We start from the raw sequence: 101,812 nt of genomic DNA on the forward strand, positions 1-101,812 counted from the left end.
CCGGGCCGAGCGGTCGCGGTCCTCGTCGGTGATGAGGTTCCCCATCCACCGCAGGGCCAGCGTCATGAGCCACTCGCTGCGCATCCCGGCCGGGCCGAGGGCCGCGAGGGTCTTGGGGACGGTGAAGATGCCGGCGAGACGGCGCGCGATGGAGAACGCCTCGCCGTAGTGCTCGCGCAGCAGGTGCGGCCAGACGACGGCCAGGTCGTCGTCGAGGTGGTCGACGAGCAGGCGCCCGGTCTCCAGGCCGTAGTCGATGCCCTCGCCGTTCAGGGGGTTCACGCAGGCCGCGGCGTCGCCGATGAGCGCCCAGTTCGGGCCGGCGACGTTGCTCACCGCGCCCCCCATCGGCAACAGCGCGCTCGTCACCATCCGCTGCTCGCCGGTGAGGCCGAAGTCGGCGCGACGCTCGTCGGTGTAGTGGCGCATCAGCGGCTTGATGGCGATCGAGGCCGGGCGCCTGGTCGTCGCGAGCGTGCCGACCCCGACGTTCACCTGGCCCTGGCCGAGCGGGAAGATCCAGCCGTACCCGGGCACGGCCTCCCCCGTCTCGGACCGCAGCTCGAGATGGCTGCTGATCCACGGGTCGTCGGCCCGCTCGGAGTCGACGTAGCATCGCCCGGCGACGGCGTACACCGTGTCCTGATGCCACTCGCGCCCCAGCACCTTGCCGAGCCCGGAGCGCACCCCGTCGGCCACGACGAGCCGCTCGCACCCGATCTCGAAGGTCTCCTCGCCCCGACGGAACGTGACCGACCGGACCCGGCCCCCCTCGAGGGTCGCGTCGACGGCCTTGGCGCCCTCGACCCCGATGGCGTCGGCGCCGAGCGCCGCATCGCGGATCCCGGCGTCGAGCTGGGTCCTCGGCACCGCCGACCCGTGGTCCGGCAACGTCCCGCCCGGCCAGGGCAGGTGCAGCGTCTGGCCGAAGCCGTGGGCGCGCAGCCCCTGGTTGGTCGCGTGGGCGCGAACCCACTCGCCGAGGCCGAGCCGGTCGAGCTCGGCGACGGCGCGGGGAGTGAGCCCGTCGCCGCAGGTCTTGTCCCGCGGGAAGACCGCTGCGTCGGCGAGGACGACGTCGCGGCCGGCGCGCGCGGCCCAGGTCGCGGCGGCGGCGCCGGCGGGGCCGGCGCCGACGACGAGGACGTCGGTACGGAGCGGGGTGTCGGGCACGGACCGATTCTCGCAACGTCCGCTCGCGATCCCGACATCGACCCTCGACAGCGCTGCTGCGGGGTAATCGCTCGACCGGCCACGACCGGTCGGCGACGATGGTGCGATGGCAGACCAGGCGACGTACCGCATCGTGCAGGTGACCCCGGAGACGACCGCCGAGTTCGAGGCCGTCGACCGGCTCACCTGGTTCGACGAGGTCGACCCGCAGGACGACTCACCCAGCGGCGCACTGGACCCCGCACGGTGCTACGCCGCGACCCGCACCGGTGAGCCCCCGTTCTCGGGTATCTACGCCTCCTTCGACCACCGGCTCACCGTCCCCGGAGCGGCCGGCGACCTCCGCCAGGTCCCGTGCGCCGGGCTGACCTGGGTCGGCGTGCACCCCGACGACCGGCGCACCGGGGTCCTCACCGCGATGGTCGACCACCACCTCCGCGACGTGCGCGACCAAGGCGTCGCGCTCGGCGCGCTGCACGCCTCGGAGGTCGGCATCTACGGCCGGTTCGGCTACGCGCCGGCGTCGTTCGGGGTCACCGTCGACGTGGGCGGCGGCGCCGAGGTCACCGCCCCGGGGGTCGACTGCACCGGGATCCGGACCGAGATGGTCGACGGCATCGGGGACGAGGTGGCCGCACGCGTCCACCGGGTCCAGCACGAGGACGCCGCCCGGTCCCTGGGCCAGGTCGCTCTCACCGAGGCGCACAACCGACGTCGCTTCCGCCCGGACCCGGCCGCCGAACGTGGCAGCGAGCGCGTGCGCGTCCTCTTCGCGATGCGCGACGGCGTCGACCTCGGGTACGCGATGGTCCGGCGCACCCACAAGTGGGAGCACTCGATACCCCAGGGCTCGCTCGTGTGCGGCGACCTCACCGCCGCCGACCCCGCAGCGCGGCTCGCCCTGCTCCGCCGGCTCGTGTCGTTCGACCTCATCGGGTCGGTCCATGTGCCGGCGACCTCCCTCGAGGACCCGATCGTGTGGTGGCTCGGCGGGCCGCGCTCGGTCAAGGCGCGGGTCCACGACGCGCTGTGGCTCCGCCTCGTCGACGTCCCCGCGGCCCTCGCCCTGCGCGGGTACGCGGCCGACGCGGACCTCGTGCTCGAGGTCGCCGACGAGCGGTGCCCGTGGAACGCGGGCCGGTGGCGGCTCGTCGCCTCCGGGGGTCGTGCGACGTGCGAACGGACCGACGCCGACGCCGACCTCCGGGTCCCCGTGCAGGTGCTCGGGTCGGCCTACCTCGGCGGCCGCTCGATGGCCGCCATGACCCGGCAGGGACTCGTGCAGGAGCGGACCCCTGGCTCGGTCGACGCGCTGAGCCGAGCCCTGGCCACCGACCTCCCGCCCGTCGCGGCCCTCATGTTCTGAGCGTCGACGCGGCGAGCGCCCGCAGGTCGGCGTGAGCCCGGCGGTGCGTCGACCGGTCGACCCGGACCTCGACGACGCGCAGGCCACGCGGCGGCTCGGCGACGAGGCGCGCCAGGTCGTCGCGGGTGTCCGCGCGGTCGTGGCGGACCCCATGGGCCCGGCACAGGGCGCCGAGGTCGGTACCCGTGGGGGTCCCGAAGACCCGCTCGAAGGACCCGGCGTGCTCGGGGGCTCCCGGCTCCAGGGTCGCGAAGATGCCGCCACCGTCGTCGTTGACGACGACCACGGTGAGGTCGGGCCGTGGCTCGTCCGGCCCGCACAGGAAGCCGTTGGTGTCGTGGAGCAGGGTGAGGTCGCCCAGGAGCGCGTGCGTGGGCCGGCCGAGACCGAGCGCGATGCCGGAGGCCGTCGAGACCATCCCGTCGATGCCGGCGAGCCCCCGGTTGGCGTAGGTCCGGGGGCCCTCGCCCGGCTCGTGGGGGCCGCGGGTCGCGAGGTCGAGGTCGCGGACCGGGTTGGACGACCCGACGACGAGGACGCCGTCGCCCCCCAGCGTCTCGTGGACGGCGGCGGCCACGGCCAGCCCGCTCGGCCACGGGAACCCGTGCTCCGCAACGGCCGCGGCGAGCCGGCTCCCGGCGTCGTCCCAGGCCCGGGCCCAGTCCGACCGCGGGGTCGCGACCGGCGCGCTGTCGCACTCGGCGGCGACCGAAGCCCAGGGATGGACGGCGGCGGCGACGTGTGACGGGTCGGGCCAGGTGGTTCCGGCGGTGACGACCTCGACCCGCATCCCCGGGCGGCGGAGCAGCGCCGCGACGGGCCGGGCCAGGGTGACCCGGCCCAGGACGAGGACGCGGTCGGGGGCGTGCGCGTCGAGCCATTCGGTGGCCGTGAGCAGCAGCGGCCCGTGTGGCACCGCCGCGACCCGCGCGTGGGGACCGGCGACGGCCTCCGCGACGACCGGGTACCCCCTGGACGCGGCCCAGGCCGCCGCCGCGGCGCCGTCGACCCCGTCGCCCACGACGACGACGGTGCGCTCGACCTCGTCGAGCGGGTCGCCGGCCACGGCCCCGACGGCGCGCTGCACCTCGACCCAGGGAGCTCCGCCGGGGCGGCCCAGACAGGACTCGGGGAGCGTCGCGTCGTCGGGGCCCGGCACCAGCGGCTCGCGGAACGCGACGTCGAGGTGCACCGGGCCGACGTCGGCGCCGAGGAGCCCGGTGGCGGCGGCCAGCGCCCGGCACACGGTGGAGCGCCACCAGGGGGCCGGCGAGTGGCCGGTGGCCGGGAGGCTCTCGGGCGCCGGCAGGTCGGCGGCGAACCGGGTCGCGGCGCCGAAGATCCCCGGCTGCGCCGTCGTCTGGTTCGCCCCCGTCCCGCGCAGGTCGTGTGGGCGGTCGGCGCTCAGGACGACGAGGGGGACGCCCGCGTGGTGCGCCTCGAGGACCGCGGGGTGCAGGTTCGCGACGGCGGTGCCGGACGTCGTGACGACGGCGACCGGCCGTGCCGCCCCCTTCGCCAGCCCGAGGGCGAGGAACCCCGCGGACCGTTCGTCGACCCGGACGTGCAGCCGCAGCCTCCCGTCGGCCTCGGCGGCCAGAGCCGCGTAGGCGAGGGGAGCCGACCGCGACCCGGGCGCGAGAACGACATCGCGCACCCCGCCACGCACGAGCTCGTCGACGAGGACGCTCGCGAGCGCCGAGGAGGGGGTCACGGGCGTGGATTCTGCCAGTCGACCCGGCCCGCCCTGCGGCTACCGCGTCCCGGCGAGGCGCCCGAGGGTCTCGGAGGTCCCCTCCCCGAGGGACGCGGTGCCGCCGACGAGCGTGGTCGCCGTGGGCGCCAGGGTGAGCATCTGCTGCCCGGTCTCGACCGGCACCGACCCGGCCCGGGCGAGGAGGAGAGCGGCTCCGCGGTGCCCCGCGGCGGCACCGCCGGTGAGGCCGTCGGGGAACTTCTCGCCGGAGGCGACGAAGACGTCGGCGGTGGTCCAGAACTCCTCGGCGACGGTGCGGGCCACGTCGTAGCGGGTCCGGCCGCCGAGCCGGGTGACCGGCGCCGAGCTGTAGTGACGCAGCGACGTGACGACGCTCTGCGGGATCGTCCCCGTGCCACCGAGCACGTAGATTCGCTCCGGCGCCAGCCGCTTCAGCTCCTCGCCGGTGGACCCGGGGACCCGGCTGGAGGTCACGAGGAGGAGGGGTGCCTCGGTGCGCGCCGCGGCGGGGGCCGCGCTCAGCGCGTCGGCGAACACCTCCCCCGAGGCGAGGAAGACGGCGGGCACCCCGCGGCTGTAGAACTCGCCGCTGACTCCGGCCGCGACCGCATACCGGTCGGGGCCGCCGATCCGGGTCGCCGAGCCTTCGGCTGCGTACTCGGCGAGCTCGGCCCGCACCGGCTCCGACACCGACGCGGCGCCGCCGAGGACCCAGACCCGCTGGGCCCCGAGCCGCTCGAGCTCGGCACGCGTGCTGTCGGGGAGAGCGTCCGGGCGGCTGAGCAGGACCGGCATCCCGAGCCGGCCACCGGCAGCGCTGCCGGCGAGGGCGTCGGGGTAGACGGCTCCGGTGGCGACGACGACGTCGCTCGCGCCGTCGGGGTAGGTCGCCCGGCTGACGTTCGCGGCGACGGCGTACCGGTCGGCACCCTGGACCCGGGTGAGCTCGGAGGTGGCGGGCGAGACGCGGACGACCTTGTCGCTGCCGTTGGACGTCGTGAGGTAGAGCCGACCACCGGGTCCGCTCACGGCGCCGCGTAGCCGCCCGTAGGTGCCGTCGTACCGGGTCTCCCCGGCGGTGAGCACCCCGTCGGCGTCGACGTCGAAGACGCGCAGGTCCTGCTGCTTGAGCGTGGGCACGACGAGGTCGCCCTCGAGGTCGCCCCACTGGGCACCGCGCAGGAAGGTGGCCCCGGAGGTGGCGATGGTGGACGTGCCCGACGCCCACGCAGGGGCGAGGTAGGTGTCGCCGTCGTCGCAGCCGGCCGTCTCGGGTCGGTAGCTGAGCCCGGCCCCGGTCTCGCACGGCCAGCCGTAGTTGCCGCCGGGCACGAGGAGGTTGATCTCGTCGTCGACGGAGGGGCCGTGCTCGACGGCGTAGACGCGGTCGGTGCCGGGCTGGAAGGCGAGGCCCTGCGGGTTGCGGTGCCCCATCGAGTAGACGTGGTCCTGGACGCCGTCGATGACGGGGTTGTCCGCGGGGACGCCGCCGGTGCGGGTCAGCCGCAGGACCTTGCCGTTGCGGCTGCTCCGGTCCTGAGCGAGCGCCTCGGTGCCGCCGTCGCCCATCGCCACCCACAGGTGACCGGCGTCGTCCATCTCGAGCGCGCACCCGTTGTGGGTGCGGCCGGCCTTCATCCCCCCGAGCAGGACCGTCGGGGTGCTCCACGCCGTGGACCCGGCGACGGAGTAGCGGAGGACCTGGTTGACCCAGCCGCCGCTGCCGGGGTACTCGCGCGACGCGCACACGTAGAGGTACGGGAAGGCTCCGAAGTCGGTGTCGACCGCCACCCCCATGACCCCCGCCTCACCCGTGCCGAGCTCGACGTCGGGGACGGTGACGGTGCGCTGGAGAGCGGCGTCGGGGCCCCCGTCCGCGTACACCCGGATCCGGCCCGGCCGCTCGGTGGCGACCATCCGACCGTCGGGCAGGAACGCGAGGTCCCAGGGGACGACGAGCGAGTCGGCGACGATCGCCTCGGTGGGGGCCGGGGCAGCCGCCACCGGCGCGGCCGTGGCCGACGTGGGAGCACCCGCCGCCGGAGGCGAGCTCAGGGTGGCCGCCACCGCAAGGGCGGAGACGACCGCAAGGGCGGGTCGGGCGATGCGTGAGCCGAGCATGTGTGTGGGTCCCCTCAGGTGTGCTGTGCCCGCACCCTAGGCGAGTCATCGGACATCCGCGCGGAGCGACGCGGCCGCCCGCTCGACGACGACCTCGGTCACCACGCGGACCGGACGGTGGAGGAAGGCACCGGCCGTGGCGGCCCACCCCCCGAGGCCGCGGACGGTGCCGGGTGGCGCCCCCTGGGCGGCCCGGACGGTGTGGACGTACTCGTCGAGGGCGTGCCGCCGCACGTCGAGCGCCGGACCGTCGCCGGCCCGGACCGTGACCCACCCGTCGCGGTCGGGGCTGGGGGTGAGGTCGAGGGCGGGGACGGGGTCCTCGCGATGTTCGACCGAGAGCATCCGCACCGTCTCGGCGAGGGGGAAGGCGCCGACCGGGGCGCCCGTGGCGAGGACATGCGTGACCCGGTGCCGCGACGTGAACGCCCGGTCGGATGCGAGCGCCGCGGCGTGGATGCCGCCCTGGCTGTGCCCGACGAGCAGCACCGGGTCGTCCGCACCGGCCCGGCCCGACGCCGCCTTGGCCCGCTCGAGCGCAGCCGCGACGCCCGCCCCGGCGACCGTGGCGTCGCCGGTGAGCGCGCGGACGTCGCTGGTGAGGTCGAAGGGCGCCGCACCCGCCCGCGGGTCCCACGACTGGGTGCCGGGGACGACGACCACCCACGCCGACCCTCCGGACCCGTCGTCGAGCTCGAGGACGCGCACCCGCCCGCCCTCGAGGCCGGCGCCGAGGGCGACGAGGTCGGCCGGGCCCGTGAGGGGCCGGGGGGCCCACCGCGGCCGGACCTCGCGCAGGACGGGCGCGGCGTCACCGTCGGTGAGCAGCCCGCCGCGAGCGGCGACGTCTGCCGCGCGCCCGACCGCCCGGAGCACGGCAGCGACGCCGCGCTCGACCTCCTGGTAGCCCCGGGCCGCGGCGGCCAGCCGGACCGCGAGGACGTCGAGGGCCAGCCCGGCCCCCCAGAGCCCGCCCGGCCCGACGACCGCGGCGCCGCGCGCCTCGAGGTGCACCCACCCCGGCACCCGGTGCGGTGCGAGGAGCCCGGGCGATCGGCACCGGACCAGCGCCGACGCGACCGCCGAGGCCTCGCAGCGCAGGACCTCTGCGGACTCCCCCAGCCGGGCCGCCGCGTTCGCGAGCGCGTCGGACCGCACGGACACCGACGTCATGACGCCTCGGGAACGCCCCGCAGCGGCGCTGCCTCGGCTCGCGCCGCGGCTGCCAGCGCGAGCACCGACTCCTCGAGCCACCCCAGCTCGTCGGCGAGCCGACCGAGCGCGGCCCGCCGCTCGTCGACGAGCGCGCGGTAGCGGTCGGCCGCGGCCCCGTGCCACCACACGAGCGCGTAGCGGGAGAGGGCCACCCGGCGCGCCCGGACCGTGCCACGGGCCTCGTGCAGCCGCATTGCGAGCCGCTCCAGCTCCTGGATCTCGGCCTCCATCCGGCCCCCCTTTCGCTGCGACCACTCCACCCCGCGGGCGAGGCGGCGCACCACCCCGGGCGGCGAGGATGTGGACGAAGCGGCCCGGACCCACCGCCTGTGGACGGCCGTGACGACACCTACGCTGACCGCATGCCCCACCACGACCTCGTCATCATCGGCAGCGGCTCGGGCAACTCGCTGCTCACCCGCGAGCTCCACGGCCTCGACATCGCGATCGTCGAGAAGGGGGTCTTCGGGGGCACGTGCCTCAATGTCGGGTGCATCCCGACGAAGATGTTCGTGCTGCCCGCCGACCGCGTCGTCGAGGCCGAGGACGCCCACCGCCTCGGCGTGCGGTTCGCCGCGCCGAGCGTGGACTGGCCCGCGATCCGCGACCGCATCTTCGGGCGCATCGACCCGATCAGCCGGAGCGGCGAGGAGTACCGCGCCGGCCAGGACGACGTCACCCTCTACCGCAGTCGCGCCCGGTTCACCGGCGAGCGCCGGCTGGTCCTGGACACCGGTGAGGAGGTCACCGCCGACCGTATCGTCGTGGCCGCCGGCAGCCGCGCGGTCGGCCTCCCCGTCGACGGGCTGACCGAGCCCGACCCCGACCGCGGCGTCCACACCTCCGACACGGTGATGCGGATGGATGCCCTCCCGGCCCGGATGGCGATCATCGGAGGCGGGTTCGTCGCGTGCGAGATGGCGCACGTGTTCTCCGCGCTCGGGGTCCACGTCACGCAGGTCCAGCGCTCGGGCCGGCTCCTCATGGCCGAGGAGTTCGAGGTGTCCGAGCGGTACACCGAGGTGGCGCGTCGCCGGTACGACGTGCGCCTCTCGACGACGGTGGGCTCCGCCGAGCACGTCGGCGGCGTGTGGCGGCTCCGGACCGACGGCCCGGAGGGACACGCCCACGTCGAGGCCGAGACCGTCCTCCTCGCCGTCGGCCGTCGACCCAACACCGACCTCCTCGAGGCGGTCGCGGGCGGCCTCGAGACCCACCCCGACGGCCGTCTCGTCGTCGACGCCCAGCAGCGCACGACGGTGCCGGGGGTGTGGGCCCTCGGGGACATCAGCTCGGTGCACCAGCTGAAGCACGTGGCCAACGGCGAGGCCCGGCTCGTCGCGCACAACGTCGCCGTCGACGCCGGCCGCGCCGCCGGCCCACCCCTGGACACCGATGACCGGCCCGTGCCGCACGCCGTGTTCGGCCACCCCCAGGTTGCCGCGTTCGGCCCGACCGCCGCCCAGCTGACCGCCAGCGGAACCGACTTCGTCACGGCCACCCAGTCGGTGGGGGACGTGGCCTACGGCTGGGCGCTGGAGGACACCACCGGGGTGCTCACGGTCCACGCGTCGCCCGACGGTCGCGTCCTCGCCGCGCACGCGCTCGGCCCGCACGCCTCCACGGTGATCCAGCCGCTCATCCAGGCGGCGACCTTCGGCCAGCACGCCCACGACGTCGCGCGCGGCCAGTACTGGATCCATCCCGCGCTGTCCGAGGTCGTCGAGAACGCCCTGCTCGGCCTGCCGCTCTGACCGGGCGCCGCCGCGCTTACGGGATGAGGGTGTTCGCGAAGATCTGCCAGGCGAGCACCGACTTGGCGACGAGGCTGAGGATGATGTACTGGCGCTCGCCGAAGAGGTAGTTGCGCCAGCGTCCGACCTGCCGGTACTGGAGCCACTGGTTGATGGCGAAGGTGTTGAACAGGACGAAGAGGCTGAGAATGATGCCCCAGACGAACCCGGGCGGCCCGGCGCCGTCGTTGACGGCGATGTTCACCCAGAGGTAGGCCGCGATCGCTGCCCACGGCCCCACGCCGGCGACGCAGCCGAACCAGAACGGCGTCCACCAGGCCCGCTCCCCCCGCTCCGAGGTGCCACCCGGACCCCGCATGAGGCCGTTGTTCGTCATCTCCATGAGCCAGCCGAAGAGGATCATCGCGACGTTCGCGAACCCCAGCCCGATGAGCGCGGCGAGGTCGGTGATGCCGGTGACGAGGGCGATGAGGACGATCATGAGCGTCGACGACAGGGAGTACTCCACCCAGCGGAAGCGGTTACGTCCCCGCCCGAGCTCACCGACGTACCGGCGGAAGCCCCACGGCGAGGCGATGAGGAAGTGGAAGAACGCCGACAGGAAGAGGAAGGACGCGGTCGCCCAGGCCAGCGGGACGTCGGCCACCCCGGACAGCACCCCGTCGGCGAGCGGGGTCCCCGGCGGACCCATGAGGGCGAAGGTCGACACCGGGAGGGTGAAGTCGGAGCTCAGGGCCACCATCGCCCCACCGGAGACGAGGTGGAGCACCCCCATGACGGCGTTGAAGACGCGCAGGGAGCGCGCCGTGCGGTCGGGGACCTCGACGGATCGGGTGGTCAGCTGCAGCGGGAGGGCGCTCATACCGGTGATTCTGGCCGGTCCAGCGTTTCGGATGCACTCGGCGGGGCCCGAGCGCAGGTCAGGGCGCGCGTCGGGGGCCGGATCCGGTCACTCCCTCGAGCCGTCGAGGTGGGCATGGGCCGCGGCGACCCGGGACCACCACCAGGTGGCCCGCTCGGGAGGCGCAGCCCAGCGGTCCAGGAGGTCCTCGTCCGCGACGACCGGCCGTGGCGCCAGCATTCCCCCGTCCGGTACGAGCGGCTCGGCGGTGACGTCGCCCTGCAGCAGGGCGACCGTCCCAAGGCCGCAGGCGTGCTCCAGCGTCGGCATCGCGGCCGCCAGGGCCACGCCCCCCGCGATACCGACGCTCGTGTCGAGGGCTGACGACACGACGGCCGGCAGCCCGCACGCCTCGACGACCGCGAGCGCCCGACGCACCCCGCCCAGGGGTGCCACCTTGACCACGATGATGTCGGCGGCCCCGAGGGCACGTACCCGGAGCGGGTCCTCTGCCTTGCGGATCGACTCGTCGGCCGCCACCGGCACGTCGACCCCGCGGTGGGCGAGGAGCAGGCGCAGGTCGCGCAGCTCCTTGACGGCGGCACACGGCTGCTCGGCGTACTCGAGGTCGTAGCGGCGCAGCCGGGCCAGCGCGTCCGCCGCCTGGTCGACCGTCCAGGCCCCGTTGGCGTCCACCCGGATCCGCGCCCCGCGACCCATGGCGTCGCGCACCGCGGCCACCCGGGCCACGTCGTCCCGCAGCGACTGGCCCCGCTCGGCGACCTTCACCTTCGCCGTCGCGCAGCCGGGGAACCGGGCGAGGACCTCCGGCACCTCCTCGGGGCGCACGGCGGGGACGGTGGCGTTGACCGGCACGGACCCGCGCACCGGCTCCGGCCACCCGTCCCACGCGGCCTCGACGGCCGCGGCGAGCCAGCGCGCGGACTCGGCCGGCCCGTACTCGAGGAACGGCGCGAACTCGCCCCAGCCCGCCGGCCCCACGACGACGACGGCCTCGCGCACCCGGACGCCGCGGAACGGCACCCGCATCGGGATGGCGACGACGCGCAGACCCTCGAGGAGGTCGGCGAGCGGCGGAACGGTCACGAGCCCACCGTAGGCCCGTGGCCTCAGAGCTTCGCCAGCTGCTTCTGCAGCTCGGTTGCGGCGAGGACGACGAAGGTGAGCGCCGTGATGCCCATCCACACGTTGGACCACAGGCTGTTGCGCCATTCCCCGGGCACCCGGTCGGAGTTGAGGAGCCACAGCAGGGTCACCGCCAGGAACGGCATGAAGAACGCCCCGAGGACGCCGTAGGCGAGGATGAGCCAGATCGGCTGGCCGACGAGGATGAGGACGACCGGCGGCACCGTGAGCCACAGGATGTAGGCCTTGTACCAGCGCCCGCCGATGTGCCGGTCGGGGTGCTCGTCGGCGAGGCCGCGCACGTGCCCGACGAAGTCGGCGAACATCAGCGAGACGCCGTTCCACACGCCGAGGAGCGAGGACATCGCGGCCGACCAGAACCCGACGAGGAAGACCTTGCTCGCCCAGGAGCCGTAGCGGTCGTCCAGGACGTTCGCGAGGTCGAGCAGCCCCTTGTCGCCGGTCTGGACCGCGATCTGCGCCGAGTACAGCAGCTCGGCGCCGACGACGAGGGTGGCGACGACGAAGATGCCGGTGACGAGGTAGGCGATCCGGTTGTCGAGCCGCATGACACGCATGAACCGCGGTGTCGTCCAGCCCTTCTCACGGATCCAGTAGCCGTAGGCGGCAAGGGTGATGGTGCCGCCGACACCGCCGGCGACGGACAGGACGTTGAGGATCGACCCGCTCGGCACCGTGGGGACGAGACCGACGAGGAGGTCGGGGAGGTTCGGCACCGTCAGCGCGGCCGCACCGACCACCGTGACGAACATCAGGGCGACGAGGGCGGCGCACACCTTCTCGAACAGCTCGTAGCGGCCGAACCAGACCAGGACCGCGCCGACCACGCCCGAGGCGATGCCCCACACCTCCACCGGGACGGCGGGGAACAGGGAGTGCAGCGGCAGGCCGGTGCCGGCCATCGCCGCGGCGCCGTAGACGAAGCCCCACACGACGATGTACGGGCCGAAGTAGAAGAACGTCCACCGGCCCAGGCTCGCCCAGCCCTCGTAGATCGTCGTGCCGCTCGCGAGGGTCCACCGGCCGGCGCCCTCGACGAGGACGATCTTCATGAGGCAGCCGACGACGACCGCCCACAGCAGGGCGTAGCCGTACTTCTGGCCGGCGATGAGAGTCGCGACGAGGTCGACGGCGCCGACCCCGGTGGCGGCGACGACGAGCCCGGGGCCGACGAGGCGCCAGCGGGGGGACGCGTCCTGAGTGGTCGAGGTGGCGGTGGTCATGGGCGTACACCCTGCCGGATCGGCTGCGGGAGCGGGGCTTTGGCGCACACAGGCCGCCTCCCCGGGGCGCCCGGCCCGGCGCTAGCCGACCGCGGCTAGCCTTGCGCACGTGAGCGCGATCGACGGAGTCAGCGAGACCTTCGACCCCGGGGCGTGGCAGGACGTCCCCGGCTTCGAGGACCTCACCGACGTCACCTACCACCGGGCGGCGGGGCTCGGCGCGGTCCGGGTGGCCTTCGACCGGCCCGAGGTGCTCAACGCGTTCCGCCCGCACACCGTCGACGAGCTCTACCGCGTCCTGGACCACGCCCGCCGCAGCGCCGACGTCGGGGTCGTCCTCCTCACCGGCAACGGGCCGGGCCCGGCGGGAACCGGGTCGCACGACAAGTGGGCCTTCTGCACCGGCGGCGACCAGCGCATCCGGGGCCGCTCCGGATACCAGTACGCCGAGGGCACGACGGCCGACACGGTCGACGAGCGCCGGGTCAAGGCCGAGGGCGGGCGCCTGCACATCCTCGAGGTGCAGCGCCTCATCCGGACGATGCCGAAGGTCGTCGTGGCGGTCGTGGGCGGCTGGGCGGCCGGCGGCGGGCACAGCCTGCACGTCGTCTGCGACCTGACCATCGCCAGCCGGGAGCACGCCCGGTTCAAGCAGACCGACGCCGACGTCGGCAGCTTCGACGGCGGGTACGGCAGCGCCTACCTCGCGAAGATGGTGGGGCAGAAGTTCGCCCGCGAGATCTTCTTCCTCGGGCGCACCTACTCGGCCGAGGACATGCACCGGATGGGGGCGGTCAACCTCGTCGCCGACCACGCCGACCTCGAGTCGACGGCGCTCGAGGTCGCCCGGGAGGTCATGGGCAAGAGCCCCCAGGCGCAGCGGATGCTGAAGTTCGCGTTCAACCTCCTCGACGACGGGCTCATGGGCCAGCAGGTCTTCGCCGGCGAGGCGACCCGGCTCGCGTACATGACCGACGAGGCCGTCGAGGGCCGCGACCGGTTCCTCGAGAAGCGTGACCCCGACTGGTCACCCTTCCCCTGGTACTTCTGAGGCCGCACCCGCCGCCACCCGTCGGGGTGACCCCTCAGCCCGAGCCGCCCAGGTCGACGTCGTAGGCCTCGAAGACGAGGTCGGACGCGCGCTGCCGGTGGCGGGCCAGCCGGCCCAGCAGCACCGTCGCCGCCTCCCGATGGGCATGCACCGCCTCCCGGCTCTTGATCCCCTCGTCCCGCTCCGCGAGGAGGCGGTCGATCTCGGCGAGGAGCTCGGCGTGCTCGGTGACCTGGGTGTCGACCTCGCGCGACAGGCGGGGGGCCCGCGCGCGCAGGTCGGCGTACAGACCGTCGGGGGCCTCGGTGAGCGTCATGTGGTCGCGCATGTCGTGGGCCAGCTCGGTGAGCGCGGCCCGGACCCGCCCGCGCCAGACCCCGCCCAGCCCGATGGGGTTCGACAGCGCGTCGTCCAGGGCCGCCATCGCCTCGCCCAGCTCGGCGCGTTGGGCACGGACCCGCTCGAGGTGCGTCGTCACCGCCTCGTCCATCGTCGACCTCCTCCGGTCCCCCCATGGTCCCCGAAATGCGACCCGGGGGCCATGGGTGCCGAGGCCGGCCGTCCTCCTAGAGTGAGCGGCATGGAGGTCGACGCACTCGCGGTGCCCGCGGGGCCTGCCGCCGCGGCGGTCCTCCCCCGGCTCGCCGCCGCCCTGGCCGGCGGGGGGCCGGTCGCGCCGTACCCGGCCGAGGCCTCCCCGCCCGTGCTGCCCCGGCACTCCGCCGCCGGCCTGCCCGACGACCTCGCCGTCGTCATCGGGACCTCCGGCTCGACGGGCTCCCCGAAGCTCGCGATGCTCGGGGCGGCGGCCCTGACGGCGAGCGCCCGCGCCACCCACGCCCGGCTGGGCGGACCCGGCCAGTGGCTGCTCACGCTCCCGGCCGGCCATGTCGCCGGGGTCCAGGTGCTCCTGCGCAGCCTCGACGCCGACACCGAGCCCGTCGTCACCGACCTGACCGGTGGCTTCACTCCCGCGGCGTTCGCGGCGTCCGCCGCCCGGCTCGACCCGCGGCACCGCCACTACACCGCCCTCGTCCCGACCCAGCTCGCCCGGGTCCTCGACGACCCCCGACCCGCCCGGGCCCTGGCGACGTTCGCCGCGGTCCTCGTGGGCGGGGCGGCGACGCCCGCGCCCCTGCGCCGCCGTGCCGAGGCGGCCGGGGTCCGGGTCGTCACCACCTACGGGATGAGCGAGACCGCCGGCGGCTGCGTCTACGACGGCCGCGCCCTGACCGGCACGAGGGTCCGGGTCGACGACGCCGGGCGGGTCCATCTCGGCGGGGCGACCCTGGCCCACGGGTACCTCGGCAGGCCCGACCTCACCTTCGCGGCGTTCACCGTCGACCCCGACGGCTCCCGGTGGTTCCGCACCGACGATGCCGGGCGCCTCGACGACGACGGCGTGCTCCACGTCGAGGGCCGCCTCGACGACCTCGTCGTGACCGGGGGGATGAAGGTCGCTCCCCGGGTCGTCGAGGAGGCAGCGCTCGAGCACGTCCCGGGGGTCGGCGAGGCGGTCGTCGTCGGGGTCCCGGACCCGGAGTGGGGACAGGCCGTGAGCCTCCTCGTCGTCCCGGCGCCGGGAGCCCGGCCGCTGTCCCTCGCCGAGATCCGGGACCACCTGCGGGGGCACTTGCCGGACCACGCCCTCCCCCGGCGCGTCACGAGCGCACCCGCGGTCCCCCTCCGCGGCCCGGGCAAGCCGGACCGGGGCGCCGTCGCCGCGCTCTTCGACGTGGGAGAATAGGGACGTGCTGCGGTACCTGCCCTTCCTCCTGAGCCTCGCGCTCACGGTCTACTGCCTCGTCGACGCCATCCAGGCCGACGAGGCCGGCATCCGCAACCTCCCGAAGCTCCTGTGGATCCTCCTCATCGTGCTCTTCCCCGTCGTCGGCCCCGTCGCGTGGCTCGTCGCCGGGCGTCCCGCCGGTGGCGGGGGCTCTCGGTACGCCCCGCAGCAGCAGCGCTGGGGCGGCGACCCCGGGCGCCGCGGCCAGCAGCGCGGGCAGCGCCCGCCGCGCGGGCCCGACGACGACCCCGACTTCCTCAAGGGCCTCTGACCCTCGATGGCCACCACCGCCCAGTGGGTGGCCGGCGCCCGCCCGCGCACCCTGCCGGCCGCCGTCGCCCCCGTCCTCCTCGGTACCGCGGCGGCGCTGCGTGTCGGTGAGGCCGACGCCGTCCGCGCGCTGCTCGCCCTGGCCGTCGCCCTCGCCCTCCAGGTGGGCGTCAACTACGCCAACGACTACTCGGACGGGATCCGCGGCACCGACGAGGTCCGGGCCGGCCCGGTCCGGCTCGTCGGCCAACGGCTCGCCGCGCCGCGCGCCGTCAAGCGGGCGGCGTTCGCCTCCTTCGCCGTCGCCGGCGTCCTCGGGCTCCTGCTCGTCGTCCTCGCGCAGGCGTGGGTGATGCTGCCGCTCGGTGCGCTGGCGGTCCTCGCCGCCTGGCGCTACACCGGCGGCGACAACCCCTACGGCTACCGCGGTCTCGGCGAGGTCTACGTGTTCCTCTTCTTCGGGCTCATGGCCACCATCGGTACCGAGTACACCCAGACCCTGTCGGTCTCGTGGTTCGGGGTCGCGGGCGCCGTCGGGGTCGGAGCCGTCGCCTCGGCGATCCTCGTCGCGAACAACCTGCGCGACATCCCCACCGACACCGAGCACGGCAAGCACACCCTGGCGGTCCGGCTGGGGGACGCCCGGACCCGCACGTTCTACGTCGCGCTCGTCGGCGCCTCGGTGGTGGCGCTCGTCGTCATGGCCTGGTGGGAGCCCTGGGCGCTGCTCGCGCTCGGCTCACTCGCCCTCGCGTGGCGCGGTGTCCGCGTCGTGCGGGCCGGGACCACAGGGCCGGGGCTCGTCCCGGTCCTCGCCGCGACCGGCGTGTACGAGGTGGTCTACGCCGTCCTCGTCCTCGCCGGTGTCGGGATCGCCGCCGGGCTCGGCTGACGTCAGCGGAAGTCGCCGTCGTCGCGGGCGGTCTCGGGCCGGACCGACTCCTCGTCCTCGGCCTGCTCGTCGGTGCGCACGTCCCCGCCCCGCTCACGGCGGTCCTCCGTGCGCTTCTCGATCGACGACGCGAGCTGCGCCGAGTAGTCCTCCCGGAAGCGCCGGAGCGCGAAGTACGAGACGACCATCGACAGCAGCGCGGCCAGGACGACGAGCAGCAGGCGCTGCTCCTCGCCGCGGAGCCCGACGAGCCAGAGCAGGAGGAGGCAGCCGAGGAAGACGAGCAGGCGCAGGACTGTGTAGCGGAGGAACGCGTTCATCGTGGTGCCCCGCCCCTCACAGACCCGAGTAGGAGTGCTGGCCGACGAAGTACACGTTGACGACGGCGAAGTTGAGGATGACGCAGACGAACCCCGCGAGGGCGATCCACACCGCGTTCTGGCGCTTCCACCCGGTCGTCGCGCGGGCGTGCAGGTAGGCCGCGTAGACGGTCCAGATGACGAAGCTCCAGACCTCCTTGGGGTCCCAGTTCCAGTACGAGCCCCAGGCCTGGCGGGCCCAGATGGCGCCGGCGATGACGGTGAAGGTCCACATCGGGAACGCGACGACGTGCGCGGCGTAGGTGAGCCGCTCCAGCGCCCGCGCGGAGGGCAGGCGCGCCATGAACGACCGGCGCGCACCGCCGCCGGCCTCGAGCCGGTCCTGGACGAGGTACAGCACGCCGAGCGCGGCGCCGATGGTGAAGACGGCGACGGTCATCGTGGCGACGGTGACGTGGATGGCGAGCCAGTACGACTTCAGCGACGGCATGAGCTCGGAGGCGTCGGTGTACCAGACGACGACGGCGGCACCGAGGGTGAGGAGCACCGGCGTGACGACGAAGAGCCCGAGCCAGCGCAGGTCGCGGCGGGTGGACCACCCGATGAACCCGAGCAGGGTGAACATCGCACCGACGAGCGCGAACTCGTACATGTTGCCCAGCGGCCAGCGGTGCACCTCGGCGGCCCGCAGGCCGACGCCCGCCACGAGGAGTGCGGTCCCGAGGAGGGTCAGCGCCCAGCCGACGCCCGCGGCCTGCCGGGCGCCGCGGGGCTCGGCATCGCCCGGTCCGCCGGTTTGGGCGGCGTCGGGGGCGGCCGGCTCGACGGGCCCGTCCTGGTCGGCGTCGGTGGCGTTCCCGGCGGTGACGAGCCGGCGCTCGCGCACCGCCTCCTGGGACGCGTCGTCGGCGTGCCCCGGAGCGATCCGGGCCAGGTAGAGCGCGTAGGCGAGCATCGCGAGGGTCAGCACGGCCATCGCGGAGTACACGGCCTGGTTCGACAGCTGGGCGAGCGAGGTGTCGGTCATCGGGTTCCTTCTGGTGCGGTGAGCACGGCGGCGACCTCGTCGTCCATGCCCTCGTCGTCGTCCTTCGCCAGGCCTCCGACGGAGACCACGGTACGTCCTGGCTCGCCTGCGGGGCGAACTCGCACGAACACCCTTCGACGGCGGACGACGAGGCTGAGGACGAGGCCCCCGAGCGCCAGCAGGGCGGACACGAGGGTCAGCATCTTGCCGGGGTCGGTGCGGATCGAGAGGCCGGCGAACCGCTCGATCCCGTCGAAGGTGATCGAGCCGCGCCCCTCGGGCAGGTCGAAGGTGTCCCCGGGGCGCAGGAGGATGCGGAGCTGGCCCTCGCCGTCCTTGCCGGGCAGCGGCGTCATCTCGGCGGTGTCGAGGGTGTACACCGACTGCGGGGCACCGGCGGGGAACAGCGTCCCCTGGAACGCGGTGAGGGCCAGCTGCGGGTCGAGGGTGTCCGGGAAGACCGAGTGCGGGCCGCGCTCGTCGTCGATGACCCCGGTCGGCAGGAAGAACCCGGCGAAGCCCAGCTGGTCCGGCTGGGCGCCCGCCACCTTGACCGCGCCGACCGAGGTGTAGTTGTTGTCCTCCGGCAGGAACGGCGTCGCGTCGGAGTAGATCACCGTGCCGTCGGCGTCGCGCACGGTGATGCGCGGGGCGTACCCGTTGCCGAGCAGGAAGACGGTGCCGTTGCCGGTCTCGAGCGGGCGGTTGACCGCGATCTCGCGCTCTTCCTCGCGGCCCTCCGCGTCGGTGAGGGTGGCGCTCGCCAGGAAGTCGCGGGGCGCGCCGAACTGGCCGCGGCCGGTGTCCTCGGTCTCGAACTCGACGTCCAGCCGGTCGAGCCGGATCGTGTACGGGTCGAGGTCGGTGGGGTCGACCCACGGGCCGGGGCTGAAGGTGTCGTAGCGGGACAGGGTGTTCGCGAAGGTCTGCCCCACCGGCAGGATGACGTCCCCCTTCCAGCCCAGCAGGTGCCCCCAGGCGACCCCGACGAGGACGCCGATGAGCGCCAGGTGGAAGACGAGGTTGCCGCTCTCCTTGAGGTAGCCCTTCTCGGCCGAGAGCGTCACCCCGTCGTGCGCGTGGACGCGGTACCGCCGGGAGCGCAGCGCCTGGCGGAGCCGCTCCCGGACCGCGTCCGGGTCGCCCTCCACCTCGAGCTCGCGGTGTGCGGCGAGCCGCTCGAGACGCCGGGGAGCCCGCGGGGGCCGGGAGCGCATCTGGTGCCAGTGGATGCGGCTGCGCGGGGCCACACAGCCGATGAGGGAGACGAAGAGCAGGAGGTAGATGGCGGCGAACCACGGCGAGGCGTAGACCTCGAAGAACCCGAGCCGGTCCAGGATCGGCCCGGCCGTCGGGTGGTCGGTGAGCCACTGGGCGGTGCGCGCCGCGTCGATCGAGCGTTGCGGGAACGTCGACCCCGGGATGGCGGCGACCGAGAGCAGCAGGAGGAGGAAGAGCGCGGTCCGCATGCTCGTCAGCTGGCGCCAGGCGTACCGCAGCCAGCCCACCGGGCCGAGCCGTGGCTGGCTGACCGAGCCGCCGGCCCCGCCGCCGTCGACGGGGGCGGGCTGGGTGCTCAGGGCGTCGTCGCGCGTCGTGCTCACAGCGACACCACGAACCCGGCGACGAGCTCGGTCTGGATCCACCGGTTGAGGTGCTCCCAGATGCCGGTGAGCAGCAGGATCCCGACAGCGACGAGCATGACGCCGCCGACGACCTGGATGCGGCGCTGGTGACGCCGCAGCCACGACGACATCCGGCCCGCCCGGTCGAGGCCGGCGGCGACGAGGAGGAACGGCAGGCCGAGCCCGAGGCCGTACGCCACGGCCAGGGTCACCCCGCGGGCGACCTGCGGGTCGGCCGAGGCGGTCGCCATGACGAGGACGGCGGCGAGGGTCGGTCCGGTGCACGGGGCCCAGCCGAGGGCGAACACCGCACCGAGCAGCGGGGCCCCGAGGAGGCCGGCCCGCGGCCGCCAGCGGATGCGGGCCTCGCGCTGGTTGCCGAGCCCCAGGAACACCAGGCCCATGACGACGACGACGGCGCCGCCGACCCGCATGAGCACGGTGCGGTGCTCGACGAGCGCCTGCCCGGCCCCCGTCACGAAGATGGACCCGAGGACGAACACGACCGTGAACCCGAGAACGAACAGCAGGGCGCCGGTGAGCGTCCGGCCGCGGCCGGGGGCCTCCTCGCCGCCGCTGAGCCCCGTGACGTAGCCGAGGAAGCCGGGCACGAGGGGCAGGACGCACGGGCTCGCGAACGACACGAGCCCGGCGAGGGCGGCGACGGCCACGGCCAGGGGCAGCGCGCCGGTGGTCACCGCGTCACCGGCGGCTGTCGCGGCTCCGGTCAGGGCAGGGGTCACGACTCGGCGACCACGTCGTCGACGAGGGCCGTGAGCGTGCTCGCCCCGACCGGGCCGTTGACGCGCGCGGCGATCCGGCCCTCGCGGTCGAGGACCAGGGTGGTGGGCACCGTCGGCGCCTTGCCCTGGAGCCGCAGGATGAGCACCCCCGCCTCGTCGCTGAGGCTCGGGTAGGTGATGCCGGCGCGCGCGACGAACGCGGCGCCCCGGGCGGCGTCCTCGCGGAAGTCGATGCCCATGAAGGCCACCGGCGCGTCCTTCTCCTGGAGCTGCTCCCACGCCCGCTGCAGGTCGGGGGCCTCCGCGACGCACGGGGCGCACCAGGAGCCCCAGACGTTGAGGACGACGACCTGGCCGCGGGTGGAGGTGATGTCCCACGGCGTCCCGTCGAGCAGCTCCCCGGCCATCGTCACGGGCTCGGCACGGTCGGCCGCGGCGATCGTCTCGACCGCACCGTCACCGGACACGTACCCCTTCTGGTCGCCCGCCTTGGCCTGGGCGGCGACCGAGTTGGGGTCCTGCGAGCAGCCCGCGAGCGTGAGCGCGGCGAGCCCGGCGGCCGCGATGACGCCACGGCGGGGGTGCACTGCGCTCACGCGCCGGCCCCCTTCTGGGCCTGCGGCAGCAGAGCGGCGGCCGGCTCGCAGTAGCTGAGCGAGAGCAGCTCGTCCCCGAGGAAGGTCAGCGAGGTGAGGCTGGCCAGGGCGCACTCGCGACGGGCCGGGTTGTGCACGAGGGAGCGGCCCTCGGTGGCGAGGCGGATCATCCAGATCGGTGACTGGTGGCTGACGATGACGGCCTCGTGGCCCCGGGCCGCCGCGCGCGCGTCGACGATCGCGTCGCGCATCCGGAGCACGATGTCGGCGTACGGCTCGCCCCACGACGGCCGGAACGGGTTGAGCATCTTGACCCACAGCCGGGGGTGGCGCAGCAGCCCCTGACCGCCGGCCACGGGGAGTCCCTGGAAGTCGTTGCGGGCCTCGAGGACCCGGTCGTCGACGGTCACGGGGAGCCCGTGCACGGCGGCCAGCGGCTCGGCGGTCTCGCGGGCCCGTTCGAGGGGGCTCGAGACGATGTGCACGATGTCGTGGTCGGCCAGGTGCGCCGCCGCGACCTCGGCCATCCGGCGGCCGAGGTCGGAGAGGTGGTATCCGGACAGCCGCCCGTAGAGCACCCGGCCCGGGTTGTGGACCTCGCCGTGGCGCAGGAGGTGCACGGTGGTGCGCTGCGGCTCGTCGGGCGCGGCGTCACCCGGGGTCGGCGTCATGCCCCGATTGTCGCAAACCCGCCTGAGGATCTCCGAGCGGGTGCGACCGTCGGTCAGCCCGCGGCTGCGGCGGCGGCGCGCGGCAACGCGTCGAGGATCCGCTGCACCGCGGCGTCGTCGTGCGCGGCCGAGACGAACCAGCACTCGAACGCGCTCGGCGGCAGGTAGACGCCGGCGTCGAGCATCGCGTGGAAGAAGCGGCCGAACGCCGCGGTGTCCTGGTCGCGGGCCGCGTCGTAGTCGCGGACCTCACCCTCGCGGAAGAAGACCGAGAACATCGACGAGGCGTACTGGACCCGGTGGGCGACACCGGCGGCCGAGAGCGCCTCGGAGGCGGCCGTGCTGACGGTGCGGGACACCTCGTCGAGCCGGGCGTACACGGCGTCGTCGCAGTGCTGCAGCGTCGTGAGCCCGGCCGCGGTGGCGACGGGGTTCCCCGACAGCGTGCCCGCCTGGTAGACGGGGCCGTCGGGGGCGAGCAGGGCCATGACGTCGGCGCGCCCGCCGAACGCGGCCGCGGGGAAGCCGCCGCCCATGACCTTGCCGAAGGTCATGAGGTCGGGAGCGGCCTCGACGCCCTCATGACCCCACCACCCGGCGCGGCTGCACCGGAAGCCGGTCATCACCTCGTCCGAGACGAGCAGGGCGCCGTGCTCGGCCGTGACCCGGCGCAGCGCGAGGGTGAAGCCCGGGTCGGGCGGCACGGCGCCCATGTTGCCCGCGGCGGCCTCGGTGATGACGCAGGCGACCTCCTGGCCGCGAGCCGCGAAAGCCGCCTCGAGGGCCTCGACGTCGTTGTACGGCAGGACGAGGGTCTCGGCGGCCACCTCGGCGGGCACACCGGCGGAGTCGGGGAGGGCGAGGGTCGCGACGCCGGACCCGGCGGCGACGAGGAGGGAGTCGACGTGCCCGTGGTAGTGGCCCGCGAACTTCACGACGAGGGAGCGGCCGGTGAACCCGCGGGCCAGCCGGATGGCGCTCATCGTCGCCTCGGTGCCGCTGGAGACGAGGCGCACCTGCTCGACCGGGGCGACCCGCGCGACGATCTCCTCGGCGAGCGCGACCTCGTTCTCGCTCGGGGTCCCGAACGAGGTCCCGCGGGAGGCCGCGTCGTGGACGGCGTCGAGCACCGCGGGGTGGGCGTGCCCGAGGATCATCGGGCCCCAGCTGCCGACGAGGTCGACGTACTCGCGGCCGTCGGCGTCGGTGAGGTACGGGCCGGCCCCGCGGACCATGAAACGCGGGGTGCCGCCGACGGATCGGAACGCCCGGACCGGCGAGTTGACCCCGCCCGGCGTGACGGCGCGGGCGCGGGCGAGCAGGGCCGCGGAGGCGGGGGCGTCGGAGTCGGCGAACTGGCGGGGGGTGGGGTCGCTCACGGCTCCATTGTCGGGCACGCGGCGGGGTCCGGCGTCGTGGGGTCGGCCTGGTACGCGGCGTCGACGGCCAGCATCGCCTCGCCGAGCGCCCGGAACTGGTCGGGCCGGAGGACGTCGACGAGGTGCCGGCGCACGCTCTCGACGTGGGTGACGGCGAACCGCCGGATCGCGTCGCGGCCCTCGTCGGTGAGCTCGAGCACCACCCCGCGGCCGTCGTCGGGCGCGGGGCGGCGCTGGACCCACCCCCGCCGCTCGAGGCGGGCCGCGGTGTGGGTGACCCGGCTCCGCGACTGGACGATGAGGTCGGCCAGGGCCGACATCCGCAGCCGGTCGTCGTCGGCCTCGGAGAGCATCGAGAGCAGCTCGTACTCGGGGAGGCTGATCCCCTCGCACTGGAGGTCCCGGTCGAGGGCGACCGTGAGCTCGCGCGTGGCCCGCAGGTAGGCGCGCCAGGACACCTGCTCGTCCGCAGTGAGCCAGCGCGCCTCCGAAGCCATGCCCTCATCGTGGCATGCGGCGTCGCACCCTGCGCACCACTCGCCCCACCGGCGGACCCCGGCGGACCCGACGGGAATACTTCGGGCATCGGTTATAGTTGAAGCGTCAACTACAGCACGTCCACCCACACCCGAGGAGTTCCATCCACATGAGCACCACCGCCATCGCCACCGCCCTCTCCGCCGGCACCTGGACCATCGACCCCACCCACAGCGAGATCGGGTTCGTCGCCCGCCACCTCATGGTGACCAAGGTCCGCGGCTCCTTCACCGACGTCGCCGGCACCGTCGTGGTCGCCGAGGACCTCGCCGCGTCCACCGCCGAGGTCACGATCAAGACCGCGTCCGTCTCCACCGGGACCCCCGACCGTGACGCCCACCTGCGCAGCGGGGACTTCTTCGACGCGGAGAACCACCCCGACATGACCTTCCGCTCCACCTCCTTCGACGGCGAGACCCTCGTCGGCGACCTCACGATCAAGGGCGTCACGAATCCGGTCACCCTCGACGTCGACTTCGGCGGTGTCGCCACCGACCCGTGGGGCAACGAGAAGGCGGCGTTCGAGGCCACCGGCGAGATCGACCGCACCGCGTGGGGCCTGACCTGGAACGCCTCCCTCGAGAGGGGCGGCGTGCTGGTCTCGGAGAAGATCAAGATCGCGATCGACCTCCAGCTCGCGAAGCAGGCCTGAGCCGGGCCACTCCGGCTCCGCCCCGGCGGAGCCACCGAGGCCGCCGGCCGCCCGTCACCCCGGGCGCCGGCGGCCTCGACGCGTCAGAGGCGGGCCGCCGCGTCGAGGCCGTGGTACGTGAGGATGACCTGCGCACCCGCCCGGCGGATGCCGAGGAGCGACTCCATCATCACCCGGTCCCGGTCGATCCAGCCCCGCTCGGCCGCCGCCTCGATCTGCGCGTACTCCCCCGAGATCTGGTAGGCCGCGACAGGCACGGGCGACATCGCGGCGGCCGCGGCGACGACGTCGAGGTGGGGGCCCGCCGGCTTGACCATGACGAGGTCCGCGCCTTCGGCGATGTCGGCCTCGATCTCGCGCAGCGCCTCCCGCCCGTTGGCGGGGTCCTGCTGGTAGGTGGCCCGGTCCCCGACGAGTGAGGACTGCACGGCCTCCCGGAAGGGCCCGTAGAGGCCCGAGGTGTACTTGGCGGCGTACGCGAGGATCGCGGTGTCGGTGTACCCCGCCGCGTCGAGGGCGGCGCGGACATGGCCCACCTGCCCGTCCATCATTCCGGACAGCCCGAGCACCGGGGTGCCGGTCGCGGCCTGGGCGAGCGCCATCGAGGCGTACCGCTCGAGGGTCGCGTCGTTGTCGACGGCTCCGTCCGTGCGCAGGACGCCACAGTGTCCGTGGTCGGTGAACTCGTCGAGACACAGGTCCGACATGACGACGAGGTCGTCACCGACCGCCTCGACGGTCCGGGCGAGCGCGACGTTGAGGATCCCGCCGGGGTCGTCGGCGCCGGACCCGCGCGCGTCCTTGGCCTCGGGGACGCCGAAGAGCATGATCCCGCCCAGCCCGGCGTCCACACAGCGACGCGCCTCGTCGACGAGCGAGCCGAGGGTGTGCTGGACGACCCCGGGCATCGCACCGATCGGGACCGCCGCGTCGATGCCCTCCCGGACGAACACCGGCAGCACCAGCTCGGCCGGGTGCAGCCTCGTCTCGGCGACGAGCCGGCGCAGCGCCGGGGTGCGGCGCAGCCGACGAGGCCGACCGGCCGGGAACGGCGCCCCGGCGACGGGGAGCCCGCGGCTCACGTGGCGCGCTTCCGCCCGCCCGGCCGACGCTGGCTCGGCCGCAGCACGTCGTCACCGGCCTCGACGGCCGCGAGGGCCAGCGAGCGACCGTGGTCGGCGAGCGCGTCGACGAGCGCCTCGGCACTCGGCTCCGGGGCCAGCACGTCGACCCGCAGGCCGTGCTCCTCCGCCGTCTTGGCCGTGGCCGGGCCGATGCACGCGACGACGGTGCCCGGGTGCGGCTTGCCGGCGATGCCGACGAGGTTGCGCACGGTCGAGGACGACGTGAAGAGCACGGCGTCGAAGGCCCCGCCCTTGATGGCGTCGCGCACGGGCTGGGGCGGGGGCGCCGCGCGGACGGTGCGGTACGCCGTCACGTCGTCGACCTCCCAGCCGTTCTCCTGGAGCCCGGCGACGAGGGTGTCGGTGGCGATGTCGGCGCGCGGCAGGAAGACCCGGTCGATGGGGTCGAGGTCGGGGTCGTACGGCGGCCAGGCGTCGAGCAGGCCCTGAGCCGACTGCTCGTCGGTGGGGACGAGGTCGGGGTTGATGCCCCACTCCCGCAGCGCCTCGGCGGTGACGCCCCCGACTGCTGCGACCTTCAGCCCGGCGAACGAGCGGGCGTCGAGCCCGAACTCGTCGAACTTCTCACGGATCGCGCGGACGGCGTTGACCGAGGTGAACCCGACCCACTCGTAGCGGCCGGTGACCATGCCCTTGACGGCCCGCTCGAGCTGCTGCGGGGTGCGCGGCGGCTCGACCGAGATGGTCGGCACGACATCGGCCCGGGCGCCGTGGTGCTCGAGACGTGCGGTCATCGAGGCGGACTGCTCCTTGGTGCGCGGCACGAGTACCGACCAGCCGAACAGCGGCTTGGTCTCGAACCAGGACAGCGCGTTGCGCATCGGCACAGTGTCGCCGACGACCGCCAGCACCGGGAAGTGCCCGGAGGCCATGGCCTCCGGCGCAGCGCCGAGGGTCGTGACGACGGTCCGCTGCTCGATGGTGGTGCCGCGCTCGGTGACCGCCACCGGGGTGGCGGCGTCCCGCCCGGCGTCGGCGAGTGCCCGGAGGGCCTCGGCGGCGCGGTCGGGGGCGCCGAGGACCACGACGGTCGTCGCGGGGTCGAGGCCGCCCGCCACGTCGGGGCGCGACCCGCCCGCGACGATGACGTGGACGCCGCCGGTGGACTTCGAGGTCAGCGGGACGCCCGCGTACGCCGGGACCGCCGTCAGCGAGCTGACCCCGGGCACGACCTCGAAAGAGATCCCCGCCTTGACGAGGGCCTGGGCCTCCTCGGCGAGCCCGTTGAACACCGCCGGGTCGCCGTCCATGAGCCGGACGACGAGGCCGCCGGGGTGCGCCTTGGCGGCCCGGACGACGAGCTTGGCGCGGGAGGCCTGGGTGAGCCGCTCGCCGTGGTCCCCGTGGCCGGCGTCGACGATGTCGACATCGGCCCGGGCGTGGCGGAGCGCGAGGTCCTCGCGCGCGACCTGGTCGAGGACGACGGCGTCGGCGGCCGCGAGCAGCTCGGTGGCACGCACCGTGAGCAGAGCGGGGTCACCGGGACCGCCGCCGACGAAGGCGACGCGTGCGGGGACGCGGGGGGGTCGGGTGGACGAGCGCGTGAGGCTCACAGTGCACGCTCCGTGACGTGTCGTTCGGTGGACGTGGGCATGAGGTCGGCGGCACCGTCCAGGAGGAGGAGCCGCGCGAGACGTCGGCCGAGGTCGGCCGCCGTCGCCGGGTCGCCGGTGAGGGACCGGCGAAGGTCTGCGGTGCCGTCGGGGGCGGCGACGACGGCGCGGAGCGAGAGCTCGGCCCCGTCCGTGCCCTCGACGACCTCGGCGAGGGCGCCGACCGGCGCCGAGCACCCCGCCTCCAGCTCGGCGAGCAGGGCGCGCTCGGCGGTGACGCAGGCACGGGTGTCGGGGTCCTCGAGCGCCGCGACGATGCCGTGGGTGGCCTCGTCGTCGGCGCGTACCTCGACGGCGAGCGCCCCCTGCCCGGGAGCCGGGAGCATCTGCAGCGGGTCGAGCAGCTCGGTGACCTCGTCGGCCCGGCCGAGCCGACGCAGCCCGGCCGCCGCGAGGACGACGGCGTCGAGCCGCCGCTCGTGAACGTGGCCGAGCCGGGTGTCGACGTTGCCGCGCAGGTCGGTGACCTCGAGGCCGAGCCCGAGGGCGGCGATCTGGGCCCGGCGCCGGGGCGAGCCGGTGCCGACCCTGGAGCCCGCGGGCAGCTCGGCGAGGGTGAGCCCGTCCCGGGCGACGAGGGCGTCGCGGGCGTCCTCCCGCACCGGGACGGCGGCGACGGTGGTCCGCGGGTCCGGGGCGGTCGGGAGGTCCTTGAGGGAGTGCACCGCGAGGTCGACCCGCCCGTCCGCCAGGGCCTCGCGCAGCGCCGAGACGAAGACCCCGGTGCCGCCGAGCTGGGCCAGCGGCGTGCTGCGGTCACGGTCGCCCTCGGTGGTCACCTCGACGAGCTCGACGTCGTGGCCCAGAGCGCGGAGCCGGTCGGCCACCCACGTCGACTGCGTCGTCGCGAGGGCCGAGCGGCGGGTGCCGAGGCGCAGGCGGGTCATCGCTCCTCCCCCGGGATCGTCGGCGGCGCCGACACGAGCGAGACGTCGCGCGGGTCGAGGTCGAACAGCTCGGAGAGGGCGCGGGCGTAGCTGCCGCCCTGGCCGTCCTGGGCGAGCTCCTTGACCCGGACGGTGGGGGTGTGCAGCAGCTTGTCGACGACGCGCTCGACGGACCGGCGCACCTCGGCGCGCTCGGTCGCCCCCATCCCGGGGGTGCGGCGCTCGAGCCGGGCCATCTCCTGGTCGACGAGCTGGCCGGCCCGGGCGCGCAGCGCGGTCACCGTCGGGGCGACCGCCTGGGTCGACCGCTCGACGAGGTAGGCGGCGACCTCGGCCGTCACGAGCTCGCGGGCCTCGCTCACCTGCGGGGCGGAGTCCGCCGAGGCGAGGTCCTCGCCGAGCTCGGCGAGCCCGACCCGGCTGGCGCCGTCGAGGTCGGCGACGGCGAGGTCGATGTCGTGCGGGAGCGCGAGGTCGACGTAGACCTGAGGACGTCCGCCGCGCACGGCGAGCGCGGCCGCGACGTCGTCGGCGGTCACGAGCTGGCCGCGGGACCCGGTGGACGAGATGACGAGGTCGGCCCCGGCCAGGGCGCTGCCGAGCTCGGCGAGGGGGAGTGCGCGCCCGCCGACCCGCCCGGCGACTGACCGGGCCCGCGTCTGGTCACGGTTGGCGACGACGACCTCCGCGGCGCCCTGCCGGGCGACGGTCGTCGCCGCGAGCGCGCCCATCCCGCCGGCCCCGACGACGAGCACCGACAGGTCACCCACCCCGCCGAGCTCGGCCTCGGCGCGGGTGAGCCCGGCCTGCACCAGCGACCCGCTGACGAGGTCGATCTCGGTCTCGCTGTGGACCCGCTTGGCGACCCGGAGGGCCTGCTGGACGAGGGCGTTGAGCGCCGGCCCGACGTGGCCCGCCCGCTGGGCGCGCGAGAGGCTGCGGCGCACCTGGCCGACGATCTGCGCCTCCCCCACGGCCATCGAGTCCAGGCCGGCGGCGACGTTGAACGCGTGGGCGATGCCGCGGTCCTCGTAGTGGACGTAGAGGTGGGGCTGGAGCAGGGCACGGTCGAGGTCGCACGCCGCCGCCAGCGCGTTCGTGATGTCGACGAGGGCGCCGTGGAAGGTGAGGCTCTCGGCGTAGACCTCGGTGCGGTTGCACGTGGACAGCACGACGGCCTCGGTCACGTGGTCCGAGCGCAGGATGACGGACTCGAGGTCGGAGGCGGTGTCGGGGTCGAGCGCGACGGACTCCAGCAGCGGGAGCGGCGCCTCGTGGTGGGAGAGGCCGAGGATGACGAGGCTCACGGCGCCACCGCCTCGGCGACGGCCGAGCGCTGCCCGTGGAAGGCGAGGATCTGCAGCTCGGTCGAGAGGTCGACGTTGCGCACCGTGACGTGCTCGGGCACGGCCAGGACGACGGCGGCGAAGTTGAGCACCGAGCGGACCCCGGCCGCGACGAGCCGGTCGCAGGCTGCCTGCGCCCCCTCGGGCGGGGTGGCGATGACCCCGATGGCCAGGCCCTGCTCGGCGACGAGCGTCGGGAGGTCCTCCATCGGCAGGACCGGGCAGCCGGCGACCTCGTCGCCGACGACGCGCTCGTCGTGGTCCAGGAGCGCGATGACCCGGAAGCCGCGCTCGGCGAAGCCCCGGTAGGCGGCGAGCGCCCGGCCGAGGTTCCCCATCCCGACGATCGCGACCGGCCAGTCCTGGGTGAGGCCGAGGGCGGCGGCGATCTCGGAGGCCAGACGCTCCACGTCGTAGCCGACGCCCCGCACGCCGTAGCTGCCGAGGTGGGACAGGTCCTTGCGCAACATGGCCGAGCTGACGCCGGACGCGGCGGCGAGCTCCTCGGAGCTCACCAGCCCGATGCCCTCGGCCGCGAGCGCGGTCAGCGCCCGCAGGTACCCCGGGAGTCGGGCCACCGACGCGTCCGGGACCCCCCGGGGCGTGGCTGCTGCGGTGGACACGAGCGGTCCGGCTCCTTTCGCGTGCCGCGGGCTCGGGCGAGGAGCGGAGGACGTGGCTCACGAGCGCACGCGGACCGAACCAGCCTACGACTTTGTGAAGGGAGGCACAAAGTCGCGCGGAGACCCGGTGAGACACCTCACGCCGCGGGTGTGCTAGGCGCTGCCCGGCGCCCCGTCGGGCCGCGGCCGGGCCGGGGCGGCGAGCGCCGCCCGGAGCCGGGTCTCGTCGACCCGCCAGAAGTCGTGCTGCCGCCCGTCGACGAGAGTCACCGGGACCTCCTCGGACCAGCGCGCCGCGAGCGAGGCGTCGGAGTCGACGTCGATCTCCTCCCAGCGCTCCCCCAGGTCGGCGCAGACGCGCTCGACCACCTCCCGCGCGGGGATGCACAGGTGGCACCCGGGGCGCACGACGAGGGTGACCCGGGGCGGGTCCTGGCCGGCACCCATCAGAAGAACACCGACCTCCGCTGCATGAGGAGGGTGTAGAGGGTCTGCTGGATCGTCTCGCGGATCTGGTCGGTGAGGTCGAAGACGAGCATCGGGTCCTCGGCCGCTCCGGCCCCGTGCCCCTCGGTGACGATCGGTTCGCCGAACTCGATGATCCACTTGCTCGGCAGCGGGATGAGGCCGAGCGGGCCGAGCCACGGGAAGGTCGGGGTGATCGGGGCGTACGGCATGCCGAGGACTCGCGCCAGGGTGCTCATGTTGCCCAGGATCGGGGCGATCTCCTCGGCCCCGACGACGGAGCAGGGGATGATCGGCACCCCCGCCGCGAGCGCCGCGGCGACGAAGCCGCCACGGCCGAACCGCTGCAGCTTGTACCGCTCGCTGAACGGCTTGCCGGTGCCCTTGAACCCCTCGGGGAACACCCCGACGAGCTCACCGCGGGCGAACAGCCGCTCGGCGTCCTCGTTCGTCGCGAGCGTCGACCCCGAGCGGCGTGCGATCGTGCCGACGAACGGGGTCTGGAAGACCAGGTCGGCACCGAGGGCCCGCATCGTGCGCCGGGCCGGGTGCTCGTCGTGGATGGCGAGCTGCACCATGAGCGAGTCGAGCGCCACCGTGCCCGAGTGGTTGGCGACGATGAGGGCGCCCCCGCCGGCCGGGATGTTCTCGATGCCGCGGACCTCCACCCGGAACCAGTGCCGGTACAGCGGCCGGAGCAACGGGTAGAAGACGTTGTCGGTGAAGTGCTCGTCGAAGCCGAAGTCGTCGACCGTGTAGTCGCCGTCGAGCCGGCGGCGCAGGTACACCAGCACCTGCGCGACCCGCGCCTCGACGTCCTCGGGGGCGACGCCGGCGGCCTGGGCCGCCAGGCGGAGCCCCGCCACGAGGGCCTCGACGAGCTCGGCCGCGTCGGGCAGCGGCAGCCCCGAGCGGGTCGGAGCGGCGGCGATGGTGGGGTCCAGGGGAGGCGGCGTCGGCTCGGCGAGCCGCAGGTGCGGGCGCGGGGTCGCCTCGTCGAGACGCGCCTTCTCGCGCGGCGACAGCCGGCGCCGGCCGGTGCGCTCGCCCGCCTGCGACGTGGCACGGGCGGACGGGGCGGAGGTGACCCGCGGGTGCGGCCGGTGCTTGCGCCGTGCGGGCGCCGAGGCCGGCACGGGGGCCTGCTCCACGGGCACCGTCGTCGGCTCCGGGGCCTGCTGCGCCACCGGCGGCTTCTTCGCTGCCGGGGACTTCTTCGCGGCCGGGGTCTTCTTCGCCGCCGGGGCCTTCTTCGGGGCAGGGGTCTTCCCGGCGGACGCCGTCGTCGCGGCCGGCGTCGGGCTCGCGGGGGTCTGCGGGGCGTCGGCGCTCAGCAGCGGGGTCGTGCGACGCCGGGCCCGCTCGCCCGTCGCCCGGTCTGCCCCCGCAGCGAGGGCTCCGCGCCGGGCCATCAGCGGCCCTGCCCGGTGCCGAGCGCACGGAGGACGGCCGCGCTGGCGGTGCCGGCGAGCCCGCTGACGGCGTCGCCGACCACCTGGCCGCCGGGCACCGCGGGACGCAGCGTCCGGGCGAAGTCGCCGAAGGCCTCCAGGGAGGTGAACCGCGGCTCGAACCCCAGCTCGGTCCGCATCCTCGTCGTGTCGAGGCCTCGCCCGAACGCGAGGAAGGACATCTGGTCCGGCGAGAAGTCGGCCAGGCCGACGCGGCGCGCGACCCCGCCGACGAAGCCCGCGCTCTGGAGCGGGATGGGCAGCACTGCGCGGCCGGCGAGCGCGACGGCCTGGTACACGGTCACCACGCCGTCGCCGGCGACGTTGACGACCCCGGTGGCCGACCCCGACCCGCCGAGGACCAGGGCGTCGATGGCGTCGTCCTCGTGGACGAACTGCATCCGGGCGTCGTAGCCGAGCGGCACCGGCACGACGGGGAGGGAGAAGTAGTCGGTGATCGAGGTGCGGATCCGCGGTCCGATGACGTTGGCGAAGCGGAGCATGAGGATCTCGGTGTCGGGGCGGCGACGCGCGAAGCCACGGACGTACCCCTCGACCTCGATGGAGTCCTTGCCGAAGCCCCCGCTCGGGGTACGGCGGGCGCTCATGTCCTCGGTGAAGAGCGCGGGATCGCGTGCGGTCGACCCGTAGACGGCGGCCGAGGACTTGACGACGAGACGTCGGACGGTGCGGGACTTCTGGCAGGCCGCGAGGAGCTGCATCGTCCCGATGACGTTGATCTCCTTCTGCGGGGTGCGCCCCCCGACGAACGTCGGTGTCGCGATGACGTTCATGTGGACGACGGTGTCGACGCCGGCCTGCTCGATGACCCGGGAGATCATCGGGTTGCGGATGTCGGCGCGGACGAACTCGACGTCGCCGATGTCGTGCGGGGGCGGGATGACGTCGACCCCGACGACGTGGTCGACGCCCGGCTCGGCCGCGAGCCGGCGCGCGAGGAGGCCGCCGAGGTACCGGGACACCCCCGTCACGAGAACGACACTCGCCACCGTCTGCTCCTTCACCTGTGGGCCGACGCCTCCGACCCTACCCACTCACCGCGGGCCGGGCTCACCCGGGACGGCCGGCCGGACCGCGGGGCGCCGGTCGGGGACACGACAAAGGCCCCCGGCGCGGCCGGGGACCTTCGGCGGTCAGAGGTGACGCTGGGTCACTTCTTGTTGCGACGCTGGTGACGCGTCTTGCGCAGCAGCTTGCGGTGCTTCTTCTTCGCCATCCGCTTGCGCCGCTTCTTGATGACTGAACCCATGCGATGTCCCTCGTCGTGGAGCTGGAAGTACGGCTGCCCACCCTACCGCCGTGGAGCGGAACCGCCCAAATGAAGGCCCCGGACGGCCCCGAGGGGCCGCCCCCTCCGTGGATGGGCGGCCCCTCGGGCGCCGGGGCGGACGCCGCCGTCAGGCGGTGTCGACGAACGAGCTGCGCAGGTAGGTGTGCACCTCGTCCTCGGGGACCCGGAACGACCGGCCGACCCGAATGGCCGGGAGCTCCCCGGCGTGGACCATGCGGTAGACCGTCATCTTCGAGACGCGCATGATCGTGGCGACCTCGGCGACAGTGAGGAACCGCACCTCGCCGAGCTGGCGCTCCGTGGACATTGTGACCTCGATCTTCTGCACCTCGCAGCGCCGGACATCAGCCCCGGCTTGGCTCCCTGCGTCGTGCTGTCGCAACCATAGGGGCAGTTGTGACCATAGTGAAGGCCAATGAGCCGAATTCACTCCGAAAGTCCAGCCGACACGCCGTGTGGCCAGGGCCGGAGCCGATCCTGTGCTGGGGGCGGAGCGGTTCGCTCCGCGGGCTCAGTCGAACCAGGGGTCCAGGCCGTGCGCGGGGAACACCGCCTGCCGGGTCGCGAAGACCGAGCGGTCCAGCGGGTGGTCGGGGTTGTGCCCCATCGACCAGGGCTGCACCCAGATGGGCAGCCGGTCGGCGGGCAGGTCACCCATCCGCGCGGGCCCGGGCCGGCCGAGGGTGCGCTGCACGTGGTCCCGCCACTCCTGCGGCACCGGGGTGAACGGGTCGACGGGCACGTGGGCGGCGATCGCGGTCAGGTGCGCCCAGGACCGGGGGACGACGTCGACGAGCTCGTAGCCGCCGCCGCCGAGAGCCACCCACCGCCCCTCGCACACCTCGTGCGCGAGGGTGTGCAGCTCGTCGTGGGCGCGGCGCTGGGCGTCGACGGTGATGGCGAGGTGGGCGAGCGGGTCCTCGAGGTGGGTGTCACAGCCGTGCTGGGTCACGAGGACCTCGGGGGCGAAGGCGCGCACGAGCGGCGGGACGACGGCGTCGATGGCCCGCAGCCACGACGCGTCGGTGGTCCCCGGTGGCAGCGCCACGTTCGCCACGCTCCCCCGGGCGTCCGGCCCACCGATGTCACCGGGCCACCCGGTGCCCGGGAACAGGTGCCGACCGCTCTCGTGCAGCGAGATCGTGAGGACGCGGGGGTCGTTCCAGAAGATGCGTTCCACCCCGTCGCCGTGGTGGACGTCGATGTCGACGTAGGCGACCCGCTCGACCCCCTGGTCGAGCAGCCACTGGATGCCGACCGCGATGTCGTTGTAGATGCAGAAGCCGCTGGCATGGGTGCGCATCGCGTGGTGGAGCCCGCCGCAGTAGTTGACGCCGTGGTCGGTCTCGCCCTGCCACACCCGGCGGCACACGTCGACGGTGCCCTGGACGATCCGCGCCGACGCCTCGTGCATGCCGGCGAACGCGGGGTCGTCGTCGGTCCCGAGGCCGCGATGGAGGTCGGCGGCGGCGGGGTCGGCGGATGCGTCCTTGACCGCCTGGACGTAGACGGGGTCGTGCACCGTCGCGAGCAGCGCGTCGTCGGCCACGCCCGGGCTGAGGACGTCCACGTCGTCGAGAACGCCGAGCTCGCGAGCGAGCCGCGTGGTGAGGTCGAGACGCACCGGGCCCATCGGGTGCTCGGGCCCGAAGTCGTACGCGCAGAACCCGTCGTCCCAGATGACGGTCGTCCGATGGGCCATGGCTGCACGCTACTCGGTGGGCCCGCGTGGCAGGCTGGACCCGTCCCGACCCCGACCGACCCGGAGGACCGACGATGGCCAAAGGCGTTCGCACCGAAGACGAGGTGCTCGTCATCGGGCTCGGCCGCTTCGGCGCTGCCGCTGCCCTCGAGCTGCGCCGGCTCGGGCACAAGGTCACCGCGATCGAGAAGGACGGCTTCCTCGCCGAGAAGTTCCTCGGCCGGATCAGCCAGGTCGTCCACGGCGACGCGAGCGACGTCGGCGTCATCCGGGACGCCAAGGCCGGCAAGTTCCGGATCGCGGTCGTCGCGATCGGCTCGTCGGTGGAGGCCTCCGTCCTCGCCGGCGCCAACCTCGTGGACGCCGGGGTGCCCGACATCTGGGCCAAGGCCCTCTCGCCGGAGCACGCGAGGATCCTCGACCGGATCGGCGTGCACCACATCGTGCGCCCCGAGGCCGACACCGGCCGACGCGTCGCCCACCTCGTCGGCGGGCGGATGCAGGACTACATCGAGTTCGACGACGGCTTCGCGATCGTCAAGATGCGCCCGCCCACCGAGACCGTCGGCTTCACCCTGGAGCAGAGCGCGGTCCGCAGCAAGTACGGCGTGACGATCGTCGGGATCAAGACCCCCGGCGAGGACTTCACCTACGCCGTGCCCTCGACGAAGATCTCGGCGCACGACACTCTCATCGTCAGCGGCCCGACGACCCTCATCGAGCGGCTCGCCGCCCGCCCCTGACGCCTCAGAAGTCGGGGATGCCGCCGCGGTCGCCGACGAGCGGGAGGGTCATCGCGACCTCCTCCTCGCCGTCGTCCTCGGAGACCACGCGCATCGGGCGCCGCAGCCCCGTGGGCCGGAAGCCGAAGCCGCTCGCGAACGCCACGGCCCGGCCGTTGTCGGTGCCGACCCAGTAGTACATCTGGGTCCGACCCTGCTCGGCCGCGACCCTGGCCGCCGACCGCACGAGGGCGGCCGCCACCCCGGACCCCCGGGCCTCGGGGCGCACCCAGAGGCCGAAGAGCTGGGCGATGTCGGGCTTGTCGCCGCCGGCGGTGCCGACACTGGCGATGCCGAGCGGCTGGCCGTCGCGTTCGGCGAGCAGGCGCACGGACCGTTCCATCCGGGTGCGCCAGAACTCCTCGGGCTCGGCCTCCTCGTCGGCGTGCGCCGCGACGAAGGCCTCGGGGGACTCTTCCAGGGCGCTGAGCCGGACGGCGCGGTACAGCTCCCAGTCCTCGACGCCCAGCGGACGCACCGTGATCTCGCTCATGGCACGTCACTCTCCCACGATGGGCCGGGGGTGCGACAACCGGGGCGGACGGACGCGCCGGGCGGCTCCGGGAACCCGCACGGGGGTCAGCCCGGACCGGGCAGGTCGAGCACCATCCGCTCCTCGACACACGTCGGGTCCCAGGGCATCGCCCCGGTCCGGCCCGTCGGGACGAAGCCGCACCGCAGGTAGAACCGGCGCGCTCGGGGGTTCTCGCGGGCCACGTCCAGGGCGACCCGCCGGCGCCCCTCGGACCGCGCCTCGGCGACGGCGGCGTCGACGAGCTCGCGGGCCGCACCGGAGCCCCGAGCCGTCGACGCGACCCACATGCCGACGAGGTACACCTCGTCGGCGGGCTGGTCGTCGGCGTGCCACAGCCCGACGGTGCCGACCGGGAGGTCGCCGTCCCAGGCGAGCCACAGCGCGGGCCCGCGGGCGACCATGGCCCGCCAGTCGTCGTCGGACCGCTCGGCGGCCTCGGCGTAGCGCGTCCAGAAGGCCCGGGGGCTGTCGATGAGGGCCGCGAGCCGCACGTCGCGGTAGGCCCGCCACATCGCGTCGTCCACCCGTGCGACGCCCCGCTGCGGCGCGAGACCCGGCTCAGCCACCGGCCAGCTCACGGCTGCGGATGGCAGCGGCCTCCATGGCGCGGATGAACGCCGCGCGCACCTTGTGGTCGTCGAGCTCGCGCAGGGCAGCGGCCGTCGTGCCGCCCGGCGAGGTGACCTGCTCGCGCAGGACCGTGGGGTGCTGGCCGGTCTCCTTGATCATCGTGGCCGCCCCGTAGAGGGTCTGCACGACGAGCTCGGTGGCGGTCGCGCGGGGCATCCCCAGGACCACGCCGGCCTCGATCATCGCCTCGACGACGTAGAAGATGTACGCCGGGCCGCTGCCGGAGATGGCGGTGACGGCGTCCTGGAGGGACTCGGGGACCTCGAGCACCTTGCCCGTGGCGGCCAGCAGCTGCTGGGCCTCGGCGAGGTGCTGGGGCGGGCAGTGCGCCCCGCCGGACACCGCCGCCATGCCCTGGTCGACGAGCGCCGGGGTGTTGGGCATGACCCGCACCACGGACCGCCCCGCCGGCAGGTGCGCCTCCAGGAAGGCTGTGGTGATGCCGGCGGCGAGGCTGACGACGAGGTTGTCGGGCTCGACGTGCGCCGCCACCTCCTCGAGGAGGGCGCCCATGTCCTGCGGCTTGACGACGAGGACCAGGGTGTCGGCCTCGGCCGCGGCCGCCGCGTTGTCGAGCACCCGGACGCCGTAACGCTCGGCGAGCTCGGCCGCCCGGTCGGGCCGGCGCTCGGTGATGACGAGGCTGTCGGCCGGCCGCCCGGCGCGCAGCAGCCCCGAGAGGAGCGTCTCGCCCATGACACCGGCACCGAAGATCGCGACCGTACCCATGACGCGACCCTACGGCCTCACCCGTTGGAGGCGAGGGACCGCAGGAAGAAGCGGACGTTCGCGGGGCGCTCGGCGAGGCGCCGCACGAGGTAGCCGTACCAGTCCTCGCCGAAGGGGACGTACACGCGCATCTGGTGGCCGCGGTCGGCGATGCGCTTCTGCTCGAGGTCGCGGACGCCGAGGAGCATCTGGAACTCGTAGGAGTCCGGCCGGCGGTCGTGGTGCCCGGCCAGGGCCTGGGCGATCTCGACGAGCCGGGGGTCGTGGGTGGCCACCATCGGGTACCCGTCGCCGGCCATGAGGACCTTGAGGCACCGCACGTACGACAGGTCGACGTCGCGGCCGCCCTGGAAGGCGACCGACTCGGGCTCCTTGTAGGCGCCCTTGCACAGCCGGACCCGGCTGCCCTCGGTGGCGAGGTCCCGGCAGTCGGCCTCGGTGCGGCGCAGGTAGGCCTGCAGCACCGCGCCCACCCACGGGAAGTCGGCCCGCAGGGTCCGCAGCGTCTCGAGGGTGCGGTCGGTGGTGGTGTGGTCCTCCATGTCGAGGGTGACCGTGGTGCCCACCCGCTCGGCCGTCTCGCAGATGGCGCGCGCGTTCTCGAGGGCGATGGCGTCGCCGTCGCCGGGGATCGCCTGCCCGACCGCGCTCAGCTTGACGCTGACCTCACCGGCGCCGAACCGGGCGAGGTCGGCCTCCGCGAGGGCCTCGAGCAGGGCGAGGTAGGTGTCGCGGGTCTGCTCGGCCTGGGCCCGGTCGGTGACGTCCTCGCCGAGGTGGTCGATGGTGACGAGGCGGTTGCTGCCCCGCAGGTCGGCGGTGGTCGAGACGGCGTCGGCCACGGACTCGCCGGCGACGTACCGGGCCACGACGGCCCGGCTCATCGGCGCCTTCTCGACGACCGTGCGCACGGTGTCGGAGTCGGAGATGTGCAGCAGTGCACCACGGAGCAGGTCGGAAGCGTCCACCACGGCAGGCTAGCGGCTGCTCACGGGGTGCGACGGCGGAGGGTGAGGCTGCCGAGGGTCAGCGCGAGCGCGATCCACCCGACGATGACCGCCAGGTCCGGCAGGATCTCGCCCAGTGGGTCGGCGTTGGTCGTGACCTCCTGCATCGCGTCGACGGCGTACGAGAGGGGCAGGACGTCCGAGACGAGCTCGAGCGGGCGCGGCATCGCGTCGCGCGGCAGCAGCAGCCCGCACAGCAGGAACTGGGGCAGGACGAAGGCCGGCATGAACTGCACCGCCTGGAACTCGCTGCGCGCGAACCCGCTGGCGAGGAGCCCGAGCGCGGTGCCGAGCAGGGCGTCCACGAGCGCCACGACGACGAGCGCCCAGACCGGGCCGACGATGTCGAGCCCGAACACCCACACCGCGAAGGTGGTGGCGACCAGGGCCTGCAGGACCGCCATCGCCCCGAAGGCGAGGGCGTACCCGAGCATGAGGTCCCCCTTGCCGAGGGGGGTCGTGAGGAGCCGCTCGAGGGTGCCCGAGGTGCGCTCGCGCAAGGTCGCGATGCTCGTGACGACGAACATGACGACGAACGGGAAGACCCCGAGCAGGGACGGCCCGATCCGGTTGAACGTGTCGCCCGGCGAGTCGACGTAGATCCACGCGAGCAGGCCGAGGAGGACGACCGGCACGACGAGCATCAGCGCCACCGTGCGGTGGTCGCCGCGCAGCTGCCGCAGGATCCGGGCGGCGGTGGTCAGCGTGATGCGGGCGTTCATCGCGGGCTCCCGTCGCCGGTCGGCGGGTGCGGGGGCGGGGGCGCGACGTGCCGGCCGACGTGCGGTGGCGGGACGTCGTGGTGCCGGCCGGCCGCCTCGTCGACGAGCGTGAGGAAGGCCTGCTCGGCGTCCTCGGTGCCGGTGCGCTCGAGCAGCTCGGGCAGCGTCGAGTCGCTGAGGATCTGGCCCTCGCGGAGCAGGAGCAGCCGGTCGCACCGGGTCGCCTCGTCCATGACGTGGCTCGAGACGAGGAGGGTGTGACCATCGGCCGCCAGCCGCCGGAACATCGTCCACAGGTCGCGGCGCAGGACGGGGTCGAGGCCGACGGTGGGTTCGTCGAGGACGAGCATCTCGGGGTTCCCGACGAGGACGCACGCGAGGCTGGCCCGCGACAGCTGGCCCCCCGAGAGCGCGTCGACCCGCGCCCCGGAGTAGTCGCCGAGCTCGACCGCCTCGATCGCGGCGTCGACGGCGTGCGGACCGGCGTCCACCACCCGGGCGAAGTACCGGACGTTGTCGCGCACGGTGAGGTCGCCGTAGACGCTCGGGGCCTGGGTGAGGTAGCCGACGCGCCGCCGCAATGCGGGGGTCCCGGCGGGCTCGCCGAGCACGGTCACGGTGCCGCTCTCGACGACCTGGACGCCGACGACGGACCGCATCAGGGTCGACTTGCCGCCACCGCTGGGGCCGAGGAGACCGACGACCTGACCGGCCGGGACCCGGACCGACAGGTCGGGCAGCACCTCCCGGCCCCCACGGACCACGCGGAGGTTCTCGACGACGATCGCGTCATTCGCCATGGCTCGACCCTGGCATCGACCGCGTCGGCTGTCGAGGGACGCGCCCGGCTGCGGGCCCGGCGCGTCAGCCGGCGACCGGTGCCAGGTGGAGCCGGGCGAAGGCCAGCGACTCGGCGAGGTCGACCTCGCGGCGCTCCTCGTCGCCGCGCCGGGTCCCGACCTCGACGACCACGTCGCCGGCGTAGCCCGCGCCGGCCAGGGTCTCGAGGACCTCACCGCACGGCTGGGTGCCCCGGCCCGGGACGAGGTGCTCGTCGCGGGCCGAGCCGGACCCGTCGGCGAGGTGCAGGTGCGCGAGCCGCGGGCCGAGCCGCCGCACCATGTCGAGGGCGTCCGACCCGGCGGTCGCCGTGTGCGACAGGTCCAGCGTCACGTGCTCGTACGGCTGGGGCACCGGGTCCCAGTGCGGCAGGTACGCCTCGACCTCGCGCGCTCGCGGCGCCCGCCACGGGTACATGTTCTCGACGGCGAGCCGGACCCCGGTGGCCTCCTCGCGCTCGGCCACCCCGTCGGCGAACCCCCGCGCGTAGCCGCGCTGCCAGCGGAAGGGTGGGTGGAGCACGACGGTGCCCGCACCGACCTCGAGCGCGAGGTCGACCGACCGGTCGACCTTGTCCCAGGGGTCGCTGCCCCAGACCCGCTGGGTGACCAGCAGCGTCGGCGCGTGCACCGACAGCACCGGCACGCCGTGGTGCTCGGCGAGCGAGCGCAACGCCCCGGCCTCCTGCGTCAACGGGTCGGTCCACACCATGACCTCGACCCCGTCGTACCCGAGCCGGGCCGCCGTGGCGAACGCCGAGGCCGCACCCTCGGGGTACACCGCGGCGCTCGACAGCCCGATCCTGGCCTCGCCGGCGTCCGGGGCCACCCTCACCCCATCCGGTCGAGGTGGCGCAGCAGGATGCCCTCGCGCAGCGCCCACGGGCAGATCTCGAGCTGGTCGAGCCCGAGCAGGTCCATCGTCGCCTCCGCGACGATGGCCCCGGCCAGCAGCTGCCGCGCCCGCGACGTCGAGACGCCCGGCAGGTCGGCGCGTTCGGCGGCGCTCATCGTCGCGATCTGCGGCAGCCGGGCGGACAGCGCCTCGCGCGACAGCACGCGCGGCGCGTACATGCCCTCCGAGCTCGGTGCGGCCCCGCAGATCCGCGCGAGGGAGCGCATCGTCTTCGAGGTGCCGACGGCCTTGTCCGGCGCGCCGTTCTTGGCGATCGGGCGGAGCTCCTTGGCGATCGTCGCCCGGACGACGCGTCGTGCCTCGCGGGCGTCGTCGAGGGACGGCGGGTCCCCCGGCAGCAGGTCGCGGGTGACCCGGCCGGCGCCGAGCGGGACGGACACGGCGGCGTCGGGGTCCTCGTCCATCCCGACGGCGAGCTCGAGGCTGCCGCCGCCGATGTCGGCGACGAGCAGGGTGCCCGCGGACCAGCCGAACCAGCGCCGGACGGCGAGGAAGGTGAGCCGCGCCTCGTCCTCGCCCGGGAGCACGTCGAGGAGGACCCCTGTCCGCTCGGCGACGTGGGCGAGCACGTCGGCGCCGTTCGGGGCCTCACGCAGGGCGCTCGTCACGAAACCCTTGAGGTCCTCGACACCCTGGTCCTCGGCGACGGCGAGGCACTCGGAGACGAACTGCGCGAGCCGGTCACGGCCCTCGTCGGCGATCCGGCCGTCGTCCATGACGTGCTCGGACAGCCGCAGCTCGATCTTGTGCTTGCTCGCCGGCAGGGGCTGGGCCCCCGGGTGCGCGTCGACGACCAGGAGGTGGACCGTGTTGGATCCGACGTCGATGACCCCGAGTCGCATGCGCCCAAGGTAGCCGGTCCGGCGTGGGCGGCCCACGGAAGGTGCGATGCGCTGCATAGGGTGGGCGCGTGCCCGAAGCGCCGCTCGACATCCCTCGTACGTGGGCCGAGTTCGCCGACCCCGAGAACGAGGGGCAGCGGTTCCGGGTCGACCTGACGTTCCTCACCTCGAGCTGGACGTGCATCTTCGGGTCCGGGTGCCGGGGCATCTACGCCGACCGGCCGGACGACGGCTGCTGCACCCTGGGCGCCCACTTCACCGACGGTGACGACGTCGAGCGGGTGCGCGCCGTCGTCGCCGAGCTCGGCGAGGACGAGTGGGAGCACCACCCCGGGCACGGGAAGCGCGGCGACAAGGACCCCGCCCGGCTGTCGGCGTGGACCGAGAAGGAGGACGGAGCCCGCAAGACGAAGGTCGTCGACGGCGCGTGCATCTTCCTCAACCGCCCGGGCTTCCCGGCCGGCGCGGGCTGCGCGCTGCACCAGCACGCCGTCCTCACCGGGACGCCACCCCACGCGGCCAAGCCCGACGTCTGCTGGCAGCTGCCGATCCGGCGCACCTACCGCACGGTGACGCAGCCGGACGACTCGTCCTACCTCGAGGTCTCGATCGCCGAGTACGACCGGCGCGGGTGGGGGCCGGGCGGGCACGACCTCGACTGGTACTGCTCGAGCAACTCCGAGGCGCACGTCGGGCGCGAGCCGGTGTTCCGCGGCAGCCGCGCCGAGCTCGTCGAGCTCATGGGCCAGGGCGGCTACGACGAGCTCGCCGTGCGGTGCGAGGCGCATCTGGCGATGGTCAAGCACACCCGCTCGGCCGGGGCCCGCCCGCTCATCCCGCTCCTCGTGCACCCCGCGACGGTCGAGGCCGGGACGATCGGCGGCCGCCGTGAGCGGGTGAAGCGCCGCACGGGGACCACGGCGCTGCCCGCGGGCAGCAACGAGCCGGCACACCCGACCGAGGGTCCGCGCTGACCCGGTCGGCAGCCCCGATCCCCAGCCCGAACATCTGGGACACCCCGGAGGTCTACGAGCTCGAGAACCTCGCCTCCGACCGGGCCGGGGTCATCGACGGCGCCGTCGAGGCGCTGCACCCGCTGGCCGGCGCCGACCTGCTCGACGTCGGCTGCGGCACCGGGTTCCACCTCCCGCGCTTCGCGGACCGGGGCGCGCGCCCCGTCGGGGTCGAGCCCCACCTGCCGCTCGCCCGACGGGCCGCCCGTCGGGTGCTGCCGGACGGGCGCCCCGCCCGGGTCGTGGCCGGGAGCGCCGAGGCGCTGCCGCTGGCGGACGCCTCGGTCGACGTCGCGCACGCGCGGTGGGCGTACTTCTTCGGCCCGGGATGCGAGCCGGGCCTGGCCGAGCTGGCGCGGGTCCTGCGCCCGGGGGGCGTCGCGTGCCTCGTCGACAACGACGCGACCCGCTCGACGTTCGGGGCGTGGTTCACCCGCGCGTACCCGGCGTACGACCCGGTCGCCGTGCAGCGGTTCTGGGACCGCCAGGGATTCCGCACCGAGGCGCTGACCATCCGGTGGACCTTCGAGCACCGGGAGGACCTCGAGGCGGTCGTGCGCATCGAGCTGCCACCGGGTCCTGCCGAGGCGGCCCTGGCCGAGCACGACGGGCTCGCGGTCGACTACGCCGTGGCGCTGCGCTGGCGCCGCTACTGACCCGCTACCGCGCGAGCCGGGTCGGGCCCTCATGGGTGGCGGCCGTTCTGACCCGGTCGAGGTGCATCGGTGACATCGCCGGGAGGGCGGCGAGCGGGAACCACCGGACCTCCGAGGACTCCTCGTCGGCCGCGTACGCCTCACCCGAGACGTACCGGCAGCGGAAGGTGTGGTCGACGAACCGGGTGCGGTCGCCGTTCGGGTAGACGACGGGGTCGGTGACGCCCACGACGGCCAGCACCTCGACGTCGCACTCGACCCCGGTCTCCTCCAGGCACTCCCGGACCGCCGTGTCGGCCGGGTGCTCCCCCGGGTCGCAGATCCCCGTGACGGGGGTCCAGGCGCCGGTGTCGGAGCGCCGGACGAGCAGGACCCGGTCGCCGTCGAGGACCACGGCGGTGATCCCCGGGAGCCACAGCAGGTCGGTGCCGATCCGCTCGCGCAGGCGCACGATGAACTCGGGGGTCGCCATGCGCCCCACCCTAGGTCCGCCCCACCCCCGGGCTTTCCCCACTTTTCATGCCCCGGTCCGCCGACACGCCGTGACAGGGCGCTGTGGCGCGGACGCCAGCATGAGAAGTGGGGAAGGGGGCGGTCAGCCGGGCCGGGCCTCGAGCACCGCCTTGAGCGCGGCGAGGTCCTTGGTGTTGGCGCGGGCGATGGCGGCCCGCATCATCGGCGCGGCGACCGCGCCGAACCCCGAGGGGGTCCCGTGGTTGCGCAGCCCGACGAGGGTCCGCGCGTCCCCGGCGGCCTCGAACGTGTACTCGGTCGTCATGGGGAACGGGCCCTGGGCGGTCGACATCACCATCCGCTCGCCGGGCACGAGGTCGACCACCTCGTAGGTGTAGTCGAGCCGCCGGCCGAGGAACGCCGCGACGAAGCGCATCCGGCTGCCGACCCCCACCGGCTCCCCCGTGAGCAGCTCCACGGACCGGATGTTCGCGTACCACTGCGGGGCGTTGCGCGGGTCGCACGTGTACGCCGCGACCTGCGCGACCGGACGGTCGACCACGATGTCGGTGCTGACGTCGACGGCGGGCATCAGGCTCCTTCGGGGTCGAGGTCGAGGGCGATGTCGACGATCGGCGAGGAGTGCGTGAGCCCGCCCACGGAGAGGTAGTCGACCCCGGTGGCCGCATAGTCCCGCGCCACCTCGAGGGTCAGGCCCCCGGTGGCCTCCACCTCCACCCGCTCCCCCGTGGCCCGGACCGCCCGGACCGTCTCGCGGAGCAGCGCCGGGGACATGTTGTCGCACAGGAGGAACCGTGCACCGGCGGCGACGGACTCCAGCGCCTCGGCCGTCGTCGTCACCTCGACCTGGACGTCGACGTCCGGGTAGGCCGCACGGATCGCGTCGTACGCCTCGGTGAGCCCACCCGCGGCGAGCTTGTGGTTGTCCTTGACCATCGCGACGTCGTAGAGACCCATCCGCTTGTTCGTCCCGCCGCCGCACCGCACGGCGTACTTCTCGAGCGCCCGCAGGCCGGGTGTCGTCTTGCGGGTGTCCAGCACCGTGGCGCCGGTGCCGTCGAGCGCATCGGCCCAGCGCCGCGTATGGGTCGCGACGCCCGAGGTCCGCGACAGCACGTTGAGGATGGTCCGCTCGGCGATGAGCGTCGTGCGGGTCGAGCCCCGCAGCGTCGCGAGGTGGTCGCCGCGTGCGACTCGCGCACCGTCCTCGACGTGGACGTCGACGCGCACAGCTCCGGTCCCGAGCCGCCGCTGCACCGCATCGAGCACCAGCGCGGCGACCGGCAGCCCGGCCACCACCCCGTCGGCCCGGGCGACGACGTGCGACGTCGAGCGCTGGGCGGCGGGGACCGTCGCGAGCGTCGTCACGTCCCGTCCGCCGTCGGCCGTCCCGAGGTCCTCGTCGAGGGCACGCTCGACGACGAGGAGCGCCTCGGTACGGGGGAACGCGAACCCGGTCACGACCGGACCCCCATGGGCCGCGACACCGGGCGCTCGCCGAGGACCAGCCGGCCGTCGGCGCCCCGGGCCAGCTCCTGGTGCACGAGCCAGCGCTCGTCGTCCCGCTCCGGAGCGTCGGTTCGGATGTGCCCCCCGCGCGTCTCCTCCCGCCGGTGCGCCAGCAGCGCGAGCGCCTGGCCGAGATGGAGCAGGTTCGTCGTCTCCCAGGTGAAGGGCCCCGGCTCGGCCGCGCTGGGCGGCAGCGCGGCGAGGGCCTCCAGCGCCGCGGCGGCGGCCGCGGTCGAGGTGGCGCTGCGCAGCGGGCCGCAGCCGCGGGTCATCGCCCGCTGGACCTCGATCCGGTGGCTCGCGTCGAGCAGGTCCGCGGGTGCGTCGGCCGCCGCCGGGGTGCGGAGTGCGAGCTCGCCGTCGTCGAGCCGGGCGGCCACGTCGTCGGCGATCCGGTGCGCGAAGACGAGACCCTCGAGCAGGGAGTTGGACGCGAGCCGGTTGGCCCCGTGGACCCCCGTGCACGACACCTCCCCGCACGCGTACAGGCCGTCGAGGCTCGTGCGTCCGCGCAGGTCGGTCTCGACCCCGCCCGACGCGTAGTGCTGGGCCGGCGCCACCGGCAGCGGCTCGGTCGCCGGGTCGAAGCCGAGCTCGCGGCACCGGGCCACGATCGAGGGGAACCGCTGCTCGAGGAAGTCCCGGCCGAGGTGCCGCGCGTCGAGCCAGACGTGGTCGAGGCCGCGCTCGGCCATGACGTCGAGGATCCCCCGCGCGACGATGTCCCGCGGCGCGAGGTCCGCGAGCTCGTGGCGGCCCTGCATGAAGCGTCGGCCGGTGTCGTCGACGAGGACCGCGCCCTCGCCACGGACCGCCTCGGAGATCAGCGGCTGCTGGCCCGTCGAGCCCTCGCCGAGGAAGAGCACCGTGGGGTGGAACTGGACGAACTCCAGGTCGGCCACCCGGGCCCCGGCCCGCAGCGCCGCGGCGATCCCGTCCCCCGTCGCGACGTGCGGGTTCGTCGTCGAGGTGTAGATCTGCCCGAAGCCGCCGGTCGCGAGCACGACGGCACGGGCATGGGCGGCGCCGATGCCGTCGATCTGCCCCTCGCCGATGACGTGCAGCGTCACCCCGCACACCGCGCGCTCGTCGTCGGTGAGCAGGTCGACGACGAGCGCGTGCTCGATGACCTCGATGCCCGGGTCGTCGAGCACGCGCTGAAGGGCGGTGATGAGCGCGCGGGAGATCTCGGCCCCGGTGGCGTCCCCGCCGGCGTGGGCGATCCGGTCGCGGTGGTGACCGCCCTCGCGGGTCAGCTTGATCTCGCCGCCGGCGTCGAGGTCGAACTGGGCGCCGAGCGCGACGAGCTCGCGCACCCGGTCCGGGCCCTCGGTCACCAGGGTCCGCACGGCCTCCACGTCGCACAGGCCGACCCCCGCCACGAGGGTGTCCTCGAGGTGCTCCTGGGCGGTGTCGTCGGGGTCGAGCGCGGCGGCGATGCCGCCCTGCGCCCAGCCGGTGGACCCCGCCGACAGCACGGTCTTGGTCACGAGGAGCACCCGGTCCACACGGCGGCGCAGCCGCAGTGCGCAGGTGAGCCCGGCGATCCCCGACCCGACGACGACGACGTCGGCCTCGGCCGTCCAGCCCGGGGCGGCGGCGGCGAGGCGGCGCGGCAGCGTGACGTCGATGGCGGCCATCCCCGGGTCAGACGTCCGCGCGGGCGTGGGGTGCCTCGGAGAACACGTCGACCGCGCCGCCGCCGGGGCCCAGGACGACGGGCGTGTTGTCGATGAGGCGCGTCGTGCCGATCCGCGCGGCAACCGCGAGCAGCGCCTCCCCGCGGTACCACTCGGGCACGTCCGCGAGGGTGTCCGGGTGGACGAGGACGAGGTAGTCGACGAGGGCGAGGGGCTCCTCGACGAGCACCTCGCGCGCGGCCCGGCGCACCGCCGACGGCCCGTACGGTGCGGCCTCCGAGCCGGCGCGCAGCGACCGGCTCAGGCAGAGCGCGACGGCCCGGTCCGACTCGGTGAGGTAGGTGTTGCGGCTGCTCATCGCCAGCCCGTCCGGCTCGCGCACGGTCGGCACCGACACGATGTCGACGGGGAAGTCGAGGTCGCGGACCATCCGCCGGATGAGCAGCAGCTGCTGGGCGTCCTTCTGGCCGAAGTACGCGCTGCGGGCCGCGGTCAGGTGCAGCAGCTTGCCGACGACGGTGAGCACCCCGTCGAAGTGCCCCGCCCGGGAGGCGCCCTCGAGCACCTCGCCGAGCGGGCCGGCGGACACCCGCACGCCGGGGTCGCCGTCGGGGTACACGACGTCGGGGGTAGGGGCGAAGACGATGTCGACGCCGGCCGCCGAGCAGATCCGCATGTCGGAGTCGAACGTGCGCGGGTAGCGCGACAGGTCCTCCTTCGGCCCGAACTGGAGCGGGTTGAGGAAGATCGTGACGACGACGTGGTCGTGCCGGCTGCGCGCCGCCCGGATGAGCTGGGCGTGCCCGTCGTGCAGGGCGCCCATCGTCATGACGACGGCGACGTCACGGCTCGGGAGGGCCTCACGGGCGGCCTTCAGCTCGTCGCGGGTGTGCGCGACGACGGGGGTGGCGGTCGTGGTGGTCACTCAGCGCTCCTGGTCGGAGAGGATGTCGAGGAGGGGCTCGGCCACCGCGGGGCGGAGCCGGCCGTCGTCGAGGGCGCGCAGCGCGGTGGCCCTGGCGAGCGCCACGTAGGTCCTCCGGATGTCGGGGGCGAGCCGGTCCAGCTCGCGCAGGTGTGCCCTCACCGTACCGACGTCGCCGCGGGCCACGGGCCCGGTGAGGGCGGCGTCCCCCATCCGCAGCGCGTTGTCCACCGCGGCGTGCAGCAGCGGGGCCAGGACGGCGCGGGGGTCCTCGACCCCGGCGCGGGTGAGCACGTCCATCGCCTCCACGGTCAGCGTCACGAGGTGGTTGGCCCCGTGGGCGAGCGCCGCGTGGTAGGCGAGGCGGTCCTCCTCCTCCACCCAGACCGGCGAGCCACCCATCTCGAGGACGAGCGCCTCGGCCACCGCGCGCAGCGCCTCGTCAGCGGTGACGCCGAAGGTGCAGTCGGCGAGGCGGTCGAGGTCCATCGCGGTGCCGGTGAAGGTCATCGCGGGGTGGAGGGCGAGGGGCATCGCGTGGTGCGCGCGCACGGGGTCCAGGACGGCGGTGCCCGAGCGTCCGCTCGTGTGGACGACGATCTGCCCCGCCTGCCAGCCGCCGGTGGCCGAGAGCCCCGCCACCAGGTCGGCGAGGGCGTCGTCGGGCACGGCGAGGATGACGAGCTCCGCACCGGCGACGACGGTGGCGACGTCCTCGACGGGCACGCCGGGCAGCAGGGCCGCGGCGCGGGCGAGGCTGGCGTCCGAGACGGCGTACGCGCCCGTGACGCGATGGCCGGCCCGGGCGAGGGCCGCGCCGAGCACGGCACCGACGCGTCCGGCCCCGACGACACCGACGGTGAGCCGGGCGGGGTGCTCCATGCCGTCCACGAGCGAGCACGCTACCCCTCCGCGCCCGACGCCCCCGGCCCCTCCCCGCCCCGCCCCTCCCGTCCGCCGGTCCGACGCCGTGCCGGGCGACGCGCCCGCTCGCGGGGGACACGGACCCGCGACGACAAGCGAACTTGACATATGGAAAGGTCGCTTGTCATAGTCCTGCCATGCACACGACACGACCGATCAGCTGGTTCAACCGAGTCCTGCTCACCGTCCTCGTCGCTGGGGCCGTCTGGTGCGCGGTCACCGGGGTGTGGCTCCTCGCCGTCGTCCTCGCCGCTGCCGTGGCGTACCTCGGGCTCAGCATCGCGCGGGCGAGGCGCGGATCGGGCTCGGACCGGAGCCGCGTCAACGCGGTCCAGCCCTTCGACGAGCGCGAGCGCGACGCCTCCACCCGGGCGCTCGCCCTGGTCGGCCAGACCTCGATCATCGCGCTCATGAGCATCTTCATCGCCCAGGCCGCGACCCGCGACGGCCGGGTGGACCCGGTCGTCGCGGGTGTCCTCATCGTCCTCGCGGCGGTCTGGGGCGTCGGGATCCAGGTCGCCGTCCGGAGGGGCTGAGGTGGACAACGAGGTCCGCAGGCTGCGCACCGAGCGCGGGCTGTCGCAGGCCGCGCTCGGTGCGGCGCTCGGCGTCTCCCGGCAGACCATCAACTCGCTGGAGGCCGGCCGGTACGACCCGTCGCTGCCGCTGGCCATCCTCCTCGCACGGTTCTTCGCGACCCCGGTGGAGTCGCTGTTCCACCTCCCCGACGAGTCGGGTCCCGGCCGAGGCTGAGCGCGCGGCCGCTACCGTGCCGGGGTGAGCTCACTGCCCTGGCGCGAGGCGTGGCAGGCAGCCCTGTACGGCCCCGACGGGTTCTACCGCGCCGAACCAGGGCCCGTCGGCCACTTCACGACCTCCACCCACGGCCCGCTCGGCGCCGTGTTCGCCGAGGCGATCGCGGCCCTAGCCGACCGCGAGGGAGCGACGCACGTCGTCGACGTCGGAGCCGGACGCGGAGAGCTGCTCGTCGCCCTGCACCGTGGCCGCCCCGACCTCGACCTGACCGGCGTGGACGTCGTCGACCGGCCCACGGCGCTGCCGGGGTCGGTGCGGTGGCTCGTCTCCCCCGGCGGGGCGGAGCTGCCCACTGACCTCGTAGACCTGGACGGGGTCCTCGTCGTCGCCCACGAGTGGCTGGACGTCGTGCCCTGCACGATCGTCGAGGTCCTCGACGACGGGACGCCGCGCACCGTCTCCGTCGACGCGGGGGCACGCACCGAGAGCCTCGTCGGCGAGCTGTCCCCCAAGGACGCGGCATGGTGCGCCGCGCACTGGCCGATGGACGGGATGCCGCGTCGCGGGCACCGGGTCGAGGTCGGGCTGGCGCGCGACCGGGCGTGGAGCGACCTCGTCTCACGGGTCCGCCGCGGCACGCTCCTCGCCGTGGACTACGGCCACACCCGCGACACCCGGCCGCCGTCGGGAACGCTCGTCGGCTACCGGGACGGCACCGCCGTCCCCGCGCTGCCCGACGGGACGTGCGACCTCACCGCCCACGTCGCCGTCGACAGCCTGGAGCAGGACGAGCGGTGGACCCAGCGGGAGGCGCTGCACCGGCTCCTCGGCCGGCCCGGCGTGCCCGACCACGCCCTCGCGACCACCGACCCCGCGGCGTACGTCGCCGGCCTCGCCCGAGCCGGCGCCCTGCGCGCGCTCACCGCGCCCGGCGGCCTCGGCGACTTCCACTGGGTGGTCCGCCGGTGCGGCAGACTGACCGGGTGACCTCCGACGCCCCCGCCGGCCCAAGGGCGCTCGACGTCGCCGTCGGGGCGGGGGGCCTGGCCACGGCGGACATGGTCCTGAACATCGGGCCGCAGCATCCCGCGACGCACGGCGTCCTCCGGCTCAAGGTCGTCCTCGACGGCGAGCGCATCCTCAGCGCCGAGCCGGTCATCGGCTACATGCACCGCGGCGCCGAGAAGCTGTTCGAGGTGCGCGACTACCGGCAGATCACCGTGCTCGCGAACCGGCACGACTGGCTGTCCGCGTTCTCCAGCGAGCTCGGCGTCGTCCTCGGCGTCGAGGCGATGCTCGGCATGGAGGTGCCCGAGCGCGCGGTCTGGCTCCGGACCCTGCTAGCCGAGCTCAACCGCGTTCTCTCCCACCTGATGTTCCTCGGCTCCTACCCCCTCGAGCTCGGCGCCATCACCCCCGTCTTCTACGCCTTCCGGGAGCGCGAGGAGCTGCAGGCCGTCATGGAGGAGGCCTCCGGCGGGCGGATGCACTACATGTTCAACCGGGTCGGCGGCCTCAAGGAGGACGTGCCCGCGGGGTGGCTCGGGCGGGTCGAGGCGGCCCTGTCGTCGGTGCGCCGCCGGCTGCCCGAGCTGGAGTCGCTGCTCGTCGGCAACGAGATCCTCCTGGCCCGCACGCGGGGGGTCGGCGTGCTCGACGAGGCCACCTGCCTCGCGTACGGCGTCTCGGGCCCGATCGCCCGGGCCAGCGGCATCGACCTCGACCTGCGCCGCGACGACCCCTACCTCGCGTACGGCGAGCTGTTCGCCCCCGGCGGGCCCGGCCGGGTCGTCACCCGCACCGAGGGCGACTGCCTCGCCCGGCTGGAGGTGCTCATCGAGCAGGTGCACGTGAGCCTCGACCTCGCCGACGCCTGCGTCGACCGGCTCCGCTCGCTCCCCGCGGGCCCGGTCAACCAGCGCCTGCCCAAGGTGCTCAAGGTCCCCGAGGGCGAGCGGTACACCGCCACCGAGAACCCGCTCGGTCTCAACGGCTACTACCTCGTCTCGCGCGGCGAGAAGACGCCGTGGCGGCTCAAGCTGCGCTCGGCGTCCTTCGGCAACGTCCAGGTGCTCTCGGAGGTGCTGCCGGGCTGCATCGTCGCCGACATGGTCGCCGTGCTCGGGTCGATGTTCTTCGTCGTCGGCGACGTCGACAAGTAGCGCCGCGGTCGTCCTCTGTCAGTCGGGGTCGCGCGTCGGCGGCTCGCCGTTCTCGTCGATGCGGCACCACGCCTGCGCGACCATGCCGCACACGGCCAGCGCGACCGAGGCGAGGAGCATGAGCCCGAACGGCACCAGCCGCTCCCGGTTCGCGACGAGCGAGAGGTCGCTGAGCAGCACGATGACGGCGCCGAGGTACCAGCCGGCGACGGCGGCCCCGGTGAGCGCGGCCGCCTGCGACAGCACCACCGTGCGGGCCGCCCGGAGCGCGTCGAGCGAGGTCCTGGCCCCGCTGCGTAGGTGCCGCCGCACCGGGCGGGCGATCCACAGCACCAGCCCCCCCATGACGAGCAGGAGTACGCCGGCCGCCCACTGCGGACGCTGCAGCAGCGCGCCGTCACGGGTGATGACCAGGCTCGCGCCGTAGCCGAGCACCGTCAGGACGGCGGCGACGAGGACGAGGGTCTGGACGCGGATGCCGTCGCGGCTCACTGCTGGCCTTCCTGGGCGGTGGCGGGACCGCGGCGGCGGACCCCGGAGGTGTCGAGGCCGCGGACGAGGTCGGCGACCCGCACCGGCGCGCCGTCGTGCCGGAGCACGGCGTCGGGGTCGGCGTCGAGCCACGGGACGAGGACGAAGCCACGCTCGTGGGCGCGCGGGTGCGGCAGGGTGAGCGCGGGCGCGTCGGACACGACGTCCCGCCCGGTCCGTGGGTCGCCGTACTGGACGAGGTCGACGTCGAGGGTCCGCGGCCCCCACCGCACCTCCCTCGTCCGCGCGAACATGAACTCGACGACGTGCAGCATCTCGAGCAATGTCGCGGGCGAGAGCGTCGTCGTCGCGGTGACGACCGCGTTGACGAACACCGGCTGTTCCGGGCCACCGACCGGGTCGGTCTCGTACAGGGAGGAGACGACCATGTCGTCGAGCTCGGCCAGGGGCTCGAGCTGCTCGAGCGCGTCGACGACTGTCTCCGCGGGCGTGCCGTCACCGTGCGGCAGGTTGGCCCCGAGCGCGATGACGACCGGCGCCGGCCGCCGGGTGCGCGTCACGGTGACCGCGACGTCCCCGAACGGGACCGGCACCGGGGCCTGCGGCTTGTGGACGGTGACCTCGACCTCGTCCACCCGCACGTCGTCGAGCACGTCGTCGGCGATGACCGCCGCCAGCCGCTCGATGAGGTCGAACGGCTCGCCCTCGATCCGGGCGACGACGGCCGACGCCAGCCCGCCGTAGTCCACCGTCTCGGCGAGCTCGTCGGTCTGCCCGGCCCTGGTGAGGTCGAGCGCGAGGACGACGTCGACGACGAACTCCTGCCCGTCGCGCTTCTCGTGCTCGAACACCCCGTGGTACCCGGTGGCCCGGACCCCGCGCAGCGCGATGCGGTCGCCGGTCACGATGCATCACCGCCGAGCGCGGCGACGACGTCGAGCGCGTCGACGGCGGCCACGACGTCGTGGACCCGGACGCACCAGGCGCCCAGGCGCGCGGCGTGCGCCGTCGTGACGGCCGTGGCGACGTCCCGCTCGAGCGGGGGCCGCTCGGCACCCGGCTCTCGCCCGACCTTGCCGAGGAACGCCTTGCGTGAGGTCCCGACGAGCACCGGATGCCCGAGCGCGAGCACCTCCTCGAGGCGGCGCAGGAGCTGCCAGTTGTGCTCGGCGGTCTTCGCGAAGCCGAACCCGGGGTCGAGCACCAGCCGCTGCGGCGCCACCCCCGCCGCGACGAGGGCCTCGGCCCGTTCGGCCAGCTCGCGGCACACGTCGGCGACGACGTCGTCGTAGACCGCCCGCTCCTGCATGCCGGCGCTGTGCCCACGCCAGTGCATCGCGATGAAGGGGACGCCTCGCTCGGCGACGAGGGGCACCATGTCGGGGTCGGCGAGCCCACCCGACACGTCGTTGACCAGCGTGGCTCCCACGTCCAGGGCGGCCGCCGCCACCGAGGCGCGCATCGTGTCGATCGACACCGGGCCGAGCCCGGCCAGCCCCTCGACGACCGGCAGGACCCGGCGCAGCTCCTCGGCCTCGGAGGGACGCTCGGCCCCGGGGCGGGTCGACTCGCCGCCGACGTCAAGGACGTCGGCCCCCTGGCCGCGCAGCGCCCGCCCGTGCGCGAGCGCGTCCCCGGGCTGGAACCACGCCCCGCCGTCGCTGAAGGAGTCGGGGGTCACGTTGACGACCCCCATGACGACGGGCCGCCCGGGGCGCCCGACCGGCAGCTCCGTCGCCGGGGTCACCGCTTGCCGCCGAGCAGGAGCGACATCGCCTCCGCCCGCGTCGCGGGGTCCCGCAGCTGGCCGCGGACGGCCGAGGTGATGGTGCGCGAGCCGGGCTTCTGCACGCCGCGCATCGACATGCACAGGTGCTCGGCCTCGACGACGACGATGACGCCCTGGACCCCCAGATGCTCGACGAGCGCGTCGGCCACCTGCGTCGTGATCTGCTCCTGGACCTGCGGGCGGCGGGCGAAGACCTCGACGAGGCGCCCGAGCTTGGACAGGCCGGTCACGCGGCCGTCGGACCCGGGGATGTACCCGATGTGGGCCTCACCGTGGAACGGCAGCAGGTGGTGCTCACACGTCGAGTACATCGGGATGTCCCGGACGATGATGAGCTCTTCGTGCTCGATGGGGAAGGTCGTGGCGAGCACGTCGGAGGCCTCCTGCCACAGCCCGGCGTAGAGCTCGTGGGCTGCCCTGGCGACCCTGGCCGGGGTCTCGGCCAGGCCGTGCCGGTCGGGGTCCTCGCCGATCGCGAGCAGGAACTCACGCACCGCCGCCTCGGCTCGAGGCACGTCGACCGGCGGCCGCTGGGCCGCCGCCGACGAGCCGACCGGGTCAGGGGTCGACACGTCCACCGTCCGGAACCTCGATGACCTTGGTCGGCGGGTTCTCGTCCGGTGCCGACGAGGCGCCTTCCTCGGCGCGGGCGTCGATGGCGGCCTGGGTGGCCGGGTCGCCGGGGGTGACGACCGAGCCCTCGGGCGCGGCGGAACCGTTGCGGCCGGCGAGGGCGGCCTGCTCGGCGGGAGTGAGGACCGGCGGGATGTCGGACAGGGTGCGGTGCTCGCTGGAGAGCCACGCCTCACGCTGCGGGCGCTTGACGATGTCCTTGAAGATCTCGGCCAGCTCGGCGGCGTTCAGGGTCTCCTTCTCGAGGAGCTCGAGCACCAGCCGGTCCAGGACGTCACGGTTGTCGTTGACGACGTGCCACGCCTCGTCGTGCGCGTCGTCGATGAGCTTGCGGACCTCCTCGTCGACGACCGCGGCGACCTGCTCGGAGTAGTCGCGCTCGTGACCCATGTCGCGGCCCATGAACGGCTCGCCCTGGGACTGCCCCAGCTTGATCGCCCCGACCCGCTCGCTCATCCCGTACTCGGTGACCATCTTGCGGGCCATCGCCGTGGCCTTCTCGATGTCGTTGGCGGCCCCGGTGGTGGGGTCGTGGAAGATGATCTCCTCCGCGACCCGGCCGCCGAGGGCGTACGCGAGCTGGTCGAGGATCTCGTTGCGGGTCGTCGAGTACTTGTCGTCGAGCGGCATGACCATCGTGTAGCCGAGGGCCCGCCCACGCGGCAGGATCGTCACCTTCGTCACGGGGTCGAGGTGGTTCATCCCGCTCGCGACGAGCGCGTGACCGCCCTCGTGGTAGGCGGTGATCTTGCGCTCCTTGGCCGACATGATGCGGGTGCGCTTCTGCGGGCCGGCGATGACGCGGTCGATGGCCTCGTCGAGGACCTCGTCGTCGATGAGCTTCTTGCTCGTGCGGGCGGTGAGCAGCGCCGCCTCGTTGAGGACGTTCGCGAGGTCGGCGCCGGTGAAGCCCGGCGTGCGGCGCGCGACGGCGAGGAGGTCGACCCCGGCCGCCATCGGCTTGCCCTGGCCGTGCACCTGGAGGATCTTGTGACGCCCGATCATGTCGGGGTTCTCGACGGCGATCTGGCGGTCGAAGCGGCCCGGACGCAGGAGGGCGGGGTCGAGGATGTCGGGCCGGTTCGTGGCCGCGATGAGGATGACGTTGGTCTTGACGTCGAAGCCGTCCATCTCGACGAGCAGCTGGTTCAGCGTCTGCTCGCGCTCGTCGTGGCCGCCGCCCATGCCGGCGCCGCGGTGGCGGCCGACGGCGTCGATCTCGTCGACGAAGACGATGGCGGGCGCGTTGGCCTTGGCCTGCTCGAAGAGGTCGCGCACGCGGCTGGCCCCGACACCGACGAACATCTCGACGAAGTCCGAGCCGGAGATCGAGTAGAACGGCACGCCGGCCTCACCGGCGACGGCCCGCGCGAGCAGGGTCTTGCCGGTGCCGGGCTGGCCGTAGAGCAGGACGCCCTTGGGGATCTTGGCGCCCACGGCGAGGAACTTGGCGGGCTCACGGAGGAACTCGACGATCTCGTGGAGCTCCTCGACGGCCTCGTCGGCACCCGCGACGTCGTCGAAGGTGACCTTCGGGGTGTCCTTCGTGGCGAGCTTGGCGCGGGACTTGCCGAACTGCATGACCCGCGAGCCACCGCCCTGGGCCTGGGTCATGAGCCACCAGAAGAGGCCGACGAGCAGCAGGACGGGGAAGAAGCTGATGAAGATGGTCCAGAACGTGCTGTCGCCCTCGACCTTGTCGTCGTAGCCGTCGGGCAGGTTGGTCTTGAGCTCCTCGACGAGCGACTCGGCCCGGGCGTCCACGTACTCGGCGCGGACCTGGGTGGCCCCGGAGATGTTCTTCTCCTCGTCCGAGAAGGACTGGCCCTCCTTGAGGTCGAGCGAGATGACGTTGTCGGTCGTCATCACCGCGGACGCGACCTTCTTGTCGGTGATGAGCTTCTCGGCCTGGGCCGTCGTGATCGTCGTGTACCCGCCGTCGCCGCCCGTGGTGAAGACGAGCAGCAGCAGCACGAGCGCGGCGAGCACCCAGAAGACGGGGGCCCGGAGAATGCGTTTGAAGTCCATCTGGCTACGAGGCTCGCGCCCCGACCTTCCTGCTCGTCGTCATCTGGCCCGGCGGGGCACACGACCTCCCGGACTGGTACACGCTAGCAACGAGCCCCGACCGGCCGGTGTTCCGCGGGGTGCCGCGTCAGCTGTACACGTGCGGCGCGAGGGTGCCGACGACGCGCAGGCCGCGGTAGGCCTCGGCGTAGTCGAGCCCGTACCCGACGACGAACTCGTTGGGGATGTCGAAGCCCACCCACGCCACGTCGACGTCGACCTTGGCGGCGTCCGGCTTGCGGAGCAGGGTGCAGATCTCGACGGACGCGGGGCTGCGCGACTCCAGGTTCGACTTGATCCAGGACAGGGTGAGCCCGGAGTCGATGATGTCCTCGACGATGAGCACGTGCCGGTCGGTGATGTCGGTGTCGAGGTCCTTGAGGATGCGCACGACGCCGCTGGACTTCGTGCCCGAGCCGTACGACGACACCGCCATCCAGTCGACCGGGACGCTCGTGGGCAGCGCCCGCATGAGGTCGGCCATCACCATGACCGCCCCCTTGAGGACCCCGACGAGCAGCAGGTCCTTGCCCGCGTAGCGCTCGGTGATGAGCCCGGCCAGCTCGTCGAGCTTGGCGTGGATCTCCTCCTCGGTGATGAGGACTCGTTCGAGGTCTGCTCCCATATGGGCGGCGTCCACTGCGGCTCCTGGGTAGGGCTGGGGGTGGTCGGGGCTATTCAACCCGAGGCACGGGGTCGATGGACACCCGGTGGTCGGATCTCCTGACCTGCAGCGGCCCGGGGGCATGCACCGCCCCCTGGCCGTGCCAGTGCGTGAGGAGCCGGTCACAGGCGTCGACGTGGCGGCTCGACAGCTGACCGGCGGGGGCTCCGGCGGCCAGCAGGAGCCGGCGCCACACCCGGGTGCGGACGGCTCGCGGCAGGTCGGCCAGCGCGGGGGCGGGCCACGGCCCGGGCCCGAGGGCCTCGGTCGCCGCTGCCGCGAGCGCGTCGAGGTGGTCGGCGTCCGCGCGCAGGAGGTCGGCGCTGCGGGCGAGGGCGGCGGGCAGCCCGGGCCCGAGGTCGCGCTCGAGGTCCGCGAGGGCACGCCGGGCCCGGACCCGGGCGAACGCGGGGTCCTCGTTCATCGGGTCGTCCCACCACGCGATGCCCTCGGCGGCGCAGGCCGCCCGGGTCTGCTCCCGGGTGACGTCGAGGAGCGGCCGCCGGTAGACGCCGCGGGCCGCCGGCATCCCGGCGAGCGACCGCGCCCCCGACCCGCGGGCGAGCCCGAGCAGGACCTGCTCGGCCTGGTCGTCGCGGGTGTGCCCCAACAGGAGGAGACGCGCGCCGTGCCGGTCCCGGGCGGCGTCCAGCGCCCGGTAGCGCGCTGCCCGGGCCGCCGCCTCGAGCCCGCCGCCGCCCGGCACCGCCGCGCTCGCGACGACGTCGACGGGGTCGAGCCCCCGGGCCCGCAGCTGGGTGCCGGCACCGGCCGCGACCTCGTCCGAGCCCGGCTGGAGGCCGTGGTCGACGACGACCGCCCCGACCCGCAGCCCGAGCCTGGTCCCCTCGAACCGGGCGGCGGCGGCGAGGGCGCTGGAGTCCGCTCCGCCGCTGCACGCCACGAGGACGAGGTCCCCCGGGTCGCACTCGGCGAGCACGGAGCGGACCGCCGAGCGCACGGCAGCGACGGCGGCGGGCGGCTTCCCCCACGGCCGGGCCTGCTCCGTCACCCCGGGGACCGTCGCGGGCTCAGGCGTGGACGCGCCGGACCCACGCGGCGGGGTCGGCGATCTCGCGGGGCTGCGGGAGGGTGTCGGGCGAGGTCCACACGGCGTTGAAGCCGTCGACGCCGACCTCGTCCTGCACGGCCCGCACGAAGACGGCGCCGTCCCGGTACTGCCGCATCTTCGCCTCGAGGCCGAGCAGGCGCCGGAGCAGCCGGTCGGCGGAGCCGGCGCCCTTGCGGCGCGCGGTGAACTTGCGGCGGATCTCGGCGACCGAGGCGATGTGCGCCGGGCCCACGTCGTCCATGACGACGTCGGCGTGCCCCTCCAGCAGCGACATGACCGCGGTGAGCCGGGCCAGCTGCTCGCGCTGCTCGGGAGTGGTGAAGAGGTCGGCGACGCCCGTGCTGCCCTCGGCGAAGAGCTCGGGCAGACGCTCGGTGAACCGCGAGGCGATCTCCTGCATCCGCTCCTGGTCCGGCGCGAGGTCGATGGCGAGGTGCCGCGCCTGGGAGATGACGTGCTCGCGCAGCCACGGGTTGGCGGTGAACTGCACGCGGTGGGTCTCCTCGTGCATGCACACCCAGCGCCGGAAGTCGTCGGGGTCGACGTTGAGCTCGCGGGCCGTCGCCACGAGGTTCGGGGCGACGAGCAGCAGCGCCGGGGTGCCGCCGGGGGCGATGTCGTACTGACCGAGCACCTTGCTCGACATGAACGCGAGCAGCGCTCCGGCCTCGGCACCGGTGACCTTGCTGCCGACGGCCTGCGCGGCCGGACCGGGCGTCACGTTCCGCTTGCTGACGATCGCCTCGACGGCCGGGTCGAGCAGGGCGGCCATCGAGTCGGCGTTGACGGCGATCCACGTCGCGCGGTCGACGACGAGGGCGGCCGGAGCCTCGGGCGGGGTGTGCATCCGCGCGGTGTCGGCCACCGGCTGGCGGGCCTCACGGGCGGCCTCCCGGATGGCCTCCACCTCGGCCCGGGCCTCGGCGGGCGAGACCACCGGCCCGGCCGGGACGAGCGTGCGTCCCGTCGTCTTCGCGAACTCCCAGTCGACATATGCCACGACGTCAGCCTCTCATCCCGGGTTCCGGCCCGGTCACCGGCAGCCGCATCGGGTGATGGCGGCGACGATCCGGTCCAACGCCGCGCGGGCGCGCAGGGTTCCACCGTAGGTCCGCGGGAAGCCGTCGACCTGCACGGCGAAGAGCAGGGGCCTGCCGTCGGCGGTCACCGTGGTGCCGGCCAGCGACGAGCCGGCGCGCAGGGTCCCGGTCTTCGCGCGGGGGACGCCCACGACGTCCGAGGTCGCGTCGGTGCTGAACCGGCCACCGAGGGTCCCGTCGAGCCCCGACACCGGCAGGCCCGCCATGAGCCCCCGCAGCGGCCCGGACGTCTCGACCGCCCGGGCCAGGACCGCCGTCAGCGTGACCGGCGCGACGCGCTGGTCGGGGCTCAGGCCGCTCGCGTCGGTGAGGACGAGCCCGGGCGTCGGGATCGCGTCGGCCTCGAGCCGGGAGCGGATGAAGGCTCCGTTGGCTCCGGACTCCTGGGTCGGTGCCCCCACGGTCGCGGCGGCCTGGCGGACGAGGCTCTCGGCGAGCGCGTTGTCGCTGACGTCGATCGCGTGGTCGCACAGCTCGCCGTAGGTCGCGGACTCGACGACGCCGAGCTCCTCGGAGTCCTCGGCCGCCGGGGTGCTCCAGGTCTTGAGCGGTCGCAGCCGCGCCTCGACGCCGCGGTCGGCGAGCCGGGCGGCGAAGGCCTTGGCCACGAGCACCTCCGGGTCCTCCGGCGCGGGGCGGGCGGGGGTGGCCCGCCGGCTCGCCAGCCCGGTCATGACGACGGGCCCTGCGAAGCCGTCCCGGACGTCGTTGGGGTTCCACGTCGGCGGGACGCGCGGTCCGGGGGCGAACGAGAGGTCGAGCCGGAGGGTGACCTCGGTGCGCCCGGAGGCCCGCAGGACGGGCGCCACCTGGCCGGCGAGGTCACCGAGGCCGGCCCGGCCGACGACGGCGTCGGGGTCCCCCTCGTCCGCGGCGAGGAGCATGTCGCCGCGGGCCACGAGCACGAGGTCGCTCGAGCCTGGCTCGGCGACGACCGCCGTCGGGATGCGCTGCTGGAGGTCGAGGGTGTCGGCGACCGCGACCGCGGCGAGCAGCTTCGCCGTGGACGCCGGCACCCGGGGCTCCTCGGCCTCCAGCCCCCACAGCTCGGCACCGGTGACGCCGTCGCGCACGCTCACCCCGAGGGCGCCGTCGAGGGCCTCGTCGTCGGACGCCTCCCGCACGGCCTGCTCGAGCCCCTCCGCCGTCGGCGCGGGGGCGTCGGTCCCGGTGGCGGTCAGCACCGGGTCGCCGGGGCCGGCCGTCGGCAGCAGCACCGGGGCGGGGGTTCCCGAGACCGTCGGGGTGGGGACCGGCGAGGGGCGGTCGAGGGTGAGGACTCCCGGGGCGACGTCGAGCACGTCCGCGGCCACGTAGCCGCCCGCGGCGACGACGCACAGCCCGGCCGCGCCGGCCGCCATGACACGTCTCACCCCGACTCCCTTCGTGCCCCGGTCCCTCGATGCGCCAGACTGTGGTCCGAGGGTAGGTCACGCAACCAAGAGGAGCCGGTGCACCGTGGAGTTCGACGTCACGATCGAGATCCCCAAGGGGCATCGCAACAAGTACGAGGTCGACCACGAGTCGGGGCGCATCCGGCTCGACCGGATGCTGTTCACGGCGATGTCGTACCCGTCGGACTACGGGTACATCGAGGACTCCCTCGGCGAGGACGGCGACCCGCTCGACGCGCTGGTGCTCCTCGACGAGCCGACGTTCCCCGGCTGTCTCGTCCGGGCGCGGCCCATCGGCATGTTCCACATGCGCGACGAGGCCGGCGGCGACGACAAGATCCTGTGCATCCCGGCCGGTGACCCCCGCAAGGCGCACATCAAGGAGCTCAGCGACATCACCGAGTTCGACCAGCTCGAGATCCAGCACTTCTTCGAGACGTACAAGGACCTCGAGCCCGGCAAGTCCGTCGAGGGCGCGCACTGGGCCGGACGCGACGAGGCCGAGAAGTGCATCGCCGAGGCGCTGGAGCGAGCCCGGGCCGCGGGGCTGTCGACGGCGCGCTGGCGCATGCCGGCGCACGCCGCCGACCTCGCGGCCGAGGCCGTCTCGTCGGGGCACACCCCGGAGGAGCTCGAGGAGGCCGCCGAGAAGGCCCGGGCCGAGCTGGCGACCAAGGAGAAGCCGCTCAGCGACGACTGATCCCCCGTCCTGGAGGACCGGCCGCGGGCTACCAGCCCCAGGTGCCGGGCTCGCCCTTGAACGGGCCGACGACCCGGCTCGTCACCCAGCCGCCGTAGAAGCCACCGGCCTGCGGGGTCACCACCTCGCCGTCGACGACGCACTTCTCGACAGCGCCGGGCATCACGGCGACGTGGCCGCGCACCGCCGTGAATCCCGGTGTCGGGTCGGGGTAGGTCCACGCCGCGCGTTCGGCCACCTCACCGCCGCCGAGGACGTCGAAGTACGCGGCCTCGCCCTTCCACTCGCAGTACGAGGACCCGGCCGTCGGCCGCAGCGCCCCGTCGACGAAGTCCTCGACCGGGATGTAGTACGTCGGCGGGTGGCTCGTCTCGAGGACCCGCAGCGTCCGCGTCGAGGCGGCGACCCGCGCCCCGCCGAGCCACACCTCGACAGGCTCGCGGCTCGGCTCGACCGCCGGGGGTCGCGGGTAGTCCCACACCGACTCCTGGCCAGGCCCGGGCGGCTCCGGCCGTGGCCTTCTCATGCCGTCGCTTCGGCGGCGAGTGCGCTGCGCAGGGCTGCGCCGACGTCCTCGACACGCCCGTGCGCCGCGGCGAGCCGGCTCGCCGGGACGAGCGTGGTGAGTGTGCCGTCGGCGCGGACCCCGAGGAGGACGGGCAGCCCGGCCGCGGCGGCTGCAGCGCGCTCGGCCGTGGTCGTCTCGTTGCGGTGCACGAGCCGGACGGGCACGGGCAGCCCCGCGACCATCTCGTCCCACTCGGGTCGACGGCGGACCCCACCGTGGGTCACGTCGCACAGGGAGCACTCGGCCCGCCCCAGGACGTGCCCGATGACGTACGCCAGCTCGCCGAGCACCCCGCCGTCGGCGTTGTAGACCCCGACGACCTCGACGATGGGCTCACTCATCCTCCGAGGCTATGCGACGGGCGGGCCCTGCCCTACCTGCTGTCGAACCCTGCGGAGGGCCCTCCGGCGGCGTGCGGAGTCCGGTCCCGGCGGGGTCTTACGGCCCGGGTCTACGGTGGGAGCGTCGGTCCTCGACCCGAGGACCACGACCGAGGAGTGGATCATGGCGCACGGAGACATCACCCACATCGAGATCCCGGTGACCAACCAGGCCGAGGCCGCCGCCTTCTACGGCACGGTGTTCGGCTGGGACATCCAGGAGGCACCCGGCTTCGAGGGGTACCCCATGTGGCAGGCACCGAACAAGATCAGCGGCGGTGGCCTCGTGGCCCGCTCCAACGCGTCCGAGAAGCCCGTCAGCTTCGTCGAGGTGGACTCGATCGACGACACCCTGGCCAAGGTCGTCGAGCTCGGCGGCAGCGTCGTCAAGCCCAAGCAGCCGATCAGCGAGTCGAGCTGGTGGGCGAGCGTGCTCGACCCGGACGGCAACCAGCTGGGGCTGTACGAAGGCACCACCGACACGGAGTGAGCCCGGCTCGGGATGGGAGCACGAGACACCGCGGGGGGGCAGCGGAAAGGCCCCCTCGACGGGCGTCGAGGGGGCCTGACCTGCGGTACTGCGTGGAGCCGCCTATCGGAATCGAACCGATGACCTATTCATTACGAGTGAATCGCTCTGGCCGACTGAGCTAAGGCGGCATGCGCCCGACCGGGGCCGGACACGTCGCACGAGTATAGGGAGACGGACGCCGCGTTCGCGAATCCGCGCCGCGTCACCGCACCGGGCTCAACAGCGCAGCCCGTCCTCGGGCAGGGTGCCCTCGAGGTAGTAGGCGTCGACGGCGTCGTCGACGCAGGCGTTGGACCGGGTGTACGCGGTGTGGCCGTCCCCGTCGTAGGTGATGAGCGCGGCCTCGGCGAGCTGGTCGCGCAGCCGGACCGCCCACTCGTACGGCGTCGCCGGGTCCCGGGTCGTGCCGATGACGACGATCGGCTCGGCACCCTCGGCCGTGACGAGGTGGGGCTCCCCGGCGGGCGGCACCGGCCAGTAGCCGCACGGGAGCGAGCTCCACATGAGGTACGGACCCCACGTCGGCGCCTCCGCGGCCGCCTCCTCGGCCAGCCGCGCGTGCTCCTCGACCGAGTCGGACTCCGGCTTGTCGAGGCAGTTGACCGCGTAGATGACCTCCATGATGTTGCCCGCGTACCCGCCACCGGGGTTGCGGTCGGCGTACTGGTCGGCCAGCTGCATCAGCGCCGTCCCGTCGCCGGCCACGGCATCGTCCAGCGCGTCGACGAGGGTGCGCCAGGCACCCTGGTCGTACATCGCGGCGGCGATACCGAGCGATGCCCACCCCTCGGTGAGCTGCGGCACCTGGCCGTCCCCGGTCTTGGGGACCGGCCGCTCGTCGACGTCCGTGAGGAACTCGCGCAGGTTCTCCATGACGGTGTCGACCGAGTCGCCGAGCGGGCAGTCGCCCTCGTCGACGCAGTAGTCGGCCCAGGTGCGGGTCGCGAGCTCGAAGCCCTTGGCCTGTCCGAGGTTGATCTCCTCGCTCGTGAGGTCGGGGGCCACGACACCGTCGAGGACGAACCGGCCCACCTGCTCGGGGAAGAGGTCGGCGTACGTGGCACCGAGGTACGTGCCGTACGACTTGCCGAGGTAGGTCAGCTTCTCCTCACCGAGGACGGCCCGCAGGACGTCGAGGTCGCGGGCGACGTCCTCGGTGGAGACGTGCGGGAGCAGCGGGCCGGCGGTGGTGCCGCAGGCCCGCGCGAAGTCGGCCGCACCCCGGGCGAAGCTCCGCTGCTCCGCGGTGTCGTCGGGGGTGGGGTCCGAGCCGAGGAAGGCGTCGAGCTGGGTGTCGGTGAGGCAGTCGATGGGCGCGGAGCGGCCGACCCCACGGGGGTCGAACCCCACGACGTCATAGGCGGCGCGCACGCCGGGGCCGACGATGAAGTCGGCCGCCCGCGCGTAGTCGACCCCGGACCCGCCCGGTCCGCCCGGGTTGACCACGAGGGACCCGATGCGCTGCCCGGCGCGCTTCGCGGGCACCCGGAGCAGGGCGATGTCGATGGTCCCGCCCGCGGGCTCCGCGTAGTCGAGCGGGACGGTCATCGTCGCGCATTCGGCGCCCGAGCAGTCGGACCACTCGAGGCCCTGCTCGTAGAAGCGGTCGAGGCCTTCGGACCCCGGCGGCGGGGGCTGCGGGCTGACCGTGACCGACGGGCGGGCCTGGACCCGGTCGCGCACGTCCGCCACGACGGAGCACCCGGCGAGCGCGGTCGCGGCCGCGGCGGCAGCGGCGACGAGGGCGAGGGGGCGCAGGGTCATGGGCGCACGATATGGGAGTCGTCCGGGCGGCTCCGCCGGGAGGTGGTCACGATCCGGCAGCGATCAGCGGGGCAGGCGCAGGTCCAGGGCCATCGCCTCGAGCGCGAGGAGCGGGGACACGTTGGCGTCGATCCGGGTCCGGGCCGTGCCGATGGCGTCCATCGCCCCGAGCAGCTGTTCGGCGGACAGCACCTCCGCCACCCGGGTGACGACCTGGCGGCTGTCCTCGTTGACGAGGTCGCTGCCGGCGCCCGCGCGCAGCACGAGTGCGTCGCGGTACACCGAGAGGAGGTCGACCAGCGCCCGGTCGACGACGTCGCGGGTGAAGCGGGTGGCGCGTGCCTTCTGCTCGCGTTCGAGCGCGGCGACCTGGGACCGCACGTGCGGCGGCTGGGTGCGGGCCGTGGCGTCGGCGCCGAGGACCTCCAGGAGCCGGGCCTTCTCGGCGGCGTCGCGCTCGCCGGACGCCGCGGCGGACTCCTCCTGGGCGATGGTGACGATGTCGGCGGCCGCCCCGACGGCCTCGCCCACGGACGTGATGCGCGTGGCGAGGGCGACGACGTCGTGACGACGGATCCGCGCGTGCTCGTCGCGAGCCAGCCGGCGCGCGAGCCCGACGTGCGACTGGGCCGCCCGGGCCGCGTACAGCGCCATCGGGTGGTCGACGCCGTCGCGCCGGACGAGGAGGTCGGCGACGGCCTCGACCGACGGGGTGCGCAGCCGGACATGCCGCGAGCGCGAGCGGATCGTGATGATGACGTCCTCGACCGACGGCGCGCACAGCATCCAGACGGTGCGCGGCGTGGGCTCCTCGAGCGCCTTGAGCAGGGCGTCGGCGGCCCGCTCGGTGAGCCGGTCGGCGTCCTCGACGACGATCACCCGGTAGCGCCCCACGGAGGGCCGGCGCGCGGCGAGGCCGACGAGGTCGCGGGCCTGTTCGACCTTGATGGACAGGCCCTCGGTGGCGACGACGTCGACGTCGGCGTGGGTGGCGTCCAGGGCGGTGCGGCACTCGCGGCACTCGCCGCAGCCACCCTGCGGGCACAGCAGGGCGGCAGCGAAGGCGCGCGCGGCGACCGAACGCCCGGAGCCCGGCGGCCCGGTGAACAGCCACGCGTGGGTCATCGCGGAGGGGTCGCGGACCGCCTGCTCGAGGGTGGCGACCGCGCGCTCCTGGCCGATGACGTCGCGCCAGACGGTCACGGGGCTGCCCCGCCGCCGGGCCCGACGGACGACAGTGCCTCGATGCGGCCGAGGATGTCGGCGTGGATGTCGTCGGGCGGGCGGGTGCCGTCGACCACGAGGTAGCGCTCGGGGTTGCCGCGGGCCATCGCGAGGAAGTGGGCCCGGATGGAGGCGTGGAAGTCGTCGGTCTCGGCCTCGAGCCGGTCGTGGACCTCACCGCGGCGCCGCTTGCCCTCCTCGGGTGGGACGTCGACCACGACGGTGAGGTCGGGGACGAGGTCGCCGACGGCCCACATCTGCAGGTCGTGCACCTCGTCCGCGCCGAGGTCGCGACCGGCGCCCTGGTACGCGACGGAGGAGTCGGTGTAGCGGTCGGTGACGACGACCTGGCCCGCCGCGAGCGCGGGCCGGATGACGAGGTCGACGTGGTGGGCCTTGTCGGCGGCGAAGAGCAGCGCCTCGGCCCGCGGTGAGACGTGGTCGCCGTGCAGGACGAGGTCACGGATGCTGGCGCCGAGCGGGGTGCCGCCGGGCTGGCGGGTGACGAGGACCTCCCGGCCCCGGGCGCGCAGGGCCTCGGCGAGGAGCCGCACCTGGGTCGACTTGCCCGCGCCGTCGCCCCCCTCGAAGGCGATGAAGACCCCGTTCCGTCCGCTCACGCCAGCGAGCCTAGGCCAGCCCGGGGACGGCCGAGGCCACCGCCCGCGTGCGGACCCGGTCAGCCGGCGTCGTGCCGGTCCGCGTTCGCGTGGATGGCGTCGTGGACGTACTGCGCGAGGCCAGGTGCGAGGTCCTCGTAGGTCGCGGTGAAGCGGGGGTCGGCGAGGTACATGTCGGCGAGCCCGCGGTGGGAGGCGTGGTCGAGGTCGTAGAACCGCTCGTGGATGTGCACCCGGTGGGCCTCGGCGGCCTCCATCGCGCGCTCCGAGGTGGCCGGTGCGCCCGAACGCAGGGCCGCGACGAGCGCGTCGTTGACGCGGTCCTGGTCGGCCTTGACCTGCGCCCAGTCGGCCTTCGTGTAGGCCGCGGTACGCCGCGTGGACTGGGTCCAGGCATCGGTCTCGCCCCAGCGTTCCTCGGCCTCGGCCTGGTACTCGTCGCGGTAGCCGTCGCCGAAGAGCTCCTTGAGGTCCTCGGTCGTGGTAGGTCGTTCGTTCATCTCTCGCTCCAGTGCTCGGTCGATGGCCGTGACGAGCTGCTCGAGCTCGCCCAGCCGGGAGATGACCACCTCACGCTGCCGGCGCAGATGCTCCGCGGCCGAACCGTCGCCGTCGAGCAGTGCCCGCACCTCACCGAGGGCCAGGCCCAGTCGCCGGTACGTGACGACGGTCGACAGCCGGACCAGGTCCGCGTCGGTGTAGAGGCGGTACCCGGCGTGGCTGCGGGCGGACGGGACGACGAGGCCGATCGCGTCGTAGTGGTGCAGCGTGCGCACCGTGACGCCGAAGGTCCCGGCGACCTGCCCGACGGTGAGCTCCATCAGCGCAGTGTGCTGGCCCGTCGTGGTCATGTCATCCACGATGCCGCCTCACGCCACGTGAGGGTCAAGCCGGTTCGCGCAGGATGCCGGCGCGGTGACCTTGCCGCCGTCAGGCCTTGGGGGTCTCGAACCAGGTCCCGAGCGCGGAGGCCAGGCCGAGGTCGCCGCGCGCCTTGATCTTGCCCATCATGAACATCATCGCGGGGTTGCCGGTGCCGGCGATGAGCTTGAGGAACTCGGCCGGGCCCGCCTTGAGCGACAGCTGCGGCTCGGCGCTCGGAGCCTTCTCGACCGCGCAGGTCCCCCGGTCGACGACGACCGCGTAGGTGTCGCTGGAGCCCCCCGGGCCCCCGGTGACCTCGAAGTCGATCCGCGCGCTGCGGTCCCCCGCCTTCTCGGCGCGGAACTGCTCGGGGAACCGGTCGAAGACGGCGTCGAGGAGCGCCTCCCGGTGCTCGCCGCCGAACGCGTCACGGATCTCGCCGTCGGACGCCGTCTTGACGGTGGCGACGAACTCCGCGGGCGAGGCGGTCGTCAGGAACTGCGGGTCGAGAGCCATACGAGACAACCTACTCAGCGGTAACCCCGGGCGCCAGCCGGGGCCACCGGGTCAGGCCTTCTTCGCCGTGCTCGCCTTCTTGGTTCCCGAGGTCTTGGCGGCGGTCTTCTTCGCCGCCTTCTTGGTCGCCGCCTTCTTCGTGGTGGCCTTCTTCGTCGCCTTCTTGCGCGCCGTCTTCTTGGCCGGGCCCTTGGCGCGCTTGTCGGCGAGCAGCTCGTACCCCCGCTCGGGGGTGATCTGCTCGGGGTCGTCGTCCTTGCGCAGCGTCGCGTTCGTCTCGCCGTCGGTGACGTACGGCCCGAACCGCCCGTCCTTGACGACGACGGGCTTGCCCGAGACGGGGTCGGTGCCGAGCTCGGCCAGGGGCGGCTTGGCGGCGGCCCGGCCGCGCTGCTTGGGCTGGGCGTAGATGGCGAGCGCCTCGTCGAGGGTGATGTCGAACAGCTGCTGCTCGGAGGTCAGCGAGCGCGAGTCCGACCCCTTCTTGAGGTACGGGCCGTACCGGCCGTTCTGGGCCGTGATGTCCTCGCCGGACTCGGGGTCGACGCCGACGACGCGGGGCAGCGACAGCAGGCGCAGCGCGGTCTCGAGCTCGATGGTCTTGAGGTCCATGTCGGCGAACAGCGAGGCGGTGCGCGGCTTGACCTTGGCCTTGCCCTTGCCGCCCGCCTCGTCCTCGGGGAGCACCTCGGTGACGTACGGCCCGTACCGGCCGGCCTTGGCGACGATGTCGCGGCCGGTGTCGGGGTCCTGCCCGAGGACCCGCCCGTCGTCGGCGGCCTGCTCGAGCAGCTCGCGGGCCATCGCGGGGGTCAGCTCGTCGGGGGCGACGTCGTCGGTGATCGACGCGCGGCGCGGCTGGCCCTCGCCGGTGGCGGTGGCGTCGAGGACCTCGCCGGTCTTCGGGTCGACCCCGGCGGGGACGACCTCCTCGACGTAGGGGCCGTACCGGCCGACCCGCACGACGATGCCGTCACCGATGTCGATGGTCGAGATGGCCCGGGCGTCGATGTCGCCGAGGTCCTCGACGAGGTCGCGCAGCCCGTCGGCCGAGCTCGCCTCGTCACCGAAGTAGAAGCGGCGCAGCCAGGCGGCCCGCTGCTCGTCACCGCGGGCGATGGCGTCGAGGTCCTCCTCCATGGACGCGGTGAAGTCGTAGTCGACGAGCCGGGCGAAGTGCGTCTCCATGAGCCGGGTCACGGCGAAGGCGAGCCAGCTGGGGATGAGGGCCGAGCCCCGGTTCGTGACGTAGCCGCGGTCCTGGATGGTCCCGATCGTCGACGCGTAGGTGGACGGGCGGCCGATGCCGCGCTCCTCCATCGCCTTGACGAGCGTCGCCTCGGTGTACCGCGCCGGCGGGGACGTCTCGTGCCCCCCGGCCTCGGCGCGGCGGACGGTGAGCGGGCGGCCGGCGCCGAGCTTGGGCAGGCGGCGCTCCTCGTCGTCGCGGTTGCTGCGGGCGTCGTCGCGGCCCTCCTCGTAGGCGGCGAGGAAGCCCCGGAAGGTGATGACGGTGCCGCTCGCGGACAGCTCGACCTCGCGGGCCGGTGCGCCGTCGCGCAGCGTCGCGGCGATCTTCAGGGACGCGGTGGAGCCGCGGGCGTCGGCCATCTGGGAGGCGATGGTGCGCATCCAGATGAGCTCGTACATCCTCAGCTCGTCGCCGCGCAGCTCGCCCTCGACCTGCTTCGGGGTACGGAAGCGGTCGCCGGCGGGGCGGATCGCCTCGTGCGCCTCCTGGGCGTTCTTCACCTTCTTCTCGTAGCGGCGCGGGGCGTCGGGCACGTAGTCGCCCCCGTACATCTCGCGGGCCTGCTGGCGGGCGGCGCTCAGCGCCGCGTCCGAGAGCGCCGTGCTGTCGGTCCGCATGTAGGTGATGTAGCCGTTCTCGTACAGCCGCTGGGCGACGCGCATCGCGTTGCGGCTGTTGAGGCGCAGCTTGCGCGAGGCCTCCTGCTGGAGGGTGCTCGTCGTGAACGGCGCGCTGGGGCGGCGGGTGTACGGCTTCTCCGACACCTCGGCCACGCTCACCTCGGCCCGGCGCAGCGCCTCGGCGATGCCGGTGGCCTGCTCCTCGTCGAGCTGGACGTGCCGGTCGCCCTTGAGGGTGCCGTCGTCGGCGAAGTCGCGGCCGGTGGCGACCCGCTTGCCGTCGACCCCGGTGAGCCGGGCGGTGAACAGGTCCTCCTCGGCCCCCGGCGTGAGGTCGGCGTCGACGTCCCAGTAGCTCGCCCGGACGAACGCCATCCGCTCGCGCTCGCGCTCGACGACCATCCGGGTCGCGACGGACTGGACCCGGCCGGCGGACAGGCCGGCCTTGACCTTGCGCCACAGCACCGGGCTGACCTCGTAGCCGTAGAGGCGGTCGAGGATGCGGCGGGTCTCCTGGGCGTCGACGAGGGCGACGTTGATGTCGCGGGTCTGGGTCGCCGCCCGCTGGATGGCCTCGCGGGTGATCTCGTGGAAGACCATCCGCTTGACCGGCACCTTCGGCTGCAGCGTCTCGTAGAGGTGCCACGCGATGGCCTCGCCCTCGCGGTCCTCATCCGTGGCGAGGTAGAGCTCGTCGGCGTTCTTCAGCAACGACTTGAGCTCGCGGACCTTCTTCTTCTTGTCGGCGTCCACGACGTAGAAGGGGTCGAAGTCGTCCTCGATGTTGACCCCGAACCTGCCGAAGGGGCCCTTCTTCATCTCCGCCGGCATCTCGCTCGGGGTCGGGATGTCGCGGATGTGGCCGACCGAGGCCTCCACGTCCCAGTCCGCTCCGAGGTAGCCCGCGATGGTCTTGGCCTTCGCGGGAGACTCGACGATGACGAGCTTGCGTCCTGCCACGGTCACACCTGCCTGTTCCGTCCAGGCACGTGCAGCGGATTCGTCGCTGCTCCGACGTGCGGACGTGGCCGACGGTAGCGCCCGGAGCGGTCCGGACGCACACCCGGGTCCGCGACATCCCGGCCCCTCGGTGTGGTTGAATGTTGAACTACACAGCCGGAGGAGGCCCCATGCACGACGTCACGGAGCGCCAGCCCGTGCTCTACCTCAGCCACGGCGCGCCGCCGCTGGCGGACGACGAGCGCTGGACCGCAGAGCTGGCGGGCTGGTCGGCGCAGCTGCCGCGCCCCCGGTCGGTCCTCATGGTCTCGGCCCACTGGGAGCAGGCACCGGTCACCGTGTCGGCCACCTCGGGCGAGGTACCGCTCGTGTACGACTTCTGGGGCTTCCCGCAGCGGTACTACGACGTCACCTACGACGCCCCCGGCGCCCCGGAGCTCGCGCGCTCGGTCGCCGGCCTGCTCGGGGGGGCCGGCGAGACGCTGCACCAGGACCCGGCCCGCGGCCTCGACCACGGGGCGTACGTCCCCCTCGTCGAGATGTTCCCCGACGCCGACATCCCCGTCCTCCAGCTGTCGATGCCGACCCTCGACCCGCGCCGCCTCTTCGACCTCGGCCGGCGCCTCGCACCGCTGCGCGACGAGGGGGTCCTCGTCGTCGGCTCGGGCTTCACGACGCACAACCTCCGGTGGTTCCGACCTTCCGACGGGCCGGGCTCGGCTCCGCCCACCCCGTCTGCGGAGTTCGACCACTGGGCCGCCGAGGCCGTCGGGGCCGGGGACGTCGACAGCGTCCTGGACTTCCTCGCGAAGGCGCCAGCGGCCCACGAGGCCCACCCGCGCACCGAGCACTGGGCCCCCCTCTACGTCGCCCTCGGCGCCGCCTCCGTCGACGGCGACGTCGCGGGACGCAGCGTCATCGACGGGTTCTGGTACGGCCTGAGCAAGCGGTCCTGGCAGTTCGGCTGACCGCGACGCCCGGGCTCAGGCGCCGAGGTGCTCGGCGAGGAAGCCGTCGATCCGGTGCCACGCGTGCTCGGCGGACTCCGGCTCCGGCCCGGCGTGGAGGACGAACCGGGAGATCGGCGCCAGGAACCAGGGCACGGAGGGCTCGGGGTTGAGGAACGAGTGGCCGGCCGCGGGGTACTCGCGCACGTCGCGCGGCACACCCCGCTCGCGCAGGGCGCCGTCGAGCCGGTCGGCGACGCCGCGCAGCGACCGGTCCCGGCCCCCGTAGCTCGCGACGACCGGGCAGGCTTCGTCGAGGACCTCCGGCGAGGAGGGCAGGGCCCCGTAGTTGACGACGGCCGCGTCCCACCCCGGCCGACCCGCCAGGACGAGGGCGAACGACCCGCCGAGGCAGAAGCCCACCACCCCGACCCGCCCCGTGCACCGGGAGTCCTCGAGAAGCCGCCGCCGCGCGGCCTCGATGTCGTCGAAAGCCGTCCCGCCCCCGCGGCGCAACGCGGCGAACGTCGCGGCGAGGCACGCGACCCGGCGCCCGCGGGACAGCAGGTCCGGGGCCAGGGTGAGGTAGCCCGCCGCGGCCAGCCGGTCGGCGTGGGCCCGCATGTTGTCGTCGAGCCCGAAGGCCTCGTGGACGAGCACGAGCCCGGGCCAGGGCCCGGGCGTCGACGGGGTCGCGAGGTAGGCCTCGAGGTCACCGACGCGGGTGTCGGACCCGGCGGTCACGACCGGCTCCCCCCGCCCGCCGGGGCCCCGGCGCCGACGACGGCCTCGACCTGGTCGTCGTCGGGGTCGGCCGCCGCCGCCGCGAACTGGGCCGCGTGCAGCCGCGCGAACGCGCCTCCGGCCGCGAGCAGCCCCGCGTGGGTGCCCCGCTCGACGATGCGCCCGTCCTCCATGACGAGGATGAGGTCGGCGTCGCGGATGGTCGACAGCCGGTGCGCGATGACGAAGCTCGTCCGGTCGCTGCGCAGCGCCGCCATCGCGTGCTGCACGAGCAGCTCGGTGCGGGTGTCGACCGAGCTCGTCGCCTCGTCGAGGATGAGCAGCGACGGGTCGGCGAGGAAGGCGCGCGCGATCGTCACCAGCTGGCGCTCCCCCGCGCTGATGTTGTCGGCCTCGGCGTTCAGGACGGTGTCGTACCCGTCGGGCAGCGAGTGGACGAACCGGTCGACGTACGTCGCGCGCGCGGCCTCGAGGATCTCGTCGTCGGTGGCCCCGGGACGGCCGTAGGCGATGTTGTCGCGGATCGACCCGGCGAACAGCCAGGTGTCCTGGAGCACCATCCCGGTACGGGAGCGCAGGTCGTGCCGGGTGAGGTCGCGGATGTCGACCCCGTCGAGGGTGATCCGCCCGCCGTCGAGCTCGTAGAACCGCAGGACGAGGTTGACCAGGGTCGTCTTGCCGGCGCCGGTGGGCCCGACGATGGCGACGGTCTGGCCCGGCTCGACGACGAGGTCGAGGTGCTCGATGAGCGGCCGGTCGGGGGTGTACGAGAACGAGACGTCCTCGAAGGCGACCCGGCCGCACGGGTCGTCGATGCGCACCGGGCTCACCGACTCCGCCTCCTGCTCCGGCGCGTCGAGCACCTCGAAGACCCGCTCGGCGGACGCCACCCCGCTCTGCAGGAGGTTGGCCATCGACGCGACCTGGGTGAGCGGCTGGGTGAACTGCCGTGAGTACTGGATGAAGGCCTGGACGTCGCCGAGGCTCATCGACCCGGTGGCCACCCGGAATCCCCCGACGACGGCGATCGCGACGTAGTTGAGGTTCCCGATGAACATCAGCGTCGGCATGATGACGCCGCTGATGAACTGTGCGCGGAAGGTCGCGTGGTGCAGGGCGTCGTTGCGCACGGCGAAGTCGCGGTCGGCCTCGGCCTGCCGCCCGAAGACCTTGACCAGCTCGTGGCCGGTGAAGGTCTCCTCGACGATGCCGTTGACCTCGCCGGTGCTCTTCCACTGCTGGACGAAGTGGCCCTGGCTGCGCTTGCCGATCGCGGCGGTCACGGCCATCGTCACCGGGATCGTCACGAGGGCGATGAGCGCGAGCAGCGGGGAGATGTAGAACATCATCGCGATCATCGCGACGACGGTGAGGAGCGAGGTGACGAGCTGGCTCAGCGTCTGCTGGAGGCTCTGCGCCATGTTGTCGATGTCGTTCGTGACCCGGCTCAGCAGCTCACCGCGGGGCTGGGCGTCGAAGTACGGCAGCGGCAGCCGGTTCAGCTTGTCCTCGACGTCGCGACGCAGGCGGAACACCGTGCGGTTCACCACGGACACGAGCAGCCGGCCCTGGACCAGCTGGAGGACGGCGGCCACGAGGTAGATCGCGAGGGCGATGGCCAGCACCCGCCCGAGAGCGCCGAAATCGACGCCCTGGCCGGGCACGACGTTCTCCATCGCCGCGAGGACGTCCGCGACCCGGTCCTCGCCGTCGGCCCGCAGCCGCTCGACGGCCTGCTCCTGGGTGACCCCGGCGGGGATCCGCCGGCTGAACACCCCGGCGAAGACGAGGTCGGTGGCCAGGCCGAGGATCTTGGGCCCGATCGCGTTGAGCACGACGCTGCCGAGGGCGAGCACGAGGGCGCCGACGACGACCGCCCGCTCGGGCCGGAGGAGGCCGAGCACCCGCTTGGCGGACGGCACGAAGTGCTGCGACTTCTCGGTCGGCATCCCGATGGCGGCGTGCGGCGCCCCGGCCCGGCGGACGCCGGCGGGGCCGCGGCGCGCCTCGGCGGCCTTCTCCTCGGCCGACTTGAGCTCGCTCATGCGGTCACCTCGGTGGCCTGTTGGCTCTCGACGATCTCGCGGTAGGTCGGGCAGGACTCCAGGAGCTCGTCGTGGGTCCCCACCCCGATGACGGCTCCGTCGTCGAGGACGACTACCTGGTCGGCCCCGAGGATGGTCGAGACCCGCTGGGCGACGACGATGACCGTCGCCTCCCGGGTCACGGGCCCGAGGGCGGCGCGCAGGCGGGCGTCGGTCGCGACGTCGAGCGCGGAGAACGCGTCGTCGAACAGGTACACGGCGGGGCGGCGCACGAGGGCCCGGGCGATGGCGAGCCGCTGCCGCTGGCCGCCGCTGACGTTGGTGCCGCCCTGCGCGATCGGCGCGTCGAGCCCGCCCGGCATGGCGCGGACGAAGTCGGCGGCCTGGGCGATGCGCAGCGCGTCCCACAGCTCGTCGTCGGTGGCGTCGGGGTCGCCGTGGCGCAGGTTGCTCGCGACGGTGCCGGTGAACAGGTAGGGCCGTTGCGGGACCAGCCCGATCCGCGACCAGAGGTCCTCGAGCGCGACGTCGCGGATGTCGATGCCGCCGACGAGCACGGCGCCGCCGGTGGCGTCGTGGAGCCGGGGGACGAGGCCGACGAGCGTCGACTTGCCGGCCCCGGTGGACCCGACCACCGCGGTGGTCGTGCCGGGCCGGGCGGTGAACGAGACCGCGCGCAGTACCGGGGCCTCCGCCCCCGGGTAGGCGAAGGTCGCGTCCCGCAGCTCGACCTCGACCGGGCCCGCGGGGATCGGCGTCGGCGCGGTGGACGGGTGCACCGAGGACTCGGTGTCGAGGACCTCCGCGATGCGTCCCGCCGACACCGAGGCCCGGGGGATCATCATCGACATGAAGGTCGCCATCATCACGGACATGAGGATCTGGATGAGGTAGGCCATGAAGGCCGTGAGCGCACCGATCTGCATCTGCCCGGAGTCGACCCGGATGGCGCCGAACCAGATGACCGCGACCGTCGAGGCGTTGAAGACGACCATGACGATGGGGAACGCGAGCGCCATGAGGCGCCCGACGGCCAGGGCGGTGCCGGTGTAGGTGCGGTTGGCCTCGGCGAAGCGCTCCCGCTCGACGTCCTCGCGCACGAACGCCCGCACCACCCGGATCCCCGTGATCTGTTCGCGCAGGATGCGGTTCACGGTGTCGACGGCCTTCTGCATGGCGCGGAAGTGCGGGACCATCCGGCTGATGACCGCCCCGACGGAGGCACCGAGCAGCGGGACGGCCACGGCGACGAGCCACGAGAGCCCGGCGTCCTCGCGCAGCGCCATGACGATGCCCCCGACCATCATGATCGGCGCGGTCACCATCATCGCCAGGCCCATGTAGACGATCTGCTGCACCTGCTGGACGTCGTTGGTCGAGCGGCTGATGAGGGTCGGCGCCCCGAAGGCGGACACCTCCCGGGCCGAGAAGGAGCCGACCCGGTGGAAGACGGCGGCGCGCAGGTCGCGCCCGAGCGAGGCCGCCGTGAGGGCACCGATCCGGGTCGCCGAGATCGTCGCGAGGATCTGCACGAGGGAGACGCCGAGCATCCACATCCCGGCGCGCAGGATGAACCCGGTGTCGCCGACGGCGACCCCCTCGTCGATGATCCGCCCGTTGAGGCTGGGCAGGTACAGCGAGGCGAGCGTCCCGGCCAGCTGGAGGGCCAGGAGCAGGACGAGCGCCCCGGTGTAGGGGCGCAGGTGGGTGCGGACGAGGCGGACGAGCATCAGCGCGCCTTCCGGGTGCCGTCGAGGACGACGGAGACGATCTCGGCGGGCGTCATGGTCCGGACCGGGAACATAGGGTGGGCGCTGGAGAGGGTGAGGTGGGCGAGGATGTTGACGACGTCCTCGGGGGGCAGCCGGAGCGTTTCGGCGTCGTCACCGATGAGCTCGACGAAGGCGGCGTCCACCTCGGGGTCGGCCATCCGCCGCTTCCCGTGCGTCAGGTCGTGGCCCTCGCGCAGCGGGAACGCACCGCTCGCGTGCAGGGCCCCGAGGAGGCCGATGATGTGCTCGATCCGGTGCTGCACGACCGCGACGCCTTCGGCCAGGCGATGGTCGAGGTCGAGGTCGCGGCTGATCGCGGCGAGCTGCCGCACCGCGTCGGAGTTGTCGAACGCGGCTGTCGCACAGGCGTGGACCAGGTCGTCCTTGGTGGCGAACGCCCGGAACAGGGTGCCCTCGGCGATGCCCGCGGCCTCGGCCACCTGCCGTGTCGTGAGCCCGGCACCGTGGTCCCGGAGCAGCGGGATGGTCACGTCGACGATGGCGGCGCGGCGCTCGTCGGGGCTCATCGCGGGGGCACGGGGCATCGCACCACCTTAAGTGAGTGAGCACTCACTCACAAGACCTGGTCGTCCTCGGGTCGGTCACGGTCGAGCTCGGTCCGTCGGCGTCCGCTGCCGTCTCAGCGCAGGAGCAGCCCGTCCTTCGCGACGTCCCGGGTCAGGGCGAGGATCTCGTCGCGGACCGCGGTGTCGTCGAGGCCGAGCAGCCCGGCGATCGCGGCGGCGGCCGCCCGGGCGGTCAGCTCGCCGTCGGAGACCGAGAGGTAGGCGGCGGTGACGGTCGACAGCGGCACCTGACGGCGGAGTCCGCCGCCCTGGCGCAGGAGGATGACGCGCGGGTCGGGCTCCCCCGGCACGGCGTGCCGCTCCTCGGTGACGTCGTCGGCGCGGCGCCACGCGACGTCCAGGACCGCGTCGTCGTCGTGCTCGGCGAGCCAGGTGCGGGCGGCGAGGCCGGCCAGCACGGCAGGGCCCATCGGCTGCTCGACCGGACCCGGGACGTCGACGAGGTCGACGAAGGGCTCGCGGTCGGTGGCGGGACGCTGCAGCGTGACGACGCCGAAGCCGATCGCCTCGACGTCGCGGGCTGCGAAGTCGTCGAGCCAGGCGGCGTACATCGTGTTGAAGTCGGCGGTCCCGGGGTGATGGCCGCCGTCGCGCGCCCACGTCTCGGCGTACTCCGCGGGGTCCTGGGTCGCCCGCTGCACCACCCAGGCGTCCAGCCCGGTGCCGTCGAGCCACTCCCCCACCCGGCCGGTCCACGTGGAGCCGCGCGGCACCTCCCAGTTCCCGAGGAGCTGCGCGACGCCGCCCGGCTCGAGATGCGCACCGACGCGGCGCACGAGGTCGCGCACGAGGTCGTCGCCGGACGCGCCGCCGTCGCGGTACTCGAAGAGCGGCATCGCACCCGAGCGTGGGGTGATGACGAAGGGCGGGTTGGACACGACGAGGCCGAAGCGCTCGCCGGCGACGGGGTCGAGCATCGAGCCGGAGCGCACGTCCCAGGTCGTGCCGTTGAGAGCGGCGTTGAACCGGGCGTAGTCGAGGGCGCGCTCGGACAGGTCGGTGACGACCACGCTGCCCGCGTGCGCGCCGAGGTGCAGCGCCTGCACGCCGCAGCCGGTGCCGAGGTCCAGGGCGCGGGCCACCTGGGGCCGCGGCGTCCAGGACGCGAGGGTCGTCGACGCCCCGCCGACCCCGAGGACGTGACCGGGGTCCAGCGGGCGTCCGGTGGCGAGCTCGCCGAGGTCGGAGGCCACCCACCAGTCCGCGTCCTCGGTGGCGTAGGGCCGCAGGTCGCAGCGGGCGACGACGCCGTCCCCCTCGGGTGCGACGAGGCCGAGGTCGACGGCCCCGGCCACCCCGAGGGTGGGGAGCGCCGCGGCGACCTCGGTGGCATCGACCGGGTCGCCGAGGGTGAACAGCCGCACCAGGGCGGCCCGTGCGTCCGAGGAGGCGGCGGTGACGCGCTGCGCCGGCAGCGCCTGGTCGCGCTCGAGGGCGGCGGCCGCCATCGGCCCGAGCAGCTCGGTGACCCCGGCGACGGTGAAGCGCGAGGCGACGAGGTCGGCGCGCAGCAGGGCGACGAGGCCGTCGTCGACGCGGGGCGGGTTGGCGGTCATCGGGAGGAGCCTATGCCGTTGCGGTCACCGTCACCCCGGGCAGGGAGCAGGAGACGACCGACGGCGAAGGGCCGGCCCCGTGACGGGACCGGCCCTTCGGACCGCGGCGGACTCAGACCTGGGCGGGTGCCGGGTCGCTGTCGCTGTCGGTGTCCACGGCGCGGACGCCCGAGTCGAGGTCGTCCCCCCCGATGGCGATGTCCTTGCTCTTGGAGTACGCGACCGCCCCGACGACGATGGCGAACGCGATGCCCGCGATGCCGTACCGCAGGGGAGCCGAGGCGTCGACGCCGATCGACAGCGTGATGATCGCCGGCGCGATGAGCACCGACACGAGGTTCATCACCTTGATGAGCGGGTTGATCGCCGGACCGGCGGTGTCCTTGAACGGGTCGCCGACGGTGTCGCCGATGATCGTCGCCTCGTGGGCCGAGCTGCCCTTGCCGCCGTGGTTGCCGTCCTCGACGATCTTCTTCGCGTTGTCCCAGGCGCCGCCGGAGTTCGCGAGGAACACCGCCATGAGCGCGCCGGAGCCGATGGCACCGGCCAGGAAGCCGGCGAGCGCGCCGACGCCGAGGCCGAAGCCGACGGCGATGGGCATGAGCGCGGCGAGGAGGCCGGGAGTGGCCAGCTCGCGGAGCGAGTCCTTGGTGCAGATGTCGACGACGCGGCCGTACTCCGGCTTCTCGGTGCCGTCCATGATGCCCGGGTGCTCGCGGAACTGCCGGCGCACCTCGAAGACGATGGCGCCCGCGGCGCGGGTCACCGCGTTGATCGCGAGGCCCGAGAAGAGGAAGACGACGGAGGCGCCGATGATGAGGCCGACGAGCGTCGACGGCGTCGTGATGAGGCCCTGCGCGTCGACGACGAACTCCTGAGCCGACTGCAGCTGCTGCTCGCTGAGGGCGTTCGGGTCGATCTTGTTCAGCGCGGTCTGCCACGCGTCGGTGTAGGACCCGAACAGCGCCGTCGCCGCGAGGACCGCCGTCGCGATGGCGATGCCCTTGGTGATGGCCTTGGTCGTGTTGCCGACGGCGTCGAGCTCGGTGAGGATCTGCGCGCCCTCGCCGTCGACGTCGCCCGACATCTCGGCGATGCCCTGGGCGTTGTCGGAGACCGGGCCGAAGGTGTCCATGGCGACGATGACACCGACGGTGGTGAGGAGGCCGCACCCGGCGAGCGCGACGAGGAACAGCGACAGCGAGACCGCGCCGCCGCCGAGGAGGAAGGCGAGGTAGACCGCGCCGGCGATGATCGCCGCGGTGTACACGGCCGACTCGAGCCCCACCCCGATGCCGGAGAGGACGACGGTGGCCGGGCCGGTGAGCGAGGTGCGCGCGACGTCCATCGTCGGGCGCTTGTCGGTGCCGGTGAAGTGGCCGGTGAGCCACAGGATGATGCCGGCGAGGACGATGCCGATGAGGACCGCGAGGACGGCCGCGAGGCGCGGGTCACCCGTGAGCGCGCTGATCTGCTCGTTCGAGGAGCCGAGCTCGGCGTAGGTGGCCGGCAGGTACACGTAGGCGGTGATCGCGCTGAGGATCGCGGAGACCGCTGCCGAGATGTAGAAGCCGCGGTTGATCGCGTGCAGCGCGTTCTCGCCCGGGCGGGCCTTGGTGATGAACACCCCGAGGAGCGCGGTGAGAGCACCGATCGCCGGGATGAGCAGCGGGAAGACGAGGCCGTAGGAGCCGAACGCCACCGAGCCGAGGATGAGGGCTGCGACGAGCATGACGGCGTAGGACTCGAAGAGGTCGGCGGCCATGCCGGCGCAGTCGCCGACGTTGTCGCCGACGTTGTCGGCGATCGTCGCGGCGTTGCGGGGGTCGTCCTCGGGGATGCCGGCCTCGACCTTGCCGACCAGGTCGGCGCCGACGTCGGCGGCCTTGGTGAAGATGCCGCCGCCGACCCGCATGAACATCGCGAGCAGCGCGGCACCGAAGCCGAAGCCCTCGAGCACCTTGGCCGCGTCGCCCTTGTAGAGGAGGACGACGACGGCCGCACCGAGCAGGCCGAGGCCGACCGTGGCCATGCCGACGACACCGCCGGTGCGGAAGGCGATGCGCATGCCGACGTCACGGCCGTTCGCACCCCGCGCCGCGGACGCGACCCGGACGTTGGCCTTCACCGCCAGGCTCATGCCGAGGTAGCCGATGGCCGCCGAGAACAGCGCACCGAGGACGAAGAAGCCGGAGCGGCCCCAGCGGATCTCGGCGGTGTCGGCGGGCAGGAGGAGCAGGAGGCCGAAGACGAGGACCACGAAGACGGACAGGGTGCGGAACTGCCGCGCGAGGTACGCCTGGGCGCCCTCCTCGACGGCCGCGCCGATCTCCTGCATCTTCTCGGTGCCTGGGTCGGCCGCGAGCACCTGCTGCCGGAACACGAAGCCCATGACCAGGGCGACGAGCGCGATGACCGCGACCGTGACGACCAGGGTCAGGTTGGTCCCAGACAGTTCCAGGGCGCTCGACTCGGCGTTCGCGAGTGCGAGGGGTGCCATTCCATCCTCCTTGACGGCGTTGTTCCACCCCGGGCGCAGACAGCGCCGACACGGGGACGGTTCGGGGGGACCCTACCGGTCACGCCCGGCGCCCCGCGCCCCGGGGGCGATGTGGCGCGCTTCACACGCCGGGCGGGTCAGGGGCCGTGATGAGGCGGCCGGACGCCGACGGACGAGAGCACGTGGGTCAGGCCGCGAGGGCCTCGTCGACGCTCTCGTGGATGCCGAAGACCTTGTCGAGCCCGGTGATCCGGAAGACCCGGAGGATGCGCTCGGACGTGCACACGATGCGCAGCCATCCCGAGGCGTTGCGGACGAGCTTGAGGCGCCCGACGAGCACCCCGAGGCCGGTGGAGTCGAGGAAGGACACCTTGTCGAGGTCCACGACGAGCCGGACGTGGCCCTCGGCGATCTCCTGGTCCAGGGTCACGCGCAGCTGTGCCGCGGTGTGCACGTCGACTTCCCCCTCGACCGAGACGACGGTGATGTCGTCGTGGTGGGACGTGGTCACGGACAGCTCCACGCGGCTCGCTCCTCGGGAGGGTGCTGGATCATCGGGCGTCGTGGTCCCGGGCCGGTGTGACGTCAGGACCAAGGATTACCGTAACGGGCGTGTCCAGCCCTGCCCAGCACTTGGCCCGAATCGCCGGGGGTGACGCGGGCGACCGGCTGCTGCACGTGGAGCACCTCCCCGCGCGTCAGGCCCTGCTGGCCGAGTGGCCGCCGACGGTGTCGCCCGCCGTCCTCTCGGCCCTGCTGGCGTGCGGTATCGACCGCCCGTGGAGCCACCAACGCGCCGCCATCGACCTCGCCGAAGCAGGCGAGCACGTCGTCCTGGCGACCGGGACGGCCTCCGGAAAGAGCCTGGGCTACCTCGTCCCGGTGCTCGGCGCCCTCGCCGACGGGGCGGCATCGGGGGTGCGCGGCCCGACGGCCCTCTACCTCGCGCCGACCAAGGCCCTCGCCGCCGACCAGCGGGCGCGGGTCGACGCCTTCGCCGTGCCGGGGGTCCGGGCCGCGACCTACGACGGCGACACCCCACCCGACGAACGGCGGTGGATCCGCGAACACGCGAACCTCGTCCTCACCAACCCGGACCTGCTCCACCACTCGCTGCTGCCGGGGCACGCGCGGTGGTCCAGGTTCCTGCGGGGGCTGCAGTACGTGGTGGTCGACGAGTGCCACATCTACCGGGGGGTGTTCGGGTCCCATGTGGCCGCGGTGCTGCGCAGGCTGCGACGCGTCGCGGGGCGGTACGGCTCGACGCCGACGTTCGTGCTGGCGTCCGCGACCGTGAGCGACCCGGCAGGGCACGCGAGCCGGCTCATCGGCCTGCCGGCCCGCGCCGTGACCACCGACGGGTCGCCGCGGGGCGCGATGACGTTCGCCCTGTGGGAGCCGCCGACCGACGGCGAGGGGCAGCGGCGCTCCGCGACGACCGAGGCCGCCCACATCCTGGCCGACCTCGTCGAGGACGGGGTCCAGACCGTGGCGTTCGCACGCAGCCGGGCCGGCGCCGAGGCGCTGGCCACCGGCGCGCGGCGCCGGCTGGAGTACCGCGACCCCGCCCTGGCGCAGTCGGTCGCGGCGTACCGGGGTGGCTACCTGCCCCAGGACCGCCGCGAGCTCGAGCGGGGACTGCGGACGGGGGCGGTGCGGGGCCTGGCCGCGACGAACGCGCTCGAGCTGGGCATCGACGTGAGCGGGCTGGACGCTGTCGTCATGGCCGGGTGGCCGGGGCGACGCGCCAGCCTGTGGCAGCAGGCGGGGCGGGCCGGGCGCTCGGGCGCGGCGTCGCTGGCGGTGCTCGTCGCGGGCGACGACCCGCTGGACTCCTACCTCGTGCACCACCCCGCGGCGATCTTCGGCACGCCCGTCGAGAGCACCGTGCTGGACCCGGACAACCCGCACGTCCTGGCCCCGCACCTCGCCGCCGCCGCCGCGGAGCTGCCGCTGGGCGAGGCCGACCTCGAGCTGTTCGGGACCTCCTCCCGGCGGCTGCTGGACGTCCTCGTCGACGGCGGGATCCTGCGCCGGCGGCCCACCGGCTGGTTCTGGGCGCGCGAGGACCGCCCCACCGACCACCTGTCCCTGCGCGGCGCGAGTGATGTCGTGGCCGTCGTCGAGACCCGCACCGGGAGGGTCATCGGGACCGTCGACGAGGCGTCGGCGCACGCGCAGGTGCACACCGGAGCCGTGCACCTCCACCAGGGTGAGACCTGGGTGGTCACCGACCTGGACCTCGAGACGCGCAGCGCGCAGGCCGTCCGGGGAGACCCGGGGTGGTCGACCCACGCCCAGTCGGTGAGCAGGTTCGACATCCTCTCGACCGACCGCCGGGCACCCCGGGCGCGCGTCGAGGTGGCGTTCGGCAGTGTGCGGGTCACGACCCGGGTGACCGGCTTCCTGCGCCGGCTCCCCGGCGGCGAGGTCATCGGCACCCACCCGCTCGACCTGCCGGAGCGTTCGCTGACGACGAAGGCGGTGTGGTGGACCGTGCCGGCGGACGTGCTCGTGGCCGCCGGTGTGGAGGAGCGCCTCGTGCCCGGTGCGCTGCATGCGGCCGAGCACGCCGCCATCGGGATGCTGCCGCTCGTCGCGACCTCGGACCGGTGGGACGTCGGCGGGGTGTCGACCGCCCTGCATCCGGACACGGGCCTGCCCACCGTCATGGTCTTCGACGGCTACCCGGGCGGGGCGGGCTTCGCGGAGCGGGCGTTCGGGGCGTTCTCGGAGTGGGTGCGGGCCACCCGCGACGCCGTGCTGGAGTGCGGGTGCAGCAGCGGCTGCCCGGCCTGCGTCCAGTCGCCCAAGTGCGGGAACGGCAACGAGCCCCTCGACAAGCCGGGCGCGGTGACGGTGCTCGAGCTGGCACTGGCCCCCGTCGGCTGAGGCCCTGCCGGACACCCCGGCGGCCGCCCGCAAGGCGCCGTCTGCGCTGGTCAGCGGGAGTAGGGTCGGGCCATGGTCATCTTCGGCGTCCTGCTCATCATCGTGGCTGTCATCGCGGGAGTCCTGCTGTTCATGGGGACGGGGTCGCTGACGGACACGGTCGACTTCGAGATCCTCGGGGGCACGCTGAGCCTGCCCCCGGTGGCGCTGCTGGTGACGGGCATGGTGGTCATCACGGTCTTCTGGTTCGGCTGGTTCCTGCTGCGGGTGGGCACGACGAGGGCCCACCGTCGTCGTGCGGCGGCCAAGGAGGCGGCCCGCGAGGCCGAGGAGCAGCGCCTGGCCGACGAGGCCCGCCTCAAGGAGGAGCTCGCGGCACGTGACCGCGAACTGGCCGAGGAGCGCGCGCGGCACGAGCAGCGCGAGGCCGAGCTGCGCCGGGAGGCGGACGAGCGAGTGGCGGACCAGCACGTGTCGACCGAGACGGCGCGACGCCGGGCCGAGGTGGCCGAGGCACGAGCCGGCGAGCGGCGGCCCGGGACCGCGGAGCCGGCGGCCGACCCGGCGGCTCCGGCCGACCCGCCGGGAGAGCGCACCAGCTGACTCCGGCCCGGCGCGGGCCCGGGCCGTCACGGCGTCGGGCAGCCCCCACGCGGTGAGGCCGGGCCGCAGCGGGACCCGCACCGCGACGACGACGGTGCCGTCGGGCCGGGTGAGGCAGCCGTCGAGCACGCCCCCGTCGTGCTGCACGAGACGCAGCGCAGCGCCGCAGTCGGCGACCCCGCCGGCCGTGAGCGGGGCGCCCGCCGCCAGGGCCGCGCGGTCGGCCAGGCCCCGCGCCCGGTGCACGTCGCGCACGACCGACCCGAGCACCAGCGCCCCCGCGAGCGCCCCGGCGAGCACCCCGACCCCGGCGAGCACCAGCACCGTGCCACTGCCCCGGTCGCGGCATCCGGCCTGGAGCCGCCTCACCCCGACCCGCCCTGCGGGGACTCGAGCCGGGCCACCGCCGAACCACTCACAACGGTGTCGAGGCCGAGCCCGGCGAGCATCGGCGGGGCCGGCGCCCGGACGGTGACGCGCACCGACCCCGCCCACAGCGCGGTGTGGACCTGCGCTCCCCGCGGTGCCGCCCGGAGCGCCGCGGCCCGGACGGCGAGCGGGCCCTCCCCTCGCGCCGCCAGGCGCGCGCCGACGTGGGCGGCGTCGACGACCCGGACCCGGTCGAGGCCGAGCCGGACGGCCGACAGGGCGAGGGCGAGCACCACGACCAGGACCGGGATGGCCACCGCCAGCTCGGCCGTGACCATCCCGGGGTCCGCCCGACGGCGGACGCTCATGCCCCCAGGGCCGAGACGACGATCTGGGTCAGCGCGCTCTTGACCGGCGCGGACCGGACGACGGCCAGGAGCAGCGCGGCGAACGCGACCGCTGCCACGGTGCCGACCGCGTACTCGGCCGTGGTCATGCCCTCCTCCCCCAACGGGCGCGGCCGGCGCGCCGCGGTGCGGATCCGGCGGATGAGACGTGGTCCCATGTGAAGTCCTCCCTCGTGGTGGCGCGGCTCTCGCGCCGTCCACCCAGCCTGCGCAGCGGCCGGGGCGGCGGCGAGACCCCGGCGCGGATCTGTGGACGACGTACCGCACCGCAGACGCCTGTGGACGGCGAGTCACGTCGGCCCGTCGGCGAGGAGCAGCAGGACGACCGGCACCACCGTCGTCGCCACGAAACCCGGCAGGAAACACAGCCCGAGCGGCAGCACGAGGAGCACCCCGGCGCGCTGGACCGCCGCCTCGGTGCTGCGCGCCGCCTCCTCACGCAGGCGACCGGCCGCGTCCTCGAGCAGCGCCGAAGGAGCGGCTCCCGCTGCGGCGGCGGCGTGCCAGGCCGACGCCGCCGCGCCCCAGCCGGGCCCCACGTGGTCCCACGCCTGCTCTGGCGGGACTCCCCACCGATGCGCGGCTGCGACGACACCGAGCTCGCGCCCGGCATCGGTGGGGTCGACCGCGGCCACCGCCTCGAGACCTTCGACCATGCCGGACCCCCCGCGCAGCACAGCCGCCACCAGGGACAGCGCGACCGCCGCGTCCTCCACCCGGGCAGGCCCCGGGCTGACCGACGCCGACCGGAGTGCGCCCCACGCCGGCCCCGGCCGAGGTCGCAGGAGAACCGCAAGCCCCAGGAGGACCGCAGCCACGGTCGGGCTCACGGGTCCGCGGCCGTCGTCGCAGGACGGTGCGCATGCCGGACGAGGGCTGCGGACCACCACCAGCCGACGGCGGTGAGGCCGAGCCCGGCACCTGCAGCGAGCCACGAGGCGCTGCTGCCATAGAGAGCGCGGGGGTCGAGCCCCACGAAGAGGGTGACCACCGGCCCGGCCACCGGCAGGGCGCACAGCAGACGCATCGATGCCCGCGGCCCGGCGAGAGCGACCTCGGTGCGGTGGCGGGCCGCCGTGCGGGCCCGGATGGCGCGCGCCGCCGCGGCGGTCGTGTGGGCTGCCATCGCGCCGGTGCGCTCGCTGAGCTGCCAGGCCCGGGCGAGCACCAGGAGGTCCGGGTACGCGGCGCCCACGAGGCCGGCCCGCGAGGAGAGGTGGGATGCGGGTGCGGCCGGCTCGGACGCCAGGGTGGCCGCCGTCTGACCCAGCCAGGGCGCCGCCGCCCGCACGGCCGGGGTGCGCGCCCCGACACCCAGGGCCGCCGGCAGGTCCAGTCCGGCTCGTAGGCCCACCGCGACGACCTCACCGAGGTCGGCCACCCAGTCCGAAGGCTGGGCTGTGCGCCGTCGCCACGGACCGAGCCGACGCAGCGCCAGGACGGCCAGACGCGGGGCGGTTCGCGTGGACCCGCGCGCCACGGCACGCCGCGAGCGCGCAGCGGTGCCCGCGCGGGACGGCCACAGCGCCACCGCCAGCAGGAGGAACCCGACGACGGCGGCTACCCCGCCGGCCACGGCCCTGCTCCCGCCGCGTCCGACCCCAGGAGCGCCCGGAGGTCGCCCCACCCCTCGCCCTGCCGCGCGCCACCGGAGCCGTCGCACAGGGCGGTGCGGACGACGACGAACCCGCCGGGGTCGACGGCCGGGACCCCGATGCGCTCGACGAGGCGCCGGCCGTCGGGTCGCCGCGCGACGTGCACGACGGCGTGGAGCGCCCCGCGGAGCTGGGCGTGCACCGCCTCGCGCGGCATCCCGGCGAGCGAGCCGAGCGCCTCGAGCCGCGCCGGGACCTCGGCGGGTCCGTTGGCGTGCAGCGTCCCGGCGCCGCCGTCGTGGCCGGTGTTCAGCGCCGCGAGCAGGTCACGGACCTCGGGCCCCCGGACCTCGCCGACGACGAGCCGGTCGGGGCGCATCCGCAGGGCCTGCCGGACGAGGACGGCCAGGGTGACCTCGCCGGCGCCCTCGACGTTGGCCGCTCGCCCCTGGAGCCGGACCACGTGCGGGTGCTCGGGGTCGAGCTCACGGACGTCCTCGACGACGACGATGCGCTCCTGCGCCGGGCACTCCGCGAGGAGCGCGCCGAGAACGGTGGTCTTGCCGGCGCCGGTACCGCCGGTGACGAGGAAGCTCGCGCGGACCCGGACCAGGGCCCGCAGGGCCTGCGCCATCTGCGGGCCGACCGCACCGAGGGCCGCGAGCGCCGCGAGGCCACCGGGACGCCGGCGGGCGATGCGCAGGCTGACCTGGGGCCCGTCCTCGGCCAGGGGTGGCAGGACGGCGTGGAGCCGGACCCCGCCGGGGAGCGTGCCGTCGACCCACGGCTGGGCGTCGTCGAGGCGACGCCCGGCGAGACCGGCGAGGCGGACTGCCAGAGCGCGCAGCTCGCCGGCCGCCACGCGCTGCCCGGTGGGCCGCACGCCGTCGCCCCGGTCGACCCACACGGTGCCGTCGCCGTTGACGAGCACGTCGGTGACCGCGGGGTCGCGTACGAGGACAGCGAGGGGCCCCAGCCCGACGAGTCGGTCGGTGAGGGCGTCGGCGGCGAGGTCCCGCCCGCGCGCCCCGAGGACCTCGAGCTGCTCGTCGGCGATCCGGCCGATCGTCGACGGGGTGGGGACGCGCCCCGCCCGGATCGACCGGTCGACCGCGCGGACGACCGCCGCCTCCATCGCCGTCACGACGCGCGCCCGACGTGGCCACCGCTGCCGGGAAGCGCGGACAGGGCGGCATCGGCGGCCCGCCGGACCGCGTCGCGGGCGACGCCGGGCCAGAGACCGCGCTCGGCGGTGCGGACGACGGCGGGGTCGTCCTCGAGATGGTGCAGGTGGGCGACGCCGAGATGGGCCTCGACGTCGTCGAGGAGGGCCGCGGTGGGGCGCGGCCCGCGGGTGACGGCCCGCAGGTCGGTGGACCCGTCGACGAGGTCGACCACGGCCTCGACACAGGCGTCGGCGTCGGCGAGCGCGCGGGTGCGCAGGCCCACGAGCACGAGGACCAGGTGAGCCGACGCCACCGCCGCCGGGAGGTGGGGCGAGCGACGGGGGACGTCGAGCACCACCGGGCCCTCGCTGCCGGCGACCAGGGCGGCGAGCACGTCGGACACCGCCGAGGCCGGGACCGCCCGCGGGCCCGGGCCGCCCGCCGAGAGGATGCCGCACCCGTCCTCGCGCGGCAGCGAGGCGAGCAGCGACTCGGTGGGCACGGGCCCTTGCACGCCGGCGAACGCCGGCCACCGCTGACCGGGAAGGTGCTCGACCCCCGCCGTGACGTCGAGGCCACCGCCGGTGAGGTCCAGGTCGACGACGACGCTCGGCGGGCCGATGGCCGCGAGGCGTCGGCCCACGGCGACCGCCAGCGTGCTCGCGCCCAGCCCGCCCGAGGCGGCGACGACGGCGATGACGGCTGGCAGGGAGGACATGCATCGAGGGTCCCCGCGGCACGGCCGGGACGGCAGGGGGGTGCGGGCGATCTGTGGACGCCGGAGTGCTGCGACACCCCCTGTGGACAACGCATCCGGAGCCGGACCTGGAAGCGGACATAGGACGGCCCCGGTCGGGGGCGGGGTCCCCGCGACTCGGGGCGCCGAGAGGGCCGCCTGGAAGCGGACATAGGACGGCCCCGGTCGGGGGGACAACCGGGGCCGTCGGCGAGCCGAGCTCCGGGGGGGAGAAGCCGGTCCGCCATCCGCTCAACCCCTAGGGGGAGCGAGTAGGACAATCGTGTCCCATCGGTGCCACTCTGCGCAAGCCCGCCACTCCGTTGTCTAGGTCGTCCTCAGGCCTCGCTCAGCGCGTCGGCAGGCGGCGACTGGGACATGGTGGGCCTCCGGACCCTGGCAACAGGGGACGCCACGAGGCCCTCGCCTCGTGGCGAGGGCCTCGTGCCGCCGCAGGCTTCGGGCGACCAGGCGTGCTCCTGAGCCGTCGGAGCGGGTCAAGCCCGCCACGACCGGTCCATCAGTGGACTGCCCGCGCGTGGGTGTCCCGTCGTCCTGCGGTAGATCGTGCCCCGGGAGAAGAACTCCCGAGGGTTCGTTTCTACACCCGCCGGACACCGCCGACCAGCGATCGGTGCATGCGGATTCACAGCCGTCCGGCGAGGACCGCGTCGGCGACCTTCGCGCCCTCGTCGGCGGCCGCCTGGATCGCGGTGCAGCAGTGCGAGACCCACAGCCCCACCCCGGCGGCGTCACCCCGCCCGTAGGCCGCGAGCGCGCCGACGTACGGGGCGATGCCCTGCGCCCCGTGGCCTGCTTCGACGACCGCGACCCCGGTCGGGTCGAGCCCGGACGCCTGCACGAGGGCGCGGTCCAGGGCCCGGGCGACGACGGCGTTGCCGCGGACGAACGGGCGCACGGTGGCGAGCTCGGCGTGGACGACCGCCGCCGCCACGACGACGGGCACCCGGGGGGCGGCGAGGAGGATCTCGGCGACTCCCCGCAGCCGGGAGGCGGCAACCGTGGCCTCGGGCGCCGGCCCGAGGTCGGCGAGCTCGGAGCACCCCTCGCCGGCGGTCCTCGGCCGTCCCAGGGCGTCGTCGGGCACGAGCCCGGCGGCCGCGACCGTGTGCAGCCTCGCGAGGGCCTGCAGCGGCGCCGAGAGCACGACGGAGCGCACCCGCTCGCTCTCGGCAGTGGCACCGACGACGCCACGCACGACCTGCTCGACCGGGTCGGGGTCCGGCGACCACGTGACGGCTCCCCGGACGATGTCGCGGACGACGTCGACGGGCAGTGACGCCCCTTCGAGCTCGGCGCTGGCGACCGCGCCCCGGACCCGGGACTCCGCGGCGGCCTCGGCCGTGCGGCGGCGCAGTGCGGCGTGCCACCGGAGGCGGGTGCACGCCTCGCGGGCGGCCTCCACCTGCTCGGGGATGCCCGGCAGCTCGGCGAGCCGGGCGACGGCCTCGACCGCGGGACTGGCGGCGGACTCGGAGGGCATCCGGGCAGCCTAGCCAGCAGCGACCGGGCCCTCCCGCGCGGTGCCGGGTGAGCCTAGGGTGTGGCGCATGACGGGCATCCACTGGCCGACGGCGGTGCTCGTCGGGGGGACGGTGCTGCTGCTGTGGCTCGGGGTCGCGCTCCTGCAGCGCAGCCGGCGCCGGGGCTTCATCTCCGACACCGACCGGGCGACGTACGCGACCCTGCACACCGCGTCGCTGGCCGCCCGGCACCTCGGCGACGGCCTGTCCCCGGAGGCCGCCGAGCGGGCCGGACGCCACCTGTTGTCCATCCTCGGCGCGCAGGCGGTCTCGATCGCCGGCCCCGGCAGCGTCCTGTCCTGGACCGGCCGGGGCGACCACCACCGTGACCTGGCCGTCCCGCTCGGTGAGCAGACCCTCGGGACGGGCCGCACCGTCGCCCACCGCGGGGACGCTGTGGCGTGCGAGGACCTCGAGTGCCCGATCCGCGGCGCCGTCACCGCTCCCCTGGCGACCGACGACCTCGTCGTCGGGACGCTCACGGCGTGGACCGACCGCCCCTCGCCCGGGCTGACCCGGGCCACCGAGGAGGTCGCCGCCTGGGTGAGCAGCCAGCTCGCCCTCGCCGAGCTCGCCCGGACCCGCAACCGCGTCATGGAGGCCGAGCTGCGCGCCCTGCGGGCCCAGATCAGCCCGCACTTCATCTACAACAGCCTCGCGGCCATCGCGTCGTTCGTGCGGACCGACCCCGACCGGGCGCGTGAGCTCCTCCTGGACTTCGCCGACTTCACGCGGTACGCGCTGCGCACGGGGGGCACGTTCACGACGCTGGCGGAGGAGCTGCGCAACGTCGAGCGCTACCTCGTCCTGGAGCAGGCGCGCTTCGGCGACCGCCTCCGGGTCTCCCTGCTCGTCGCTCCCGAGGTCCTGCCCGTCACGCTCCCGTACCTGGCGGTCCAGCCCCTCGTCGAGAACGCGGTCCGGCACGGGCTGGCGAGCAAGGAGGGGATCGGGCACGTCTCCATCACCGCGACCGACCTCGGCTCGGCGGCGGAGATCGCGATCGAGGACGACGGCGTCGGCAGCGAGCCCGAGCGCATCCGCACGATCCTCGACGGCGCGCACGCCCACGACTCGGTGGGACTCGGGAACGTCGATGCCCGGCTGCGACAGGTGTACGGCGACGAGTTCGGGCTCACCGTCGACACGGCCCCGGGGGCGGGGACCAGGGTGAGCTTCCGGGTGCCCAAGTTCGCACCCGGGGTCCACACCCAGGACTGAGCATCGGCCGTAGGCTCCGGACATGTCCACCGCCGGGCTCGTGGCCCTCGTCGTCGACGACGAGGCGCCTGCGCTGTCGGAGCTCGGGTACCTCCTCGAGCGCGACCCGCGCGTCGCCGAGGTCCTCACGGCCGCCAGCGGCACCGACGCCCTGCGCCTCCTCGACACTCGCGACATCGACGTCGTCTTCAGCGACATCTCGATGCCGGGGCTCGACGGGATGGCGCTGGCCCGGGTCATCTCGCGGTTCGCCGTCCGCCCCCAGATCGTGTTCGTCACGGCCCACGAGCGGCATGCGGTCGACGCGTTCGCCCTCGCCGTCACCGACTACGTCATGAAGCCGGTGCGCGGCGACCGCCTGGCCGAGGCCGTCCGCCGGGTCGTCGACCAGCGTGAGCGCGCCCGCGCCCGCAGCGAGGACGGGACGTCGGGCCCACCGCAGGTCGAGGACGAGACGATCCCGGTCGAGCTGGGCGGCGTGACGCGGTTCATCTCCCGGAGCCAGATCCGGTTCGCCCAGGCGCACGGCGACTACGCCCGCCTCCACACCGACACCGGGTCGCACCTGGTCCGCATCCCCCTGTCCGCGCTCGAGGAGAAGTGGGGCGAGGTCGGGTTCGTCCGCATCCACCGCTCCACGCTCATCGCGCTCGCCCACGTGCGCGAGGTGCGGATGGACCACGGGCGGTGCTCCGTCCTCGTCGACGAGGTCGAGCTCCAGGTGAGCCGGCGGCACACCAAGCAGCTCCGGGACACCCTGCTCCGCCGGCCGCTCGGGGACCGCGGCACCGGCGGGGACTGAACGGATGAGCACCCCCCAGGAGCCGCCGCCCCGGGTGCGCGTGACGAGCTCGCGTCGCGGGGCCGTGCCCGTCGGGCCCCGCCCGCCCGCGCGTGATCTCGACGAGCAGACGGTGCTCGGCGACGTCTACCTGCGCGGGCTCATGCGCGCCCAGCTGCGCCTCTCGCTCGCCGTCCTCGCCCTGACCGTCGTCGGCCTCGCAGCCCTGCCCGTCACGCTGGCGCTCGTGCCCGCCACCCAGGGGACCACGGTGTTCGGGGTGCCGTTCCCGTGGCTGGTCCTCGGAGTCGCGGTGTACCCGGCCGCGTGGGTCCTCGCGCGGTGGTACGCCCGGCAGAGCGAACGCCTCGAGGCGGACTTCGCCGACGTCGTCGAGGCCCCGTGAGCAGCCCGCTCTCGCTCGCCGCGGTCGTCGCGGTCTGCCTGACGACCCTCGTCGTCGGCGGGCTCGGGCTCCGGCTGTCCCGTCGGACGAGCGACTTCTACGTCGCCGGGCGCACCGTCTCACCGCGGCTCAACGCCTCGGCCATCGGCGGGGAGTACCTGTCGGCGGCGAGCTTCCTCGGGGTCGCCGGGCTCGTCTACGGCGCCGGCATCGACATGCTCTGGCTGCCCGTCGGGTACACCCTCGGCTACCTCGTCCTCCTCGTCATGGTGGCGGCCCCGATGCGCCGCTCGGGCGCCTACACCCTGCCCGACTTCGCGGAAGCCCGGCTGGGCTCTCGCGCGGTGCGGCTCGTGTCCTCGGTGCTCGTCGTCGCCATCGGCTGGCTCTACCTCGTGCCGCAGTTCCAGGGCGCCGGGCTCACCCTGACCCTCGTCACGGGCGCCCCACCCTGGGTGGGCGGTTTCGTCGTCATGGTCGTCATCGCTGCGGCGGTCGGGGCCGGCGGCATGCGGTCCATCACGTTCGTGCAGGCGGTCCAGTACTGGATCAAGCTCACCGCGCTCGCCGTGCCGGCCTTCGCCCTGCTGTTCCTGTGGTTCCGGGCCGGGCACCCCGCCCCGGTCGTGCCGCCGGACTGGCACGCCCTCCTGAGCCGCTCCGGTCCGGACGACCACCCGGTGTACCGGACCGTCTCGGTGGTGCTCGCGCTGTGTCTGGGGACGATGGGCCTGCCGCACGTCCTCGTCCGCTACTACACCAACCCCGACGGGGTCGGGGCCCGGCGCACCACCGTCACCGTCATCGCCCTCCTGGGGGTGTTCTACCTCCTGCCCCCGGTGTACGCGGCCCTCGGTCGGGTCGTGTACCACGAGCTGCCGGACGGGGTCCGCAGCGACTCCATCGTGCTGCGCATCCCCGGCGAGCTCGCGGGCGGTCTCGGCGGCGAGGTCATGACCGCGATGCTCGCCGGCGGGGCGTTCGCGGCGTTCCTGTCCACGGCGTCGGGGCTCGCGATGTCGGTGACCGGCGTCATCGACCAGGAGGTGCTGCGCCCACGCTTCTCGCGCCTCAGCGGCGGGGACGCCCCCGGGATCCGGGGGTTCCGGTACGCGGCGGTCCTCGCGGTCGTGCTGCCCTACCTCCTGAGCCGTGCGATCGAGCCCATGGGCCTCGCGACGACGGTGGGCCTGGCGTTCGCCGTCGCAGCGGCGACCTTCGCGCCGCTCATCATCCTGGGGGTCTGGTGGCCCCGGCTGTCGGTCCCGGGCGCCATGACGGGGCTGCTCGTCGGGGGCGTGGCGACGGTCGCGTCACTCGGGGTCACGATGGCGCGTGGGGACCTCGACGGCTGGGCCGGGGCGCTGCTGGCCAACCCCGCGCTGTGGGCGGTCCCCCTGGCCATCACCTCCGCCGTCGTCGTGTCGCTCGCGACACCGGGCCGGATCCCGGCGTCGACGACGCGGATCCTCGTCCGGCTGCACACGCCCGAGCGGGTGGCACTCGCCCGCTCGCGGCTGCGCGACTGACCGACGGGCCCCGCCCGGGGTCAGGCGACGGCGTCCCTGGCGGCGGTGAACGCCTCGACGCAGCGGCGCACGTCCTGCTCGGAGTGCGCGGCCGACAGCTGGACCCGGATCCGCGCCTTCCCCTTCGGCACGACGGGGTAGCTGAACGCGATGACGTACACGCCGTGCTCGAGCATGTGGTCGGCGATCCCGGTGGCCTGGCGGGCGCCGTCCTCGCCCGGGAACATCACCGGGACGATGGGGTGGGACCCCGGCAGGAGGTCGAAGCCGGCCTCCTCCATGAGCTCGCGGAACAGGGCCGCGTTCCGCCGCAGGGCCTCGCGGGGCTCGGCGGACGCCTCCACGAGGTCGAGGGCGGCGAGCGACCCCGCGACGACGGCCGGCGCGACCGAGTTCGAGAACAGGTAGGGCCGGGACCGCTGGCGCAGGAGGTCTACGACCTCGCGGTGGCTCGCGACGTAGCCGCCCGACGCCCCGCCGAGGGCCTTGCCGAGGGTCCCGGTGAGGATGTCGATCCGGTCCATGACGCCGAACATCTCCGGGGTGCCGCGCCCGCCGTCGCCGACGAAGCCCACGGCGTGGCTGTCGTCGACGAGGACCATCGCCTCGAACTCGTCGGCGAGGTCGCAGATCTCGTCGAGTGGGGCGTAGGAGCCGTCCATCGAGAAGACCCCGTCGGTGACGATGCAGACGCGCCGAGCCCCGGCCTCGCGCGCCGCCGAGAGCTGGGCCCGCAGGTCCGCCATGTCGGCGTTCTTGTAGCGGTACCGGGCGGCCTTGCTGAGCCGGATACCGTCGATGATCGAGGCGTGGTTGAGCTCGTCCGAGACGATCGCGTCCTCGGCCCCGAAGAGCACCTCGAACACACCACCGTTGGCGTCGAAGCACGAGGAGTAGAGGATCGTCGCCTCCGTCCCGAGGAAGTCCGAGAGCCGCTGCTCGAGTGCGGTGTGCTGGGTCTGGGTGCCGCAGATGAAGCGGACCGACGCCATCCCGAAGCCCCACGTGTCGAGCGCGGCCTTGGAGGCGCCGACGACGTCGGGGTGGTCGGCCAGCCCGAGATAGTTGTTGGCGCAGAAGTTCAGCGACTCCCCTGACGTCGTCCCGACGTGCGCCGACTGCGGGGTGGTGATCTCACGCTCGCGCTTGTAGAGCCCGGCGTCCTCGATCTCCTGCAGGGTCGCTGCGAGCTGGTCCTTGACTGCGCCGTACACGTCGCCTCCTCGTGGGTGGAATCGCCCGTCAGCCTAGGCCCGCTCGGGTCACGACCAGTCCAGGACCACCTTGCCGCCGCGACCCGAGCGGGTCTCGGCGAAGGCCTGCTGCCACTGCTCGGCCGGGTAGCGGCCGGTGATGACCGACGACACGGCCTCGCGCAGCCGGTCCGAGGTGGCGAGCATCGAGCCCATGAGGTACCAGGTCTCGAACATCTCGCGGCCGTAGATGCCGCGCAGCGTGATCATGTGGGTGATCACCCGGCCCCAGTCGATGGCGTAGCGGTCCGTCGGCAGCCCGAGCAGCGCCACCCGCCCCCCGTGGTTCATGTTCGCCAGGAGGTCCTCGACCGCCGCCGGCGACCCCGACATCTCGAGCCCGATGTCGAAGCCCTCGACCATGCCCAGGGCCTGCTGGGCGTCGGCGAGGGTCTCGCCGCGGCTGACGTCGACGACGTGGTCCGCGCCCGCGGCGGCCGCGAGCGCGAGCCGCTCGGGCGACAGGTCGGTGACGGCGATGCGCCGCGCACCCGCGTGCCGCACCACGGCCGTCGCCATGACGCCGATCGGTCCGGCCCCGGTCACGACGACGTCCTCGCCGACGACGGGCCACTGCAGCGCCGTGTGCACCGCGTTGCCCAAGGGGTCGAAGACCGCACCGAGGTCGGGGTCGAGGTCGCGCGGCTGCACCCAGGCGTTCGTCGCGGGGATGACGACCAGGTCGGCGAAGGCCCCGTCGCGGTTGACCCCGATGCCGATCGTGTGGATGCACAGGTGGCGGCGGCCGGCGCGGCAGTTGCGGCAGGTGCCGCACACGACGTGCCCTTCGCCGGAGACGCGGTCGCCGACGACGACGTGGTCGACGTCGGCGCCGACCTCGACGACCTCGCCGAAGAACTCGTGACCGAGGGTGAGCGGGGCCCGGACGGTGGCCGCGGCCCAGTCGTCCCACTGCTCCAGGTGGAGGTCGGTGCCGCAGAGACCGGTCCGCAGCACCCGCACCTTGACGTCCTTGGGTCCGCACCGCGGTTCGGGGATGTCGACGAGCTCGAGCCCGGGACCGGCGGAGACCTTCCTCAGTGCACGCACGGGGCCCATCATGCCGTCGCCGGGTCGCCGCCCGCCGGTCAACCCCCGGTGGCCGTCAGGCGTCCTTGTATCAGGGCCGACCACCGACCCTCCTCGAAGGAGACGCAGCACCGAAGGAGACCACCATGACCACGCACCAGCCCATCCCCCGCCCACCGGCTCCCGCGCGGCGACGCCGCGCCGCGGCCGTGCTCGCCGCGGCCATCGCGCTCGGTGCGGCTCCGGCCACGCTCGCGGCGACGCCGGCGAGCGCCCACTCCTGCGCGGTCACCTGGGGCTCGCTGGCGAAGACCTCGGCCCCCCTGGCCACCGGCCGGGTCACCGGCGTCCGCTCGGGGCGGCACGCCTGCTACGACCGCCTCGTCGTCGACATGACGGGCCGGGCCCCGGGCTACAACGTCCGGTACGTCTCGACGGTCACCCAGGACGGGTCGGGCCACCCGGTGCCGGTCGCCGGCGGCGCGCGCCTGGCGGTCGTGGTCAAGAAGGGCGCGACGAGCGTGCCGCGCATGCCCTCGGTCGCGGGCTACTCGACGTTCCGGCAGGTGAAGTGGGCGGGCTCGTTCGAGGGCTACACGACGCTGGGCCTGGGCGTGCGCGCCCGGCTGCCGTTCCGCGTCTTCACGCTGGACGACACCGCGACGGGTCGGAGCCGGCTCGTGGTCGACGTCGCCCACCACTGGTGACCCCGGCGGCTCACCAGCACATCTCCACACCGACCGAGCGGGATCCGGGCCATGGAAGGGCCGGGATCCCGCTCGGTCCTGCATTGTCGCGTTTCTTGACCAATGCCAACCAGTGGTCATGAACTGGTAAAGAAATCGCATTCGAGCGTATTCGCCCGCATCGGCGTGTCACCCTTGACAAGCCGGATCGCGCCTGCAGGGGGTGCCAGGACGGTCCGGGGCGACGCGGTGTCGCTCCGGGGTTTCCACCCGGAGAGGAATCCGATGCGCACCCCCCGCCGATCGATCGCGCTCGCCGTCGCCCTGAGCACCGCCTGCGGCGGTGTCGTCGCCGCCCGGTCAGCCGAGGCCGCCACGACCGCGCCCAAGGCCGTGAGCGTCACCAAGACCTACGTCGTGCCGAGCACCGACCTGCCCAACGCGTTGCGCGGTCAGTACAAGTGGATGGGCTACGGCTCCCAGCCGTCGTCGTACCCCAGCCCCGACGTGTACTACCGCGACCAGGTCTACTGGGGCCGCATCGAGCCCTCCCGCGGCCAGTACGACTTCCGCTGGATCGAGGACGGCCTCAACCGGGCCGGAGCCGCGAAGTCAAAGTTCGGGTTCCGGGTCATGGCGTACTGCCCCGGATGCTGGATGGACAAGCGCAACACGGCCGACTGGCCGCGGGTCACCCCCTCCTTCGTGCCCCGCCAGCCGGGGACCGACATCCCGGACTGGAACAGCGAGCAGTTCCTCTCGTCGTGGGAGGCGCTGATGGCAGAGCTCGGTCGCCGGTACGGCAAGGACCCGCGGCTCGGTTACGTCGACGTCGGTGGCTACGGCAAGTACGGCGAGTGGTGGGTCGACAAGGGCCAGACCCGGATCACCGACGCCAACGGCCTGCGGCTGATCGCCGCCGTCAACAAGGCGTTCCCGACCAAGCACGTCCTCATCAACACGATGACGCCGGTCGACTTCACCCTGAAGGCGCTCGCGACGAACCCCCGCATGGGGCTGCGCACCGACAGCCTCGGTGCCCGGAACATGAACTCGATGGCCGCCGTCGACACCCGCCTCCAGTCGGTGTGGAAGACCCGGCCCTTCTTCACCGAGTGGGCCACGACCGGCGACCCCGTCGCCGGCCGGGACCAGGTGAAGAAGTTCCACCTGGCGACGACCTCCAGCGCGAACATGCGGCTCACGTACGACAACATGACCTCGACGCAGCGCTCCGCCTACGTCTCCGCGGTGCGGTCCTCGGGGTACCGGTACCACGTGTCGGCGGTGAGCCTCGGCGCGCTCAAGCGCGGCACGAGGATCCCGGTGAAGATGACGATCAAGAACACCGGCGTCGCCCCCACGTACGACTCCTGGAGCGTGCAGCTGCGACTCACCGACTCGTCCGGTCGGCGGGTGTGGACCCAGGGTATGGGGATCACGCTCAAGAGCCACCTCCCCGGCACCAAGACCTACACGAAGTACGTCACGGTGCCCACGACCCTCAAGCCCGGCACGTACACGGCCTCCTTCGCGGTCGCCGACAACGCCGGCTACCTGCGCGACATGTACCTCGCCAACGGCGGGCGGCGCGCGGACGGCGGGTACGGCTTCGCGACGGTCGGCGTCGGCTGACGCCCCCGGCACCGACGACGGGCGGCGGTCTCCCCTGCGACCGCCGCCCGTCGTCCTGCCCGGGTGACCTGCTAGACCCCGACCCTCTGCGCGCGCAGCCGCGCCGCGAGGTCGTCGTCCACCGTGGCGAAGAAGTCGCCGACGACGTCCTCGAGGTGCTCCACGCTCTCGGCGCGGAAGAGGATCGGCTGGTAGGACGTGATGTCGTAGTTGAGCGTCCCCATGTCGTGCAGGTCGAGGGGCCGGATCTCCATCGACCGGAACTCGTCCATCTCGCCGTAGCTGCTGAGGATCCCGGCGCCGTACGCCTTGAGCTCGCCCGCCTCGGCCATCACTCCGAACTCCATCGAGAACCAGAAGACGTCGGCGACGAACTTCACCGCGTCGTCGGTCTCCAGGCGCAGGCTCGCCTGTCCGGCGGCCTCGGTGATCGCCGCGAACCGCGGGCTCGCGAGCTGGTTCCCGTGGCCCACGACCTCGTGGATGATGTCGGGCTCCGGGGTGTACAACGGCCGGCTGCCGTGGCGCAGGTACTGCGTGGAGTGGAACGTCCGGCGGCCGAGGTCGCCGTAGAAGTCGCGCAGCGGCACCAGGCCCGGGGCGCAGGTGTACGTCCACCCGGTCAGCGGGTGGAGGCGCTCGGTGACCTCCACGAGCTGGGGCACGTGGTCGGTGGGCAGACCGAGGGCGGCCTTGCCGGCGAGGAACTCCGAGTGCGCGTACTGCTCGTGCTTCGGCGTCAGCTCGGCCCAGACGGTGCGCCAGATGGCGTGCTCGTCCTCGGTGTAGTCGACGGTCGGCACCGGCTCCCCCGGGCGGTGCGCCAGCGCGACTCCGGCGATCTCGGCCCGCCGGGCGCGGTACGCCGCGTCGTGGAGTCCGGGGTGGTTGTCCGACAGGTGCACCTGCACCGATCCGTCGGAGTCGGTCGTCACGGCCGAGTAGAGCTGTCCCTCCTCGAACACCGCGCTCACCTCCTCGTGAGTGGCCATGGCCTCGTGGGCCCGATCGCACCACGGAACCACTCCGGGCCGCGATGCGGAACCGTTGGCGTGTCGGGTGTGCAACGAGCGCACAGATTCACCAGCAGTAGCGGCGCGGAACCGGACAATCTGCCCAGTCATTGCACCGGACGCCGAGTGGCCCAGGCCCCCATCGGCCGTTCGGCCGGGATGCCCGCTTCGTCTGCGCCCGGCGTGTCGCGTCCCTAGAGTTGCCCTGATCCGCTAGTGGACGCAGGGGTGCTCACGCAGCGGATCCGGTGAGACAGAGGCTCGTACACGCGGTCGCCACGACTGCGCGGGCATGAGATCGACGTCCTGGGAGGGACCGATGCGCACCCCTGCACGATGGCTCCGCGCCGCCGCACTGACCGCTGCCGCCAGTCTGTTGACGCCCGCGCTCGTCGCAGCGGTCGGCCCCGCCGGCGCCTCCGCCGCGACGACCCAGACCACCCTGCGCCCCGGCGTCGTGTCACTGTCCGCGGCCGAGATCGCGAACCCGATGCGCGGCCAGTACCGCTGGATGGGCCAGAACTCGCAGCCGGGCGACTGGCCGACGACCGACGCGTACTACCGCGATCAGGTGTACTGGGGCCGGATCGAGCCCCAGCGGGGTCAGTACGACTTCCGCCACCTCGAGACCGGGCTCGCCAACGCGGCCTCGACCTCGGGCAAGTTCGGCTTCCGCGTCATGGCCTACTGCCCCGGCTGCTGGATGGAGAAGCGCAACACCGCGGACTGGCCGCGGGTGACCCCGTCCTTCCTCCCGCGCCAGCCCGGGACCGAGATCCCCGACTGGAACAGCGAGACCTTCCTCTCCGCGTGGGAGGACCTCATGGCGGAGCTCGGCCGCCGGTACGCGGACGACCCCCGGCTCGGCTACGTCGACGTCGGCGGCTTCGGCAAGTACGGCGAGTGGATGCCCGCCGGCACCGACATCACCGCGTCCAACGCGATGCGGCTCATCGGCGCGGTCGCGTCCGCCTTCCCCGAGAAGCACGTGCTTCTCAGCGCGGTGCCGATGTGGACCAAGCGCCCCGACATCACCGGGAGCGCCGTGTCGGCGTACTCGAACCTCGGGCTTCGCAGCGACTGCCTCGGCCAGAAGGACATGCAGATCCCGACGACCGCGTTCCTCGACCTGTGGAAGACCCGTCCGTTCTTCACCGAGTGGTGCACCGGCGGCGACCCCACGATCGCCGAGGACCAGGTGTCGAAGTTCCACGTCTCGACGATCTCGAGCGGGAACCTGCGGCTCACCTACGACGCGATGACCTCCGCCCAGAAGTCGGCCTACCAGCGGGCGACCAAGGCGAGCGGGTACCGCTACGCGGTGACGCAGGCGACCTTCTCGGGCATCGCACCGGGCAAGCCCTTCACGGCGAGCCTCACCCTGTCCAACGCCGGCACCGCTCCGACCTACGAGCGGTGGACGACCCGCCTCGTCCTGCGCGACTCCTCGGGTGGGCGGGTCGCGACCCTTCCGCTCTCGCTGGACTTGCGGACCCGGCTCCCCGGGTCCTCCACGTTCTCCCAGACGCTCACGGCTCCGGAGCTGCCCGAGGGCAGCTACACGGCCGCGCTCGAGGTCGTGGACCCCGAGGGCTACCTCCCGCCGATGCGGCTCGCGAACACGAGTCGGGACATCGAGGGGGCCTACCCGCTCGGCTCCGTTCCGGTCGGTCACAGCGAGCCCAGCGAGTCCAGCGAGCCCGCGGTGCTGCGGCTCTCAGGGTCGGACCGGTACGCCGCCTCCGCGGCCATCAGCGCCGAGACCTTCCTGCCGGGCGTCCCCGTCGCCTACGTCGCCACCGGCTCGAAGTTCCCCGACGCCCTCTCCGGCGCCCCCGCCGCGGGCGTCCA

Annotated in this window: 102 protein-coding genes, 1 tRNA gene and 1 pseudogene (1 of these 104 only partly in view); 26 read left to right on the forward strand and 78 right to left on the reverse strand. The window is 74.2% G+C overall.

Annotation, left to right across the window (positions count from 1 at the left end; translation table 11 throughout):
* On the reverse strand, positions 1-1,173 hold the 5' portion of the coding sequence (locus tag Q0963_RS12895) for a geranylgeranyl reductase family protein (protein WP_299446479.1). 60 nt of this gene lie to the left of the window's left edge; 1,173 of the gene's 1,233 nt are visible here — the first part of the coding sequence; it begins with the start codon at positions 1,171-1,173; its stop codon lies off the left edge, out of view.
* A 106-nt stretch (positions 1,174-1,279) separates the two neighbouring features.
* Here Q0963_RS12895 and Q0963_RS12900 point away from each other — a divergent pair, with 106 nt between their 5' ends.
* Positions 1,280-2,539 (forward strand): GNAT family N-acetyltransferase, encoded by a 1,260-nt coding sequence (locus tag Q0963_RS12900; RefSeq protein WP_299446482.1) that lies wholly within the window; start codon positions 1,280-1,282, stop codon positions 2,537-2,539.
* Here Q0963_RS12900 and menD read toward each other — a convergent pair.
* The 4 genes from menD to Q0963_RS12920 are packed head-to-tail and all read right to left on the reverse strand — an operon-like array spanning position 2,529 to position 7,822.
* The gene (menD, locus tag Q0963_RS12905; protein ID WP_299446485.1) at positions 2,529-4,253 is read right to left on the reverse strand and encodes a 2-succinyl-5-enolpyruvyl-6-hydroxy-3-cyclohexene-1-carboxylic-acid synthase; all 1,725 of its coding nucleotides are present in this window, start codon (positions 4,251-4,253) and stop codon (positions 2,529-2,531) included. The genes Q0963_RS12900 and menD overlap by 11 nt on opposite strands.
* Positions 4,254-4,292: 39 nt before the next feature.
* On the reverse strand, positions 4,293-6,377 hold the full coding sequence (locus tag Q0963_RS12910) for a PQQ-dependent sugar dehydrogenase (protein ID WP_299446488.1): 2,085 nt from the start codon (positions 6,375-6,377) through the stop codon (positions 4,293-4,295).
* A 45-nt stretch (positions 6,378-6,422) separates the two neighbouring features.
* The gene (locus tag Q0963_RS12915; RefSeq protein ID WP_299446492.1) at positions 6,423-7,550 is read right to left on the reverse strand and encodes a hypothetical protein; all 1,128 of its coding nucleotides are present in this window, start codon (positions 7,548-7,550) and stop codon (positions 6,423-6,425) included.
* Positions 7,547-7,822 carry a hypothetical protein gene (locus Q0963_RS12920; protein WP_299446495.1) on the reverse strand — a complete coding sequence of 92 codons (276 nt, stop codon included), beginning with the start codon at positions 7,820-7,822 and terminating at the stop codon, positions 7,547-7,549. Before Q0963_RS12920 ends, Q0963_RS12915 begins: the two co-directional genes overlap by 4 nt.
* 132 nt (positions 7,823-7,954) lie before the next feature.
* Between Q0963_RS12920 and Q0963_RS12925 the strand changes: the two genes are divergently transcribed.
* The gene (locus Q0963_RS12925; protein WP_299446498.1) at positions 7,955-9,346 is read left to right on the forward strand and encodes a mycothione reductase; all 1,392 of its coding nucleotides are present in this window, start codon (positions 7,955-7,957) and stop codon (positions 9,344-9,346) included.
* 16 nt (positions 9,347-9,362) lie between these two features.
* On the opposite strand, the gene heR is transcribed toward Q0963_RS12925, so the two are convergent.
* The 3 genes from heR to Q0963_RS12940 form a co-directional block, all read right to left on the reverse strand.
* The gene (gene heR / locus Q0963_RS12930; RefSeq protein ID WP_299446501.1) at positions 9,363-10,208 is read right to left on the reverse strand and encodes a heliorhodopsin HeR; all 846 of its coding nucleotides are present in this window, start codon (positions 10,206-10,208) and stop codon (positions 9,363-9,365) included.
* Positions 10,209-10,295: 87 nt separating this feature from the next.
* Positions 10,296-11,294, reverse strand: coding sequence for an o-succinylbenzoate synthase (locus Q0963_RS12935; RefSeq protein WP_299446504.1), 999 nt, complete (start codon positions 11,292-11,294; stop codon positions 10,296-10,298).
* Between the two features lie 23 nt (positions 11,295-11,317).
* Positions 11,318-12,577 carry an Nramp family divalent metal transporter gene (locus Q0963_RS12940; RefSeq protein ID WP_299446507.1) on the reverse strand — a complete coding sequence of 420 codons (1,260 nt, stop codon included), beginning with the start codon at positions 12,575-12,577 and terminating at the stop codon, positions 11,318-11,320.
* A gap of 109 nt (positions 12,578-12,686) precedes the next feature.
* Between Q0963_RS12940 and Q0963_RS12945 the strand changes: the two genes are divergently transcribed.
* The gene (locus Q0963_RS12945) at positions 12,687-13,628 is read left to right on the forward strand and encodes a 1,4-dihydroxy-2-naphthoyl-CoA synthase (RefSeq protein WP_299446509.1); all 942 of its coding nucleotides are present in this window, start codon (positions 12,687-12,689) and stop codon (positions 13,626-13,628) included.
* Positions 13,629-13,662: 34 nt separating this feature from the next.
* On the opposite strand, the gene Q0963_RS12950 is transcribed toward Q0963_RS12945, so the two are convergent.
* Positions 13,663-14,118 (reverse strand): hypothetical protein, encoded by a 456-nt coding sequence (locus Q0963_RS12950; RefSeq protein WP_299446512.1) that lies wholly within the window; start codon positions 14,116-14,118, stop codon positions 13,663-13,665.
* 90 nt (positions 14,119-14,208) lie between these two features.
* Here Q0963_RS12950 and menE point away from each other — a divergent pair, with 90 nt between their 5' ends.
* The 3 genes from menE to Q0963_RS12965 are packed head-to-tail and all read left to right on the forward strand — an operon-like array spanning position 14,209 to position 16,579.
* Complete coding sequence (gene menE / locus Q0963_RS12955) at positions 14,209-15,375, forward strand: o-succinylbenzoate--CoA ligase (RefSeq protein ID WP_299446515.1); 1,167 nt, start codon at positions 14,209-14,211, stop codon at positions 15,373-15,375.
* Between the two features lie 4 nt (positions 15,376-15,379).
* Positions 15,380-15,688 (forward strand): PLD nuclease N-terminal domain-containing protein, encoded by a 309-nt coding sequence (locus Q0963_RS12960; protein WP_299446518.1) that lies wholly within the window; start codon positions 15,380-15,382, stop codon positions 15,686-15,688.
* Between the two features lie 6 nt (positions 15,689-15,694).
* Positions 15,695-16,579, forward strand: a complete 885-nt coding sequence (locus tag Q0963_RS12965; protein WP_299446521.1) for a 1,4-dihydroxy-2-naphthoate polyprenyltransferase — start codon at positions 15,695-15,697, stop codon at positions 16,577-16,579.
* 2 nt (positions 16,580-16,581) lie between these two features.
* Here the strand turns inward: Q0963_RS12965 and Q0963_RS12970 are convergent, their stop codons facing one another.
* From Q0963_RS12970 to Q0963_RS13005, 8 genes are read right to left on the reverse strand one after another with little or no spacing between them, the layout of a single operon-like run.
* Entirely contained in the window at positions 16,582-16,899 is a 318-nt protein-coding gene (locus Q0963_RS12970; RefSeq protein WP_299446523.1) for a DUF4229 domain-containing protein, read from the reverse strand.
* Positions 16,900-16,915: 16 nt separating this feature from the next.
* Positions 16,916-17,926 carry a c-type cytochrome biogenesis protein CcsB gene (gene ccsB / locus Q0963_RS12975; RefSeq protein WP_299446525.1) on the reverse strand — a complete coding sequence of 337 codons (1,011 nt, stop codon included), beginning with the start codon at positions 17,924-17,926 and terminating at the stop codon, positions 16,916-16,918.
* A complete protein-coding gene (locus tag Q0963_RS12980; RefSeq protein WP_299446528.1) occupies positions 17,923-19,530 on the reverse strand; it encodes a cytochrome c biogenesis protein ResB in 1,608 nt (535 codons plus the stop codon). Before Q0963_RS12980 ends, ccsB begins: the two co-directional genes overlap by 4 nt.
* Complete coding sequence (locus Q0963_RS12985) at positions 19,527-20,294, reverse strand: cytochrome c biogenesis CcdA family protein (RefSeq protein ID WP_299446531.1); 768 nt, start codon at positions 20,292-20,294, stop codon at positions 19,527-19,529. The genes Q0963_RS12980 and Q0963_RS12985 overlap by 4 nt, the downstream gene beginning before the upstream one ends.
* The gene (locus Q0963_RS12990; protein ID WP_299446534.1) at positions 20,291-20,890 is read right to left on the reverse strand and encodes a TlpA disulfide reductase family protein; all 600 of its coding nucleotides are present in this window, start codon (positions 20,888-20,890) and stop codon (positions 20,291-20,293) included. The genes Q0963_RS12985 and Q0963_RS12990 overlap by 4 nt, the downstream gene beginning before the upstream one ends.
* On the reverse strand, positions 20,887-21,561 hold the full coding sequence (locus Q0963_RS12995; RefSeq protein ID WP_299446536.1) for a histidine phosphatase family protein: 675 nt from the start codon (positions 21,559-21,561) through the stop codon (positions 20,887-20,889). Before Q0963_RS12995 ends, Q0963_RS12990 begins: the two co-directional genes overlap by 4 nt.
* A gap of 53 nt (positions 21,562-21,614) precedes the next feature.
* Positions 21,615-22,940, reverse strand: a complete 1,326-nt coding sequence (hemL, locus tag Q0963_RS13000; RefSeq protein ID WP_299446539.1) for a glutamate-1-semialdehyde 2,1-aminomutase — start codon at positions 22,938-22,940, stop codon at positions 21,615-21,617.
* A complete protein-coding gene (locus tag Q0963_RS13005; protein WP_299446542.1) occupies positions 22,937-23,437 on the reverse strand; it encodes a MarR family winged helix-turn-helix transcriptional regulator in 501 nt (166 codons plus the stop codon). The genes hemL and Q0963_RS13005 overlap by 4 nt, the downstream gene beginning before the upstream one ends.
* A 149-nt stretch (positions 23,438-23,586) precedes the next feature.
* On the opposite strand from Q0963_RS13005, the gene Q0963_RS13010 reads away from it, so the two are divergent.
* Positions 23,587-24,129: a YceI family protein gene (locus Q0963_RS13010; RefSeq protein WP_299446545.1), complete on the forward strand. Its 543-nt coding sequence runs from the start codon at positions 23,587-23,589 to the stop codon at positions 24,127-24,129.
* Positions 24,130-24,212: 83 nt separating this feature from the next.
* Here Q0963_RS13010 and hemB read toward each other — a convergent pair whose 3' ends face one another.
* The 11 genes from hemB to Q0963_RS13065 form a co-directional block, all read right to left on the reverse strand.
* Positions 24,213-25,211, reverse strand: coding sequence for a porphobilinogen synthase (gene hemB, locus Q0963_RS13015; RefSeq protein WP_299446548.1), 999 nt, complete (start codon positions 25,209-25,211; stop codon positions 24,213-24,215).
* Positions 25,208-26,827, reverse strand: coding sequence for a bifunctional uroporphyrinogen-III C-methyltransferase/uroporphyrinogen-III synthase (locus Q0963_RS13020; protein ID WP_299446551.1), 1,620 nt, complete (start codon positions 26,825-26,827; stop codon positions 25,208-25,210). Before Q0963_RS13020 ends, hemB begins: the two co-directional genes overlap by 4 nt.
* A complete protein-coding gene (gene hemC / locus Q0963_RS13025; RefSeq protein WP_299446554.1) occupies positions 26,824-27,774 on the reverse strand; it encodes a hydroxymethylbilane synthase in 951 nt (316 codons plus the stop codon). Before hemC ends, Q0963_RS13020 begins: the two co-directional genes overlap by 4 nt.
* The gene (locus Q0963_RS13030; protein ID WP_299446557.1) at positions 27,771-29,081 is read right to left on the reverse strand and encodes a glutamyl-tRNA reductase; all 1,311 of its coding nucleotides are present in this window, start codon (positions 29,079-29,081) and stop codon (positions 27,771-27,773) included. The genes hemC and Q0963_RS13030 overlap by 4 nt, the downstream gene beginning before the upstream one ends.
* Complete coding sequence (locus Q0963_RS13035) at positions 29,078-29,743, reverse strand: redox-sensing transcriptional repressor Rex (RefSeq protein ID WP_299446559.1); 666 nt, start codon at positions 29,741-29,743, stop codon at positions 29,078-29,080. The genes Q0963_RS13030 and Q0963_RS13035 overlap by 4 nt, the downstream gene beginning before the upstream one ends.
* 153 nt (positions 29,744-29,896) lie before the next feature.
* Positions 29,897-30,190, reverse strand: coding sequence for a glutaredoxin family protein (locus Q0963_RS13040; RefSeq protein ID WP_299446560.1), 294 nt, complete (start codon positions 30,188-30,190; stop codon positions 29,897-29,899).
* Positions 30,190-31,620 carry a 1-acyl-sn-glycerol-3-phosphate acyltransferase gene (locus Q0963_RS13045; RefSeq protein ID WP_299446563.1) on the reverse strand — a complete coding sequence of 477 codons (1,431 nt, stop codon included), beginning with the start codon at positions 31,618-31,620 and terminating at the stop codon, positions 30,190-30,192. Before Q0963_RS13045 ends, Q0963_RS13040 begins: the two co-directional genes overlap by 1 nt.
* The gene (locus Q0963_RS13050) at positions 31,620-32,669 is read right to left on the reverse strand and encodes an NAD-dependent epimerase/dehydratase family protein (protein ID WP_299446566.1); all 1,050 of its coding nucleotides are present in this window, start codon (positions 32,667-32,669) and stop codon (positions 31,620-31,622) included. Before Q0963_RS13050 ends, Q0963_RS13045 begins: the two co-directional genes overlap by 1 nt.
* Positions 32,670-32,830: 161 nt before the next feature.
* On the reverse strand, positions 32,831-32,929 hold the full coding sequence (locus tag Q0963_RS13055) for a 30S ribosomal protein bS22 (RefSeq protein WP_003792170.1): 99 nt from the start codon (positions 32,927-32,929) through the stop codon (positions 32,831-32,833).
* A gap of 148 nt (positions 32,930-33,077) precedes the next feature.
* Positions 33,078-33,278: a helix-turn-helix domain-containing protein gene (locus tag Q0963_RS13060; RefSeq protein ID WP_166102834.1), complete on the reverse strand. Its 201-nt coding sequence runs from the start codon at positions 33,276-33,278 to the stop codon at positions 33,078-33,080.
* A 204-nt stretch (positions 33,279-33,482) separates the two neighbouring features.
* Positions 33,483-34,673: an acetoin utilization protein AcuC gene (locus tag Q0963_RS13065; RefSeq protein WP_299446572.1), complete on the reverse strand. Its 1,191-nt coding sequence runs from the start codon at positions 34,671-34,673 to the stop codon at positions 33,483-33,485.
* Positions 34,674-34,747: 74 nt separating this feature from the next.
* Here Q0963_RS13065 and Q0963_RS13070 point away from each other — a divergent pair, with 74 nt between their 5' ends.
* Complete coding sequence (locus Q0963_RS13070; RefSeq protein WP_299446575.1) at positions 34,748-35,416, forward strand: TrkA family potassium uptake protein; 669 nt, start codon at positions 34,748-34,750, stop codon at positions 35,414-35,416.
* 4 nt (positions 35,417-35,420) lie between these two features.
* Here Q0963_RS13070 and Q0963_RS13075 read toward each other — a convergent pair whose 3' ends face one another.
* The 8 genes from Q0963_RS13075 to Q0963_RS13110 form a co-directional block, all read right to left on the reverse strand.
* On the reverse strand, positions 35,421-35,948 hold the full coding sequence (locus tag Q0963_RS13075; RefSeq protein ID WP_299446578.1) for a GNAT family N-acetyltransferase: 528 nt from the start codon (positions 35,946-35,948) through the stop codon (positions 35,421-35,423).
* An 86-nt stretch (positions 35,949-36,034) separates the two neighbouring features.
* Positions 36,035-36,556: a GNAT family N-acetyltransferase gene (locus tag Q0963_RS13080; protein ID WP_299446581.1), complete on the reverse strand. Its 522-nt coding sequence runs from the start codon at positions 36,554-36,556 to the stop codon at positions 36,035-36,037.
* Positions 36,549-37,349 carry a pyrroline-5-carboxylate reductase gene (proC, locus tag Q0963_RS13085; protein WP_299446584.1) on the reverse strand — a complete coding sequence of 267 codons (801 nt, stop codon included), beginning with the start codon at positions 37,347-37,349 and terminating at the stop codon, positions 36,549-36,551. The genes Q0963_RS13080 and proC overlap by 8 nt, the downstream gene beginning before the upstream one ends.
* A gap of 17 nt (positions 37,350-37,366) precedes the next feature.
* Complete coding sequence (locus tag Q0963_RS13090; RefSeq protein WP_299446587.1) at positions 37,367-38,317, reverse strand: proline dehydrogenase family protein; 951 nt, start codon at positions 38,315-38,317, stop codon at positions 37,367-37,369.
* A 20-nt stretch (positions 38,318-38,337) separates the two neighbouring features.
* Positions 38,338-39,078, reverse strand: a complete 741-nt coding sequence (locus Q0963_RS13095) for an ABC transporter permease (protein ID WP_299446590.1) — start codon at positions 39,076-39,078, stop codon at positions 38,338-38,340.
* Positions 39,075-39,878 (reverse strand): ABC transporter ATP-binding protein, encoded by an 804-nt coding sequence (locus Q0963_RS13100; RefSeq protein WP_299446593.1) that lies wholly within the window; start codon positions 39,876-39,878, stop codon positions 39,075-39,077. Before Q0963_RS13100 ends, Q0963_RS13095 begins: the two co-directional genes overlap by 4 nt.
* Positions 39,879-39,942: 64 nt before the next feature.
* A complete protein-coding gene (locus tag Q0963_RS13105) occupies positions 39,943-40,746 on the reverse strand; it encodes a sugar phosphate isomerase/epimerase (RefSeq protein WP_299446596.1) in 804 nt (267 codons plus the stop codon).
* Between the two features lie 2 nt (positions 40,747-40,748).
* The gene (locus tag Q0963_RS13110) at positions 40,749-41,675 is read right to left on the reverse strand and encodes a Ppx/GppA phosphatase family protein (protein WP_299446599.1); all 927 of its coding nucleotides are present in this window, start codon (positions 41,673-41,675) and stop codon (positions 40,749-40,751) included.
* Positions 41,676-41,743: 68 nt separating this feature from the next.
* Here Q0963_RS13110 and Q0963_RS13115 point away from each other — a divergent pair, with 68 nt between their 5' ends.
* Complete coding sequence (locus Q0963_RS13115; RefSeq protein ID WP_299446602.1) at positions 41,744-42,649, forward strand: hypothetical protein; 906 nt, start codon at positions 41,744-41,746, stop codon at positions 42,647-42,649.
* 137 nt (positions 42,650-42,786) lie between these two features.
* Positions 42,787-43,344, forward strand: coding sequence for a class I SAM-dependent methyltransferase (locus Q0963_RS13120; RefSeq protein WP_299446763.1), 558 nt, complete (start codon positions 42,787-42,789; stop codon positions 43,342-43,344).
* Positions 43,345-43,348: 4 nt separating this feature from the next.
* On the opposite strand, the gene Q0963_RS13125 is transcribed toward Q0963_RS13120, so the two are convergent.
* The 6 genes from Q0963_RS13125 to Q0963_RS13150 all read right to left on the reverse strand — a co-directional run bounded on the left by Q0963_RS13125 (position 43,349) and on the right by Q0963_RS13150 (position 48,774).
* Complete coding sequence (locus tag Q0963_RS13125) at positions 43,349-43,816, reverse strand: NUDIX domain-containing protein (RefSeq protein WP_299446603.1); 468 nt, start codon at positions 43,814-43,816, stop codon at positions 43,349-43,351.
* A gap of 123 nt (positions 43,817-43,939) precedes the next feature.
* A complete protein-coding gene (locus tag Q0963_RS13130; RefSeq protein ID WP_299446606.1) occupies positions 43,940-44,389 on the reverse strand; it encodes an SRPBCC family protein in 450 nt (149 codons plus the stop codon).
* On the reverse strand, positions 44,389-45,279 hold the full coding sequence (nadC, locus tag Q0963_RS13135) for a carboxylating nicotinate-nucleotide diphosphorylase (RefSeq protein WP_299446609.1): 891 nt from the start codon (positions 45,277-45,279) through the stop codon (positions 44,389-44,391). Before nadC ends, Q0963_RS13130 begins: the two co-directional genes overlap by 1 nt.
* A complete protein-coding gene (locus Q0963_RS13140) occupies positions 45,276-46,967 on the reverse strand; it encodes an L-aspartate oxidase (protein ID WP_299446612.1) in 1,692 nt (563 codons plus the stop codon). The genes nadC and Q0963_RS13140 overlap by 4 nt, the downstream gene beginning before the upstream one ends.
* Positions 46,968-46,974: 7 nt before the next feature.
* Complete coding sequence (gene panC, locus Q0963_RS13145) at positions 46,975-47,892, reverse strand: pantoate--beta-alanine ligase (RefSeq protein ID WP_299446614.1); 918 nt, start codon at positions 47,890-47,892, stop codon at positions 46,975-46,977.
* Complete coding sequence (locus tag Q0963_RS13150) at positions 47,893-48,774, reverse strand: Rossmann-like and DUF2520 domain-containing protein (protein WP_299446766.1); 882 nt, start codon at positions 48,772-48,774, stop codon at positions 47,893-47,895.
* Between the two features lie 179 nt (positions 48,775-48,953).
* On the opposite strand from Q0963_RS13150, the gene Q0963_RS13155 reads away from it, so the two are divergent.
* The 4 genes from Q0963_RS13155 to Q0963_RS13170 all read left to right on the forward strand — a co-directional run bounded on the left by Q0963_RS13155 (position 48,954) and on the right by Q0963_RS13170 (position 51,734).
* Entirely contained in the window at positions 48,954-49,352 is a 399-nt protein-coding gene (locus Q0963_RS13155) for a hypothetical protein (protein WP_299446617.1), read from the forward strand.
* Position 49,353: 1 nt separating this feature from the next.
* Positions 49,354-49,569 carry a helix-turn-helix transcriptional regulator gene (locus Q0963_RS13160; RefSeq protein ID WP_299446620.1) on the forward strand — a complete coding sequence of 72 codons (216 nt, stop codon included), beginning with the start codon at positions 49,354-49,356 and terminating at the stop codon, positions 49,567-49,569.
* A 24-nt stretch (positions 49,570-49,593) separates the two neighbouring features.
* Positions 49,594-50,559 carry an SAM-dependent methyltransferase gene (locus Q0963_RS13165; RefSeq protein ID WP_299446623.1) on the forward strand — a complete coding sequence of 322 codons (966 nt, stop codon included), beginning with the start codon at positions 49,594-49,596 and terminating at the stop codon, positions 50,557-50,559.
* Between the two features lie 71 nt (positions 50,560-50,630).
* Entirely contained in the window at positions 50,631-51,734 is a 1,104-nt protein-coding gene (locus tag Q0963_RS13170) for an NADH-quinone oxidoreductase subunit D (protein WP_299446769.1), read from the forward strand.
* 18 nt (positions 51,735-51,752) lie between these two features.
* On the opposite strand, the gene Q0963_RS13175 is transcribed toward Q0963_RS13170, so the two are convergent.
* The 9 genes from Q0963_RS13175 to Q0963_RS13215 form a co-directional block, all read right to left on the reverse strand.
* A complete protein-coding gene (locus Q0963_RS13175) occupies positions 51,753-52,226 on the reverse strand; it encodes a DUF3180 domain-containing protein (protein WP_299446626.1) in 474 nt (157 codons plus the stop codon).
* Entirely contained in the window at positions 52,223-53,131 is a 909-nt protein-coding gene (gene folB, locus Q0963_RS13180; protein WP_299446629.1) for a dihydroneopterin aldolase, read from the reverse strand. The genes Q0963_RS13175 and folB overlap by 4 nt, the downstream gene beginning before the upstream one ends.
* A complete protein-coding gene (folP, locus tag Q0963_RS13185) occupies positions 53,128-53,922 on the reverse strand; it encodes a dihydropteroate synthase (RefSeq protein WP_299446772.1) in 795 nt (264 codons plus the stop codon). The genes folB and folP overlap by 4 nt, the downstream gene beginning before the upstream one ends.
* 47 nt (positions 53,923-53,969) lie before the next feature.
* Positions 53,970-54,587 carry a GTP cyclohydrolase I FolE gene (gene folE, locus Q0963_RS13190; protein ID WP_299446632.1) on the reverse strand — a complete coding sequence of 206 codons (618 nt, stop codon included), beginning with the start codon at positions 54,585-54,587 and terminating at the stop codon, positions 53,970-53,972.
* Positions 54,574-56,676 (reverse strand): ATP-dependent zinc metalloprotease FtsH, encoded by a 2,103-nt coding sequence (ftsH, locus tag Q0963_RS13195; protein WP_299446635.1) that lies wholly within the window; start codon positions 56,674-56,676, stop codon positions 54,574-54,576. Before ftsH ends, folE begins: the two co-directional genes overlap by 14 nt.
* A gap of 127 nt (positions 56,677-56,803) precedes the next feature.
* Positions 56,804-57,355 (reverse strand): hypoxanthine phosphoribosyltransferase, encoded by a 552-nt coding sequence (hpt, locus tag Q0963_RS13200; protein ID WP_299446638.1) that lies wholly within the window; start codon positions 57,353-57,355, stop codon positions 56,804-56,806.
* Between the two features lie 34 nt (positions 57,356-57,389).
* Positions 57,390-58,391 (reverse strand): tRNA lysidine(34) synthetase TilS, encoded by a 1,002-nt coding sequence (tilS, locus tag Q0963_RS13205; protein ID WP_299446641.1) that lies wholly within the window; start codon positions 58,389-58,391, stop codon positions 57,390-57,392.
* Positions 58,392-58,410: 19 nt separating this feature from the next.
* Positions 58,411-59,451 (reverse strand): zinc-dependent metalloprotease, encoded by a 1,041-nt coding sequence (locus Q0963_RS13210; RefSeq protein WP_299446644.1) that lies wholly within the window; start codon positions 59,449-59,451, stop codon positions 58,411-58,413.
* Positions 59,452-59,484: 33 nt separating this feature from the next.
* Entirely contained in the window at positions 59,485-60,924 is a 1,440-nt protein-coding gene (locus tag Q0963_RS13215; protein ID WP_299446647.1) for a D-alanyl-D-alanine carboxypeptidase/D-alanyl-D-alanine-endopeptidase, read from the reverse strand.
* Positions 60,925-61,009: 85 nt separating this feature from the next.
* Between Q0963_RS13215 and Q0963_RS13220 the strand changes: the two genes are divergently transcribed.
* Entirely contained in the window at positions 61,010-61,645 is a 636-nt protein-coding gene (locus Q0963_RS13220; protein ID WP_299446650.1) for an inorganic diphosphatase, read from the forward strand.
* Between the two features lie 28 nt (positions 61,646-61,673).
* On the opposite strand, the gene Q0963_RS13225 is transcribed toward Q0963_RS13220, so the two are convergent.
* Both Q0963_RS13225 and Q0963_RS13230 read right to left on the reverse strand, forming a co-directional pair.
* Entirely contained in the window at positions 61,674-62,171 is a 498-nt protein-coding gene (locus tag Q0963_RS13225; RefSeq protein ID WP_299446653.1) for a DUF427 domain-containing protein, read from the reverse strand.
* Positions 62,168-62,554 (reverse strand): hypothetical protein, encoded by a 387-nt coding sequence (locus Q0963_RS13230; protein ID WP_299446656.1) that lies wholly within the window; start codon positions 62,552-62,554, stop codon positions 62,168-62,170. The genes Q0963_RS13225 and Q0963_RS13230 overlap by 4 nt, the downstream gene beginning before the upstream one ends.
* A 163-nt stretch (positions 62,555-62,717) precedes the next feature.
* Here Q0963_RS13230 and Q0963_RS13235 point away from each other — a divergent pair, with 163 nt between their 5' ends.
* On the forward strand, positions 62,718-63,083 hold the full coding sequence (locus Q0963_RS13235) for a VOC family protein (RefSeq protein WP_299446659.1): 366 nt from the start codon (positions 62,718-62,720) through the stop codon (positions 63,081-63,083).
* Between the two features lie 93 nt (positions 63,084-63,176).
* Here the strand turns inward: Q0963_RS13235 and Q0963_RS13240 are convergent.
* From Q0963_RS13240 to topA, 7 genes are all read right to left on the reverse strand, one after another.
* A tRNA-Thr gene (locus Q0963_RS13240) sits at positions 63,177-63,253 on the reverse strand.
* 88 nt (positions 63,254-63,341) lie between these two features.
* Positions 63,342-64,889 (reverse strand): alpha/beta hydrolase, encoded by a 1,548-nt coding sequence (locus Q0963_RS13245; RefSeq protein WP_299446662.1) that lies wholly within the window; start codon positions 64,887-64,889, stop codon positions 63,342-63,344.
* Positions 64,890-64,952: 63 nt separating this feature from the next.
* Positions 64,953-66,092, reverse strand: a complete 1,140-nt coding sequence (locus tag Q0963_RS13250) for a DNA polymerase III subunit delta' (protein ID WP_299446665.1) — start codon at positions 66,090-66,092, stop codon at positions 64,953-64,955.
* The gene (gene tmk, locus Q0963_RS13255) at positions 66,089-66,733 is read right to left on the reverse strand and encodes a dTMP kinase (protein ID WP_299446668.1); all 645 of its coding nucleotides are present in this window, start codon (positions 66,731-66,733) and stop codon (positions 66,089-66,091) included. Before tmk ends, Q0963_RS13250 begins: the two co-directional genes overlap by 4 nt.
* A gap of 59 nt (positions 66,734-66,792) precedes the next feature.
* Positions 66,793-67,584, reverse strand: coding sequence for a MerR family transcriptional regulator (locus Q0963_RS13260; RefSeq protein WP_299446671.1), 792 nt, complete (start codon positions 67,582-67,584; stop codon positions 66,793-66,795).
* Positions 67,585-67,663: 79 nt separating this feature from the next.
* Entirely contained in the window at positions 67,664-68,113 is a 450-nt protein-coding gene (locus tag Q0963_RS13265; protein ID WP_299446674.1) for an SCP2 sterol-binding domain-containing protein, read from the reverse strand.
* Positions 68,114-68,164: 51 nt separating this feature from the next.
* Positions 68,165-70,951, reverse strand: coding sequence for a type I DNA topoisomerase (gene topA / locus Q0963_RS13270; protein WP_299446677.1), 2,787 nt, complete (start codon positions 70,949-70,951; stop codon positions 68,165-68,167).
* A 164-nt stretch (positions 70,952-71,115) separates the two neighbouring features.
* On the opposite strand from topA, the gene Q0963_RS13275 reads away from it, so the two are divergent.
* Positions 71,116-71,913, forward strand: a complete 798-nt coding sequence (locus tag Q0963_RS13275) for a dioxygenase (protein ID WP_299446679.1) — start codon at positions 71,116-71,118, stop codon at positions 71,911-71,913.
* A 15-nt stretch (positions 71,914-71,928) separates the two neighbouring features.
* On the opposite strand, the gene Q0963_RS13280 is transcribed toward Q0963_RS13275, so the two are convergent.
* From Q0963_RS13280 to Q0963_RS13310, 7 genes are all read right to left on the reverse strand, one after another.
* Positions 71,929-72,636 carry a dienelactone hydrolase family protein gene (locus Q0963_RS13280; protein ID WP_299446682.1) on the reverse strand — a complete coding sequence of 236 codons (708 nt, stop codon included), beginning with the start codon at positions 72,634-72,636 and terminating at the stop codon, positions 71,929-71,931.
* Positions 72,633-74,681, reverse strand: a complete 2,049-nt coding sequence (locus Q0963_RS13285) for an ABC transporter ATP-binding protein (RefSeq protein WP_299446685.1) — start codon at positions 74,679-74,681, stop codon at positions 72,633-72,635. The genes Q0963_RS13280 and Q0963_RS13285 overlap by 4 nt, the downstream gene beginning before the upstream one ends.
* Positions 74,678-76,411 carry an ABC transporter ATP-binding protein gene (locus tag Q0963_RS13290; protein WP_299446688.1) on the reverse strand — a complete coding sequence of 578 codons (1,734 nt, stop codon included), beginning with the start codon at positions 76,409-76,411 and terminating at the stop codon, positions 74,678-74,680. Before Q0963_RS13290 ends, Q0963_RS13285 begins: the two co-directional genes overlap by 4 nt.
* A complete protein-coding gene (locus Q0963_RS13295) occupies positions 76,411-76,998 on the reverse strand; it encodes a TetR/AcrR family transcriptional regulator (RefSeq protein WP_299446691.1) in 588 nt (195 codons plus the stop codon). Before Q0963_RS13295 ends, Q0963_RS13290 begins: the two co-directional genes overlap by 1 nt.
* 95 nt (positions 76,999-77,093) lie before the next feature.
* Positions 77,094-78,596, reverse strand: a complete 1,503-nt coding sequence (locus tag Q0963_RS13300) for a class I SAM-dependent methyltransferase (RefSeq protein ID WP_299446694.1) — start codon at positions 78,594-78,596, stop codon at positions 77,094-77,096.
* Positions 78,597-78,708: 112 nt separating this feature from the next.
* On the reverse strand, positions 78,709-81,096 hold the full coding sequence (locus tag Q0963_RS13305) for a sodium-translocating pyrophosphatase (protein ID WP_299446697.1): 2,388 nt from the start codon (positions 81,094-81,096) through the stop codon (positions 78,709-78,711).
* Positions 81,097-81,283: 187 nt separating this feature from the next.
* Entirely contained in the window at positions 81,284-81,619 is a 336-nt protein-coding gene (locus Q0963_RS13310) for an STAS domain-containing protein (RefSeq protein WP_299446700.1), read from the reverse strand.
* A gap of 89 nt (positions 81,620-81,708) precedes the next feature.
* Between Q0963_RS13310 and Q0963_RS13315 the strand changes: the two genes are divergently transcribed.
* Together Q0963_RS13315 and Q0963_RS13320 are read left to right on the forward strand one after the other, a co-directional pair.
* Complete coding sequence (locus Q0963_RS13315) at positions 81,709-83,988, forward strand: DEAD/DEAH box helicase (protein ID WP_299446703.1); 2,280 nt, start codon at positions 81,709-81,711, stop codon at positions 83,986-83,988.
* Between the two features lie 72 nt (positions 83,989-84,060).
* Positions 84,061-84,591 (forward strand): hypothetical protein, encoded by a 531-nt coding sequence (locus Q0963_RS13320; RefSeq protein WP_299446706.1) that lies wholly within the window; start codon positions 84,061-84,063, stop codon positions 84,589-84,591.
* A gap of 15 nt (positions 84,592-84,606) precedes the next feature.
* Here Q0963_RS13320 and Q0963_RS16565 read toward each other — a convergent pair.
* From Q0963_RS16565 to Q0963_RS13355, 8 genes and pseudogenes are all read right to left on the reverse strand, one after another.
* Positions 84,607-84,960, reverse strand: a pseudogene (locus Q0963_RS16565) (Rv3654c family TadE-like protein); the annotation flags it as partial.
* A complete protein-coding gene (locus Q0963_RS13325) occupies positions 84,957-85,328 on the reverse strand; it encodes a TadE family type IV pilus minor pilin (protein WP_299446709.1) in 372 nt (123 codons plus the stop codon). The pseudogene Q0963_RS16565 and the gene Q0963_RS13325, both read right to left, overlap by 4 nt.
* The gene (locus Q0963_RS13330; RefSeq protein WP_299446712.1) at positions 85,325-85,525 is read right to left on the reverse strand and encodes a DUF4244 domain-containing protein; all 201 of its coding nucleotides are present in this window, start codon (positions 85,523-85,525) and stop codon (positions 85,325-85,327) included. Before Q0963_RS13330 ends, Q0963_RS13325 begins: the two co-directional genes overlap by 4 nt.
* Before the next feature lie 132 nt (positions 85,526-85,657).
* The gene (locus tag Q0963_RS13335) at positions 85,658-86,083 is read right to left on the reverse strand and encodes a type II secretion system F family protein (RefSeq protein WP_299446715.1); all 426 of its coding nucleotides are present in this window, start codon (positions 86,081-86,083) and stop codon (positions 85,658-85,660) included.
* A 110-nt stretch (positions 86,084-86,193) separates the two neighbouring features.
* On the reverse strand, positions 86,194-86,943 hold the full coding sequence (locus tag Q0963_RS13340; RefSeq protein ID WP_299446718.1) for a hypothetical protein: 750 nt from the start codon (positions 86,941-86,943) through the stop codon (positions 86,194-86,196).
* Positions 86,928-88,097 (reverse strand): TadA family conjugal transfer-associated ATPase, encoded by a 1,170-nt coding sequence (locus Q0963_RS13345; protein ID WP_299446774.1) that lies wholly within the window; start codon positions 88,095-88,097, stop codon positions 86,928-86,930. The genes Q0963_RS13340 and Q0963_RS13345 overlap by 16 nt, the downstream gene beginning before the upstream one ends.
* Before the next feature lie 5 nt (positions 88,098-88,102).
* Positions 88,103-88,846: a hypothetical protein gene (locus tag Q0963_RS13350; RefSeq protein WP_299446721.1), complete on the reverse strand. Its 744-nt coding sequence runs from the start codon at positions 88,844-88,846 to the stop codon at positions 88,103-88,105.
* Positions 88,847-89,510: 664 nt separating this feature from the next.
* Entirely contained in the window at positions 89,511-90,368 is an 858-nt protein-coding gene (locus Q0963_RS13355) for a hypothetical protein (RefSeq protein ID WP_299446723.1), read from the reverse strand.
* A 67-nt stretch (positions 90,369-90,435) separates the two neighbouring features.
* Here Q0963_RS13355 and Q0963_RS13360 point away from each other — a divergent pair, with 67 nt between their 5' ends.
* Genes Q0963_RS13360 through Q0963_RS13375 form a run of 4 tightly spaced genes read left to right on the forward strand, consistent with a single transcriptional unit; the run spans position 90,436 to position 94,345 of the window.
* Entirely contained in the window at positions 90,436-91,629 is a 1,194-nt protein-coding gene (locus Q0963_RS13360) for a sensor histidine kinase (protein ID WP_299446726.1), read from the forward strand.
* A gap of 22 nt (positions 91,630-91,651) precedes the next feature.
* Positions 91,652-92,431 (forward strand): LytTR family DNA-binding domain-containing protein, encoded by a 780-nt coding sequence (locus tag Q0963_RS13365; RefSeq protein WP_299446729.1) that lies wholly within the window; start codon positions 91,652-91,654, stop codon positions 92,429-92,431.
* 4 nt (positions 92,432-92,435) lie between these two features.
* Positions 92,436-92,816: a hypothetical protein gene (locus Q0963_RS13370; protein WP_299446732.1), complete on the forward strand. Its 381-nt coding sequence runs from the start codon at positions 92,436-92,438 to the stop codon at positions 92,814-92,816.
* On the forward strand, positions 92,813-94,345 hold the full coding sequence (locus Q0963_RS13375) for a cation acetate symporter (protein ID WP_299446734.1): 1,533 nt from the start codon (positions 92,813-92,815) through the stop codon (positions 94,343-94,345). The genes Q0963_RS13370 and Q0963_RS13375 overlap by 4 nt, the downstream gene beginning before the upstream one ends.
* 20 nt (positions 94,346-94,365) lie before the next feature.
* Here the strand turns inward: Q0963_RS13375 and Q0963_RS13380 are convergent, their stop codons facing one another.
* A complete protein-coding gene (locus tag Q0963_RS13380) occupies positions 94,366-95,559 on the reverse strand; it encodes a glycine C-acetyltransferase (protein WP_299446737.1) in 1,194 nt (397 codons plus the stop codon).
* Positions 95,560-95,607: 48 nt separating this feature from the next.
* Positions 95,608-96,648 carry an L-threonine 3-dehydrogenase gene (tdh, locus tag Q0963_RS13385; RefSeq protein WP_299446740.1) on the reverse strand — a complete coding sequence of 347 codons (1,041 nt, stop codon included), beginning with the start codon at positions 96,646-96,648 and terminating at the stop codon, positions 95,608-95,610.
* 125 nt (positions 96,649-96,773) lie between these two features.
* Between tdh and Q0963_RS13390 the strand changes: the two genes are divergently transcribed.
* Both Q0963_RS13390 and Q0963_RS13395 read left to right on the forward strand, forming a co-directional pair.
* The gene (locus Q0963_RS13390; protein ID WP_299446743.1) at positions 96,774-97,334 is read left to right on the forward strand and encodes a hypothetical protein; all 561 of its coding nucleotides are present in this window, start codon (positions 96,774-96,776) and stop codon (positions 97,332-97,334) included.
* 264 nt (positions 97,335-97,598) lie between these two features.
* Positions 97,599-98,948, forward strand: a complete 1,350-nt coding sequence (locus tag Q0963_RS13395) for a DUF4832 domain-containing protein (protein WP_299446746.1) — start codon at positions 97,599-97,601, stop codon at positions 98,946-98,948.
* A gap of 71 nt (positions 98,949-99,019) precedes the next feature.
* Here the strand turns inward: Q0963_RS13395 and Q0963_RS13400 are convergent, their stop codons facing one another.
* Positions 99,020-99,940 carry a phenylalanine 4-monooxygenase gene (locus Q0963_RS13400; RefSeq protein ID WP_299446749.1) on the reverse strand — a complete coding sequence of 307 codons (921 nt, stop codon included), beginning with the start codon at positions 99,938-99,940 and terminating at the stop codon, positions 99,020-99,022.
* A gap of 340 nt (positions 99,941-100,280) precedes the next feature.
* Here Q0963_RS13400 and Q0963_RS13405 point away from each other — a divergent pair.
* The coding region (locus Q0963_RS13405) for a DUF4832 domain-containing protein (protein WP_299446752.1) at positions 100,281-101,812 on the forward strand (1,532 nt) is incomplete at its 3' end.

This window comes from uncultured Phycicoccus sp. (assembly GCF_947495705.1).
GTDB lineage: Bacteria > Actinomycetota > Actinomycetes > Actinomycetales > Dermatophilaceae > Phycicoccus.

What these genes read in the sequence shown, in the direction of transcription:
- Q0963_RS12900 (WP_299446482.1), top strand. Translation starts at nt 1,280, where the DNA reads ATGGCAGACCAGGCGACGTACCGCATCGTGCAGGTGACCCCGGAGACG.
- Q0963_RS12910 (WP_299446488.1), bottom strand. Translation starts at nt 6,377, where the DNA reads ATGCTCGGCTCACGCATCGCCCGACCCGCCCTTGCGGTCGTCTCCGCC.
- Q0963_RS12915 (WP_299446492.1), bottom strand. Translation starts at nt 7,550, where the DNA reads ATGACGTCGGTGTCCGTGCGGTCCGACGCGCTCGCGAACGCGGCGGCC.
- Q0963_RS12920 (WP_299446495.1), bottom strand. Translation starts at nt 7,822, where the DNA reads ATGGAGGCCGAGATCCAGGAGCTGGAGCGGCTCGCAATGCGGCTGCAC.
- Q0963_RS12925 (WP_299446498.1), top strand. Translation starts at nt 7,955, where the DNA reads ATGCCCCACCACGACCTCGTCATCATCGGCAGCGGCTCGGGCAACTCG.
- heR (WP_299446501.1), bottom strand. Translation starts at nt 10,208, where the DNA reads ATGAGCGCCCTCCCGCTGCAGCTGACCACCCGATCCGTCGAGGTCCCC.
- Q0963_RS12940 (WP_299446507.1), bottom strand. Translation starts at nt 12,577, where the DNA reads ATGACCACCGCCACCTCGACCACTCAGGACGCGTCCCCCCGCTGGCGC.
- Q0963_RS12950 (WP_299446512.1), bottom strand. Translation starts at nt 14,118, where the DNA reads ATGGACGAGGCGGTGACGACGCACCTCGAGCGGGTCCGTGCCCAACGC.
- menE (WP_299446515.1), top strand. Translation starts at nt 14,209, where the DNA reads ATGGAGGTCGACGCACTCGCGGTGCCCGCGGGGCCTGCCGCCGCGGCG.
- Q0963_RS12965 (WP_299446521.1), top strand. Translation starts at nt 15,695, where the DNA reads ATGGCCACCACCGCCCAGTGGGTGGCCGGCGCCCGCCCGCGCACCCTG.
- Q0963_RS12970 (WP_299446523.1), bottom strand. Translation starts at nt 16,899, where the DNA reads ATGAACGCGTTCCTCCGCTACACAGTCCTGCGCCTGCTCGTCTTCCTC.
- ccsB (WP_299446525.1), bottom strand. Translation starts at nt 17,926, where the DNA reads ATGACCGACACCTCGCTCGCCCAGCTGTCGAACCAGGCCGTGTACTCC.
- Q0963_RS12995 (WP_299446536.1), bottom strand. Translation starts at nt 21,561, where the DNA reads ATGACGCCGACCCCGGGTGACGCCGCGCCCGACGAGCCGCAGCGCACC.
- Q0963_RS13005 (WP_299446542.1), bottom strand. Translation starts at nt 23,437, where the DNA reads ATGGCTTCGGAGGCGCGCTGGCTCACTGCGGACGAGCAGGTGTCCTGG.
- Q0963_RS13010 (WP_299446545.1), top strand. Translation starts at nt 23,587, where the DNA reads ATGAGCACCACCGCCATCGCCACCGCCCTCTCCGCCGGCACCTGGACC.
- hemC (WP_299446554.1), bottom strand. Translation starts at nt 27,774, where the DNA reads ATGACCCGCCTGCGCCTCGGCACCCGCCGCTCGGCCCTCGCGACGACG.
- Q0963_RS13040 (WP_299446560.1), bottom strand. Translation starts at nt 30,190, where the DNA reads ATGGGTGCCGGCCAGGACCCGCCCCGGGTCACCCTCGTCGTGCGCCCC.
- Q0963_RS13045 (WP_299446563.1), bottom strand. Translation starts at nt 31,620, where the DNA reads ATGGCCCGGCGCGGAGCCCTCGCTGCGGGGGCAGACCGGGCGACGGGC.
- Q0963_RS13055 (WP_003792170.1), bottom strand. Translation starts at nt 32,929, where the DNA reads ATGGGTTCAGTCATCAAGAAGCGGCGCAAGCGGATGGCGAAGAAGAAG.
- Q0963_RS13060 (WP_166102834.1), bottom strand. Translation starts at nt 33,278, where the DNA reads ATGTCCACGGAGCGCCAGCTCGGCGAGGTGCGGTTCCTCACTGTCGCC.
- Q0963_RS13065 (WP_299446572.1), bottom strand. Translation starts at nt 34,673, where the DNA reads ATGGCCCATCGGACGACCGTCATCTGGGACGACGGGTTCTGCGCGTAC.
- Q0963_RS13070 (WP_299446575.1), top strand. Translation starts at nt 34,748, where the DNA reads ATGGCCAAAGGCGTTCGCACCGAAGACGAGGTGCTCGTCATCGGGCTC.
- Q0963_RS13075 (WP_299446578.1), bottom strand. Translation starts at nt 35,948, where the DNA reads ATGAGCGAGATCACGGTGCGTCCGCTGGGCGTCGAGGACTGGGAGCTG.
- proC (WP_299446584.1), bottom strand. Translation starts at nt 37,349, where the DNA reads ATGGGTACGGTCGCGATCTTCGGTGCCGGTGTCATGGGCGAGACGCTC.
- Q0963_RS13095 (WP_299446590.1), bottom strand. Translation starts at nt 39,078, where the DNA reads ATGAACGCCCGCATCACGCTGACCACCGCCGCCCGGATCCTGCGGCAG.
- Q0963_RS13100 (WP_299446593.1), bottom strand. Translation starts at nt 39,878, where the DNA reads ATGGCGAATGACGCGATCGTCGTCGAGAACCTCCGCGTGGTCCGTGGG.
- Q0963_RS13110 (WP_299446599.1), bottom strand. Translation starts at nt 41,675, where the DNA reads ATGCGACTCGGGGTCATCGACGTCGGATCCAACACGGTCCACCTCCTG.
- Q0963_RS13125 (WP_299446603.1), bottom strand. Translation starts at nt 43,816, where the DNA reads ATGGCGACCCCCGAGTTCATCGTGCGCCTGCGCGAGCGGATCGGCACC.
- Q0963_RS13130 (WP_299446606.1), bottom strand. Translation starts at nt 44,389, where the DNA reads ATGCCCGCCGTCGACGTCAGCACCGACATCGTGGTCGACCGTCCGGTC.
- Q0963_RS13140 (WP_299446612.1), bottom strand. Translation starts at nt 46,967, where the DNA reads ATGGCCGCCATCGACGTCACGCTGCCGCGCCGCCTCGCCGCCGCCGCC.
- Q0963_RS13150 (WP_299446766.1), bottom strand. Translation starts at nt 48,774, where the DNA reads ATGGAGCACCCCGCCCGGCTCACCGTCGGTGTCGTCGGGGCCGGACGC.
- Q0963_RS13155 (WP_299446617.1), top strand. Translation starts at nt 48,954, where the DNA reads ATGCACACGACACGACCGATCAGCTGGTTCAACCGAGTCCTGCTCACC.
- Q0963_RS13170 (WP_299446769.1), top strand. Translation starts at nt 50,631, where the DNA reads ATGGTCCTGAACATCGGGCCGCAGCATCCCGCGACGCACGGCGTCCTC.
- folP (WP_299446772.1), bottom strand. Translation starts at nt 53,922, where the DNA reads ATGGGGGTCGTCAACGTGACCCCCGACTCCTTCAGCGACGGCGGGGCG.
- ftsH (WP_299446635.1), bottom strand. Translation starts at nt 56,676, where the DNA reads ATGGACTTCAAACGCATTCTCCGGGCCCCCGTCTTCTGGGTGCTCGCC.
- Q0963_RS13225 (WP_299446653.1), bottom strand. Translation starts at nt 62,171, where the DNA reads ATGAGAAGGCCACGGCCGGAGCCGCCCGGGCCTGGCCAGGAGTCGGTG.
- Q0963_RS13230 (WP_299446656.1), bottom strand. Translation starts at nt 62,554, where the DNA reads ATGAGTGAGCCCATCGTCGAGGTCGTCGGGGTCTACAACGCCGACGGC.
- Q0963_RS13235 (WP_299446659.1), top strand. Translation starts at nt 62,718, where the DNA reads ATGGCGCACGGAGACATCACCCACATCGAGATCCCGGTGACCAACCAG.
- Q0963_RS13245 (WP_299446662.1), bottom strand. Translation starts at nt 64,889, where the DNA reads ATGACCCTGCGCCCCCTCGCCCTCGTCGCCGCTGCCGCCGCGGCCGCG.
- Q0963_RS13260 (WP_299446671.1), bottom strand. Translation starts at nt 67,584, where the DNA reads ATGACCACGACGGGCCAGCACACTGCGCTGATGGAGCTCACCGTCGGG.
- Q0963_RS13265 (WP_299446674.1), bottom strand. Translation starts at nt 68,113, where the DNA reads ATGGCTCTCGACCCGCAGTTCCTGACGACCGCCTCGCCCGCGGAGTTC.
- Q0963_RS13275 (WP_299446679.1), top strand. Translation starts at nt 71,116, where the DNA reads ATGCACGACGTCACGGAGCGCCAGCCCGTGCTCTACCTCAGCCACGGC.
- Q0963_RS13285 (WP_299446685.1), bottom strand. Translation starts at nt 74,681, where the DNA reads ATGAGCGAGCTCAAGTCGGCCGAGGAGAAGGCCGCCGAGGCGCGCCGC.
- Q0963_RS13290 (WP_299446688.1), bottom strand. Translation starts at nt 76,411, where the DNA reads ATGCTCGTCCGCCTCGTCCGCACCCACCTGCGCCCCTACACCGGGGCG.
- Q0963_RS13295 (WP_299446691.1), bottom strand. Translation starts at nt 76,998, where the DNA reads ATGCCCCGTGCCCCCGCGATGAGCCCCGACGAGCGCCGCGCCGCCATC.
- Q0963_RS13300 (WP_299446694.1), bottom strand. Translation starts at nt 78,596, where the DNA reads ATGACCGCCAACCCGCCCCGCGTCGACGACGGCCTCGTCGCCCTGCTG.
- Q0963_RS13305 (WP_299446697.1), bottom strand. Translation starts at nt 81,096, where the DNA reads ATGGCACCCCTCGCACTCGCGAACGCCGAGTCGAGCGCCCTGGAACTG.
- Q0963_RS13320 (WP_299446706.1), top strand. Translation starts at nt 84,061, where the DNA reads ATGGTCATCTTCGGCGTCCTGCTCATCATCGTGGCTGTCATCGCGGGA.
- Q0963_RS13325 (WP_299446709.1), bottom strand. Translation starts at nt 85,328, where the DNA reads ATGAGCGTCCGCCGTCGGGCGGACCCCGGGATGGTCACGGCCGAGCTG.
- Q0963_RS13330 (WP_299446712.1), bottom strand. Translation starts at nt 85,525, where the DNA reads ATGGGACCACGTCTCATCCGCCGGATCCGCACCGCGGCGCGCCGGCCG.
- Q0963_RS13345 (WP_299446774.1), bottom strand. Translation starts at nt 88,097, where the DNA reads ATGGAGGCGGCGGTCGTCCGCGCGGTCGACCGGTCGATCCGGGCGGGG.
- Q0963_RS13350 (WP_299446721.1), bottom strand. Translation starts at nt 88,846, where the DNA reads ATGTCCTCCCTGCCAGCCGTCATCGCCGTCGTCGCCGCCTCGGGCGGG.
- Q0963_RS13355 (WP_299446723.1), bottom strand. Translation starts at nt 90,368, where the DNA reads ATGCCCTCCGAGTCCGCCGCCAGTCCCGCGGTCGAGGCCGTCGCCCGG.
- Q0963_RS13360 (WP_299446726.1), top strand. Translation starts at nt 90,436, where the DNA reads ATGACGGGCATCCACTGGCCGACGGCGGTGCTCGTCGGGGGGACGGTG.
- Q0963_RS13365 (WP_299446729.1), top strand. Translation starts at nt 91,652, where the DNA reads ATGTCCACCGCCGGGCTCGTGGCCCTCGTCGTCGACGACGAGGCGCCT.
- Q0963_RS13370 (WP_299446732.1), top strand. Translation starts at nt 92,436, where the DNA reads ATGAGCACCCCCCAGGAGCCGCCGCCCCGGGTGCGCGTGACGAGCTCG.
- Q0963_RS13390 (WP_299446743.1), top strand. Translation starts at nt 96,774, where the DNA reads ATGACCACGCACCAGCCCATCCCCCGCCCACCGGCTCCCGCGCGGCGA.
- Q0963_RS13395 (WP_299446746.1), top strand. Translation starts at nt 97,599, where the DNA reads ATGCGCACCCCCCGCCGATCGATCGCGCTCGCCGTCGCCCTGAGCACC.
- Q0963_RS13400 (WP_299446749.1), bottom strand. Translation starts at nt 99,940, where the DNA reads ATGGCCACTCACGAGGAGGTGAGCGCGGTGTTCGAGGAGGGACAGCTC.